The sequence below is a fragment of the Streptomyces venezuelae genome (genome assembly GCF_008642275.1).
Classification (GTDB): domain Bacteria; phylum Actinomycetota; class Actinomycetes; order Streptomycetales; family Streptomycetaceae; genus Streptomyces; species Streptomyces venezuelae_E.
Window position 1 is genome coordinate 6,592,258 of sequence record NZ_CP029189.1, and the last position, 113,420, is coordinate 6,705,677.

The window sequence follows — 113,420 nt, forward strand, 5'->3', positions numbered from 1 at the left end:
GTGCGCGACCAGCTCGTCCAGATGGCTCAGGAGCTCGTCCGGCGGCAGGTCGAGGGTGGAGAAGTTGTACACGGCGGTACGCAGGCGACCCATCGTGGCGGCCGCGTGCAGACCGTGCCCGACGACGTCGCCGACCACCAGCGCCACCCGGGTGCCCGGCAGCGGGATGACGTCGAACCAGTCACCGCCCACCCCGGCCTGGGCCGACAGGTAGCGGTGCGCGACCTCGACCGCGGACTGCTCCGGCACACCCCGGGGCAGCAGGCTGCGCTGCAGGGTCACGGCCATGTCGTGCTCACGGGTGTAGCGGCGGGCGTTGTCGACGGACAGGGCGGCCCGGGCGGTCAGCTCTTCCACGAAGGACACGTCCTCGCCGTCGAACGGCGGGGAGTCCTGCGCCCGCCAGTAGCCCACCATGCCCAGCACCACACCGCGGGCCCGCAGGGGCACGACGATCAGGGAATGGATGCCGCGGTCCAGGATCTGCACGGCGTTGGCCTGGTGCTGGGCCCGCCAGCGCCGGCTGGCGCGCAGGTCCGCCTCCAGGACCGCGCCGCCGGCGGCCAGCCCCGCGGCCATGGGCCCCGTGGGCCCGAACCGGATCAGATCGCCGACGGGCGAGAGCGGGTGGTCGCCCTGGAGGCCGACCACGGCCGTCCGGCGCATCTCGGTGATCGTCTCGGGCGGCTCCTCGCCCCGCAGCACCGGGTCCAGCAGGTCGACCGTGACCACGTCGGCGAACCGCGGGACCGCCACCTCCGCCAGCTCCTGCGCGGTGCGCTCCACGTTCAGCGTCGTACCGACCTGCACCCCCGCGTCGTACAGCAGCTTCAGCCGCTCGCGCGCCACCTCGGCCCGGCCGGCGAGCGCCCGCAGCTCGGTGGTGTCGCGCAGCGTCACGACGGTCCCCGCCTTCCCGTAGGGGGCCGTGGGCCGGATGTTCACCGCCAGCAACCGGTCGGCTGCCATGTGCAGCTCGTCGGTCGCCGAACGGCCCGATGCGATCGGACCGGCGATCGCCTCCTCCAGCCCCAGGTCCGTGACGGGGCGCCCTTCCGCGTCCGCCGGCAGGTCCAGCAGCCGCCGCGCCTCGTCGTTGGCCAGCAGCAGCCGTCCGCCGCCACCGATGATCAGTACGCCCTCCCGTACGGCGTGCAGCACCGCGTCGTGGTGCTCGTACATGCTGGTCATCTCGGCCGGACCCAGCCCGTGGGTCCGGCGCAGCAGCCGACGGCTCACCAGAGCCGTCCCGCCCGCGGACAGGGCGAGCACGCCGGCCGCGGTACCGAGGACGACCGGCAGCTGCCCGTTCACCATGGTCTGCACGTTCTGGACCGTGACCGGGGAGGAGACGACGGCCACGACCTTGCCGTCGTCGTCCTTGACGGGGACCACCGACACCACCGACTGCCCCAGGGACCCGTCGAACGTCTCGGTGAAGGACCTGCCGGCCGCCGCGTCGGAGAAGGGGCCGACGACGCGCTTGCCGATCTGCTTCGGGTCGCTGTGGGCGAGGGTGACCCCGTCGAGCGAGTACACGTTGATGCCGTCCACCCCGGCGATCTTCGCGGCCGCCTGCGCGCTCGGCTGGAGCACCTCACTGGGGTGCGGGCTGTGCACGGCGGCGACGATCCCCGGAGACTCCGCGAAGGTGCCGGCGGCGGCGAGGGTACGGTGCCGGGCGTCCAGCATGGCGGAACTCCGGGCCTGCACCACGAGCGCCACGACCGCGGCGGCGACGAGGAGGACCACGACGGCCAGCTGGAGGAGGAACACCTCGCCGGCCACGCTGCGCGCGCTCAGGAGGGAAGAAAGACGCTGTGGCCGCGGCACCCGTCCCTGGGCGGGTGGGGCGTGATCCCGGCGCTCTCGGCGGTGCGCTGAGCGAGTAGGCCGAGGGCGAGCGGAGGAACTCATGGCCGGACCGAGCAGCCGGTGCCGGAGTCCTCCCGGATTTTGCTCATAGTCCATCTTCCAACCTCTGCGGCCCGTCGGCAGCGGGGCGGGGAGCTCCCTCCGCGCGGCCCGAGTCCTCCCGGCCCGTCCCGTCGCGCCGAAACCCGCCGGCGACGCACGCAGGGTAACCGGCCGCGCGCGGAACGCCGCTCACCCGATGACACGCTCAGTGACCGAAGTCGTCGGGAACCACTCGATCGGTGTCCGGAGCAATGGGAGGATCATCGTCCGGTCAGAGCACTAGCCTGCTGGCCAACCGATCGACAGGAGGCGCCGCCCATGTCCGGTGTCCACGGCGTACACCCGGAGATCCTCGACTTCTACGACCGGTCGGACGAGGCCGGCCGGTTGCACACCACGGCCACCGGAATCCTCGAACTCGAACGCACCCGGGAGCTGTTGCGCCGGCATCTGCCACCCGCCCCGGCCCGCGTCCTCGACGTCGGGGGCGGCACCGGCTCCCATGCCCGCTGGCTCAGCGAGGACGGCCACACCGTGCACCTGGTCGACCCGGTCCCCAGACACGTCGCCCAGGCCGCCGAGATCCCCGGTGTCACCGCCGAACTCGGCGACGCCCGCGCCCTGGCCGAAGCCGACGACTCCTTCGACGCCGTCCTGCTGCTGGGCCCGCTGTACCACCTGCACGAGCGGGCCGACCGGCTCACCGCCCTGGCCGAAGCCCGCCGCGTCGTCCGGCCCGGTGGCCTGATCGCGGCCGCGGCCGTCAGCCGGTACAGCCCCCTGCTCGACTACGCCGCCACGGTCCGGGACGGCGTCCGCCCCACCCCGGGGCACGGACAGCACTCCGGCGAACGCGGCTTCGCCCACGCCCACTTCCAGACCTCGGCCGAACTGCGCGGGGAACTCGTCGCGAGCGGCCTCCCCGAGCCCACCGTCTACGGGATCGAGGGACCGGGCTGGGTGGCGGTCAAAGCGATCACCAAGTACGCGGGCATCGACCTCATCGGCAGCTCCCTGTACGAGGCGGCCCTCGCCGCCGCCCGGCTCGCCGAGCCGCACCCGGCCCTGACCGACGCGTCGGCGCACATGCTCGCCGTCACTCACGATCGACCCGCCGCGGAGAGCCGCCAGGAGGGTCCCGGTCAGCGCGTCCGAAGTCCCGGCAGCAGCCCTTCCGCCGTCGTCCGCGCGGGGAGCAGCCGGGGGTCCTCCGGGTCGGCGTGAGGGCCGAGGATCTTCGCGGCGACGAACAGCGTCATCAGCCGGCCGTCCCGGCTCTCCAGATCGTCGCGCCGCTCCCGGCGGACACGGTCGGCCAGAGCCGGGACGGCGAGCGAGGCTCCCCACAGGTTCGCCGCGTCCAGCCCGCGGGGAGCCATGCCCCAGTCCTCCCAGTCGAACAGGCAGAACCCCGGCGCCGTCACGTTCGCCCAGTTGAGATCCGCATGGGCCGGACGCCAGTCGTCCACCGCCGTGTCGACACCGGGGAAGACCCGGTGCACCGTTCCCGTGACGAGGTCCTGCGTGAGGGTCTCCGTGTCCGGGGTGGCGATCCGGCTCGTGTGCTGCCCGGCCAGGGCGTCCAACGAGGCATTGAGCGAGACCCACCACTCCTCGGACACGTGCGGGTCCCGTGCCGCCACGGCCCCGCCCACCGGCCGGCCCGGCAGCAGTTCCGTCTCGTCCGCACGCCACGTCACCGGCTCCGCCGCGTCCCGCCACGCGACACCCGCGAGCCAGGCCGGTTTGGCGATCCCGCGCAGGGCCTCGGCGGACGCGGTGCCGTCGCCACCGTGGACCCCGATGCGGTCGAGTCCGCGCCGCTCGATCCGTACCCACGTACCGCGGTCCGTGCGCGCCCCCACGGACCGGCGCTTGCGCACCACCGTCCCGGGATCCAGACGTACCCCCAACGACCGCTCCACGCGGGCCAGTACGGCTTCCACGGGCTCTTCGCGCAGATCCACCGAGCGCAGCGTCATACGCCCGAACGTACCAAGTACCGGCCGCCGCGCGCCCACGACGACAGCCGTCCCGGGCCACCGAAATCCGGAGGCGCCGACCGGCCCCGGCCCAGTACGCTCCTGCGCCCACCCGCTGCAGAACGGAGCCGCACCCGTGATGCTCACCAGCGCCCGCCTGACCCTCCGCGCCCCGGAAGCCGGGGACGTCGACTGGATCACGGCCGAGCTCCAGGACGTGGAGATCCAGCGCAACACCACCGTACCCAGCCCCTACGGACGCCCCGACGCCGAGCGGTTCGTGGCCGCCGCGCGCGACCACGACGAGCCCACCACGTTCGTCATCACCACGACCGCCACCGGTCGACGTGCCGGAATGATCAGCCTCCACCGGCACCCCAAGCACGCACCGTCGATCGGCTACTGGATCGGCAGGTCCGGCCGGGGACAAGGCGTCGCGACCGAAGCGGTCGTCCGGATCTGCCGCTGGGGTTTCGAAGACCTCGGCCTGCCGGTCATCACCTGGATGGCCCGCGTCGGAAACGAGGCCTCCCGCGCCGTCGCCCTCAAGGCCGGGTTCCGGATGGAGGGCACCCTCCGCCTGCGCATCACCTCGCAGGGGCGCCTGCGCGACTGCTGGGCCGGATCCCTGCTCCCCGGAGAACTGCTCCCGTGAACACCACCGGATCGGCCCGGAGCCACGCCTACCACTACGCCGACGTCCATCTCCCGCTCCGCCAGGGCGACGAGACCCTCACCGTCAGGGCCGCCCGCCCGCCCGTCGGGGGGCCGCCTCCCGAGGGGCCGCGGCGCCGGTCGGTCACGAGCCCTCCACGGCCGCGGCGGCGGATGTACCCAGCTCGACGGGAGCCGGGAGGCGGACGTCACGCCCCGGCCAGCGGAGAACCAGGCGGCAGAGCCGCTTGTCCAGGACGTCACCGGGAGGCAGCAGGTGATCGGGGGTGCCGGCCGGGTGGACCGTCAGGACCGGGTCGGCGCCGTCGCGCACGTCCCGGTCCCAGGCCCGGACGGTGTCGGCAAGCCGTTCCGCGAGCCGCGGTCCCTGATCACCGAAGGCGTGCGTAACCCACTCCCACTCCTGCTCGGCCGGGCTGTCCCCGTGCCGGGTCTGCACATGGACGAGGTAGGCCAGCGAAGCGTCCCCGAGGATCGCCGGCGCGTCGCCGCCCTTCGCGATCCGGGTGACGCCGGTGCCCTTCTCCACGTGCGCGGTCAGCCGGCAGAAGCCGGGCAGCGTCGTGGCCGCGTACAGCTGGAGGGTGCCGAAGTAGCAGCCGTGGCCCATCGTCACCCCGGTCGCGACCTCGTGGCGCGGCCCGCGCAGCGCCTCCTCCAGCCCCGCCACGGACAGGGAACCCCCGTCCTCGAACCGGACCCGCAGCTCACCGCCGAGCAGGTCGACGGACGGGGCGGTCCGGGCATGTTCGCCCTGGGCCGGCACGAACCCGCAGTGCGTGAACTTCCGCGCGTGCAGCACGTCGCCACGCCGCTGGAAGGCGACGGCCCGGGTGTACCCGTGGATCGCGAGCGGCAGGACCAGGTAACCGCCCTCGGCGAGCTGCTCCCGCCACGCCGGGGCGATGTCCCAGACGTTGTAGGTGATCACGCTCCCGTCGAAGCCGCCCCTGGGCACGAGCGGCGCCGGGGCGCCGAGGGCCGCGTCCGCCCGGAAGGCGGTCACCCGGCCGCTGCCGGCCTCCGCCGTCAGTCTGCGGGTGCGGCGTACGACGTACGGGTCGATGTCACCGGTGACCACCCGGCCGCCCGGGCCGACGACGTGCGCGATCAGCTCGGCGTTGTACCCGCCGGACCCCGCCTCGTACACGAGCGCGCCCGGCCGCAGCCGCAGGCTTTCGATCATGTCGGCCTGGAGCCAGGCCGCTGACACCGAGCTGGTCGCGCGGCCGCTCCCGTCGCGGCGGGTGACGACGGCCAGGCCGTCCTCGTAGGCGGTCTTCAGGTTCACCTCCGGTGCGTACCGGTGGCGGGGCACCGTGCGCAGGGCCTCCCGGACCGGCTCGGAGGGTGCCCAGCCGCCCGCGATGACGGCATCGGCCATCTGCCGGCGCAGCCGGGTCGCCTCGGCGGGCTCGCCGGGTACCGGCGGCCGGTCCACGGCCAGGGGGTAGGCGTGGACCGGCGGCAGGCCGGGGACGACCCCGGGCCACATGGCGTCCAGGGCCTGCGCCGCCGGGGTGAACACGGAGCCGATGCAGGCCAGGGCGTGCAGATCGTGGAACTCCCACCGCTCGAAGAGGTCCGGCTCGCGGTTGCTCAGGGTGCCGGACCAGGCGGTGACCCGGACCACCGCCGTGAGCCGGGGCACGCCGTGGCTGTCGTCGACGAGCATGGTCACCACGTGCGCATCGCCGGGCGCGGCGGTCAGACCGGTCTCCTCCGCCAGCTCCCGCACGGCCGCGGCGGCGAAGTCCTCGGAGCCGGAGGTCTTCCCGCCGGGCAGCTCCCACATGCCCCGGGCGGACCGGCCCAGCAGGACCCGCCCGGCGGGGTCGGTCACGACGGCCAGGGCTCCGGTCAGGGCATGGCCGGTCGGCGGGCGCTTCTCGACCGCCGTGGTGTCGGCGTGGCGGGGGCCGCGCAGGACCAGGACGGCGAGCCCGTCCGCGTCCAGCCTCCCGGTCTGCTCCCAGCCCGCTCCGGCAAGCCGGATCTCGTCCTCGTCGAGAGCGATCCCGCGCTGGCGCTCCGGGGTGTCCTGCGCGGTCGGTGTGACGATCACGACGGCGCCGCCGGGCCGCAGCAGCTCGCCGAGTGCGTGCAGGACGCGGCTGCGGTCGCGCAGGAACGGGTACACCAGGCGCAGGGTGATCAGGTCGTACCTCCCGCCGCCCAGTACGGCTGGGTCGTCGCGCTCGATGTCCAGCCGCAGCCAGCGCACGCCCCGGGTGTCCGGGTGCTCCCGGCGGGCGCGGTCGATCGCGCTCCCGGCGAAGTCGCCGGCGTCCACCTCGTACCCGAGCGACGCGAGGTGGACGGCCAGTTCGCCGGTGCCGCACCCCACGTCCAGCGCCCGCCCGCCGCCGTCCGGCACGGGGAGGTGCTCCGCGAGCAGTGTCCGCTCGATTTCGCTCAGGGGCCGGAAGCCCTTGCCCTCGGCGTAGTGCCGCTGCCACTCCTCGCGGACGACGTATCCCACGGTGCTGCTCCTCGGCCGGTCTGGTTCGGTGGATGACGAGGTGTTCACGGGCGGCCCGCCCGGCGGAGGCGGAGCAGGGTGCGCACCCCGCGTTCGGTGACCTCCGGGTCGTCGTGCGTCGTGCCGTACGCGATGCCCGACAGCGCGTCGAAGGCGCTCTCGCAGTCCAGGCGGAGTTCCTCGTCGGGGGTGAGCCCCCTGCCGTACCCGTCGAGGAAGGCGGTGCGCAGGTCGGGCCGCCCGTCCCAGGTGTGGCTCAGGCGCACCATGTCGCGGGTGGCGGTGGCGTACTCCGAGCGCTCGAAGTCGAACAGCCGGAGCTCGCCGTCCCCGGTGAGGAGGACGTTGCGGTACTGGAGGTCCCCGTGCGTGGGTACGAGGAGGGGCGACGGCAGGTCCCCGTACGTGCGGGCCAGGGCGAGGACCAGGCCCTCGTCCCCGTCGGCCAGGTACGGTCGGGCCGCCTCCAGGTGGCGTTCCACCTTGCCCGCGGCCGGGGAAGGGACGCCGGGCTGCTCCGGGGCGCTCCGGTGCAGGGCGGCGGCGAGGCGCCCGAGACCGTGCTGGACGCGTGCCTCGGACGCGGGGTCGAGGACCATCCCGTGCAGCGCGCGCCCCTCCAGCGCGGTGACGACGACTGCCTGCGCCATCGTCCCGGCCGCCACCAGACGGGGTGCGTGCGCGCCGAGCGCGGGCACCCACGTCCGGTACGCGGCCACCTCGCGGTGGTGGAACCTCGCACCCCGGTGCCGCTTGAGGTACCAGGTGCCGCCGCCGGTGCCGGTCAGGCGCCACACCCGGCTGCCGGTGCGGGCCCAGGACACGTCGGCCACCCGCGCGAGCGGTCCGACTGCGTGTTCGGCGAACAGCCGCAACTGCCGGGGCAGTTCGTCGCCCCCACCGGGTGGGCCGGTGAGGAGACGGGTCCGGTCGGGGCCGTCCGGCACGTACGCGACGGTGTCCTGTGGCTGCTGGAAGTGGACGGCTGCGGGCCGTTCGGCGCGGTACGCGTCCAGCCCGGCCCGGCAGTAGGCCACCATCGGCGCCGGAAGGGCATCCAGCGGGTACCAGTCCATGCCGTCACAGCGGTCGGGTTCCATGATCCGGGGCTGCCCCGACCACCTGCGTACCTCGAAGAACACACCGAGGCGGCTACGGGAGCCCGTGGGCGGGTGGTGGTGCACGGTGACGGCCGCGGTCACGTCCTCCGTCGCGATGACGACGCCGGTCTCCTCGTAGGCCTCGCGGATCACCGCCTCCACCATGTTCTCGCCCGGGTCGAGATGACCGGAGGGAAGGTGCCACATGCCCGTCGCGTAGACCGGTCCCGCGCGCCGGGACAGCAGCACCTGCGGGCCGCCCCCGCCGTCGCGGCGCAGGACGAGGTGGACGTCGACCGGCACCGTGTGCCGGGTCCCGCCGCTCACTGCGCGGCCTCTGGCCGGCGTGCGAGCAGGACGGTGAACACGCCTTCCTCACGCAGGACTTCGTCCCGGGCCCGCCGTTCGAGAAGCACCCGGGCCTGCTCCTCGAAGCGGGCGTGGTCCGCGAAGAGTCCGGGCCGGGCGAAGCTGGTGGACCGCAGGTACCCCAGCACCTCGCCGACCGTCCAGGCACGTACGAAGGGGAAGCGGTGCTCGGTGATCTCGCTGAAAGCGGAATCGGCCAGGTCGTCCTCGTAGCGGCGGGCGGGTTCACGGTAGGTGCCCGTGCTGCCGGCCCGCCGGTCTGTTCCGAGGTGCGACTGGATCAGGCCCTTGAGTGCGGCGGTCCAGGCGGCCTCGTGGGTCCACAGGCTGCCGTCGCCCATGATCGCGACCGGCGCGGCGGGCGCGGCCACCCGGTCGGCCAGGGCGAGCACGGCCGGGCGGTCCATCCAGTGGAACGCCCGGCAGCAGGTGACCAGATCGGCCCGGTACCCCGCGAGCGAGGGCGTGAACTCCTCGACGGGGACGGCGTGCACGGTGGCCGTGCGCGTGCCGAGGCGCGGGCCGAGCTCGTCGAGCGCGGTGCGGAGCATCTGCTCGTCCCGGTCGACGAGGTCGATGCGGGCCGCGGGAGGCAAAGTGGGGAGCATGGCGAGGGCGACCTGGCCGGTGCCGGCGCCGAGGTCCAGCAGCCGGGGCTCACCGGCCCCGGCCAGTTCCGACGCCAGGAGCCGGACCACGTCGTCGGGCAGTCCGGGCCGGTAGCGGGCGTAGTGATGGTGCACCGAGTCGAACAGGGTCACGTCTCTCCGATCGTCTGCGCCGGCTCGCCGGGGGCCGGGCCGGGGCTGGTGGCGGGTGTCAAGGACCTGGGGCGGGGCAGGCAGGGCACGGCGGTCTCCCGAAGGCCCTGGTCGACGGGCATCAGGCCGGGCGGGTCCCGGCGGGGCGGTCACGACCAGCCGAGTTCGGTGTAGGGACGGCCGGCCCGGATGCCCTCGATCGCGGCCCGCGTGTACGGGACGATCGGGTCGGGAAGGGCGTCCGCGGGCCACCAGCCCCAGGAGACGCACCGGTCCGGCTCCCGCACCTCCGGTGTCCCCGTCCACCGCCGGGCACGGAAGACGAACCCGATCCGGGGCGTCGCGCCGGGCTCGTCCACCGTGTGCACCACGTGCACCAGCTCGACGTCCTGCGGATCGATGAGCAGCCCGGCTTCCTCCATCGCCTCCCTGACCAGGCAGGCGATCGCGGACTCCTGCTCGCAGTGCCCGGCGAGGAAATGATGGGTGGAGCCCGCGTACGCGGAGTCGGCGTGCCGCAGGCCGAGCAGCACTTGCCCGTCGCGCTCCAGGTACAGGTGCACACCGACGATGTGGGGAACGCCGGAGCCGCCGGCCCCGGACCCGGCCGGCCCGGGCGCGCGGGGCCGGTCGACCGCGGCCCGGTCGCGGGACGCGTACTCGGCGTGCCCGCGCACCCGTTCCAGGGTGGCGGGGCTCAGCCGCAGCCGGGGCATGGCGTCGGGGTGGAACCAGCCGAGCACCACGCCTTCGGCGAGGCGAAGGCCGGCGGGGTCCCCGTCCCACCGCGCCGTGAAGATCTGGACCGGTACGCTCAGACCGTCGGCGCCGGTGAGGAGCTCGACGGTTAAGGGCTCCAGGGCGGCCGGCTCGAACCCGGCCTTCTCCCGGAGCTCCCGGCGGAGGGCGTCTTCCTGCGAGGTGTCGCCCGGTTCGCGGCCACCGCCGAACAGGGACCACGCTCCCCCTTCCCGGATGCCGGGCAGGGCATCGCTCCGGTGGAGCAGATAGCGGCCGTGGCCGTCGTGGATCAACGCCGAGGCGTTCACCGGTTCGATCCGGCCGTCGAGCGCGGAGGCGCACAGCTTGGTCCGCAGGGTCGGGGACCCGACCTCGTCGAAGGCGAGCCACTCGGCGGCCGAAACCTCCTCGGCCTGCACCGTGATCTCCGCGTCGTCGTGGACGAGCGTGAGGACGAACCGGAAGTCGTAGTGCTGGTGGGCGCCTTCGCCCTTGGACGGGTTGGCGTCGATGTCGTGGACGTCGATGTCGAAGGGCTGCGCTCCGTACCCGGCGGTGGCGCACAGGGCCCCGGGCGGGATGCCGGCCTCCTCGTGGACCTCGCGCAGTGCCGCTTCCAGCAGGGTCCGGTCGCCCGCCTCGACGTGCCCGCCCGGTGCCAGCAGCTTGCCGGTGGCGTTGTGACGGACGTGCAGGACGCGGCGCCGGCGGTCCACGACCACGGCGCTGCAGGTCACGTGGCCGGGCAGGGTGGCACGGCTCGTGGGATCACCGCAGTCGTCCAGCGCCCTCAACAGGGGTGCCAGAAGCGGTGCTTCGGCCGGATGGCGGTCCAGGTAGGCGGCGACGAGAGCGTGGATGTGCGAGCGGGTGGGCGACAAGACGGGCCTCACTGTCAGGGGATGCGGAAGACGACGGGACGCTGACGGTGGAACGAGCCGCGGCAGGAACGGCACCCCCCAGGACGACGTGCGGTGGGCACGGCCACCGCGCGGTGGCGGTGGACCACGGCCGAGGTACCGGTCGTCGCCCTCATGCGAGGTCCTCGGCGGACAGCGAGTCATGGCCCCCGGCGGGCTGCGCCGGGATCGCGGCATCGAAGGCCGCTGCCTGGACCTGGTAGGCGCCGCGGAAGTCCCCCGTGCCGGTCGCCGGGTTCATCAGCTCCTCGAAGGTGCCCGACTCCGCGACCCGGCCGTCCTTGAGCACATGGATGAGGTCGGCGTGACGCACGGAGTGCAGGCGGTGGGTGATCAGCACGATCGTCCGGCCGGTGTCGGCGGCCAGGGCCCGGATCTGGTCGAAGACCCGCTGCTCCGCGACCGCGTCGAGGGCGCTGGTGGGCTCGTCGACGATCAGGATCTCGGCCTGCCGGTACGCGGCCCGGGCGATCCCGATGCGCTGCCACTGGCCGCCGGAGATCTGGTGACCGCCGCGGTAGCCGCGTGCCAGGAGGGTGCCGAGCCCGCGCGGCAGGTCCGCGAGGACCCGGTCGGCTCCGGAGAATGCGGAAGCCGCCTCGACGGCGTCGTCGTCGATGCTCCGACCCGGCTGGCCGATGCCGACGTTCACCCGGTAGGTGAACGGCCAGTGGTAGAAGTCCTGCGACATCAGCGCCACCCTGGCGAAGACCTGATCGCGGTCTGCGGTGCCCGCGTCGACGTCGTCCCACCAGATCGTCCCGCCGCCCTCGTCGGGCAGGTACAGGCCGGACAGCAGCTTGACCAGCGTGGACTTCCCGGAGCCGTTCTCACCCACCAGCGCGATGATCTTGCCTGTCGGGAAGGCCAGGCTGACCTCGTGCAGGGTCGGCTCCGGTGAAGTACCGCTGCTGCCGGGGTAGGTGAAGGTGACCTTCTCGAACCGGATCTCCCGCAGCCGCTCGGGCAGCGGCCGCCCGCCGGTCGGGATGGCCCGCGCTTGCGCCTCCCGGCACAGCCGCTCGAAGTCGGCGACGAACAGGCTCTCCTGGTACAGCTCGGTGATCTGCAGCACGAGCGTGTCCAGACTGGCGGCGCCGCTGCGGATGGCGAGGACGGCCGTGCCCGCCACCGCGAGATCCATGGCACCGCCCCACAGCAGCAGTCCCAGCGCGCCGTAGGTGAGCAGGGTGGCGATGCCGCTCGCGCCGTCAGCGGCGAGACCGATGCGCGCGGCCCGGCGGGCCAGCCGGGTCTGCTCGCGTTCGCTGGTCTCGGCCATGGTCCGGAAGTGGCCCAGCAGGAACGGGCCGACGCGGTGGATGCGGACCTCCGCCGCCGCCTCCTTCTGGGTCAGCAGCTGACCGAGCAGGTGCCCGGCCCGCGCGTGCTGGACGAAGGCGTGGAAGGAGACGTACTTCTGACGGGAGATCATCAGCGAACTCCACGCGCTCGGCAGGGTCATCAGCACGAGCAACGGCAGCAGCAGCGGGTGCAGGACGGTCAGCACGCCGGCGGCGGCGATCAGGGACACGCCCGCGTTCAGGGTGTTGGTGCAGTAGCGGATCATGCGCCGGGCGGAGTCGGCACCGTACCGGGCCGCGTCCAGGAGCCGGTGGAACTCGTCGTCCTCGATCGCCGAGAGCTCCGTCCGGTGCACCAGGCCCAGGTACTGCTCGGTGGCCACCCGTTGCACCTTCGGCTCCAGGGCGCCGGTGGCCGCCGTCGACGCCGAGCGCAGCAGCGACCCGACGAACGCGGTGACGGCCACGAGCACGAGGGACGGCACCGCCCGGGTGAGGCGCTCGTTGGTGCTGCCGTCGGCGAGGACGTGGCCGAGCACGCTGTTGACGGCGACCAGGCCGACCGCCTGGACGATGCCGCGACCGGCCTCGGAGGCCAGGACCACGCGCAGGGCCCGGGCATCGGCCAGGTTCGCGAGCCGCACTCCGGTCCCCACCAGACGCGGCAGCTGACGGGCCATGGTCCAGAGCCCGAGCTTCAGCCAGGCGCCCTCGTGCTGGTCCCAGCCGATGTCGTAGGCGAGCTCGCCGCCGAAGAGGAGCCGCTCGGACTCCGACACCCCCGCGGTGCCGGATCCGGCCGTCGGGTCCTGGCTCACGCGGCCCTCCTGGTATCCGGGCGTGAGTCGCGGCCACGGGAGGCAGGGACGTCAACACGGTGCCCGCACGCGGGTCGGGGACACGCGACGCACTCGGGGTGTTCGATTGCGGCGAGGGTGCCGAGTTGGTTCTGCAGGGGATTCACGGGTCCTCCGGATGGGCGCACGGCTGGTACTGGTGCTCTAAGAACGGCTCCCGATCGGGCGAGTCACGGTCGGATCGGGGGCGAAATGGTGAACGAATGTTCTGGTCGGTCTGGACGGGCTTGGCGCGCTTGTCGTGCCGGCGTTGAAACTCGCTCGAACAGGGTCCTGTCACCCGCACGGGGGATTGCGGACTCCGGCCCGAGTGCGAGGGCGGTGTCCGCATCCGCCGACTACGGCCCACCGCCGGTCCGACCGGAGGCCCGTCCCCTACGGCGAGCCGCCGGGTACGCTGACAGGGCCGTGACAGCCGGGGCCCGTTCCGGAGCGGTGACCGGCCCGGCCCGGTCGTCGCAGGGGAGGATTGCGTGCACGACCCGATCACGCTGGAGGCCGTGGCCCATGTCGTCGGCGGCCACCAGGAGCCGGCGGACGACTACCAGGGCGGAGTCGAATCGATCATCCGACTGCGCCCGGAGCTCCCCCTGGACACCTTGCAGGGCCTCGACTCGTTCTCCCACCTGATCGTCACCTGGCACTTCCACCTCGGCTCCGACGCCGACCTCCACCTCGGAGCCCGCAGCCCGAGGAACAACCCGGACTGGGAGCCCACCGGCACCTTCGTGCACCGCAATCACAGGCGCCCCAACCGCATGGCGACGTCGTTTCCCCGGCTGCTCAAAGTCGACGGAAGAGACCTGCACGTCACCGATCTCGACGCCGTGAACGGAACCCCGGTCTACGACATCGGGCCGTACTTCGAGCAGATGGCACCCCGTGGTCCCGTCACCGCCCCGGCCTGGCCCGCGGAGATGCTGGAGCACTACTGGGACCCCGCTGCCGAGCGGCCCGCGTAGGAGCCCCTCCAGGGCGGCGGGCACGCGCGCGTCGACCTGATGCCGACGCGCGCGTCGCCCTGATGCGTACCCCTGGTGCCGGAGTCCGTCAGGCAACGGGCCGCATGGCTCGGGCCTGGTCCCGGAAGTCCTCTGTGATCGGCCTGCCGGGGAACCGCCTCCGCAGGTCGAGGTCGAGCTGGTGCGCGCGGTCGAGGACGGCGTCGACCACCCTGACACCGAGCAGGGCTGCCCGGCCGGCGCGGACGGCCTCGTCCGGATCGCCCAGAGCGGCATGGGCCAGCGCGAGATCAAGTCCGGTGACGGCCAGACGCGTGGGGGCGGCGGCGGGCGCCACCATCGACCGGTACTGGCCGATCGCGGCTGTCGCCGCGTCGTGAGCCTTCTGGGGCCTCCCCAGCCAGAGGAAGGACGAGGCGTTGAACGAGTCGATTCCCACACGGTCGAACCCGAAGAGCCCACTCCGGCACTGGGGAAGTGCCGGACGGTGTGCGTCGGTGCGCCGAGCCGCCTCCTGGTAGCCGTCCTCGTCACCCAGACGCGCGTGGGCCCGGGCCAGCTGGGCCGTCAGCCGGTAGGCGGCGTGACTCCCGCGGGGGGCCACGGCCAGCCCGCGGGTCGCGGCGGCGAGCGCGTCCAACGGACGGCCGTCATAGAGGGTGTCGGTCGCGAGGACGTCTTCCGCCCATGCCGTCACTTCGGGTGCGTCGGACTGGTGCCCGTGGGTGCGCGCGTCGGCGGCGAACGCCGCCACAGCCTCGTGATCACCCGTGTCGTGCGCGATCCAGGCGAGGACGACGGACAGCATCCCGGCGTGGCGCGCGATCTCGCGGCCCTCGCGCAGGGTGTGACGCCGGTGGTGCAGCAGGGTGTGGGCCGTCTGCCGGTGCCTCATGGCCGAATCCCACAGACTGCCGGGAGGGCGGTTGGGGTAGGCGGCGGTGAGTTCGTGGACGGCCAGATCGAGTTCGGCGACATCGGAGGGCGCCAGTTCCGAAGAGGTGGCGTGTCGCGCGAAGGCACGGGCGACATCCACGGCGCCGAGACCGGCCGACGGGGGCAGGGTGCGCGGCAGCCCCAGATCGGCTGGTTCGACGATGCATCCACGGAGCCTGGCGACCGTCTGGGCCAGGAACTCCGGGAGGGGTTGCCGCGGTACCTGCCCGTCGTTGATCCAGTGGCCGATTCGCGTGCGGTCCGGCCGGAGGTCGGGACGACCGTTCGCCTTGGCGGTGATCCACAGTTCGCGGGCGAACTCCGCATAGCTGAGGCCGGTTTGCCGGACCCACCACCACAATTTCTCGTTTCGGCGCTCCGCCGACGTCCCGGAACTCACAGGGTCCACGCCTCTCGGGCGACGGAGCGTTCCGTCTGTACGGCACCCGTCGCGGGCGGCAGCCCGCCCCGGTGGCCCGGGCCGGTGTCCGGCCGCGTAGGCGGTTCCGTCTGAGCGGTCATGTCGTGGTCCTCTCCGAGGGGCGGGCGGTGTTCCGGAACGGCTTCGAGGACGGCACCCGCCCCGCACCCACCGTGCTGCGTGCGCCGGGCGGCACCGGTGGACGGCGTGGCCCACCGGCCCCGCAGGTGTGGTGACCGCCTCGGCGCCCACGCCCGCTGCAGCGGCGCCGAGGCGGTGGCTTCTGTGAAGACGGAGAAGCACCGGACCCGAAGTCTGGCGCCCGCGGCGTGACGTGACGAGTGCCCCGGCCATGTCGTGTCGGGTCGTGTTCGGACACGGTTGTGCCATGTCGGGCGAGAGCTGGAAAGCATCCCAAAGCAGCTGTCGGGAAGCCGAGTTGCTGTTCTAGCGTGATGCCGTCCGGCAGGCGTCGGGCCGGCCGGGAAAGGTGATCGGGAATGGAAGAATCCGAGCGGACGCTGTTCCAGCGGCTGATCGTCGAACGCGACTGGCAGGACTACGACCGGTTCCTGCCCCGCTTCGAGCAGGCGGCGAGAGACCTCGCCACTCTGGAGGGGCCGCCCAACCTGGCCACGGTCACCATCGAGAAGCGCCAGTTCCTGCGGTGGGCCCACAACGACGTGCGGACCCTGCCCCGCCGCGAGGCGCGGCGCGTCCTGGCCCACCTCTTCCGGCCCTTCACGGTGGAGACGCTGTTCGCCCCGGCCGGAGCGGGCCAGGACGCCCCCGCCGCCCTTCGTGCTGCACAATGCGGTACGGAACACCCTGCCGCGATGGAGGACGCAGTGACGGCCGCAGCCGAGGAATCCGCCGGTTTCGCGGCCCGCGTCGAGGCCAGCAATGTCGGACCGCACACCATGGAACAGCTGGAGGCCGACCTCCGGCGCATCGTCACCACCTACCCCAACCGGCCGGTCGGCCCCTTGTTCGAAGAGGTACGGGCGCTGCGCGACCGGGTCTTCGAGAAGCTGGAGGGCCGCCAGACGCCCAGCCAGACCCGTGACCTGTACATGGCTGCGGGGGTCTTCTGCGGCGTCCTGGCCAACGCCAGTTTCGACCTCGGCCGGTACTCGGCCGCGGAGACCCAGGCCCGCACCGCCCACATGTGCGGCGAACTCGCCGGTCACAACGGCCTGCGCGTCTGGGTCCGCGGCCTGCAGGCCCTGATCGCCTACTGGGACGGCCGTCCCGGCGACGCGGTCCGCCTCGCGGACTCCGGCCGGGGGCTGGTACCGGAGGAAGGGACGGCCCATGTCCGTCTCGCGAGCATCAGGGCCCGCGCGCTCGGCCAGCTCCACCAGCCCGCCGCGGCCCTGGCCGCTCTGCTGGAGGCCGACGCGATGCGCGAGCGGCTCGGCGGGGCGGACGACCTCCCCGGCGGCATGATGGCCTTCCCCCGGGAGAAGCAGCTCTTCTACGCCAGCAGCACCCACTTGTGGCTCGGAGGCAACGAGCACCTCAGCGACGCCGAAGCCGCCGCCGACGAGGCCGTCGCCCTGTTCGAGAGCGCACCTCCCGAACAGCGCCGCCTCGGCGAGATGTCGCTCGCCCGCCTCGACCTCTCCCTGGCCCGCCTCGGCCGCGGAGACGTGGAGGGGGCCGCCCACCAGGTGCACGAGGTCCTGCAAGTCCACGCCCGGCGTGGCACGGAGAGCGTCCGCAAGCGCCTGGGCCACCTCCAGCGCTCGCTCAGCGCGCACCCGGCGGCCACGAGCCCCACCGCCATCGGCCTGCGCGAGGCACTCGCCGACCACCATCAGCACGACCCCCTCTCCCTGCCGCCCGGAGGAACCCGTTGACGACCCTGACGTTGCTGCACCCCGGAGCGATGGGCGCCCCGCTCGCCTCCTGGGCCGTCGCCAACGGCCATCAGGTCCTGTGGGTGGCCGACGGCCGGGGCCCCACGACCCGCGAGCGCGCCGACCGGGCCGGCCTCTGCGCCCGGCCCGGCCTCGCGGACGCGTTGCGTGCCAGCGACATCGTCCTGTCCGTCTGCCCGCCGCACGCCGCCGAAGACGTGGCCCGCTCCGTGGCCGAGCTCGGCTACGGCGGCCTCTACGTGGAGGCCAACGCCATCAGCCCCGCACGCCTGGACGCCATCAGGTCCCTCCTCGGCCCGAACCCGGTCCTGGACGGCGCGATCATCGGCCCGCCGCCCGTCGACGGCAAGGAGGCCCGGCTCTACCTGTCCGGCCCCGAAGAACACCAGCTGCTCGTGCGGGGGGTCTTCGAGGGCACCGGGGTGAAGGTCCGCGACGCGGGCCCCCGGCCCGGATCCGCCTCGGCCCTGAAGATGGCGTTCGGCGGCTACCAGAAGGCAGCCCGCACCCTGGCTGCCGTCGCCCACGCGCTGGCGGACGACCACGGCGTCGGCGACCTGCTCGCGGACGAGGCCCGTACGATGCCCGGAGCCATCCTCGCCGACCGCGCGTACATCCCCAGTGTGGCCGCCAGGGCCTGGCGCTGGGCCCCGGAAATGCGCGAGGTCGCCGAAACCCTGCAGGCGGCCGACCTGCCGCCGCAGCTCGCCCGGGCCGCGGCCGAGGTCATGGGGCGCTGGGACGGGGACAAGGACAGGGGCGACCTCACGCCGCGCGAGGCACTCGACCACCTCCACGGCACCTCCACCCACGGGCGGTAGCGGCAGCGGGTGGGCGACGACAGGGGCCGGGACCAGCTCGCAACTAGCCCTGTATGACGACTGGTTGAGGCACCAGGGTGATCCGAAAACATCGGGCGTGCACACTCCGGGAGTGATATCACCGAGGTGATCTCGCTTATCCGCCTGCTCTTTCGTGCCGGGAGCGGTCCCGGCTTGGAGGCAACACGTGGTCCAGCACGCGCCGCGGCACTGCGATCAGTGCGGCTGCCGGCTCAGCCAGTACAACCCGGACGGACTCTGCGCGGCCTGCACCCGCGCCCGGGTTCCCGAACTCCCCCCACCACTGGTCGTGCCGGACCGGGTCTGGCAGGACGCCGACGTCCGACAGGCCTTCGCGGCCTTGGACTTCGGCGAGGCCAGCCGTCTGATCAGGCAACGAGGCGCACTGCGCCAGGAGGACGTGGCCGAACTCACCGGACTGAGCCAGGGGTTCTTGTCCATGCTGGAGTCGGGCAGTCGTCGCCTCACCAACATCGACAAGATCATCGAGTTCGTCGCAGGCCTCGGCGCTCCCACCGAGCTCGTGCGGCTCCCGCTTCCCCGGTCGTCCGGGGCGGCTCCGCCACCGCACGCGGAGCAGGCGACAGGCGATCTCGACCCGACCCTGCCGTGGACCGCCGCCCGTATGGTGGCGGCACTGGACCACGCGGTGGGAGGCAACGTGATAGACCGCCGGAAGTTCGTCACGGTGACGGGGATCGCCCTCACCGCCTACGTCCACCACTGGGGCACGGCCGAAGCCGAGCCCCTCCGGCGGGCCGCCGACGGCAGCAGGCTCTCGGCGGACCTGCTGGACAGTCTGCAGGCGACCACCGACCGGCTGCGCATCATGGACGCCGGCGCCGGCAGCGGCACACTGGGCGAACTGGGCGACGCACACCTGGAACTGCTGAGGCGTCTCCTGCGGAAGGCGTCGTACACGGAGGACATCGGCCGGCGCCTGGCCGGCATCGTCGCCGACACCGCCACCCAGACCGGCTGGTTCGCCTTCGACTCCGGACGGCACGACCACGCCCAGCACTACCTGCTCGCGGCGCTGCGAGCCGCCAAGGTCTCCGGCGACGACCGCCTCGGCGCCGGCGCCCTCTCGTACCTCGCCGTCCACGGCTACTCCACCGGCCGGCCGCGTACGGCGGTCACCGCGGCGCGGGCCGCCCGAGAGAAGATCAAGACCCTCGGCACACCTGCCCTCGAAGCCATGCTGCTGACCAGGCAGGCACGGGGCCACGCCAAGCTGGGCGAACGGCAGGCAGCCCTCACCGCGCTCGGCGAGGCCGCCGAACTCTGTGCCCGCGGACGTTCCGCAGCGGATCCCCACTGGCTCTACTGGATCAACGAAGGCGAGATCCACGGGCAGGCCGGCAGCGCCCATCTCGACCTGGGCGATCCGCCCGCGGCCGTCGCCGGCTTCACCGCGGCACGCAAGGCACTGAACCCGGCGGACCAGCGCACCAACGCCCTGTTCCTCTCACGTGCTGCGTCCGCGTTCCTCAGGCAGGGCGAACTGGAGGCGGGGTGCTCTGCGGCGCACCAGGCGCTCGACCTCGCCGTAGGGCTCCAGTCGGCCCGGCTCAACGAGCACATCGACGCGATGGTGGGCGAGCTCGCCCCGTTCGGCCGGGACCCGTACGCTCGGGACCTGACCGACCGCGCCGCCCTCGTGACCCGGACCCGGAGCCGCACGTGACCCAGACCCGGCAGACCCTCGTCCTGTGGGACATCGACCGCACACTCCTGTACGTCGGTGACGTCGACCGGCAGGTCTACCGGGAGACGTTCGCCGAGGTCGTCGGCCGCCCCGCGGAGCACCTCCCGGCCCGCGGCACCGGCGTCACGATGCCGCTGGCGATCCGGTCGCTCCTCGTCGACAACGGTGTGCCGGAGGCGGACGTCGCCGAGCTGCAGCGGCGGATGGTGGAACTCCTGCCCGCACGCCTCGCGGCACACGGTCAGGATCTGCGGGAGCGGGGGGTCCTCCTGCCCGGTGCCGCCGCCGCCCTGCGCGCCGTGCACGAGCATCCCGGTCTCGTCCCGACCGCCGTGACCGGAAACCTCAAGGCGAGCGCGCTGCTGAAGCTCGCCGCCTTCGGCCTGGACGGCATGCTGGACCCGGAGATCGGCGGATTCGCCTCCGACGACCACCACCGGCCGGCGCTCGTCGCCCTCGCGCAGAAGCGGGCCGGGGCGAAGCACGGCACGACGTTCAACCGCGCGAACACCGTCGTCATCGGTGACTCTCTGGAGGACGTCCGTACCGGTCGTGAGGGCGGCGCGGCGGTCATCGGTGTGGCGTCGGGGAAGACGACGGCCACCGAGCTGAGCGACTCCGGTGCCGACCTCGTGCTCGACTCGCTTGAGGACGTCGCACGGGTGCTGAGGGGCATCTGCGAGCTCACGGGCACAGGTACGAGCGTGCGTACGGGTACGGGCACCGGCCGACGACCGTAGTCGGCCGCGGTCCAGGGGGGAGTGTCGGGGCGCCGGGCGAGGTGGTGGCCCGACCGTCCGCGGACCTACTGCGGCGATCCGCGGCGGGACGCCGGTCGGTCGGCGAAGCCGACGGGCCCACGGGACGCGTCGAGCACGCCGTACTGCCAGCCCAGCGTGATCAGATGGGGATCGTTGGAAGCCGTCCACCGCTTCCGGAGGCCACGCAGTCTCTTGCCCACGACATCCGTCGAGTAGTGGCAGAGGCGGCCCGTCTCCGCCAGCCCGGCGCCCAGGGCCAGACCCCAGAGGATCGTCCGCTCGACCTCGTCCGCCGTCGGCGCCGGTGCGATGGGGTCGGGACGGGGCAGCTGCCCCGTCGCGTAGCAGACGTGGATGAGTGCGGTGCGGGAGGACACGCAGGCCCTGGTGTTGCTGTCGGACATCTGGACGTCCACGGTGGCCTTGGAAAGCCCCAGGTCGGCCGCGACCTGGACGCTGGACATGCCGAGGGCCACCTTCGCGGCGATGCGGAGCTGAGCGGGGGTGAGCAGGGGGGTGACGGTGCTGGGGCGTGCGGCCATGGTTCAGGTCCTCTCATGGGGCGAGCAGCGGACATGGATGCGGAACTGCGCGTTCGGCTCTGCGGGGCCGCTCCGGCCACCCCGGGCGTGCGGCTGCGCGGCCGCCTTCGTACGCGCCGTGGCGTCTCATGCGCCCGGGGGAGCCGGGCCGGTGCTCAGGACGCGCGGATCCGGGCGTCGAGCACGGAGGCGCCGGCCAGGATGTCCCGTGCGTTCCGATGGGTGATCACCTTGGTCTCGTTCCTCTCCGGTTTCCCCGTGCGGCTCTGCGCACGTACGGCTGACCCGCTGGTGCAGAGCCCGTATCGGAGGTCGGTGCCGACAGGAGTCGGCCGTGTCCGCAACAGAGTTGGGCACCGCGGGGAACTCGTGCACATCGCCGTGGTGATATCACCCGTGGGATGGAGAAGCCGGACGCGCGGCCTGGCCCGCCGGGGTGGCCCGGGGGACGCTGCCCCGGGCCCGGGCCCGGGGCCGGACGCCGCGAGGCGGTGGGGGAACGCGCCGGCCGTCCCGGCGCTCGCGGACCGGCTCCACCGGGAGGGGCGGGCGGACGTGGCGAGCCGGGACGGCAGGACGTACGAGGCTACGGGAGGGCGATCACCAGCCCCGCCTCGATCAGGGAACGGCACCGCTCGACCGAGGCCTGCCGCTCCCCGGACCGTGCGGCCGCCTCGGCGAGCCCGACCGGGAACGACATGTGCACGGCGGCGAGGAGACCCACCGTGCCCGGGTCCGCGGCGAAGACACCGCCGGCAGCGGCGAACGCGACCCGGCCGTCCGGGGTGGTGCCGAGCAGTTCGATTCCTCCGGGTATCCGTGTGCGCAGGTGCGTCCCGTCGGTCGGCTGCACCGGATCCGCCGCGAGCGGGAGCCGTGACCGCAGCAGCCGGCGGTAGGTCCCCTCGTTCGGCGGGAACTCGGCCACCCCGAGATGGGCCGGTACCTGGTTCCGGGAGATCCAGTTGTGGTGCCGCAGGAGTGCGATGGAGAGGAGCCCGCTGTCATCGCCGAGCGGGACCGCCTGGTGGGGATGTCCCTCGGGGAAGAGCAGGCAGTCCCCGGGCTTCAGCACCTCGTCGAGGACGATCCGGGAGGCAGGTCCGCCCTCCGGGGTGTCCCAGCTCCCCAGCTGGAAACGCTTGCTGCCCCAGAGCATCAGGGCGATGACGTCCTGGCGGTCGGAGTGCCATCCGGTGACGCTGGTCGTGCCGGCGGAGATGAAGAGCTTGGTGAACACGTCGGCCCCGGACACGGCGACGACGTCGTCCATCAGTGCTGCCAGGGCCCCGTACCAGCGGTCGAACTGCCGGACTCCGAGAGTGACTCCCGACTCCAGCGCCCGCCTGACGCGGTGGATGTCCATCTGGAAGGTGTCGGAGTCCGGTTCCAGCTGGTTGCCGAAGTGCTCGCCGGGCAGCTTCCCGTCGGCGTCACGGAGCTCCATGTCCGCGTTGGCTCCCGTACCGGGTCCGGCGATCAGCCGTGGCTCCGCCGTGAGCCAGCGCTCGAACTCGGCGCGGCCGGGCAGCAGACCGGTTCCGGCGTTCCTTCCGAGGGCCGGGGCTTCGCAGGGCTGACCGAGGCCCGACACCACGGTGTCCCCCAGGACGAGGCCGAGGCGCTCGGCGGCTCGCTCGACGGCAGTGCCGTCGGCCGCGTCGACGAGGGACACGAGGCCGTCGGGAACGGCGCCCGCGCGGATGGCCAGTCGGTCGACTTCGTCCAGTCGATGCACGGAGTGAGGCGTCACGGTCATCGCTCCAAGGTCTTGAGCAGGGGGGAGAGGTGGGAGTCGAGGTCGGCGACGAGGCCGGGCCACGGGGAGACGCGCAGCCGGTGCACGGGGACTCGGGAGGCCAGCTCATGGCTGCTGCGGTGCAGGTCCGCCGGGCCGGCGCCGCCGTCACGGAGATGTTCCACCAGCCACGACATCGCCTCCCCCTCGTCGCGGGCCGTCTCGACGGCGGTCTCGACGGCGGCCGGAGCGCCCGGCTCCCGCTCCGGTTCCGCTTCCGGTTCCGGTTCCGGTTCCGGGCGGAGGATCACGACGGCGGCGGGCAGGCAGGCGCCGAGGTACGTCCGCGCCTCCCTCGGCAGCGGTACGGAGCTTCGCCGCCCGCCGGTCCGTACCGCGACCGGGAGCGGGACGCCGAAGACCGCGCCGGTCAGGGAGTCCAGCAGTACGACCTCGTCGGTGGCGACGGCGGCGAGCCCGGCGTCGCGGGCCCAGAGTGCCGCCGTCGTCTTGCCGGCCTTCTGGTGGCCGCAGACGAGGACGGCCCGGCCGGGGGCCGGTACGAGCAGCGCGGCGTGCAGGGCCACGAACCGCCCGCGGTACGGGGGAGTGGCGAGCGGTGGCAGCGCGGGCAGGTGGCCCGTCAGCGCGTGCCACCGGGGATCACCGGGCATGCGGTAGCGGACGCCGGGCCGTTCGCCGGAGAACGACCGGTGCAGCAGGTCGGCCCGGGCGTCACGGTCGAGCCGCACGAGGACGTCGGCGGTCCGCCGCCGGACGGGTACCGCCGCCGCGAGACCGGTCCGCAGCCATCGCTGCACGGCAGCGTCGGCCGTGTGGTAGCGCACCGTACCTCCCGCGAGAACCAGGTCGACGAACGGCATGGCCTCCCCGTCGCCGCTCCGGTCCGGTCCGGAGACCGCGTCCAGGGCCTCGTGCAGCGGCAGCGGCCAGAATTCGTCCTCCCGCCACAGCCGCGTCCCCAGGGCGGCGCCGACCCGGTAGGCCGTGCTCGTCGTGTTCTCCACGACGTCCCATGTCCCGTCGGACCGTTCGCGGACGGCCCAACCGGAGGACTCAGCATCCACGTGCGTCACCCCCGTGTGCTCCGCCTGCGGGACCGGCCGTCCGGGCGCTGCCCACACCCACGAGGTAGGCCCCGTCGTGGGCGGTCCCGAGCCCGGTCAGCGGCTCCAGGAGGTGCTCCACCAGAGCCGGGCTCTGGAAGACCCCGCACGACGGATCCGCAGCCAGGCCGAGGGCGATGCGCTGAGCGTCCCGCCCGCACTGGACGAGCGCGCTCTGCCAGGACACGCCGCCGGGTTCCGTGGCGCGGGGGATCAGCCAGGCGACCGCCGATATGCCCGCGGTCCACGGCTGTCCGATGGCCGCGCGCTGGATCTCGCCGGGCGTGGGCGCCGGGCCCACCCGTGCCCAGCCGCCGTCGGTGCGCCGGTACGTTCCGGTCTCCAGCTCGTGGCCGGAGTGCAGCAGGCTGAGCCGGACTTCGCTCCGCACGGTCGCGAGCATCCGGAGCAGGGCGTCCAGGCTCTCCCTGCCGAGCGGCCGTTCGGAGAAGGCGCGGTGGGTGCGGCGCGAGGCGAGGGCGGCGGGCAGCCGCGACCAGGGCACCGGCGGTGCCGGTGCGGCCGAGGTCGTCGCCCGGTGCTTCACCGTCCGGGCCTCGGCCACTGCCTCGGCGTGCACCAGGAGGGAGGGGAACCAGCCGGACTCGATCCACGGCCGTGACCGCGCCCAGAGTCCCATGGCCTCGTCGGCGGGGAGCAGGGCCCGGGCCGAGACCAGCTCCTCGACCGCTGCCGGGGACGCGCCGCTGTGCTCGCGGATCTCGGCCGGCCGGGAGGGGCGGTCACCGCGCGTACTGGGATTGGCGTAGGCGAGGGCGGTGACGGCCTCGGGCGTCAGCCTGGCCAGGCCCCGTCGTTCGGAGTGGACCTGGGCGTAGAGGCCGTCGGCGCGGGGGACGAGGGACAGGAGGGGATTGGTCCGGTACTCGGTGTCCGGGACCGTCGGCCCGCTCCCGGGCTCCGGCGGGAACTCCCCCTCCACGAGGTCCGGTTGCGCAGTGGCGAGGAGCATCCCGAGAACCGGATCCGGCCCCGTGAAGGACGGCATCGAGAGCCAGGCGGTGGACCAGCCGGTGGCGTGCACGGCCAGGTCGAGCGTTTCCAGGACGTGACCGGCGTCGATGAGGACGGGCCGGAAGGCCCGCACGTCCCGGTAGCGCCACATGGCGCGCTCGACGTGGCTGGAGACGACGAACGCCACGCCGGTGGGCGGGAGGGAAGCCGTCACCGGGAATCCGGCCTCCGCGCGGATCAGCGTGTGGCGGTCGCCGTCGTACCACCACGATCCCCGTAACCGGTCCGGCCACCCGGCGCCGATGACCACGCCGAGATCCGTGGGGTGCCGGGCACCGCCGGAAGGGCTGGTCTTGAGGACGATGGGGCCGTGCCGCCCCTGTCGCCGGCCGGTGATGCGGCCGGCCGCGGCCAGCCACGAGGCCAGGAGGCCGACGTCGGGAACGGTACGGGGGCCGGAGGGCAGCGGTGCATCGGGCAGTTCGGTGACCGGGCCGGGGCGCGGGGTCGTGACGGGTGGCGGCGCGCCGTTCGCCGCGTAGCCGTCCATGAGTGCCCGGTCCGCCTCGTGGCTCGTTTCGACGCTGTAGTCCAGGAAGGGGTAGTCGAGGTTCAGGCGGCGGTAGTGGGCGAGGAAGTCCGGTGGCTCCGGGCTCTCCCAGGCATCCGAGATGCCGAGGGCCTTCGCGGCCGCGGTGAACTCCTCGCTCGCCTCGCGCTCCTCGCCGCGGGCGATCCAGGACAGCAGCGCGCACTCCCGGTCCTTGCCGGAAAGGACGTACGCCTTGCGGGTCGCGGCGTCGACGGAGACCCATCGAGCGTCGGCCTGTATCTGGGGAGCCATGGTCCGTGCGGGAAATATGCGAACCCTGTCCATCTGGTGAGAGTCCTCCTGAGTGCCGGATGGGGAACGCGGCGGGCCCGCGGCAGCCGCGCTGCCGCGGGCCCCGGAACCTCAGGAGCTGTTCTGGACGAGGGCGCGGCGGAACAGGGGAACCGCGGAGTAGATGCCGGCGCTCGCGTCGGGCATGGAGAACCACACGGCGTCCGCCGGCGGCCGGGTGTCGGCCGCGAAGCGCTCCAGGGCGGAGCGGGTCAGCAGCCACCGGCGGTCGCCGTCGGGGTCGGAGATCAGGATGGAGGGGTCGGCCGAGCCGGTGCCCGCGACGACGGGGACCTGCTCGCACAGGGTCTTCGAGGGGAGGACGAACACGACGTCGGCACCTTCGCCGAGCCGGGCCGGATCGACCGTGAACTCGCCCAGGAGTTCAGGGTCGAGCAGGTAGGTGGCGTCCTTTCCGGGGTCTTGCACCGCGATCTTCACAGGCACCTTCCACAGGTCGGCCGCGGGGTCTGGTGGATCCAGCACCGCCGCGGGGTGGTTGCGTGATGTGTCGGCAGTGGACCGGAGCTTCGGTTGCACGGCACACATGGGCCATCGATCCGGATGCGCTCCGTCCAACCGGTCGCAGTGCACACGTGTGGTGACTCACCGTCACAGGGTCGAGACTCTAGTACGGACGTCCGCACCTTGTGCAGTGCATTGGGCGCCCTTATCCGGCATGGCCGGAATCCTTCCGGGCGGGGTCGCGGTGAACGGCCCGGCTCCGGGGGCCCGTACACGCAGAACGGCGTTGCCGACCCCCTGTGGAGGTCGGCAACGCCGTTCTGCTGTTTCCGTGCGAACTACATGACGATCTCGTAGGCGAGAAGCTCACTTTCGGCCACTTCGAGATCCATCTCGCCGATGTTTCCGGCCGACTGCACGTCTCCGCTCACCTGGCGAAGACCGGCCAGCAGCGGAGCGGGACCACGCGCCGAGAGCCTGCCCACCTCGGCCCTCATGGAGACCTGAGCGGCGCTCTTGGCCTTCCGGATGGCGGTGATGGCCTCGGCGGCGATGTCCAGAAGCTGGGGGTCCCCCTTCAGGAACTGCTCCCGGAGATCCGTCCCGCTGGGCCACTGGGCCTGGTGCACGGAGCCCTCCTGCCACCAGCTCCACGCCTCTTCGGTCGCGAACGGCACGAACGGCGCGAGGAGCCGCAGCAGGGTCGACAGTGCCGTCGACAGCGCCGCCTGCGCGGACGCGGCGGCCTCCTCGCCCCCACCTCCGTAGGCGCGGCTCTTCACCAGCTCCACGTAGTCGTCGCAGAACGCCCAGAAGCACCGCTCGATCGTTTCGAGGGCGCGGGCGTAGTCGTACGCCTCCAGCTGGGCCGTCGCCTCGTCCACGACGTCGGCGAGCCGTGCGAGCAGGGCCTGGTCCAGCGGATTGGTCACCGCGGCACGCCGTTCGCCCACCCCGAGGCCGAGCACGAACTTCGACACGTTGAGGATCTTGATGGCCAGCCGCCGGCCGATCTTCATCTGGCCGATCTCGAAGGCGGTGTCCGTTCCCGGCCGCGCCGACACGGCCCAGTACCGCACCGCGTCCGACCCGTGCTGGTCCAGAAGGTCCAGCGGGGTGACGACGTTGCCCTTCGACTTGGACATCTTCTTGCGGTCGGGGTCGAGGATCCAGCCGCTGATCGCGGCATGCGCCCAGGGGAGCGCGTCGTGCTCCAGCTCGGCCCGGGCGACGGTGGAGAACAGCCAGGTGCGGATGATCTCGTGGGCCTGCGGGCGCAGGTCCATCGGGAAGACGCGGCGGAAGAGGTCGTCGTCGTGACCCCAGCCGCCCGCGATCTGCGGCGTCAGCGAGGACGTCGCCCAGGTGTCCATCACGTCCGGGTCACCGGAGAAGCCGCCCGGCACGTCCCGCTGGTCCGCGGTGAACCCGGGCGGGGTGTCACTGCTGGGGTCCACGGGCAGCGCGTCCTGCGACGGCACGATCAGCTCGTCGGTCGGGTTGCCGTCGGCGTCCAGCTGGTACCACACCGGAACGGGCACGCCGAAGTAGCGCTGCCGGCTGATCAGCCAGTCCCCGGCGAGTCCCTCCACCCAGGACTGGTACCGGTTGCGCATGTGCTCGGGGTGCCAGTTCAGCTCCTGGCCGCGCTCCAGCAGCTTTTGCCGGAGTTCTGCGTCACGTCCGCCGTTGCGCAGGTACCACTGGCGGCTGGTGACGATCTCGAGCGGCTTGTCGCCCTTCTCGTAGAACTTGACCATGTGGTTGAAGGGCCGCGGCTCGCCGACGAGGCTGCCGTCCGCGCGGAGCAGCTCCACCAGGCGTTCACGGGCCGTGTGCGGGGTCGCCCCGGCGAGCCGGTCGTACGCGGCCCGCGCCGCGTCGGACTCCAGCGCGGCCGGTGCCTCGCGCACGAAGCGGCCGTCCCGCCCGATCACCGAACGGGTGGGGAGGTCCAGCTCGCGCCACCACACCACGTCGGTGGTGTCGCCGAAGGTGCAGATCATCGCTGCGCCCGTGCCCTTTTCGGGGTCGGCCAGCCGGTGGGCCAGCACGGGCACCTCGACACCGAAGACCGGAGTCCGCACCGTGGTGCCGAACAGCTTCCGGTAGCGCTCGTCGTCCGGATGCGCCACGACGGCCACACAGGCGGGCAGCAGCTCGGGGCGCGTCGTGGCGATCTCCAGTGCCGGCCCCTCCTCCGCCCTGAACAGCAGGTGGTGGTAGGCGCTGGGGCGCTCGCGGTCCTCCAGCTCGGCCTGGGCGACCGCGGTCTGGAACGTCACGTCCCACAGCGTCGGGGCCTCGGCCTGGTACGCCTCGCCGCGGGCGAGGTTGGCGAGGAAGGCGCGCTGGGAGATGGCCCGCGCCCGGCTGTCGATGGTCTGGTAGGTGTGGTTCCAGTCGACGGACAGCCCCAGCCGGCGCCACAGGCTCTCGAAGACCTTCTCGTCCTCCACCGTGAGCCGTTCGCACAGCTCGATGAAGTTGCGACGGGACACCGGGATCTGCTGCTTGCCCGGAGACGCGGGCGGAGCGAAGTCCGGTTCGTAGGGCAGCGAGGGGTCGCACCGGACGCCGAAGTAGTTCTGCACGCGACGCTCGGTCGGCAGGCCGTTGTCGTCCCAGCCCATCGGGTAGAAGACGGCCTTGCCGCGCATGCGGTGGAAGCGGGCGAGAGCGTCCGTCTGGGTGTACGAGAACACGTGTCCGACGTGGAGCGAGCCGCTCACCGTGGGCGGGGGCGTGTCGATCGAGTACACCCGCTCCCGTGGTGCGGTGCGGTCGAATACGTATACGCCCTGCTCGTCCCAGGTCGGAGCCCATTTGGCCTCAAGGCCGTCGAGTGTGGGCTTGTCGGGTACGCCCTGGCGAGGAGATGCGGTCGTCATGACGGTAGATGGTATCGGGCCGAGTGGTGTGGTAATTCACTTGCCGAACAGCCGAGTTCAGGCCATATATGACTATCGGACGAGAGCGGTACGCGAATACGCCGTCAGGCCGATGAGACCTCAGGCCCATCAGGCCCATCAGGCCTTCAGGCCGCCGGTCCGGTGTCGTCGTCAGTGGCCAGGCCGAACAGTTGCAGGCAGGGGAGCAGCCCGATGATCTCGGTGTCCTTGGCGAGAGCCGGCCGCCACATATCTCGGGGTAGCCGAAGCCGCTGCATGATCACGACTTCCCCGCGCACCACCCTCCGCTCGATTCCGTCGGGGACGTATCCGAGCTTGCGGGACACGGCCAGGGAAGGCGCGTTGTCGGCGAACGCGCCCGTCGTCGCCTCCTCGGCGCCGAGCCCGGTAAAGGCCAGATGGAGCACGGCAGCCCGCATTTCCGTCCCTATGCCCTGGCTCTGGTGCGACAGCCCGAGCCACGACGCCGTGTTCACCTCTCGTGCCGGCGTGAAGCGCCGGGCCGCCATGGCCTGGATGCCCACGGGCCGGCCGCCGAGGAAGACGGCCAGATTGAGGGACCAGTCGTCCGGCCTCCAGTTTCCGAGCCTCAGCCAGTGGTGCTGGACCACCGAACGGGCGCGCTCGGTCCCGGGCAGGTCGGTCCAGCCACTGCTGAACGGCATCTGGGAGGGGTCGTGAACGCCGTCGCGTGCGAGATCGGCCAGTGCTGCCAGCTCGTCCGATCGAGGCAGGCGCAGCTCCAGGCGGGGCGTCGTCAGCCGCAGACCGAGCAGTGGCCAGTAGTCGATCAGCACGATCCAGTCTGACCACAGGCGCTTGCGAGGGGCCACTCCGCTTAGACCCAACGGGCGGAGCCCGCGTCGTCGGCCGGTCTCCTCGACCGGATCTCCGGGATGATCGAGACACGCCAATCGAACAGACGGCAAAGGAGCAAGGATGCAGCTACGTGATGTCCGGTTCGGTGATGTGGACGCCTATGTTCGTATGCGGTGCGACCCGGCCATGATGGCCGATCTCGGTGGGCCGCTTCCTCGCGAAGGAATGGAGGAGAAGGTCCGTCGCGATGTGCGGAACGCGGAATCCGGCACTCAGTGGATCAAGATGATCGTTCTCGACGAGATGGCTCCCGGAGAAACGGCGGGAACCGTCACCCTTTGGTCCCACGCGGAGGACGGCGAGCAGATTTCCGAGATCGGCTGGATGGTCCTGCCGGAGTTCCAGGGACGTGGAGTGGGGAAGCAGGCCGTCCGCGCACTGGTGGAGCTCGCCCGGGACGACGGCCGATGGGGGCTGGTCCATGCGTTCCCGGCGACAGCGAACGCCCCCTCGAACGGGATATGCCGCTCACTGGGATTCCGGTTCCTCGAAGAACGGGACGTGGCCTTCGCCGACCGCGTCCTGCGGACCAGCCACTGGGTCATTGACCCGCGTTCAGTACGGGTCTGACGGCTCACACGGCACCGGGCGGCATCCACGAAGCGCCGGTGCCGGCCGTCACCGTGACGTCAGCCGGTTCGCGCAGTCCCTGCCGCGTGCCACGCCTCGGCGAGGGCCCGCACGGTGGGCAGACGGTCGGCCGGCTCCACTGCGGTCGCCTCCGCGATGACGGCCAACTGGGCCGGGGTTCCGCGCCACTGCGTCTCCTGGTCGCCGGCGTCGAGCAGGATGCGCAGCGCCCGGCCGAGGTTGAAGACGGTGGTGCGGATGTCGATGAGGGAGCCGCGTACGAACTCCTCGGGAGCCATGTAGCGGCTGGAACCGGGGAGCCGGTCGGCTTCCAGCGTGAACGGTCCGGGGCGGTACTCGTCCAGGTCGCACAGGACCATGCGGTGCCGGTCGAAGTCGTACAGCATGCATCCGTCGTACAGGTCGACGGCCACGTATCCGGCATCCTCGACAGCCAGATGGGCGCTGACGATCGCATCGAGGGCGGCGATCACGTGCACCAGCGGCTGGGCCCGGAACCTCGCCATGGGGCTGCCGGGAGCGCTCCGTCCGCCGTGCCGTGACCGGGTCGGATGGTAGAGGACCTCACCGTCCGTCCACGGGTGGACGAGCACAGGGCTGACGGCCGTGGTGAAGGAATGCGTCAGGGGCACGATCGCCGCATGCGCGACGGCCCGGTGGACGGACATCGCCCGGTGCAGCGACGCGACGCCTTGGGGCGTCGATGCGGTCTTCACGAACCAGCGCTGCCCCGACGCCGTCAGCAGCCCGTACGAGACGCAGCCGGAGTCCTGGTCGTCGAACCGCCGGAACACGGTGCCCAACCGGTCCAGCAGGGGCTCTAGCTCGGGGGTGTGCGTCACGTCCTGGAACGGGTGCGTCGTCATCACCGCAATGGTGTCACCCCGCGCGCCGACGGGCGGCGCAGGAGGCGCCCGCCGCCTTCGCCGAAGTCGCCCTTGAGTCTCTCGACGAGGCCTGCGGGGACGCGTTGCGGTGGGCCGCGGTGGAGACCGGGACCGTCGGGGGCATGTGGAGTCCACGGCCTTGCTGCGGCGGCGGCGCCCTCCCGGACCCGCGCGCAGGGTGCCTCGCACGCTGGGCGCCCGGGACCGTGCAGCAGCCCGGGTGGCCCAGTCCGAGGTGCGCCGCCTGCCGAGCATGAGGATGCTGGCTGAGACCGGAGCGGGCCGGCCGTCACCGGCGCAGAGGGCTTGAACGTCCGCGTCAGCCGCGGCAAGCCGCCCGGGGCGGCGGAGGCCGACGTGACCAGCCGGTTCCCGGCGTACGGCCCCAACAGGTCGGGCCGAGGAGGAATTGTGGCAGCTCTGACTCGGATCCCGTTGGACGGCGGAGGCTACGTTCTGATCGAGGCTCCGGACGGGCCGGACGGGCCGGACGGGCCGGTCAAGGCCGGACGCGTCCGCGACGCGGTCCGTGAGCTGCCGGGAACCCTGCAAGAGGCACTGGAGCCGGTCACCGGGGCCGCGCGTGCCACGCTCGAACAGTTGCGCAAAGTCAGGTCGGACGAGATCACGGTGGAGTTCGGAGTCGACCTCGCGGTCGAAGCCGGGGCCGTGATCACCAAGACCGGCGCCCACTGCCACCTGAAGGTGACCGTCAAGTGGAAGCGCAACGGCCTCGACCAACCGCATGGCGATGAGATGACGGGCTGATCCAATGGACGGTAACGAGACGTCGAGCCTGCCCCAGGCGGTGGCTCGAATAGTCGGGCCGAACGGGGAGGTCGCGGGCGCTGGATTCCTAGTGGCCGAGGAAGTGGTGGTCACCTGCGCCCATGTCGTACGCGGGGCCGGATCCGGACCCGGAGGGAGTGTCCGGCTGGCTTTCCCCCACGCGACCGGCGCGCCCCGGATCGAGGGACGGGTACTGAACGGCCCGTGGCGGGACCCTGAGGCAGAAGACGTGGCGCTGGTCCGTCTGAGCAGTACCCCGGCGGGGGTGACGCCTCTGCCGCTCGGCTCCGCATCGGGCTGTCGCGGGCATCAGGTACGTTCGTTCGGGTTCCCCGCCCAGGCCCCGCCTGACGGCCACTTCGGCTTCGGTGTCGCCGGCGATCTGCTGCCGGCCACCGGGAGCAGGAGCGCACACCTGCAGCTGACTGCCGCCAACGACCTCGGCACCGGATTCAGCGGTGGACCGGTCCTCGACGAGGTGACGGGACTGGTCATCGGCATGCTGACCGAGATCACTGCTCCCGACAAGCACGAACGGGGACAGGGGATCGCCTACGTCACACCCACTGAGGTGCTGCGGGAGATCTGGCCGGGACTGGTCGAACAGGACGTGTGCCCCTACCGAGGGCTGGAGACCTTCACTGCGGAGCACGCCCGATGGTTCCAGGGCCGCAGCGACGCCGTGGAGCAGGTGCTCGCGAACCTCGCCCGCCAGAAGCGGCTGACCCTGCTCCTGGGCCCCTCAGGATCAGGCAAGTCCTCCCTGATCCAGGCCGGTGTCCTGCACGCGCTGGCCGACGGTGCGCTGCCGGACAGCGACCGGTGGCTGACCGTCCTCGTACGGCCCAGGCAGGACCTGACGGCCGCACTGGAGCGCGCCGGTCTGGCCGGGCCCGCGACAGGCGGGATCCCCGCAGCCGTCACCCGTAAACTCGCGGACCAGCCCGGACATCGGCGCGTCCTGCTGGTCATCGACCAGTTCGAGGAGCTCTTCACCCAGTCCGACAGGAACCTGGCCGTCGCGGACGAGATCACCGCCGCAGTCACCTCGGACGCCGAGCTCAACGTGGTCCTGATCATGCGGGACGACTTCTACCCGCGGCTCGCCGCCCTGGCCCCGCGGTTGCTGGCGGCAGCCATGCCAGGACTCCTCAACGTGCCCGGCACCCTGAGCCGTCAGGACCTGCACGACATCATCACTCTGCCCGCCCGGGACGTGGGTCTCCACTTCCAGGTCGGTCTTCCGGAGCAGATCATCTCCGACGTCCTGGCCGCCACCCCTGACGGAGTCGCCGCCCGCCAGGCCCCTGTCACCGTGCTGCCGCTCCTGGAGCTGACACTCAGCCAGCTGTGGCAAAGGCGCCACGACGGACACCTCACCCACCAGGCCTACCGGCGGATCGGAGGGGTCACCGGAAGCCTGACCACCTGGTGCGACACCGCGCTCAAGCAGCTGCCGGCCGACCAACGCCCCACTGCCCAGCGCATCCTGACCTCCCTCGTACGCCCCGCGGACCCCAGCCACGGCACACCCGCCACCCGTGCGCAGATCTCCCTCGACGAACTACGCGAACTGGCGGGCGGCCCCGACGACGCTCCGCACGGCGATGATTCCGTTGGCGCGGTCATGGCTGCGCTCACCCGCCACCGGATCATCACGACCCAGACGCTCCGTGACCCCGCACACCCCGATGCCGCTCCCGGACTGCCGGTCGCCGAACTGATCCACGATGCTCTGATCCGCGACTGGGACACGCTGCGCGACTGGGTGAACCAGGACCGTCGATTCCAGATCTGGCTCGACCGCATCCGCCCACGCGCCACTCACTGGGCGGCAGAGGACGACCCAGGCGACCTCCTGGGGGGAGCGGCGCTCGCCGAAGCCCTCGACTTTTCACAGCAACGCCGCCTGCCGAGCGACATCGCAGCCTTCATCACCACCAGCAGGCAACGCCAGCAAGCCGTCGCCAGGCGCAGCAAACGCCTCAACACCGTCCTGGCGACACTGCTCGCCCTCGCGCTCGTCGCCGCAGGGGTCGCCGTCGTACTGGGGAGGAGAGCAGCCACGGAACGCCAAGCAGCCGTTTCTGCCCTGTCCCAGAAGATCGCCACGCAGTCCAGGACATCCTCAGGCGCAAACCCCGACCTCGCCTCACTGCTGGCTGTCCAGGCGTACCGCACCAGCCCCAATCCTGAATCCCTTGAAAGCCTGCAAACAGCCGCAGCCCGCCCACTGCGGCGGCGCTTGCCCGGCCACACCGATCCAGTGCTCTCCGTGGCCTTCCGCCCCGACGGGCGGACCCTCGCCACCGCCGGCCGCGACAACACCGTGCGCCTGTGGGACGTTGCCACGGGCAAGAGCACCAGAACCCTGACCGGGCACGCATACGAGGTGACCTCGGTGGCATTCAGCCCCGACGGGCACACCCTCGCCACCAGCAGCAACGACGACACCGTGCGCCTGTGGGACGTTGACAGGGGCGAGACCACCAGAACTCTGCAGCATGACGACCCGGTGTACGGGGTGGCGTTCAGCCCCGACGGGCGGACCCTCGCCACTGGCAGCGCCGAGGGCATCGTGCGGCTGTGGGACGTCGCCGCAGGCAAGGCCAGAATCCTCCGGAGCGGGCGTGACAACCTGGTGCTTTCGGTGGCGTTCAGTCCCCAGGGGGACGTTCTCGCCACCGGCAACCTCGACAAGACGGTGCAGCTGTGGGATGTGGTTTCCGGCACGCCGCGAACCACTCTGACCGACCACAAGGATGCGGTGCTTTCGGTAGCGTTCAGCCGGGACGGACGCACCCTCGCCACCGGCAGCCGCGACAGGACCGTGCGGCTGTGGGACACGGACGCCAAAAAAATCCGCACTGTCCTGTCCGGGCATTCTGACGTCGTGAATGCGGTCGCGTTCAGCCGCGACGGACGCACTCTCGCCAGCGGTGGCGACGACGACACGGTGCGGTTGTGGGACGTGGCCAGCGGCCTGACCCGTACCACCCTGACGGAACACACCGACGACGTTCGTGCGGTGGCATTCAGCCCCGACGGGAACAGCCTGGCCACCGGTAGCTTCGACAACGTCGCACGATTGTGGGACGTTGCTTTCGGCGCCACTCGCACACGCCTGACCGGGCATCCCGAGGAGGTGCTTTCGGTTGCTTTCAGTCCCGACGGGCGCACCCTCGCCACCGGCAGCCGCGACAGCATCGTGCGGCTGTGGGACGTCGCCGCCACCGAAACGGCCCGCACCGAAAAGGCCCGCACCGAACTGGCCGGCGACGATCAGGTGTTCTCCGTGGCGTTCAGCCCCGACGGACGCACGCTCGCCACCACGGGTGGCGCCGACCATGCGGTGCAGATGTGGGATGTGGATGCCGAAAACGTGCGCACCGCCCTGACCGAACACACCGGCACCATCTGGTCGTTGGCCTTCAGTTCCGATGGGAACACCCTCGCCACCAGCAGTTCCGACAACACCGTGCTGCTGTGGGACGTGGATGCCGGAAAGCCTCGTACCGAGCTGTTCAGAGTCGACAGTGCACTGCTGCAGTCGGTCGCGTTCAGCCCCGACGGTCGCACCCTCGCCACGATAGGCGATGACTGGGGGGTCGTGCTGCTGTGGGACGTGGTCAAAGGCAAGGTCCGCACTACGTTGTCCGGGCCTACCGTCCCAGTGAATTCGGTTGCTTTCAGTCCCGATGGGCGCACCCTCGCCACCGGCGGCGACGACAACACCGTTCGCCTGTGGGACGTGGAGAGGGGCGCCACGCGCGCCACACTGTCCGGGCATACCGCCCCAGTGAACTCGGTCGCGTTCAGTCCCGATGGACACACCCTCGCCACGGGCAGCGACGACAACACCGTGCGACTGTGGGGTGTGGCCACTGGTCAGTTCCGTACCGCCTTGATCGGACACACCGGCAAGGTGAACTCGGTGGTGTTCAGCCCCGACGGCCGTTCTCTCGCCACGGGCAGCCTCGACAAGACCGTGCGACTGTGGAATGTCGCTCTCCCCAGTCCTGACGCGGCGATCCAGAGAATCTGCGGTGCCGTCAACCGCGATTTCACCCCGCAAGAACGAACGACGTACCTGCCAGGGCAGGCCGTCGCCCCGGTGTGCCCAGCACGCTGACGCGGCGACGAGGGGCCGACATCATGGTGCACTGCACTGCACCGCTGGCCTGCGGACACGTCGAAGAGGTCGTAGCGCCAACCCTCGACTGGAAACCCGATGACGGTCCGCGCTTGGCCGAGGCCGCAAGGGTGAAACAGATGATCGAGGAATTCGAGCAGGCCTGGGCCTCAGACCAGATGCTCCAACCCGAAGCCGAACGTGAACGCACCCGCCGGATGCTGGCGGCAGGCTGGCCGCGTCCGAGGCCGGAACGGTCTTGCCATACCTGTCCCCACGCTCGCGCGATTGTCGCGTATCAGCGCGTGGGCTGGCTCATTCCACGCAAAGAGGCGCCGAAGTCCGAGGACCCGCCGCCGGCTCGCGCTGTCTTGGAGCGCCGACTTCGCCAGGCCGAGGCCGAGGCGGAACGGCTGCGAGCGCAGCTGGCCCGGCACGAGGAGCGACGGGACGCCTGACAGACGAGCCCCGGGACCTGCCGGCACCTGGGCCCAGGCAGCTCAGCGTGACGCCACCCTCCACGACCTCACGACTCGATCGGGCACGTCCTACTCCCAGCCCCATGAGCATTCTGGGGGCCAACTTCGAGACGGGTTGGCCCCCCAGAGGTGTTGTGCGTCGCCAGGTACCTTCAGCGGTTCAACGCCGAGTCGAGGTGTTCCTGCACCGGCTCGAACAGGCCGTATGGGACATACCGCGGGATCTCTGCATGGGCGACCCACGCCAGCTCGGCGAGCTCGTCGGTGTCCGCCACGTGCGCGTCACCGCCGACCGCCTCGCAGGCGGTGTACGACATCAGCCGGCCGGTGGCCGGGTGGATCCGTTCGCCGAGCAGTTTCACCGCCTTCACGGCAAGCCCCGTCTCCTCCCGGGTCTCCCGTACGGCGGCGTCCTCGCGGGCTTCGTTGGGCTCGATCTCCCCGGCCGGGAACTGCCAGGAGAGCTGGCCCTCGCTGACCCGCCGCCGGACCATCAGCACGCGGCCTTCGTGCACCACGATGGCCGCGGCGATGCCCGGTCGCTCTTCAGCGCTTTGCTGCGTCACGTCTACTCCTCCAGGAGGCCAGGATGGGCCGGAAGATCGTATCGGCGCCCAGCGCGCCAGTCAGTGGAAGAGCGGGATGCAGTCAGGTGGCCCGGCTATTCCGACAGGCACCACGCTCGCGCAACCCTGCCAGTCGGCCGCCTCTATGACCTCCTCGTGGGCGTCGTAGCGGTGGCCGTTGAGGGAGATCCGGTGGACGCCGTTCGGGCGGTAGCCGAACTTTCGGGACACCGCCCGGGAGGCGGCGTTGTCGGCGAAGGCGGTGGAGGTGACGCGGGCGGCGCCGAGGCCGTCGAATGCGAGGGCCAGGGCTGCGGCGCGCATCTGGGTGCCGTAGCCCTGGCCCTGGAAGCGGCGGCCGAGCCAGAAGCCGGTCCGGGCCTCGCCGGTGGTGGCGAAGTCGCGGGCGGAGAGGTTCTGCTGGCCGATGACCTGGCCGTCGTGGAAGACGGCCAGGAGCAGACGCCAGTTCTCGCCGGTCCAGTCGCCTCGCGCCCACCAGTGGTTCTGTACGACGCTCCTGGCCCGCTCGGCCGGCGGGGCGGAGGCCCAGGGCTGCGGGAAATACACAGCGCCGTCGGGGACGACCCCGTCGGCGGCCACCTGGGCGAGCGCATCGAGATCGTCGTCCGAAGGGAGTCGCAGGACGAGGTCGGCAGTGGTGAGCTGGAGGGCGGTGAGGGGCCAGTGGCGCATGCGTGGGCTCCGAGGGGTCAGGGCCCGTCGAGTCCGAAGACGGTGCCGAACGGGTCGATGAGCTGGCAGATGCGACGGCCGGGCTCCACGTCGAGGGGGCCGCGGTGGTGGGTGCAGCCAGCTTCCAGGAGGCGCTTGCGTTCGGTGTCGAGGTCCTCGACGGACCAGTACGGGACGGTGCTCCGCCCGTGGGCGTTCGCTTTGGGGGATGCCTGGTGGAAGCCGAACTCGACTCCGTCGAGGTCGAGCCAGGCGTATACGGCGGTGCCGTTGATGTCGAGCTTGACCTCGGCTTCGAAGATCTCGCCCCACCAGCGGGCGGCGGCTTCGGGGTCGTCGACGAAGACCATGACGGAGCGGATACCGCGCACTTGGGATGCTCCTTGTATCGGGAAGTGGCACGGTACCGCTGGGGTGGTCACTCGTGGGAGCCGTGCAGGGAACGGAGGCCGGTGGCAGCGGCGAACGCCGCCAGGGCGCGTATGAGGTCGCGATCGTTCCACTGGGTGCCGAGTTCCCGTGCGTGGTGCAGGTAGGCGTGGCGTACCCAGCGCGGGGACGGGTGCCCTTGCTGGTCAGCCATGTGGGCGAGGGTGATGAGGTCGGGCAGGCCGATGATGTCCGGGCGGAGGGTTCATGCGTCGATGAGGGCGAGGTGCCCGTCGCAACGCCGTCCCCACCGCGGACGGCTTCTCCGCCCGCTGAGCATGGCTGGCGCCATACGCCTCGGAGCAGGCTCTGATCGTTGTGACAGCCAGCGCCCGCCTGGCCCGGCAGGCGCTTGTGTCCGGGACGCAGAGGGGGCGACGACCTGCCTTGCGATGACCGGTTTCTTGATCGCGGTGGGTAGGTTCAAGGTGCCCCCGGGGGGAGGCTGGTCGTGCTGAGTCCTCCCAAGACGAGTGACGTGCCGTCAGGTAGGTCAGCATCTGGCCAGCATCAGTCCCCCCGCGTTCCGGAGAGGCTGGCCGACGTGAAGCCCGGTCCGGCAGCGTCACGACGGCTTGGTGTACGCGGAAGTGCAGGCCAGGAGCCTTTTCGTCCGAGACGATGGATTTTCCTTTTGATCTCCGATCCGACGCCCGCCGGTGTAGAGTGCAGGACGCCCTTGACCTGCAAAAAGCTGGCAGGGAGCCGTCTTCTAGGAGCTCAAATTGCTTCGCACCATGTTCAAGTCCTACATCTGACATCTGGACGTTTTCGCAGGTCATCGGCGTGGCGGTGGGGCTCTGGTCAGCAATCGGTCAGCATCAGCCTCTTGGGTTGTTCGTGGAGGCGCACCAGCTGGCGGTCGTGCATGCTGCTGACACAGGCGGCTTGTCGGTGCGCCATGACGGCCTTTGCCACGTGGAGCCCGACGTCCTTGAGGCCGCAGCCCGGCCCTGTCCGCCAGGCACACGGGTGAAGTCATCCACTGGATGGCGAGGGTGTGGAGCAAGGCGGTGGCAACCTCCTCTCCTTCGTTCAGGGGAAGGGAGCTCTATTTCCGCAGCAGTCCGACCTCAAGATTCCCAGCGTCGACAGCAGTGTTTCGCTAGGCGAGAGGACTCGACCGACCGACCCTGTCGTCTGGCTGCTTCGGTATTCCACCAGCAGTGGGCGTCGGGCGAGCGCAGCTCGGAAACCATACGCGGGCCCAGGTGCCGAGTATTTCCCAAGCTTGTAGCGTGGGTTAGATTTTCGTCATCCGGTTCCATGGCAAAGCCCCAGGTCACAGGCCTGGGGCCTTTTGTTGTCCAGAACTTTCCGGGTTCTCATGCCATGCGCGTGCCACAAGTTCCCTCGCGGGAAGTCAGGTTGAGCCTCGGGCGCTACTTGATGTCGAGTGGCTGCCGTCAGTCGCCCTTCCTGGTGAGGCCGACGGGCGGGCTGGTGCGTCATCCGTGTGCCTCGCTTCGCGGTCTACGTGATGCAGGCCGTCGCGGTGCGTGCCAGCGTGATCGGAGAGCGATCCGTACCCCACGCATCGAGAGGAGTCGCCGTCATGGACGGTAGGCAGGACAAGCGTCAGGAGCCGGGCAAGGGGCGGGAGGCGCAGGAGCACCGTCGCCCCGGAGACCCCGCGCAGCCCCAGCCCGGCCGGTCGTCCCGCGAGAAGGGCGAGAAGGGACACAAGCACGGTCAGAAGGAGACCTCGCGCCGCCGCGAGGACGATCTTCTGCGCGAAGAGGACCTGCACGACGAGGGGCTCTGATCGGCGCACCACTCGGCCACTGAGGACTCGGGGTCAGCCCGCCGCCTCGGCGCCGCCGCCCTCAGGTTCGGGTGTGGTGGCGATGAGGATTTGAGTGGCCTGCGTGATGTTGTCGGCGCGGACGGCGCGGGCCATCGCCTCATGGGCGGCGTCGGCGGTGGTGTCCGGGGGGACCACCAGCAGGGCGAAGTGGTCGTTGTGGCCGCGAGTGACGAGGACGGTGTCGTCGCCGACGGGGTCGGCGTCGAGGTGCACGACCTGGCCGTCGATGACCAGACGGGTCGGGATGTCCCGCCAGGCAGAGGTGTCCAGGCCAACCCGTGTGATGGGTCCGAGGTGCGCGGTCAGTGCCGTGATCAGTGCGGGCAGCTCGATCGTGACGTCCCTGGAGCGCGGCCACCAGGCGCCGTCCAGGAGCCCTTGGCGGGACTGTGTGGTCTCCAGCCGCAGCAGGGCGGCGCCCGGCTTGACCGCTTGGTGGATCGCGTCCGGGAGGAGCTTCAAAGGGGCGGGCTTGTCGGATTCGGCCATGGTGATTCCGCCTGTCTCGCGGTGCGACGGCACCCCGTTCGACGGCCGGCAGTGGCGTCGAAAAGGCTGTTGAGCCGGGGACGTCTCCGTCGTTTCACGGTACTCCGGCCACCCTCGCGGTGCGGTGAGGACAACCGACCGCGCTGCTCTCGCCGCCCGCGCCGGAAAATACCTGGTCAGAAGCGGCTTTCTGGATCGCGAACCGGAGTACGGTGAAGAGACCGGGAGTATTTCGCACACCCGCTCCCACGCGGACGTCGTTTCCGGCGATCACTGCACCGGGCCGTTCACGAACGGCCCGGGGACGGGTCCGCGACATGACCACGACCCTCGACCCCGCTGCGCAGTCGGCTGTTGTCCTGCGCCCGGCCCGCCTGTCCCTTACGCCGAAGACCGCTCTGGCAGGCCGGCTGGACGGCGCCTGGTGGCCCCGCTCACGTGACCTCGAAGCCGAGCTCCCCGCTCTCGCCGCCGCTCTGGACGAGACCTGGGGGCGCATCACGCGCGTCAGCGTGAACCCCAGCCGCTGGCCGGTCGTCCCGCGCACGGTTGCCGTGGCCGGGCACCTGTTGCACGTGGGCTGGTTCACCGAACAGGCCCCCGACAAGCTGATCCTGCTCTCCTACACCGTCGGCCGCTGGGACCTCCTGGTGATCCCGCCCGAGACGGAGCCCGCGGCCGCGGCCCGACTGATGGCCGCCGCCGCGATCCCGGGCAGCGTCCTGGCCGCAGACGTCCTGATGGCCAACGAGACCGTCATCGGGCGCGGCATCCGCGACGCCCTCCGCCGGGAGGCCACCTGGGAGGGCGAGGGCGGGGCCTGCATGTCCCCCTTCGGGGAGCCGATGGGACGAACCGCCCTGCCGCTGTCCGGAATCGGGTGGAGGTGAGCTCCGTGGAGACCGTCGTCCTCATCGCGGTGATCATCCTCGTGATCGGCATCGGAATGCGCTGGATCCACCTGCTGAACGCCCAGCACGATGCGCGGATCGAGGCCTACCGCTTCAGTGACCCCCTGCCGAGGCCTCCCGGCCTGCCGGACGACGCCGGTCGTCGAGCCCACCACACGGGTGCCGACCGGTGAGGAACCGACCTTCCTCCGACCGGGGGCAGCGGGCGGGGCGCCCCGGCGCCCCGCATCCGCCGGCCTCCTCACCCACTCAGAAAGGGAACACGCCTACGTGAAGTACATCGAGACCCAGACACTGCCCTCGCTCGGGCACGCCGAGGTCCGGATCATCGCGCACACGCCCGAAGCCGCCCGAGCGGTCGCGGAGGCGCTCCGCCGCTGTTTCGCAGGCGCGGAAGAGCGCAGCTACCCCGCCCTCGACGGCAACACCCGCCTCCACCTCACCGTGGACACGGCGACACCCGCGGGCCTCGACCGCTCCCGGCCTGCCGCCATCAGGCCCTCCGCCGGCACCGGCGCACACTCCGACGAGATCTGAGAAGCCCCGACCAGCACCGGAGCCCATCCCACCCCACACACAAAGGACGCGGTCATGGCCACACTGCGCGAACGCAAGACCTACCGCGACCAGGTGCTCCGGGTCCTGTACGAAGCCGTCGAGGGCAACCGCCTTCTCGGCATCACCGGAGCACAGCTGCGGCGCGACCTCCACGTACCGGAACCGGACCTGGCCGCCGCCTGCACCTACCTGGCGGGCGAAGGCCTGATCACCGTCGACTGGGAACCCGGCAACACCCCGGCGATGGTCACCCTCACCCACGAGGGAATCCGGCACATGGAGGCCGAGGAGGAAGGGACGGCGGGCTCGTCCTGATCCGAGAGACAGGCCCCAACACAGGTCCTATATACGGGCGAACTTCTCGGTCTGTTGGGCGAACTCCTGGGCCATGGCCGCGCTGACCGTGGGCCTGGTTTCGCCGATCGTGCGCAGGTAGTCCTCGGTGGTGGGGCGGGCTCGGGTCCCGGTGTCGAAGGTGTGCTCGAACTGGACCTGTGAGACGGTGCGCGCCACATGGGCGATGTCGGCGGGGGTGAACCCCTCGCTGGCGTCCGCCAGCGCCGCGCTGTCGGCCTCCGCGCCCGCCCGGGCCAGGTAGCTCTCCCACAGCGCAGTCCTCGCGCGCTGGTCCGGGGGGCCGATCGGCAGGACGTAGTCGAAACGGCCGTGCCGTAGGAACGCGGAGTCGAGGATGGTCACGTCGTTCGTGGCGCAGACGAGCAGCCTTCCGTCCTGGCCCCGGAACCGGACGATCGCCTTGAGCAGCTCGTTGACGACGCCGACCGCGGTCGCGTCCGCACCGCTCCGGGTTCCGGCGATCTCCTCGACCTCGTCGATGAAGACCAGGACGTGGTCGAGCCGGGCGATCTCGTCGAAGCGCCGGTACAGCCCGCTCGCCAGCCCGTACTCGGCGGCCAGCCGGGCGGGGAACAGTTCGAGGAACGGCCATTGCAGGCGGCTGGCGATGGCGTGCGCGAACGTGCTCTTCCCCGTCCCGGGCGGACCGAACAGCATCACCGCCCGTGGCAGCTCCACGCCGTGCTGGGCGGCCATTTCGGGATGGGCCAGTGGCAGGACCAGGCGCCGCTCGATGAGCTCCTTCTCCTTTTGCATGCCGGCGACCTTCTGCCACAGATTCCCGGGCGGCAGTTCCGCTCCCAGCGACGCGAGCATGCTGACCGCCTGAGGGGTCACTCGCCCACGCTTCTCGAAGAAGACCAGGCCCGGACGGGCGTCGAAGCCGCAGTTGTGCAGGGCGGTGGCGCCGGTCTCGCCGTCGGGCAGGACGGCGTGCACGGTTCGGACGCCACCGGCGAACAGCCGGTGCTCCAGGGCCGTGATCAGGTCGCTGCCCAGGCCCTGGTGCCGCCAGGCGGGCGCCATGCTGATGCGCAGGATCCACGCCCGCTCACCCTCCACCCTGCTCACCGCGGCGCCGACCACCACGTCGTCCGCGGTGGCCACCACCGCCGGGTGGAGGGCTTGGAGGGCTGCCACGGCGTCCGAGAGCGGAAAGAGCGGCGGCTCTTCGGCCGTGCCGCTCTCGGCGTCGACTCGGAGCACCGACTCGAGATCGTCCTGGGCGTAGTCTCTGACACGCCAACCCGTCATGATCAGCTCCGCGTGTTCGGCCGTACTCCCATCATCAGCCGATGTGCGCGGGACGCGCCCATCGGCCGCCGGCGGCACTGGACGGCACAGCGGCACCTCACGGGGGCAGAGCCCCGCCGCGGCTGCCGTCCTCCGCTCCGTGAGGGAGCCCCAGGTCAGCGGCGGGGTGGTTTGTCGCCAGGCGGCTCCCTTCTCACCACCGACGGCCGGAAATACCTGGTTGCGATTGGTCAGGTTCCGCCGCCGCGCGACGGGACCTGGCCGCGCCGGCCCTGCGTGAACCGGCCCGCCGGGGAATCCGGGTCGTCGGGGCCGCCGGGCACGGAAGCCGTGTGGCGTGCCCGGTCGCCGGGGAGCATCCTGGAAGCCACGCCGCCCGTGCAGCCCGGACGCCGGCCCGCCGCCCGGTTGGAGGCAACAGGATGACCGTCGGAGGCCGCGCGGACCCGGATCGCTCGGAGAGCTTCGGGGAGGAACTGCTCGGGCTGCTCCTGGACGGGGCGCACGAGCTGCCACCCCATCTGGTCGGCCCGCTCGTCGCCGAGACGGTGGCCCGGATGGGGGGCCGCGGAACGCAGATCCTGCTCCAGGACTACGGACAGCAACAGCTGGTCCCCCTGCCCGCCGGCGGCGTGGCCGCCGGTGACCCGCAGCCCATCGACGGGTCCGAAGCCGGCCGGTGCTTCCTGGAGTCACGCCCCGTCGAAGTCCTGACGCCCGATGGCATACGGGTCCACCTGCCCCTGCTGGACGGCGGCGACCAGGTGGGGGTCCTCGCGGTCACCCTGGACGTGGTCGACGACGACACCCGCCGCCTCCTGCGCAGGATCGCGGGCCTGGTTGCCGACCTGCTGCAGACCAAGAACGGTTACACGGACCTCTTCTTCCGGACCCGCCGCAGAGAACCGATGAGCGTGGCCGCGGAGATCCAGTGGTCCCTGCTGCCCCCGCTGTCGATGGTGATGCCGCACGTCGCGGTCGCCGGGGTCCTGGAGCCCGCCTACGCCGTGGCGGGAGACAGCTTCGACTACGCCCTGAACGGCGACGTCCTGCACCTCGCCATGGTCGACGCCATGGGGCACGGCCTGGACGCGGCCACGATGGCCACGGTGGCCATCGGCGCGTACCGGCACGCCCGCCGCATCAGCATCGAACTGTCGGAGATCTACCTCTTCATGGACCGGGCGGTCGCGGAGCAGTTCGACCCGGACCACTTCGTGACCGCCCAGATGATGCGGCTGGACACGGACACGGGGCGCCTCCAGTGGGTCAACGCGGGGCATCCCGCGCCCATGCTGATCCGCGCGCACCGAGTCGTACGCCGTTTGGACAGCCCCACGACCCTTCCCGTCGGCTTCGGAGGGGCTCAGCCACAGGTCAGCGAGGTGGCGCTGGAGCCCGGCGACCGCGTCCTCTGCTTCACCGACGGCCTGATCGAAGAACATAAAAGCGGGCAGGAGCAGTTCGGCGAAGAGCAGCTGATCGACTGGGTGAACCAACTGGAGCAGGCCGACCACGGGATCCGCACGGTGGCACGGGACCTGTCTCACACGCTCAAGCGGGCACGCGGCGAAGTCACCTCGGACGACGCCACCCTCGTCCTGGTCGAGTGGCGCGGATAACGGAGCGCGTGGGCACTTCGCCCCACAGGCGTCGCCGTCCAAGCCGACCTCGAAACCTCCCGTCCGACCCCGCCGCGGAGTAAGCTGGGATTACCGGGAGTAACTCGTGCACCCGCGCCCACGCGGACGTCGTTTCCGGCGATCAAGACATTGCGCCGCCCGGCAGGGCGGTCCGGGAACGAGTCCGCGATCATGACCAATACCGCTTCCCTGTTCTCCGCACGTTTGGCCCTGACACCGAAGACCGCCCTCGCCGGCCTGTTGGACGGCGCGTGGTGGCCCAGGTCCCGCGATCTCGCAGCTGAGCTTCCGTCGCTGGTCGAGGCGCTGGAGGGCCGCTTCGGACGCATCACACGCGTCGCGGTGAATCCCACCTGCTGGCCCGTCGTCCCGCACAAGGTTTTCGTCGCGGGGCACATCGTGCACGTGGGCTGGTTCACGGAACAGGATTCCGACAAGATGATCCTGCTCTCCTACGCCGTCGGCCGCTGCGACCTGCTGGTGATCCCGCCCGAGACCGAGCCGACCGCAGCAGACCGGCTCATGACCGCCGCCGCCCTCCCCGGCAACGTCCGGGCCGTCGGCACCCTGATGACCGACGAAGCCGCGAACGGCCTCCGCATCCGAAACGCGCGAAGAGGCGAGGGTGCCCGGGAGACCGATGGCGGAACCCCCGCGACGCCGCATCGGCACCCCGTCGTCGGAGCACGGATGATCCCGCTGCCGTGGAACATGCGGAGGTGACCGCGCAGACTGTGCACCCTTCCGGCACGGGCCACGCGGTCTTGCGCGAAGTTCCGTCGCCGGGACCTACGTCGGCCGAGTCCTGGACCACCGCGGCCCGAGCCTGGTCGTGACGGCAGGCTCCGTCCTCGGTTCCCTGAGCCTGCTGGTCATCGCAGGGGCCCCCGACCTGGCCGCCTTCTTCGCCGGATGGCTGCTGGCCGGTGCGGCGATGGCGGCCATCTTCTACCAGCCCGACTTCGCCGCCCCCACTCGCTGGTGGGCCCCGACCACGTCCGCGCGCTCACGATCGTCACCCTCGCCGGCGGCCTCGCCTCCACGGTCTTCGCACCCCTGACCGCGATCCTCGCCGACCACATGTCCTGGCGCGCCACCTACGTGGTCCTCGCCGGGATCCTCGCGGTGCTGACCGTCCCGGCTCACGCCCTCGCCCTCAAAGCCCCTTGGCCACCCGCTCCGCCGAGCCCGCCGCGCGTCACCGGCGGGCACGAGCAGGCCGTGCGCAGCAGGGCGTTCTGGATGCTGGCCGTCACCTTCACCCGTGTCACTGCCCGCACCGTCACTCTGACCGTCCTCGGCGCCCTTACCACCGCGGCTCTTGCGACTGCGGCAGGCCCCTACGCCCTACTCGTCGCGGTCTCCGTCCTCGCCGGGGTGGTCCGAGGGAACCTCACCCTCCTGCAGGCCACCGCAGTCACCGACCGCTGGGGCACGACCCACTACGGCAGACTCTCCGGCCTCCTCGGAGCACCCGCCCACGCTGCAGCCGCCCTTGCCCCCTTCGCGGGGCCCTCCTGGCCGGCCCCCTCGGCGGCTACCCCGCACTGCTCACCCTGCTTGCCGCGCTGGCGGTCACCGCTGCCGTCACGGCCCTCGGAGCCGGCACGCACCACCCCGAGGGCGAGGTGACAATCTGCGCCGGCAAGAGCTGAGATCGGCACCCGGGGACACCGCAGGCGGGTGCCCCCGACACGGGGGACTCCTTGTCCGCGGCGGACAGCGAAGGGCAACGGCCCATGCCGCACTACACCTTGAGCCAGGCCGTGCGCCTGCTGGGTGTCTATCCCTCGAGCCGCTGTTATGGGCAGTTCAGGCCATCCCGCTCACCTGGAGTCGTCGAGCTGCCACGATGGCGGTCATGACGATCCCTCCGCTGGATGCGGCGCCGGGCCGGGACGACCTGCTTCGTGCGGGGACGGGTCCTGTGCAGCAGAGTTTCCTGGAGCTTGTCCGGACCACGCGTGAGTACGTGGGTTACAGCCCGGAACTGGTCTCGGGTCTGTTGCAGACTCCGGAGTACGCGGCTGCCGTGCTGCGCCTCGTCGTGGACTTCTACGGGATTCCCGACGACATCGAGGCAGGGGTGGCTGCCCGTACGGCTCGTGCCCAGTACATCGGCCAGCACGGTCGGTCCTTCCACATCCTGCTGGGTGAGCAGGCGTTGTACACCGAATTCGGGGGCCGGAAGTGATGCGAGGCCAACTTCATCGATTGCTGGAGGCGACGGACCTGCGGGGCATGTCCCTGGGGATCATCCCGGCCCGCGCTCGCCTCCTGGTCCACCCGGGAGGCGGCTTCTCGATCTTCGACGACAGCAGGGTCGAAGTCGAGGGATACCGCGGAGCTGAAACGATCACGAATCAGGACCGGATTGCCCTGCTCCGCAAGGCGTTCGGGCTCCTCCAACCCTCCGCTGTATACGGACAGGCTTCCCGAGACCTGATCGCGTCCGCACTGGCGGCGACCTGATGGGTCGCCGACGTTACGCGGAAGGTGATGCTGACTGCCGACATCAGGAGCAGCGTCGCGAAGCTGTCGTCTGCGACCGGGCGTGAGTCAGTGGCCCCGGTCGGCGTTGACCGGAGATCTGGTCCGTGACTGGTCCGGGAGAGAGGGCCGCTCCGGTGTCTGATGTGTCGTCAGCTAAGTCAGCATCTGGTCAGCATCGGTCCTTGAGCATTCCGGAGCGGCTGTCCGATTCGACCCCTGTCCGGCGGTGCCACAACAGCCTGGTTCGCCCGGAAATGCAGGCCAGGAGCCTTCTCGTCCGAGACGATCGATGTTCCTTTTAAACTTCGATCGGACGCGTGCCGGTGTAGAGTGAAGACCGCCCTTGACCTGCAGAAAGCTGGCAGGGAGCCGTCTTCTAGGAGCTCAAATTGCTGCGCACCATGATCAAGTCCAAGATCCACCGGGCCACCGTCACCCAGGCCGACCTGCACTACGTCGGATCCGTGACCGTCGACGCCGATCTGCTGGACGCGGCCGATCTGCTGCCCGGGGAACTTGTCCACATCGTGGACATCACCAACGGGGCCCGGCTCGAGACCTACGTCATCGAGGGCGAGCGCGGATCCGGGGTCATCGGGATCAACGGCGCCGCCGCGCACCTGGTGCACCCCGGGGACCTGGTCATCCTCATCAGCTACGCGCAGGTCGAGGACGCCGAGGCCCGGGTGCTGAAGCCGCGCATCGTGCACGTCGACGCCGACAACCGGATCGTGGAGCTGGGTGCGGACGCCTCCGCACCCGTACCGGGTACGGACCAGCGTCGCAGCCCGCACGCCGTGGCCGTCTGAGGGGAGTCGGGGACCATGCCGATCGAGTACCAGGACGACCGTGAGGCCGGACGGCTGCTCGCCGTCGAGGACGGGGCGGTGGTCGGCCACATCGCGTACTTCGTGCTCGACGCCGAGCCCCATGCCCTGGTCGCGGTGCACACCATCGTCGATCCGGGGCATGAGGGCCGCGGTATCGCGGGCGGGCTGGTGAGGACCTTCTACGGGATCGCCGCCGCCCAGGGGGTGCCCGTGGTGCCGCTCTGCCCGTACGCGGCGAGCTGGGCCGCCAAACATCCCGACGAGGCGCCCGAGCCGGCCTCCGAGGTCGTACTGGCGGCCAAGGCGCAGCTCGCCGCGGCCCCCGACCTCTGGTGACCGATCTGCTCCTGCTGCACACCTCGCCCGTGCACGTCCCGGTCTTCGACGCCCTGCGCGACCGGAACCACCCGGGGGCCGTGCTGCGGCACCTGGTGGTCCCGGAGCTGCTGGACCGGGCCCGTGCGGAAGGGCCGGAGTCGGTGGCTCCGGCCCTTCGGGGGCTGCTCCTGGCGGAAGCGGGGCCGCCCGTGCTGGTCACCTGCTCGACCATCGGGGCGACCGCGGAGTCGCTGGCTCCGGAGCTCGGTGTTCCGGTGCTGCGGGTGGACCGGCCGATGGCGGCCGCCGCGGTACGGACGGGGGCGCGGATCGCCGTACTGGCCGCCCTGGAGTCCACCCTCGCCCCGACCGGGGAGCTGCTGGCCGAGGAGGCGGGCGAGCGGCCCGTGTCCGTCGTCCCGCACCTGGTCGCCGGGGCCTGGGACCTCTTCGAGGCCGGGGACACCGCCGGCTACCTCGCCCGCGTCGCCGCGGTCGCCGACTCCATCGCCGGCGCGGACGCCGCGGACGTCGTCGTGCTGGCCCAGGCCTCCATGGCCGGGGCCGCGGGGCTGGTCACGGGCCCGGTTGTGGTGCTGTCCAGCCCGGCTCCGGGCCTCGCCGCGAGCCTGGCGATGCGTCCGGCCCCGTAGGGCGGATCCCTCCGGTCGGGCGGCCCCCCCCCGCGAGCCCGGCCCGGCCCACGAGGGACCCCCAGGGCAGGCGTACCCGGCGCAATCGCGGGAAGGTGGGCCGTATGGTGCGAAAGCAAGAGGCAGAAGAGACGCAGCCGCCCGTCCCGGGGCCCGACCCCGACCCGGGCCCCAGCCCGTTCCCCGACCCCGAGCCCATGCCGCGGCCCGTACCGCCCGTACCCGGCCCGGTGCCCGAGCCGGACCCGATCCCGCCGCCCCCGGGGCCCGCGCCGATCCCGCAGCCCGGGCCCCTCAGCTGACCGTGCGGGGGGCTACGGGCGGACCTACGAGCGGACCTCGGTGCGGTCGCCGCTCCAGAGGGTGTGGAACGAGCCCTCGCGGTCGGTCCGCCGGTAGGTGTGCGCCCCGAAGAAGTCCCGCTGCCCCTGCGTGAGGGCCGCGGGCAGCCGCTCCGCGCGCAGCGCGTCGTAGTAGGCCAGTGAGGCCGCGAAGGCGGGAACCGGGATGCCCTGGCGCACCGCCGCCACCAGGACGGACCGCCAGCCGTCCTGCGCCGCCGCGATCTCCTCGGCGAAGTGCGCGTCCGCCAGCAGGCTCGGCAGCTCCGGCCGTGCGTCGTACGCAGCCCGGATCCGGTCCAGGAACGCAGCCCGGATGATGCAGCCGCCGCGCCACAGCGAGGCCACGGCGCCCAGGTCCACGTTCCAGCTGTACTCCTCGCTGCCGGCCCGGATCTGGTGGAAGCCCTGGGTGTACGAGACGATCTTCGACGCGTACAGCGCCTGCTCCACCTCGGCGGCGAAGGCCTCCGCCGCCTCCGGCGCGAGCGCCGCGGCCGTCGGGCCCGCGAGCCCGCGCGCGGCCGCCCGCAGGTCCGCGTGGCCGGAGACCGCGCGGGCGAAGACCGCCTCGGCGATGCCCGACACCGGCACCCCGAGGTCGAGGGCGATCTGCACGGTCCAGCGGCCGGTCCCCTTCTGCTCGGCGGCGTCGGCCACGACGTCGACGTACGGGCACCCGGTCGCGGCGTCGGTGTGCGCGAGCACCTCGGCCGTGATCTCGATCAGGTACGAGTCCAGGCGCCCCCGGTTCCACGCCCGGAAGGTCTCCGCGATCTTCGCGGGGGAGTAGCCGGCGACCTCGCGCAGCAGGTGGTACGCCTCGGCGATGAGCTGCATGTCGGCGTACTCGATGCCGTTGTGCACCATCTTGACGAAGTGTCCGGCACCGTCGGGCCCCACGTGCGAGGTGCACGGCGTCCCGTCGGCGGCCTTCGCGGAGATCTTCTCCAGCAGCGGTCCGAGGGAGGCGTACGACTGCGTCGAGCCGCCCGGCATGATGCTCGGGCCCAGCAGCGCACCCTCCTCGCCGCCGGAGATGCCCACGCCCACGAAGTGCAGTCCCTGCTCCCGCAGTTCCCGCTCGCGGCGCCGGGTGTCCTCGAAATGCGCGTTGCCGCCGTCGATGATGACGTCGCCCTCCTCCAGGAGAGGCGCGAACTCGCGGATCACGGCATCGGTCGGCTCCCCGGCCTTCACCATGATCACGATGCGCCGGGGGCGCTCCAGCGCGTCGACGAACTCCTTGGCCGACCCGGCCGCCACGAAGGCGCCCTCGTGCCCGAACTCCTCGACCAGTGCCGTGGTCTTGGCGGCGGTGCGGTTGTGCACGGCCACGGTGAATCCGTTGCGGGCGAAGTTGCGGGCGAGGTTGCTGCCCATGACAGCGAGTCCGGTGACGCCGATCTGGGCTGTGCTGGTGCTCATCGGTGCGCTCCTGCTTGCTTCGGTGTGCCTTCGGTGGGCGGGGAGCTCCGAAACTACCCCGCCCCGCGCCCCAGTGGATCTTTTACTCATCGAGATACAGTCAAGTTCCCTTGGCATGCGCCCCGTTGCGCCTCTTGTCACGCTGTGATCGCGCCGTTAGGTTGTGCGGTTCCTGATGTCTTCGATGGGGGCTCCCATGGGTGTACGGGGCCGGCACCGCCGGTATCAGCCGAGCAGCATCAACCGGGCCTCCCTGGCCGTCACCGCCGGCGGTGCCGGGATCGCGCTCCCGCTCATCGGGGCCGGAGTCGCCCACGCGGCTTCCGTGGACACCTGGAACAAGGTCGCCTCCTGCGAGTCGACGAACAACTGGCGCGTCAACACCGGCAACGGCTACTACGGCGGCCTCCAGTTCAGCCAGAGCACCTGGCGCGCCTTCGGCGGCACCGCCTACGCGCCGCGCGCCGACCTGGCCACCAAGGACCAGCAGATAGCGGTCGCGGAGAAGGTGCTGAAGGGGCAGGGGCCCGGCGCCTGGCCCCACTGCGGCAAGCAGGCCGGACTCTCGCGCAGTGGCCCCGCGCCCGCCGTCACCCCGCAGACCCAGGGACGGTCCCCGGCGGCCCCCGTGGTGCCCGTGGCGCGGACGGCCCCGGAGCAGGGTGGCGGACCGGTCCCGACGGGAACCTCCGTCCTGCCGAACCCGTACGTCGTCGCGCCCGGCGACTCGCTCTCCGCCATCGCCACCGACCAGCACGTCGAGGGCGGCTGGCAGGCGCTGTACGAGACGAACCGGACCACCATCGGCGGCAACCCGAACCTGATCTTCCCGGGCCAGCGGCTCACCCTGCGGGTCACCACGGCGCCGGCCCTGCCGCCACCGCCCCGGCAGGACCCCGAGAAGCCGCCGCGGACCGCCGACCCGGTGACCCCCGTGGAGCCGGCCGCCGAGAAGCCGGCCGAAAAGCCCGCCGAGAAGCCCGCCGAGAAGCCCGCGCCCCCCAAGCCGGTGGAGAAGCCCGCGCAGAAGCCGGCCGAAAAGCCCGCGCCGGAGCCCGCCTCAGCGCAGCAGAAGCCGGCTGCGGGCGGATTCTCCGCCCCCGTCGACGCGGCCCTCGGCACCGCGTACCGCGTCTCGGGATCCTCCTGGTCCAGCGGCTACCACACGGGCGTCGACTTCCCGGTGGCGACCGGCACCACCGTCAAGTCGGTGGGACCCGGTGAGGTCGTCTCCGCCGGCTGGGCCGGGGCCTACGGCTACCAGGTCGTCATCCGGCACACCGACGGCCGGTACTCCCAGTACGCCCACCTCTCCGCCCTCGGCGTCAAGGCCGGTCAGCAGGTCTCCGGAGGCCAGCGCATCGGCCGCTCCGGCTCGACCGGCAACACCACCGGCCCGCACCTGCACTTCGAGATGCGCACGGGACCGGGCTACGGCTCCGACATCGACCCGCTCAAGTACCTCCGCGGCCACGGGGTCCGCATCTGACCCGCGCACGTGCGAGGGCACGACGGTGAGCAGGATCAGGCCGGCCGCCGCGAGCGCGGCGCTGGCCACCGCCGCCGTCGCGCCCGCGGCCCCGTACCGGAAACCCTCGCCGAAGAGCGTGATGCCGACCGTCGCCGCCACCACCGGGTTGACCACCGTCACCGTGGCCAGCGGTGCGGTCAGTCCGGCACCCCGGTAGGCCGCCTGCGACAGCAGCAGCCCGACGGCCGCCAGCACCGCGATCGCGGCGAGGCCGGGCCACAGTCCGGGCAGCGCGTCCGGCCCGAAGTCCTCGGCCACCGACTTGGTGAACACCGATGCCATGCCGAAGGCCGTACCGGCGGCCGCGGCCAGCAGCACACTGTGCAGCACCGCCCGGTGCATCCGGTGCGCGGCCAGGAACAGCGCCAGCACCAGCGCCCCGGTCACGACCAGCAGCACCCGCCCCTCGTCCTGCGCCAGCGACTGCTCCGCCCGTCCCTCCCCGCCGGTCAGCGCGAGCAGCCCGGCCAGGCCGGCCGTGGCCAGCACCGCCCCCCGCCAGGCGGCCGCGCCGGCCCGCCGCCGTACGAGGACGGCGGCCATCGGCAGCGCGAAGACGATGGTCAGCGCGCCCAGCGGCTGGACCAGGCTCAGCGGCCCGTACGCGAGGGCCACCACGTGCAGCAGCGCACCGAGGCCGTTCAGCCCGACCGCCACCCACCAGACACCGCGGCGCAACGGGGCGTACCGGCGCTCCGGCGTGGTTGCCGCGACCCGTTCCTGGACGATCGCGCCGCCCGCGTACGCCACAGCGGACACGAGGCAGAGCAGGACCGACAGCGCCAGTGCACTCATAAGCTCCACAATGCCCCACCCACCTGCCCTATTCCTCCGTCCACAGGCGGTGATCAGTCATACTCCCGACGTAGTACGGGAGTACGCAGCGTGGCCCCTCCGGCAGCGGAAAGCGACCCCGGCAATCCCCCCGGCAATCCCCCCGGCCGTCCCCCGGCGCCACCGGTACCGCCGCGCATCGTGACGCCCCGCTCGCGGTGGGTGAGAGCGACGGAAGCGGGTTTGGCTCCGGGCGTGTGCGATCCGTACAGTTGCCCTTTTGAGGATTCCGCAGCAGGCGGATGCGGACGAGTGATCAAGGAACGGCAGCGGCCATGACGGTGACCGAAGACAGCCAGGACCACGGGCACGCCTACGGGCCCGGCATCGACCCCGACCGGCTGGCCCTCTGCCTCAGCGTGCTCGACGAGCTGGACAAGCTCGACGTCGACCACCCCGACGCGATCACCGTACGCCGTGCCACCGCGGGTCTCTACCGGACGGTCAAGCAGCGCCGCCGCCAGGAGCGCCGCGCCGCCAAGACCGCCAACGACAAGGCCGTCACCGAGGCCACCGCCACCGGCTCCGCCGAGCGCATCGACGACGAGACCGAGGGCATCCTGCCCTCCTCGGTCACGGAGGCCGGCCGGATCGCCGGCATACTCCAGCGCCCGCGCTCCTGCTACGTCTGCAAGACGCGGTACGTCGAGGTCGACTACTTCTACCACCAGCTCTGCCCGGCGTGCGCCGTGGAGAACCGGACCCGCCGCGAGGCCCGCGCCGACCTGACCGGCAAGCGCGCGCTGCTCACGGGCGGCCGCGCCAAGATCGGCATGTACATCGCGCTGCGGCTGCTGCGGGACGGCGCCCACACCACGATCACCACGCGCTTCCCCAAGGACGCCATCCGCCGCTTCAAGGCGATGGAGGACTCCGCGGACTGGATGCACCGCCTGGAGGTCGTCGGCATCGACCTGCGCGACCCGGCCCAGTCCGTCGCCCTCGCCGACCAGGTGTCCGCGGCCGGCCCGCTCGACATCCTGATCAACAACGCGACGCAGACCGTACGCCGCCTGCCCACCGCCTACGCGGCGCTGGTCGAGGGGGAGTCCGCCCCGCTGCCCGCCGGCGAGCTCCCCGCCCACCACGTCATCGGCGCCTTCAACTCCGGCGCGGTCGACGGACTGGCGGCGCTGCCCGTCGGCGTGAGCGGACTGGAGGCGCAGAAGGTCGCCGACCTCGCGCTGGTCGCGGGCAACGCCAGCCTGGAACGGCACCTCGCCGGCACGGCCATCGACGCGGGCGGCCTGCTGCCCGACGTCGTCGAGAGCAACACCTGGGTGCAGACCATCGACCAGATCTCCCCGGTGGAGCTGCTCGAAACCCAGCTCTGCAACTACACGTCGCCGTTCATCCTGATCAGCGCGCTGCGGCCGGCCATGGCCGAGGCGGCCCGCAAGGCCGCCAACGGGCGGGCGTACGTCGTCAACGTCTCGGCGATGGAGGGCGTCTTCAGCCGCGGCTACAAGGGCGCGGGGCACCCGAACACCAATGCCGCCAAGGCCGCGATGAACATGGTGACGCGGACCAGCGGCCAGGAGATGTTCCAGACCGACCGCATCCTGATGACCTCGGTCGACACCGGCTGGATCACCGACGAGCGCCCCCACTTCGACAAGCTGCGCCTGGCCGAGGAGGGCTTCCACGCCCCGCTCGACCTGGTCGACGGCGCGGCCCGGGTCTACGACCCGATCGTGCGCGGCGAGGCCGGCGAGGACCTGTTCGGCGTCTTCCTCAAGGACTACGCCCCGGCGAACTGGTAACCCCGGAGCCTCCTCCCCGCCCTACCGGGCCCCGCTCGACCCCCTCGACCCCCTCGGCGCACCGAGGGGGTCGAGGGCGTTCCCGGGGGGCCCGGCCCGCCAGGTCCCGGCCGCGACCAGCTCCAGCAGCGGCTGCCAGTCCTCCAGCACGCCCGCGTCCAGGTCGGCCGCGGCGGCGGAGTCCCGGGCCTGGCACAGGCTGGCCGCCGCCTCGGCGTCGCCCCCGTCGTGGTGTCCGGCGGCCGCGCCGACGGGGTGGTGCGGCGACTGCAGCCGTACCAGCCGGGCCACGCGCTCGCCCAGGAGCAGGCGGACCGACTCTGCGGCAACGCCCACGGTAACCACCCCGTCACTCAGACGGAGCAAAGGTCCGAGCCGGTGCACCAAGCCTGCGATCTGCAGTTCCTTGTCGAAGGGGTGCGAGCGGCGGAGCAGCGCCGCGGTCCGCAGACCCCGGTCGTCGGGGTCGGCGCGCAACACCTCCATCAGCTCCAGCACGCTTGTGATGTAAGGGACTTGAGCCTCGGGCACTTCGGACCTCGCCACCGCCGACCCCCTCCGTCACACCCCGCGCGTCCGGGATCGAGCACACCATCCGCCGCGTACCCGCAGAGCCACGACTTGCTGAACTAGGAGCGAAAGTAAGAGGGCGCAGCGGATTTTGCCTTCCTATCGAGCGGAGGTCCGCTCATATGTGTACTCTGGGGCATCAAGACGGCCCCCATCCGGGCCGCGCTCCACTAAGGCGCCACCGCGTCCGGAAACCCTTTCACCCCTTGCCCGGTGCGCGGTCCGCTTGCCGGGTTACGCGACACGAAGGAGTGCGCGGTGACTGAAAAGACCAAGCCCGAACCGACGGTGATGGAGCGGACGGGAACACGGGCGAAGCCCCGGACCGACGAACTCGGAAGCCTGGAGGTCTGGGCCCGATCCGCCCCGATCCGACTGGCCGGCTACGAGGACGACCTGGCGGAAGCGCACATCCTGCCCGGGATCGACTAGTCCGCGAAGCGGTGTCAAGCGCCCCCTCGTGCCCACGCGCACCGGGGGCGCTGTCGTGCCCGCGGCCCTGCCCGACGCCGTGCCCGCAGCCCTGACCGACGCGGCCCCCGCCTCCGGCCCGCCCGCCTCCGGTCGTTCCCCGCCCGGCGGCGGCCCGGTCCCGATGCGGTTCCCCTTCCGGCTACGCCGTGAGCGTCTTCGCCGACGGCGATCACCGCTTCCGCGGCCCGGCCCGGCCCCGGCAGGCTGGCGGGCATGAAACTACTGATGCTGGGTGGTACCGAATTCGTCGGACGCGCGATCACCGAGGACGCCCTGACCCGGGGCTGGGAGGTGACCGTCTTCCACCGCGGACACCACACACCCCCGCCGGGCGTGAAGGTGCTGCAAGGGGACCGGACCGCGCCCGGCGGGCCGGCCGCCCTCGGCGCCGGGGAGTGGGACCTGGTCGTCGACACGTGGGGCGGCGCCCCCACGGCAGTACGCGACAGCGCCCGCCTGCTGCGCGACCGGGCCGGGCGGTACGCGTACATCTCCAGCCGCTCGGTGTACGCCTACCCCGCGCCCGCGGGCCTCGACGAGCACGGCCTCCTGGTCGGGGGCTCACCGGACGCCGGGCCCACCGCCTACGCCGAGGACAAGCGGGGCGGCGAACTCGCCGCCCTGGACGCCTTCGCGGACCGCGCCCTGCTCGCGCGCGCCGGCCTGATCCTCGGCCCGTACGAGAACGTCGGCCGGCTCCCGTGGTGGCTGAACCGCACCGCCCGCGGCGGCCCGGTGCTCGCTCCCGGACCGCGCCGACTCCCGATCCAGTACATCGACGTGCGCGACCTCGCCCGGTGGACGCTGGACGCCGCCGAGGCAGGGCGTTCGGGCGCCTACAACCTGGTCGCCCCGTCCGGACACGCCACGATGGGAACGTTCCTCGAAGCCTGCGCCGCCACCACCGGAGGCCGCGCCGAACTGCGCTGGACCGACCCGGACCGGATCCTGGCGGCGGGCGTGGAGCCCTGGTCCGAGCTCCCCGTCTGGGTCCCCGAGGGCGAGGCCCACGACCACATACACCGCGGGGACGTCTCCAAGGCGCTGGCCGCCGGCCTGACGTGCCGGCCGGTCGAGGAGACCGTGGCCGACACCTGGGCCTGGCTGCGCACGCTCGGCGGGGCCGCCCCGCAGCGCCCCGACGTACCGGCCAAGGGCATCTCCGCGGAGCGGGAGGCCGCGCTACTCGGACTCTGAGCGGTGCGCGTCGGCGAGACGGGTCGGCGGGAGGTACTCGCGCACGAGCGTGCGGTGCCACCAGGCCCCCGTCTCGCGCCGCTCCCGCCAGGTGGTGAACCGGTAGCGGTACAGCAGGGCGCGGACATGGACGGGCGGGGCGTCCGGGAACGGATTGTCGCGCAGCAGTCGCAGCGTGTCCCGGTCGCCCGCCAGCAGCCGCTCCACGAACGGCCCGAACCAGTCCCGGGCGTAGTCGGGGGAGATCGCGGCGAACCACATCAGCCAGTCCAGCCGCAGGTGGTACGGGGCGAACTGGCGCGGAATCCGGCCCGGTTCACCCGGCTTGCCCTTGAAGCCGTACTCGCGCCAGTCCCCGTCCGCGCGCGGCACCCGGTCCGCGGTGCCCTCCACCGCCACCTCCATCCGGACCCGGCCGACCGAGCCGAAGGCCCCGTAGGTGTTGACCAGGTGCAGCGCGTCGAAGGAGCGGTTCATCACCTGGCGGCGCGAGACCATGTTGAGCACCGGGTGCCGGCTGAGGAACAGCACGAGCACGGTCACCGCGCACACCACGGCCACGAACCACACGGGACCCGTGCGCGAGGCGGCCGCGGGCGGGGCGCCGGCGAGTCCGGTGAAGTCCACGGCCGAGACGGCCAGCGTGATCGTCAGCCAGTTCAGCCAGGCGAAGTTGCCCGACAGCACCAGCCACAGCTGCGTCGCGATGACGATCCCGGCGGCGTACGAGGCCACCGGCTGCGGGGTGAACAGCAACACCGGGACGATCAGTTGGGTCACGTGGTTGGCCGCGCACTCCACCCGGTGCAGCGGCTTCGGCAGACGGTGGAAGAACCAGCTCAGCGGCCCGGCCATCGGCTGCGTCTCGTGGTGGAAGTAGAGGCAGGTCAGCTTGCGCCAGCAGGGGTCGCCGCGCATCTTGATCAGCCCGGCCCCGAATTCCACGCGGAAGAGCACCCAGCGCAGCAGCCACAGCACCAGGAGGGGCGGCCCGGCCCGCGCGTTGCCGAGGAACACGGCGAGGAAGCCCACCTCCAGCAGCAGTGACTCCCAGCCGAAGGAGTACCAGGTCTGCCCCACGTTCACGATCGAGAGGTAGAGCGCCCACAGCACGGCCCACATCGCCATGGCGGCGGCCAGCGGCACCTCGTCCCCCGCCCCGGCGGCCAGCGCCGCGGCCAGTGCCGCACCGCCCCAGGCGCAGCCCGCGAAGAGCCGGTCGGAGTAGCGCAGTTGGAAGAGGCTCGGGGCGCGCCGGAAGGGCACGTACCGTATGTAGCGCGGTACGGGCGTCATGCCGTGCGCCCCGATCAGGGCCCGGAACTGCAGGGCGGCCCCGAGGAAGGCGACGAGGTAGACCCCGGCGAGGGCCCGCTGGAAGACCAGCCGGGCGAGCCAGTATCCGGGCGCCGTGAACCAGTCCATCGCCTCCAGTATCGGACCGGTCAGCCGGTGGCGGCCAGCTTGCGCAGGTGGTGGCCGAGGAGGCGGGCGTACTGGTGCTGGAGGACGGGGACCACCGGACCGGCGAGCCGGGTGTACCAGGCGTTCGGGCGGCTGAAGGCGGTGACCGTGAACCACACCGTGCCGTCGGGGTCCATGTCCACGACGAAGGACTCCTCGCCGCATTCGGGGTGTCCGGCCAGGGTGCCGTAGGCGAAACCGATGCGGGCGGGCTCGTACGCGGTCCAGATCACCTGGCACGGGGCGTCGATCCGCAGCGGCCCGAGGCCGATCCCGACGACCACCCGGCTGCCCGGCCGGACCGCGCCGACATCGGCTTGTACGCGCATGCCGGAGGTCCGGTGGGCGTGGAAGGTGGTGACCGCGGTGCCGGCGGCCTCGAAGACGGCCCGGCCGCGTCCGAGACGGGTGCGGTGGTGCAGGTGGTTGTATCCGGCGGGCAGCGGCCGGTGGGCCGTCGCACCCCGGTCGGGGTAGTTGACGGTGTCCCGGCCGGCGCTGATGAGGCGGGTCATGGCGAGGTCTCCACTCGGTCGCTGGTGTTGCTGTCGCTGTCGGTGTCGGTGTCGGTGTCGGTGTCGGTGTCGGTGGTGGGGCGGTCGGCGCCCAGCCGGCGCCAGGCGAGCACGGAGCACAGGGCGAATCCGAGGGCGTTGCCGAGGCCGTGGGTGGCGGCCATCCAGGTCAGGGTGGGGTGGGTGATCCCGGTGGCCTCGCCGGCCGCCCACCACAGGGCGAGCAGCATGGTGGCCACGAGCACCGCCGCCGAGGTGGCGAGCAGGGTCCGCGTGGCCCGGTCGGCGCCGGCCGGCCGGATCTCCCGCCAGGTGAGCAGGGCCACGGCCCACATCCCGCAGGTCAGGACCACCGCGCCCAGCAGCTCGGCCCAGTCGTCGACGAAGTAGCCCAGGAGTACGAGCAGGGTGCCCGCCGGGACGCTGTACGCCGCCCAGCGCGCGAGCCCACCGGTTTCGGCGCGGTCGCCCACGGCCCGGCACACCAGCCCGGCGACCAGGGCGGCGGCGAACCCGGCGAAGTGGAAGTGGGGCACGGTCAGCGCCAGGATGTCGAGGTCGAACCCGAAGAGCCGGTATGCGGCGCGCTCGGCGACCAGGGCGGTGGCGGCGATCGACGGTGAGACCAGTGCGGTCGCGACGGCGATCGCGGGCGGGTTCAGGGAGCGGGCGCGCAGCAGCAGGACCGGGGCCCGGGCGGCGAGTGCCAGGCAGGCCGCCGCGTACAGTGCGGCGAGCACGGCGGCCGGAGTTCCGCGGGGCAGCCACAGGCAGACTGCGCCGGGTGCGGCCGCGAGCGGCCACAGGCGGGCCGCGCGCAGAAGCCGGTCCGGGTCGATCAGCCGCAGGCCGGCCGGGACGACGTAGAGCATGCCCAGGGTGACGATCACGTTCACCAGTACCTTCACCCTGGACTCCCCCCAATGCCGCGGCCCAACGCCTTGAACGCGTTCAACTCACAGGGGTGAGCCTACGACGTTCCTTGAACATGTTCAAGAAGCGCTCCGGTTGCGTCTCCTGCGCGGATGCGGCAGACAAGAGGGAGCAACCGGGGCAAAAGGGAGATTCAAGTGAACGGATCGTCACTTCCGACACCGCGTCAGACGTCACGTCGTCATGCACCCGCCGGCACCGCCCTCTTCGCCCTCCTCGGCCTCCTCGCCGCGGCGTGCGGCGGCAGTCCGGAGCAGCCGGCCGGCGCCCCGGGAGCCGAGAGCCAGGAGGTCTACCTGCAGCCCGTGGCCTCCGCCGGCCCCGACCCCTTCACCGCCTCCTCGGCCACGGCGGAGTCCGCCCCGGTGCAGCCCCCGCTGCCCAACCCGACCGGCCAGGGCATCCGCACCGTCAACGCGGCCACCCCCGGCCTGTACGGAGGCACCCAGCGGCTCGGCAGCTGCGACGTGGAACAGCAGGTCCGCTTCCTGACCGACGACGAGGCCAAGGCCCAGGCGTTCGCCGAGGCGTCGAACATCGAAGTGGCGAAGATCCCCGACTTCCTGCGCGGCCTGACCCCCGTCGTCCTGCGCGCCGACACCCGGGTCACCAACCACGCCTTCCGCGACGGCTCCGCCGACGGCTTCCAGTCCGTCCTCCAGGCCGGCACCGCCGTCCTCGTGGACGAGCACGGGATGCCCCGCGTCCGCTGCGGCTGCGGAAACCCGCTGGCCTCTCCGCGCACCGCCAAGGGATCCCCGGTGCACAAGGGCGACCCGTGGAGCGGCTACCAGGCCAACCAGGTCGTCGTCATCGAGCCCACCACCCATGTGATCAACAGCCTGGTGATCGTCAACATCGCCGACAACACCTGGATCGAACGCAAGCGCGGCGACGACGGCGCGCAGGACCGGCCCCCGAAGGCGCTGCCCCCCTTCGACCCGTCCGCCGGAATCCCGGACGGCCCCGTCACCGCGCCGGGGTCCGCGTCCGGCGGGCCCTGCCCCCCGGACCAGGCCGCCCCGGGCTCGCCGAACGCCCCGGCCGCCCCGGCTCCGGGGGCGACGGACTGCCCGCAGACCTCGCAGAGCTCACCCGGCGGGAGCCCGCCGCGGAGCCCCGGCAAGCCGTCGAACCCGTCCACCCGGCCGCAGGAACCGGAGCAGCCGCAGCAGCGGCCGCCGTCCGGCAACTCCTCGGACCCGCTGACCGACCTGCCGCTGGACCCCGGTGAGCAGGCGTTCCCCATGGACCCGGACGGCTCGGGGGCGCTGCCCGGCGACTCGGTGAACCCCTTCGGCCCGGACATCCCGTCCGACCCCTACACCCCTTACGATCCCAACGCCCCCCTCACCGTCCCGGACCAGGACCTGCAGCCGCAGCCGTCGGACGGGGGCCATGCGCTGGAGAGCGCCTGACCGGCCCGTGTGTCATGGTGGATCGGTGCCGACCACCGTATCGCTGCCGGACGACTGGCCCGCACACCCGGACCGGTCGCTCTCGCTGAACCGCATGGGCAGTTTCGACTGGGACCTGATCACCGGTCTCATGCACATGGACGAAGCCGCCCTCGACGTCTTCGACACGACTCCCGACGAGTACGACGGCCGGCCGGAGTCGCTCGACCCGCGCGTCCCCGCCGCCGAGGGCGCCCGGCTCGACGCCCTCGTCTCCTCCGCCCTCAAGAGCGGCGAGGACAGCTACGGCGCCTACTTCCGCATCCGCTGCCACGACGGACGGCTGCGCTGGACGCACACCCAGGGCCGCGTCATGCGCGGCCAGGACGGCCGCCCGTACCGGATCATCGGCATCGTCCGGGACGCCACCGACGAGCTCAGCCACTCGGCGGAGCGGCTCGGCCTGGACGAGGAGCGGCGCCGCCAGACGTCGGTGGTCGAGTCCACCACCGCCGCCCTCGCGCACGCCCGCACCGTGCAGGACGTCATCGACGTCATCGGTGACGCCCACGGGCTGGAACGGCTCGGCTCGATGGGCATGGTGATGGGCCTCGTCGAAGCCGGCCGGATCCACCTGGTCGCCGAGGGGCCGGAGGACAGCTTCGTCCCCGGCACCCGCTACACCCGGATCGACGAGCAGTACCCGATGAGCGAGGTCGTCCGCTCGCTGGAGCCGCGCTTCCTCGACTCGGCGCAGGAATTCGCCCGGGACTACCCCGGGCTCTGGGCCAGGATCTCGTACATGCGGATCTCGGCGGCCGCCTACCTGCCGCTCATCGCCCAGGCCCGCCCCATCGGCGCGATCGGCTTGCTCTACCAGGACAAGGACGGCTTCACCCAGGAGGAGCGGAACCTGCTCGTCGCCCTGGGCAGCAGCATCGCGCAGAGCCTCCAGCGGGCCATGCTGCTGGAGCAGGAGCACGACCTGGCCGAGGGCCTCCAGCAGGCCATGCTGCCGCGCCGGATCCCGTCGGTGGCCGGCGGCGAGATCGCCGTACGGTACCGGTCCGCCCGGATGGGGCAGGACATCGGCGGCGACTGGTACGACGTCATCCCGCTGCCCGGCGGCCGGGTCGGCGCCGTCATCGGCGACGTCCAGGGCCACGACACGCATGCGGCGGCCGTCATGGGCCAGCTCCGGATCGTGCTGCGCGCGTACGCCGCCGAGGGGCACTCGCCCGGCACGGTCATGGCCAGGGCCTCCGTCTTCCTCCACGAGCTGGACACCGACCGGTTCGCGACCTGCACGTACGTGGAGGCCGACCTCTCGACGGGCGTCCTCCAGGTGGTCCGGGCGGGCCACATCGACCCGCTGCTGCGCACCCGCGACGGGGACTGCCACCGGCTCCCGGTGGCGGGCGGGATGCCGCTCGGTCTCTCGGCGGAGTTCGGCCGCCTGGAGTACCCGGTGACCACCGTGGAGCTGGACCCCGGGGAAACGGTCCTGCTGTGCACCGACGGCCTGGTGGAACAGCCCGGCGCCGACCTCGACGACGGGATCCAGCTGCTGACCTCCCACATCCGCCGAGGCCCTGCGGACCTGCAGCTCCTCGCGGACCTGCTGTGCGAGATCGTCGACGAACGGGGCGGGGACGACGACATGGCACTGCTCCTGCTGCGCCGCCACGTGGTGCCCGCCCAGGAGGGCGGCGGCCGGCTCCAGCAGCACGTGGCACCGGGCGACCCGGAGGCCCTGGTGGCGGCCCGGCACATGATCGGGGCGGCGGTACGGTCGTGGGGCGCGCGGGAACGCGCCGACGAGATCGAACTGGTCGCGGACGAGCTGATCGTGAACGCCCTGATGCACACGGACGGCCCGGCGATCGTGACCCTGCGGGTCCTCGCAGGTCCCCAGCGCCGGCTCCGGGTGGAGGTGGAGGACCGCTCCAGCGCACTGCCGCGCCGCCGCGAGGCGGGGGAGTCGGGAGTCTCCGGACGGGGCCTGATGCTGGTGGACCGGCTGGCGGACGTCTGGGGTGTGGAGCCGCGCGGCGGCGGCAAATGCGTGTGGTGCGAGTTCGTGATGGGCTGACCCCCGCCCCGGCCCGACCCGACGCGCCCCGCTCCCCGCCCTGGCCGGCACGGCACCTCGTCGTCGCCGGTTGTCGGTGCCGTTGTCGGTGCCGTCCGGCAGGATCACCGTCATGCCCGGACCCACCCGCGCCATCACCGAGTACTGGAACGCCGCCGCGGCCGCGTTCGACGACGAGCCGGATCACGGCCTGCGGCAGGAGCCCACCCGCGCCGCGTGGGCCCGGCTGCTGAGGTCCTGGCTGCCCGCCGGGCCGGCCGACGTCCTCGACGCCGGCTGCGGCACCGGTTCGCTGTCCCTGCTGCTGGCCGAGGCCGGACACCGGGTGACCGGCGTGGACCTCGCGCCCCGGATGGTCGAGCGGGCCGAGGCCAAGCTCGCGCAGGCGGGCCTGCCGGGGCGCTTCCTCGTCGGCGACGCCGCGGATCCCCCGACCGGGCAGGAACGGTACGACGCGCTGCTCTGCCGCCACCTGCTGTGGACCCTGCCCGATCCCGGGGCCGCGCTCCGCGCGTGGGTCGCGCGGCTCCGCCCGGGAGGGCGACTCGTACTGGTCGAGGGACGGTGGCGGCAAGCCGGTGACAGCGGCGTGCCCTATGTCGCCGGAGCCGAGGCGCTCCCCTGGTCCGGCGGGGTCACCGCCGTGGATCTGGCCGCCACGCTCCGGCCCCTGGTGTCCGGCCTGCGTATCGAACCACTCGATGAAGACGCCGAGTTGTGGGGCGGACCCGTGGCCGACGAGCGGTACGCGCTGATCGCCCGGATCTGACCGGCGCGGTGCACGGGGCGGCCCCGCCGACTCCGCTCAGCGCTGTGAACGGGGGAAACCAGGAGATCACGATCCACTTCTACCGCATCTGCGCGACGGGATGAGGCCGGTGCCCGGCTCGCGCTTCGCCCGGGGCGGCGGCAGGCTGGGAGCATGCCGGAGCTGCCCGAGGTCGAGGCCCTGCGGGAGTACCTCGACGAGCACCTCACCGGGCGGGTGGTCGAGCGCGTCCTCCCGCTCGCCGTGAGCGTGCTCAAGACCTACGACCCGCCACTGACCGCCCTGGAAGGACAGCAGGCCGGCACCACCGCCCGGTACGGCAAGTTCCTGGCCCTGCCGGTCGGTGAGGTCCACCTCGTGACGCACCTGGCCCGGGCCGGCTGGCTGCGCTGGCAGGACAGCCTGCCCGGGCAGCCGCCGCGCCCCGGCAAGGGACCGCTCGCGCTGCGCGTCTCCCTCGTCGGCGGGGGCGGCTTCGACCTCACCGAGGCCGGTACGCAAAAGCGCCTCGCCGTGTACGTGGTCCACGACCCGCAGGAGGTGCCCGGCATCGCCCGCCTCGGCCCCGATCCACTCGCCGAGGACTTCGACCGGGACGCCTTCGCCGCGCTGCTCGCGGGGGAGCGGCGCCAGATCAAGGGCGTGCTGCGGGACCAGAGCGTGATCGCGGGAATCGGCAACGCCTACAGCGACGAGATCCTGCACGCCGCCAGGGTCTCGCCGTTCAAGCTCGCCGCCTCCTTCACCGAGGAGCAGCTCACCGAGCTCTACGAGGCCGTGCGGAGCACCCTGGGCGAGGCCGTCGGACGGGCCCACGGGGTGGCCGCGGGAAAACTCAAGGCCGAGAAGAAGAGCGGCCTGCGGGTGCACGGCCGGGCCGGGGAGCCGTGCCCGGTCTGCGGGGACACCGTACGCTCGGTGTCCTTCGCCGACTCGTCCCTGGAGTACTGCCCCACCTGCCAGACGGGTGGGAAGCCGCTCGCGGACCGGCGGCTGTCCCGCCTCCTCAAATAGGCCGCCGCTGCGTAGACTCCGGCACCATGGCCGAGGAGCAGCAGCCACCACCGCCCCGGCGCGAGACCGTCACCGGGGTTCCCCGGGGTGCCCGGCGCCGGCCGCCCGCGCACACCCCCGCCCGCTCGGAGATCTCCGAGCAGACCACCCTGGGCGCCACCTACGTCCGGGCTCTGATGCGCAGTCAGTTCCGTGCGGCCCTGGGCGCGTTGGCGGCGCTCGTGGCCCTGATCGGGACCCTGCCCCTGGTGTTCGCGGTGTCGCGCGACGGGACGGGGCCGCTCGTCTGGGTGGCGCTGGGCCTGCTGGTGTATCCGGTGATGTGGCTCATCGCCCGGTGGTACGTCACCCGGGCGGAGCGCAACGAGGCCGATTTCACCGGCCTGGTGATGGATCCGGCCGACCGCGGTTAGGTCGTCTCCTGCGGATGCCGCCGGCCGGGCCCGCGGCGCCCGGTGCCGTGCCGGGCAGGGCGTCGGGGCGTCCTACGTCGGCTCGTACGGTTCCACCGGGAGCGGGCCGAGCGGTTCCCGCGCGTGTCCCTCGGGCGAGCAGGCGGCGAACGGGCCCTGCCGGGGGTCCATCAGGACCTTGAGGTGTGGATCCGCGTGATGGATCCACCACGTCGTCATGCCGAGGGCCGGATCGTGCCGCAGGTGCTCCCAGGCCAGCCAGAGCGCGGACAGCCGGGCCCCCGCCTCGGGGTGCTCCCACCAGTGCGGACACCAGGTCGCTGAGGTCCCGTCCAGGGGGCGGCGGATCATGACCGCCAGGTAGTCGGTGACGAAGGCGAAGACGTCGGCGAAGTAGAACTCGGCGGCCTCGCCGCCCGCTTCCGGCGTCTGCGTCTGCGCCGGCGTGCCGGACACCGGAAGCGGCTCCGGATCCGGCCGGGGGAGGGGGTACAGCGCCAGCAGCGAGCCGAGGGCGCCGTCGCCGCGCCCAAGCTCCGCCAGAAGCCAGCTGAGGAGCAGGTCCTGCGACTCGGCGACCTCGGCGTAGGCGTCGGCGGCCAGGGACGCGACGATCCGCTCCCTCCATTCGTTCAGCCGCCTTCTCCAGCGCTCCTCCTCGACGGCCGTCCGGGACCCGGACAGGAAGCGCGCCACCGCCCACTGGTGTTCCTGCCAGGCATCGCCGTCGGCGTCGGCCGTCACCCGCGCCGCCACCCGTTGCGCGTGCTCGCTCGCTTTGCTGTCCATGGAACCGATGAGCGCCTTTCAAGCCAGTGAAGGAGTGTGCTGATCATATGAGTTCAGCGTCCTGTGGCCGTGCCTGCGCCCGCGGCATTGTCAGAACAGGTGCATCGCCAGATGTCCCAGCGGCAGTCCCAGTTGCCAGGCCGGGGTCCACACCCGTGCGTTCTCGTCCAGTTCCTGCGGTGGGTCGTCGTGGTCGGGCCGCCCGGGGTCGAGGTTGGTGGCGAACAGTTCGGTGCCGTCCAGCCAGCGCCACGCCGCCCTGGCCAGTTCCAGGTCGGGGTCCCCGCCGTCGCCGCGTTCCCGGGCCTCCTCGCCGAGCGCCAGGAACCGGGTGTGCACCCAGTCGCGCCAGGGGTGTCCGTACGCCGTGAGCGACAGCCACTCGTCGAGCTGCGAGACCACGCGGATGCCGGAGAGCTCGCCCGCGGCGTCCGAGAGGTAGATCGTCAGGGCGAGCGTGTCCCGTCCGGCCCGGAACTCCAGGGTGCTGACCGGGATGAGCCGGCCCGTGCGCAACAGTTCGTCCGCGATGTACTCGGCGTACAGCCAGGCCATGGGCACCGCGAGCCCGCCGTCACTGGTGCCGTTACTACCCTCGGGCTGCACCGTTCCACCTTCTCCCGCGTTTCGAGCGTCCCGTCTTCAGCCCTGAGCCTTCACCGAGCGACTCGCGGAGCGGGGGATGTTTACTCAACTTGCACGCTCTGATGCCGAAAACGACGCGTTTTATGTCCGGTCCGCATCTATTCACGGCGTTAACCGATCTTTCGCCGTGTCGCGGCCCCGGCAGCGTCCGGAAGCGGCGGCCTACGCGCCGAGGTCGTACCCGTACCCCTGCAGGCCCTTCTTCAGGGCGCGAAGGGCGTAGTGCGTGCGGGACTTGACGGTACCGGCCGGGATGCCGAGTTCGGCGGCGGCCTCGGCCACCGAGCGGTCGCGGAAGTAGACCTGCATCAGCACCTCGCGGTGTTCCGGTCCCAGCGACCCCACGGCCCGCCGCACGTCGATCGCCGTGACCGAGCCGGCCACCGCGTCCTGGGGCTCGGGTGCGTGTTCCAGCACCTCGGGATCCACCTCGAGCGGCCGTGACAGCCGGGCCCGCCGGGCGTCGATCGCGAGGCGCCGGGCCACCGTGAACAGCCAGGGCCGCATGGAGTCGTGCCCGCTGGACAGCGCCTCCGGGTGCTGCCAGACCCGTACGAGGGTCTCCTGTACGAGGTCCTCCGCGCGCTGGGCGTCCCCGGCCGTGAGGCCGACCAGGAATCCGAACAGGGCCCGACCGTGGTCGCGCTGGAGTTCGGCGAGTGCCTCGGGGGCCGTACGCGGGAGGGTGGGGGAGAGCGGCACGAGGGGCTCCTTCCGGGGTGCGTGGGGGCCGTGGAGGTGGCGACACGTCCACCCTGACCTGCACGGAGCCCACCCGGAACCGTCCGGCCCCGGCGTTGCGCCCAACCACCCGGGTCGTCCGCCGGGCGGCCGTGCGGGTCGGTGAACGGTCGAACGGCGCGGCGAACGGCAGGCGCGGAGGTCGCCGGTGCCGCCGGTGCCGCCCGGGTCCGGGGGTGGCCGCCCGGGTCCGGGGGTGGCCGCCCGGGTCCGCGGGTGTCCGCCTGGGTCCGCGGGTGTCCGCCTGGGTCCGCGGGTGTCCGCCGGGTTCCGCCGCCGTCCGTGTCCGCCGTTCGGGTGGGCGTGTGTCCGCGAGACGGATCCGTTCCTTGACTTACGGCGGGTAGTTATATGGATTGCATGTGATCACATGTCAGATAATCGTATTAATGAAGGCAGGGCACATGACCACGCGAATCCGGCCGCAGGTGCTCGCCCTCCTGTCGGCCGTCCTGCTGTCCGCCGCCGCCGGATGCTCGGCCACCGGGAGCTCCGCACCGGCCCGCCTCGGGGACTCCGGCGGACCGGCGGCCCCCACCACCGCCGCCGGACCGCCCGCCGCCCGGGGATTCACCCTGGTCGCGAGCGGCGACGTACTGCCGCACACCTCCGTCATCCAGCGCGCGGCGGACGACGCGGGCGGCGACGGCTACGACTTCAGGCCGATGTTCTCGGGGGTCAAGCCCCTGGTCTCCGCAGCCGACCTCGCCCTCTGCCACATGGAGACCATCTACGGGGAGGAGGGCGGGCCCTTCTCCGGCTACCCGGCCTTCACCTCTCCGCCAAAGGTCGCCGACGGGCTGAAGGACGCCGGGTACGACGGCTGCTCCACCGCCTCGAACCACACCCTCGACGACGGGAGCGCGGGCCTGCGCCGCACGCTGGACCGCTTCGACAAGGTCGGCCTGGGGCACGCCGGCTCCGCCCGCACGGCCGCCGAGGCGGCCAAGGTGACCACGTACACGGCGGGCTCCGCCAAGGTGGCGCACCTCGCCTACACCTACGACACCAACGGCTACCCGCTGCCCGACGGCCAGCCGTGGGCGGTCAACCTGATGAAGCAGGACAAGATCATCGCGGATGCGCGGGCGGCCCGGAAGGCGGGCGCGGACGTGGTGCTGGTGAGCGTGCACTGGGGTACGGAATGGGAGACCGAGCCGGACGACACCCAGCTCTCGCTCGGCAAGGCGCTCACCGCCTCGCAGACCGGCGGCCGCCCCGACATCGACATGATCCTCGGCACGCACGCGCACATCCCGCAGCCCTACGAGAAGGTCAACGGGACCTGGATCGTCTACGGCATGGGCGACCAGGTTGCAGGCGAGATGTTCAACCACACCGGTGCCCGGGACATGCGGGGCAACTACGGCTCGATCGGCCGGTTCACCTTCGCCCCGCCGGCCGCGGCCGGACAGCGCTGGCAGGTGACCAAGGCCGAGTTCGTACCGCAGATGATGGACCTCTCGGCGGGCCGCGTCGTCCACCTGCCCGACGCCCTCGCCGAGGACCCCGGGCGCGAGGACTACGAGAACGCCCGCGACGCCATCGGCGAGGCCGTCCTCAGCCGCGGCGCCGCCAAGGACGGCCTGACCATGGGCAGGTAGGACGCGGGGCGGGGCCCGGAGAACCTACGGACCACGGTGACGGGCCAGCGGCCCGCCTTCACCAGGCGGATCGCCACCGACCCCACGATCCGGTGGCCCGCCTGTTCGGAAGCGCCGACCACCACCGCGTCCGCCATCAGCTCGTCCGCCGCGCTCGCCAGGCCGGCGTACGGGTCGCCGCGGAAGGTGTGGAACTGCCAGCGCACCTCGTAGATGCCCTTGAGGCGCTCCGCCGACGCGCGGATCTCGGCCACCAGGCCCTCCGCGATCTCCCCGGTGGTGTCCGCCACCGGCGCGCCCAGCGCGGCGCCGGCCGCGATCACCGGCTGGACGTACACGAGGGCCAGCAGGGCGTTCTGCCGCCGGGCCAGGCCCGCCGCGTAGGCCGCGGCCCGCAGCGAGGACTCCGATCCGTCCACCCCGGCCAGGATCACCTTCGGGCCGTCGGTACCGCGTTCGAATTCCGTGTTCACGTGCTCCGTCACCCTGCCGAGGATAGGCCGTGCCCCCGGACGCCCGGAGCACGGCCCGGGGATCACCCCTCCCGCTCGGCGCGCGCACGGGCGCCGCCCTCCCTACAGTGCGAACCATGAGTGCCACCAGCACAGCCGTGGAGGAGAAGCACGGAACCCGGAACCGCTTCCTGAACCGGGTGCCCGACGGGTTCGGCGCGTTCTTCGGAACGCTCGGCCTGCTCTGCGCCCTGCTCGCGCTCTCGCCCACGCTGCGGCGGCTCCTGCGGCACATCGTGCGGTTCCTCGACCTGATCGTCGTACCGGTCAGCGCGAACCTCGCCTACGCCGTCTTCCTCTTCCTCCTCGCGGCCGCCCTCGGCACCCGCAAGAAGGTCGCCTGGTGGATCGTCATCACCTATTTGGCCCTGCTCATCGTCGACGACGTGCTGGAGATGGCCGTCGGCGAGTACTGGATCGGCGTCCCGTCCATGGTCATCGCGGTCGCGGCGATGGCCGTGCTGATCGCCGCCCGCGACGAGTTCTACGCAGCCTCCCGCCCCGGGGCCCTGTGGCACGCCCTGTTCGTCCTCGGGGTCGGCCTGCTCGCCGCCGTACTCGCGGGCTGGGCGCTCGTCGCCCTCTTCCCCGGCACCCTGCCCAAGGGGCAGTGGCTCGACTGGGCCGCCAAGGAGGTCTTCGGCGGTCTCTTCTCGGCCAGGGAGTTCGACGGCCACCCACCCCGGCCGCTCTCCTTCCTGCTCGGCCTCTTCGGCGCCGCCGCCCTGCTGAACGCAGCCATGACCCTCTTCCGCTCCCAGCGTCTGACCGCCGCCCTGCACGGCGACGAGGAGCCCCGCATCCGCGCCCTCCTCGGCGCCTACGGACGCAACGACTCCCTCGGCTACTTCGCCACCCGGCGCGACAAGGCCGTCGTCTTCGCCCCCAACGGCAAGGCCGGCGTGACCTACCGCGTCGAGGCGGGTGTCTGCCTCGCCAGCGGGGACCCGGTCGGCGACCCCGCCTCCTGGACCGCCGCCATCGACGCCTGGCTGGCCGTGGCCCGGCGCTACGGCTGGCAGCCCGCCGTCATGGGTGCCTCCGAGGAGGGCGCCACCGCCTACGGCCGTTCCGGTCTCGGCGCACTGCAGCTCGGCGACGAGGCCATCCTGCACGTGGCCCACTTCGACCTCGACGGCCGCGACATGCGCGTCACCCGGCAGGCCGTCAACCGGGTCCGGCGCACCGGGGCCACCACCGTCATCCGCCGCCACTCCGCCCTCTCCGAGGACGAGATGCAGAGGATCGTCGAAAGCGCCGACAAATGGCGCGACACCGAGACCGAGCGCGGCTTCTCCATGGCCCTGGACCGGCTCGGCGACCGCGCCGACGGGGACTGCCTGCTGGTCGAGGCCTTCGACGACCGGGGCGAGCTGATCGCCCTGCTCTCCTTCGTCCCCTGGGGCAACGACGGCATCTCCCTCGACCTGATGCGCCGCGACCGCACCGCCCCCAACGGGGTCATGGAGTTCATGGTCGCGCAGCTCTGCGCCGCCGCCCCCGGCCTCGGCGTACGCCGGATCTCCCTCAACTTCGCCGTCTTCCGCTCCGCCTTCGAGGAGGGCGGCCGGATCGGCGCCGGCCCCGTCCTCAAACTGTGGCGCAAGCTCCTTCTCTTCTTCTCCCGCTGGTGGCAGCTGGAGGCGCTCTACCGCTCGAACGTCAAGTACGGCCCCGAGTGGTACCCGCGCTTCCTCTGCTACCAGGACGCCGGCTCGCTCGCCCGGGTCAGCCTCGCCTCCGGCATCGCGGAAGGCTTCGTCTCCGTACCCAGCCTGCGCACCCTGTGGGGCAACGGCCACCCCAAGGGCCTCACCGCCCCGGTCACCACCGAGGGGCTGCCCTCCATCGAGTCCCTCGGCCTGGACGCGGCCGGGCAGGAGGCCCCGGGAGTCCCGGCCGAGCGGCTGCCCGAACAGGTCCGCGTCCGCCACGCGAAGCTGGACCGCATCCGCGCGGCCGGCACCGACCCGTATCCGGTGGGGATCCCCGCGCGCACCCACACCGTCGCGGAACTGAAGGCCACCCACCGGGGTCAGCCCGGCCGCCCCCCCCCTCCCGCCGGGTGCCCGGACCGGAGAACAGGCCACCCTCGCCGGGCGCGTGATGCTCGTACGCGACCTCGGCGGCGTGGTCTTCGCCGTCCTGCGCGACTGGTCCGGGGACATGCAGCTGATGCTCACCCGCGACGAGAGCGGGGCCGAGGTGCTGGACTCCTTCACCTCCCAGGTCGACTTCGGCGACCACGTCCTCGTCAGCGGCGAGACCGGCGCCAGCAAGGCCGGCGAACCGTCCCTCGTGGTCCGGTCCTGGCAGCTCACCGGCAAGTGCCTGCGCCCCCTCCCCGACAAGCGCAAGGGGCTCGCCGACCCCGAGGCCCGCGTCCGGCGCCGCTACCTCGACCTCGTCGCGAGCCCGGAGGCCCGGGACGTCGTACGGGCGCGCTCCAGCGCGGTCCAGGCCCTGCGCCAGGGACTGCTCGACCGCGGCTACCTGGAGGTCGAGACGCCGATGCTGCAGCAGATCCACGGCGGCGCCAACGCCCGGCCCTTCCGCACCCACATCAACGCCTACGACCTCGACCTCTACCTGCGCATCGCGCCCGAGCTCTACCTCAAGCGGCTCTGTGTCGGCGGCATGGAGAAGGTCTTCGAGATGGGCCGCACCTTCCGCAACGAGGGCGTCTCCTACAAGCACAACCCCGAGTTCACGATGCTGGAGGCCTACCAGGCCTTCGCCGACTACGACGTGATGCTCGACCTCACCCGCGAACTGATCCAGGGCGCCGCCACCGCCGCCTTCGGCTCGCCCGTCGCCCACAAGGCCGGACCGGACGGGAAGCTCGTCGTCCACGACATCTCAGGGACCTGGCCGGTCAAGACCATGTACGGGGCCATCAGCGAGGCCCTCGGCGAAGCGGTCGACGCCGACACCGACGAGCAGGTGCTGCGCCGGCTGTGCGACCGGGCGTCGGTCCCGCACGCCCCCGAGGACACCCGCGGCGACGTGGTGCTGGAGATGTACGAGCGCCTCGTGGAGGAGCGCACCAAGCTGCCCACCTTCTACAAGGACTTCCCCACCGACGTCTCCCCGCTCACCCGCCAGCACCGCCGGGACCCCCGGCTCGCCGAACGCTGGGACCTGGTCGCCTTCGGCACCGAACTGGGCACCGCCTACTCGGAGCTGACCGACCCGGTGGAACAGCGCCGCCGCCTCACCGCCCAGTCCCTGCTCGCGGCGGGCGGCGACCCGGAGGCGATGGAACTCGACAACGACTTCCTGGACGCCCTGGAGTACGCGATGCCGCCCACGGGCGGCCTCGGCATCGGCGTGGACCGCCTCGTCATGTTCCTCACGGGCCTGACGATCCGCGAGACCCTCCCCTTCCCACTGGTCCGCCGCGGCTGACCGGGCCGGGGGCCGTCGGCATGGGCCGACCGGGTGAGGCGTAGAGGGTGCGTCCGCGCCTCTCGACAACTTCGGCGATGTCGTTGATACGTAGTAATAATGAAAAATGACGAGCCGACAGTAGGGCGGCGCGCGGTCCTGCGTACCGCCGTCTTCCTCGGGGTCGCCGCGGCCTCCGGCCTGCTCAGCGTGCGTGGTGAGAGCGGTACCGGCGCGCCGGGGGAGGGTCCGGGCGGGTCCGGAGCACCAAGCGGGCCGGGGGCGCGGCCCGCCGCCGGTGCGCCGGGGCTGAAGGCGCGGGCGCTGCCCGAGAAGTCGTACCGGCTGCAGCCGATGACCGCCGACGCGCCGGTGCGCGCGGCGGCCGTCAAGCCGGCCGTGAGAACCCGGCCCATCCTGGAACTGCCCGCCGCGGAAGCCGCGTCGGCCCACATGGTGCTCACCTTCGACGACGGCCCGGACCCCCGCTACACCCCCGCCATCCTCGACACCCTCGCCCGGTACGGCGTCCGCGCCATGTTCTTCGTCTGCGGGGAGATGGCCACCGAGAACCGGAACCTGTTGCGCCGGATGGTTGACGAGGGACACGTCATCGGCAACCACACCTGGACCCACCCGCTCATCCCCCAGCTCAGCCGTCCCGCCCTCGCCTCCGAGATCGGCCGCACGAGCGAGGTCGTACAGCAGACGGTCGGCGAGGCGCCGCTGTGGTTCCGGGCCCCCTACGGAGCCTGGAACCGGGCCGCCTTCGAGATCGGGTCCGAGCTCGGTATGGAACCGCTCGCCTGGACCGTGGACACCCTGGACTGGAAGGAACCGGGGACCCCGACGATCATCTCCAGGGTCCTGGAAGGCGCGGCCCCCGGCGTGATCGTCCTCTCGCACGACGCCGGCGGCAACCGGTCGCAGAGCGTCCAGGCGATCTCCTCGTACCTTCCCCAACTCCTCGCGCGCGGCTACCGGATGACCCTCCCGGTGCTGCCGCCGCGCTGAGCCGGGGCCGGTCGCGGCGGATACCTGACACCTCCGGCCTCAGCGGGCCTCCACCATGCGGGCGAAGACGACCACGTTGCCGTCGTAGCCGCGGGCCTTCGAATATCCGCCGCCGCAGGTGATCACCCGGAGTTCCGCGTGCCCGGTGTCCCCGTACACCCGGGCTCCGGGGAAGGCCTCCTTGGAGAACACCTCCACCCCGTAGACCTCGAACACCGCCGTGCGGCCGTCGTAGCGCTCCACCTCGATGTGGTTGCCCGGCTTGAGCGAGCCGAGGCCGTAGAAGACGGCGGGGCCCTGCGCGTTGTCCACGTGCCCGACGATCACCGCGGAGCCCCGCTGGCCCGGCGAGATGCCGTTGAGGTACCAGCCGGCGAGATTGCGGTCCTGCGGGGGAGGCGCGTCGATCCAGCCCTCCGCGTCCAGCCCGACCGTCATCACCGGCGCGTCCACGTTGATCGTGGGAATCCGGATGCGCTGGACCGACGAGTGCTCCAGCACCTCCATGTCCGCGGGGGGTGTGGGCGGATTCGCCGGCAGCTGGTCGGAGGTCACCGCGACGGCCGAGGCCGCGGTGGGCTGCGGAGGCCCGTCGCCGACGTCCACACCGTTGCGCACCATGGCGAGCCCGGTGAGCATGACCAGGGCGAGTACGCCCCACGGCGAGTATCTGCGTTTCTGCCCGGTCTCGTCCTCGCCCATGGTTCTCCCTTCCCGACGCGGGGGTCCCGACCCGCGTTCCTGTCCCGCCCCTGTACGCCCTGCTCCACGCACGCTAAGGCCGAGCCGGAGGGACGGCGAGGGGGGAAGGGCGAACGGGTGGCCGCCACCCGGAGGGAGCCGGAAGGGATGCGCCCATCCAGGTAATCGTCACATAAATGCCTGACGGGTCGTGACCTGCGGATCCGTCAGCTGCATTTCCCGCCCTTCGGCGTGTCGCTCAACCGGGCGGCCCAAAGCCGGAAATGCGGAGGTTGCGGGACGACCCGAGGGTTCGACGTGGGAGGCGTTCTCGTCGATCATCCGGGGCCGACGCTCCGGGGCGCTTTCCGCTGGAGGTTCCACCATGCGTGTTGTGCGCGCTCTTACCGTGGCGGCGGCAGCCTGCGCCGTGATCGGCCTCAGTGCCCCGTTCGCCTCCGCGAACCAGGATCCCGGGGGCCGGGGTGGGAACGGGGGTGGGAACGGCCCCAGCAACATCTCCGTCAACCCGTACTCCGTGCACCAGGGATCCACGATGCAGGTGAGCGCGGCGGGCTGCGGACACGGCGGTACCGTCGCCTCGCCCGGCAACTTTCCACCGGCCAACCTGTCCGCGGGCTCGATCGGCTTCGCGACCGTCCGGATCTTCAACCACGCCTCGCCGGGCCACCACACGCTGTCGGTCAAGTGCAACGACAGCAACCTCATCGCCACCCACCGCTTCACGATCCTTGAGGGCAACCCCTCGCAGGGCGGCATCGGCGGGTCCTTCGGCCCGTCCACCGCCGAGACCGCCATCGGTGCGGGCCTCGTCGGCGCCGCGGCCCTGGGCGCGGGCGCCCACGTGGTACGCCGTCGCCGCCCGCTCCGCAGCCGGGCCTGACCGGTATCCCCGGATCCGGATCCCCCGCTACCGCCGATCGCCCCGAGTCCTCGTCAGGACTCGGGGCGATCGGCGGTAGCGGGGGATGGCCGGCGGCGTCAGTGGCTACGGTCGGACCCCCTGCGGCGCAGGGCGAACACGGTGCCGCCCGCGGCGGCGAGGAACAGGCCCGCGCCGGCGCCGAGCTCCACGGGATCCATGCCGGCCACACTGCCGCCCAGGCCGCCGCGGACACCGAGTGCGGAGGACGGGGTCGGGAGGAGGGCCGTGCCCGTGCCGGTGCCGGTCCGGGTGGAGCTCGTGGTGGGGCCGGTGACGCCGCCGGCGATCGTCAGGTCGGCCGAACCGGTCTCCCCGTTGCAGGTGAAGGAGACGGAGTAGACGGCTCCGCGCCGGGCGTCCCGGTCCACGGTCACCCGTACGGTCTGGCCACGCGAGATGCTCACGGTGTCGAAGACCCCGGAGGAGGCAGTGGCGTAGGCGGCGTTGCAGCGGCTGACCGCGAGGACCGTCTGCCCCCCGGGGGCGACGGTCGAAGGCGTGAGGGTGAAGCCGAACGAGGTGATGGGCTGGGCCTCGGCAGCGGTCGCGGCGGGCGCGCCGAGGAGGCCGAGCGTGAGTACGGCGCCAGTGGCACCGGCGCTCAGCAGGGCGGTGGCGGAGGTACGTATCGCACCCATGGTTCATTCTCCGGATCCCCGAGGAGCATCCGCGGAACGGTTTTCCGCACGTGGGGGGTCGTGCGCCTCGATGTCCGACACGCTAGGTCGGGGTGCGGTGACCCGCGATCAGGAACGGGCGAATGGGGCATGCCCGTGGGCCGAACCGGGGACGGGCGACCCGTTCCCGGTTTGCGGACGGCGTGATCCGGAGGAGAAGGGCTAGCCGCCGAGGTCCAGGTGGGGGAACTGGGTGGAGAACGGCTCGGCGGTGGCGGAGATGCCCCGCCCGAACGGTGCGTCGAAGTCCCAGATCAGGAACAGCAGGAACGCGATGAGGGCACTGAACAGACCCGCCAGCAGCATCTCGCGGAACGACCGCCTGATCTGCAGGGTGAAGATCAGGCCCACGGTCACCAGGGCGCCGACGATCAGTCCGAACCACACCACTCCCGGCATGGTGGCCCCGGCGCTCGAACCGCGTGCGCTGCGGGCGTCGTCGACGACCGCGACCTGGTCGACCAGCGGCTGGTAGGCCTGCCCCTCGTGGTCGGTCTGCGGCTCGTAGTCGGTGACGTCCCGGCGGATACGTTCCAGCAGCTCGCCGCCGTGCTCGCTGAGCTCGCCGTGGTCGGCCATCCGCTTCCACTCCGTGTCCACGACGTAGGTCACGTACGCGTCGACATCGGACCGGATCCTCTTGCGCACCTCGGCCGGGTAGACCTCGGAGCGGACACTGATCTCGTGCAGCGCCTGGGCCTCCTGGCGCACGTACTCCTGGGCGGCCCCGCGGCCCTCCCATACGCCGGCGATCGCCAGACCCAGCACGATCGCGTAGATCACCCCGATCATCATCGTCATGTACTCGATGACGTCCGGGGTCTCGTTCGGATCGTCGTCGTCGCCGATCCTCCTGTGGTTCAAGAAGGCGATGGACAGCACCACGGCACAGGCCGCGGCCATCGCGAGGGACAGGACGAGCCATTCCGACAAGATGACTCCCAATCGGTTACTGGTGGGACGGAAGAAGTGCTAGCGCGGGCGCAGCGCGACGATCGCGAGCACCGCGGGTGCCGCGGTCATCAAGGTGAAAGTCACCGGCGAGATGTGGTGCTCGGCGGGTTTGCGGGCGGCCGCGTGATACGCGGGTCGGGCCACCGGTTTCCGCGGCACGGGTTTCACCTCTGGGGCGGGTGGTGGCAGTGGGGCAGGTGGTGGCGGTGCGGGCGCCCTGACCACGCGCGGCGCCGGGGGCGTCGGCTTCGGCGGGGGAGGCGGGGGCAGGACCGGCTTCGGTACGGGCTTCGGCGCCGGCGCGGGCGGCGGCGGTGGTTTCGGCGGCGCGGGCTTCGGGGGCGGCGGGGGCTCGGGCGGGGGCGGCGGGGGAGTCGGCTCGGGGGGCGGCGTGGGCTTCGGCGGCTTCGGTGGCTTCGGTGGCGGCTTCGGCGGGCAGGGCGGAGGGGGCGGCGGCGGTGGGCAGTGGGGATGGCCGTGACGGCCTCCGCCCTGCCCGCCTCCACGGCGTTTCCCGTGGTCGGAGCCCTGGTCGTCACCGTGATGTCCGCCACGCGGTCCGCGTTCGCGGTCGTTGCCGCCGGCCGCCGCGGCCACCACGGTGGCGGCGGGGCCGTCGCCGGAGTCGGTCGTCGCGTAGGCGCGGCTATCAGCCACGGCCGGCGTGACGGACAAGGCCGCCCACAGCAGGACCGGGACTGCCAGCAAGCGCCTGGCACAGGCTCTGTTCACCCCGGGAGCATGGGCCCGCGCGCGCCCGGGCACGCGAGGCTCGGCCCCTGGTTCGCCTGAACGGGTGGACTGCCGACCAGAGAGGTTTGAGCCACCCGTGGGTCGGTAGTGTGGTGACTCCGATCGCTCCTCAGCCAATTCCCATAAGGGACTTGTCGGTATCGGTCATTCCCTCGTCCGGCGTGGCGGTGCCTTTGGTGTGTGACGAAGAACGGATCGCCAATTTCCGCTTTTGCTCGCCCTGTTGGGAAATGATCAGTACATTCGGCTCGGACAGGAGTCCGACCTCACACGGACGACCGCAGGACCAACGCTTGGAGACCCCGATGGAGCGCCCCGCCTGGGCCCCGCCAGGCATCGACATATCGGTGCCGAGCGTGTCCCGCATCTATGATTACTACCTGGGCGGGTCCCACAATTTCGAGGTCGACCGCCAGACGGCTCGCCGGGCCATGGAATTCATGCCGGGACTGCCCAAGATCATGCAGGCCAACCGGGCATTCATGCGCCGTGCCGTCCGGCACGCCGTCGCCGAGGGCGTCACGCAGTTCCTCGACATCGGCTCCGGCATCCCCACCTTCGGCAACGTCCACGAGATCGCCCAGGCCGCCAGCCCGCAGGCGCGCGTCGTCTACGTCGACCACGACCCGGTGGCCGTCGCGCACAGCCGGGCCGTCCTCACGGGAGACGACCAGAGCGACATCGTCGCCGCCGACCTGCGCAAGCCCAAGGAGATCCTGGACGCCCCCGAGGTCGGCAGGCTGCTCGACCTCGGCCGCCCGGTCGCGCTCCTGCTCGTCGCCGTCCTGCACTTCCTGGAGGACACGGACGCCCCGTACGCCGCCGTCGCCGAACTGCGCGACGCGCTGGCCCCCGGCAGCATGCTGATTCTCACGCACGCCTCGTACGAGGGGATTCCGCTCACCCAGGAAACCGCCGCCGGCACCGTGGGCGTCTACCGCGACATGCGCAATCCTCTCGTCATGCGTACCCGGGAACAGATCAGCGGCTTCTTCGACGGGTTCGAGATGCTGGAGCCGGGCCTCGTGTCCATGCCCGACTGGAGGCCGGACCGGCCGGACGAGGGCGAGGACGGCGAGACACCGGAAGACCCCTACGCCTTCTCGGGCTTCGGCGGCGTGGGACGCAAGGCGTGAGACTTCCGGCACAGACGGCGGGCGCGCCGAAGTTCGCTGCGGCACCGGCCGTGGCCGCGGCGCCGGCCAGCGGGTCCGCCGCGGCCCCGCACGGCGGCATCGAGGACCGGATCGCCCGCTTCGCCACGATCTGGGGCCGGGCGATCTTCCCGGTCACGGCGACCTCGCTGACCCGCCCCGAGTTCGAACGGCACCTCGTCCCCCTCACCCGGACGCTCACCGAGGCCCTGCACGCCCGGCCCTTCGACGCCTCGGTCGCCCAGCAGGTGGGGGCGGAACTCGTCGCCGTGCACTGCACCGACCCCGAGGCCCTGGCGGGCACCCTCGGCGTGATCGAGTCGTACCTGGTGCTCTACTGCGGCCCGGACGGACCCGAGGGCTCCGGCGTGGAGGGCACCGAGGAGTACCGCTCCCGCTGCGCCCGGCTGCAGCACGCGATCGCGGCGGGATATGCCCGCGCACTGCGCGAGCGCACCCTCAGGGAGCAGGAGGCCATCGCGCGCTCCGCGCTGACCGCGCGCAGCGACGCGCAGCAGGCCCTGCACGCGAGCGAGGAGCGCTTCCGGGCGGTCTTCGAGGGCGCGGCCGTGGGGATCGGCATCGCCGACCTCGACGGGAACGTCCTGGAGGTCAACGACACCCTGCTGCAGATGTTCGGCGGCCTGGAGGGACACGTCCGCAGCCGCAACGTCAGCGAGTGGGGGCACCCCGACGACACCCCGCACGTCTGGCGGATGTACGGCGAGCTGGTGCGCGGCGAGCGCGAGAGCTACCGCGTGGAGAAGCCGTACTACCGGCACGACGGCACCGTGCTCTGGACCAATCTGACGGTGTCGCTGCTGCGCGACGCCGACGGGAAGCCGCAGTACCAGCTGGCGCTGATGGAGGACACCACCGAACGCCGGCTGCTGAACCTGCGCCTGCGCTACGAGGCCACCCACGACGCCCTGACCGGTCTGCCCAACCGGACGCTGTTCTTCGAACGGCTGGAGAAGGCCCTGGGCGGGGCCGGAGGCGACCACTACGGCCTGTGCTATCTCGACCTCGACGGCTTCAAGGCGGTCAACGACAGCCTCGGGCACTCGGCGGGCGACCGGCTGCTGGTGGAGGTCGCCGACCGGCTGCAGAGCTGTGCGACCGGCCCCGGCGAGGTGGTGGCCCGGCTGGGCGGCGACGAGTTCGTCGCCCTGACCACCGGCTCCGACACCGAGCAGAAGGTGACCGAGCTGGCGGTCCGCATACTGACCGCCCTGTCCACCCCGATCCGGCTGGAGGGCCGGGAACTGACGGTCCGGGGCAGCATCGGCATCGTCGAGGGCCGGGCCAAGGAACGCACCCCGGCGGAGGTGCTGCGCAGCGCCGACATCACGATGTACCGGGCCAAGGCGGCCGGCGGCAACCGCTTCGAATTCGCCGACGCCGAGGCGGACGCCCGCGCGATCACCCGCCACGGCCTGACCAACGCCCTGCCCGCGGCGCTGGAACGCGGCGAGTTCTTCATCGAGTACCAGCCGCTCGTCCACATGCGTGACGGCAGCGTGCACGGGGCCGAGGCGCTGGTGCGCTGGTCGCACCCGCAGTACGGGGTCCTCGGCCCGGACCGTTTCATCCCGCTCGCCGAGCGGACCGGGCTGATCGTGCCGCTCGGGCGCTGGGTGCTGGAGGAAGCCGTCCGCCAGGCCCGTATCTGGCAGCGCCAGCACGGAGGCGCGGCCCTGCGGATCAACGTCAACCTCTCGCCGACCCAGCTGCACCACCCGGGCCTGGTCGCCGACACGGTGGCGGTGCTGGAGAAGTCCGGCCTGGCTCCCGGTGCGCTGTGCCTGGAGGTCACCGAATCGGCCCTGATAGGGGCCGACGACGAACTCCTGGAACCGCTGCGCCGGCTCGCCGCCCTCGGTGTGGACATCGCCCTCGACGACTTCGGTACCGGCTACTCGAACCTGGCCAACCTGCGACGGCTGCCGGTCAGCGTTCTGAAGCTCGACCGCTCCTTCACCCAGGGGATGCAGCAGCAGCCCGCCAACCCGGTCGACGTCAAGATCGTGGAGGGGATCGTCGCCCTGGCGCACAGCCTCGAACTCGCCGTCACCGTCGAGGGAGTGGAGACCGGAGCCCAGGCCGCCCAGCTGCGGGCCCTCGGCTGTGACACCGCACAGGGCTGGTACTACGCCCGGCCCGGGGCCCCGGACCGCATCCACACCCTCTCCCTCTCGGACGCGGTGCCCACGCCCTCCTGACGTCCCCCGTCGGGCGGGCGGTGCCGGCCCCCCGGCCCGAGGGGGCCCGGGCCGCCTCGGCTTCAGGCGTGCGGTGCCCCTCATTCCAGGCCGACCTCCGTCCCACGGCCGGGGGTCCGGACCGCTTCCACGACCCGCTCGTACCGCTCGGCCGTGTCGGCCAGGACCCCCGCGGCCACCGGCAGCCGCTCCGCCTCGTATGCGTCGAGCGCCGCGTCCGCGTCCGCGTCCGGCCCGGAGAGGGCGGCGGCCAAGGCGCGGCCGAGCGCCGCCGCGTCCTCGATCCCGGTGTTCATGCCCAGCCCGCCGGCTATGGGGTGCACGTGCGCGGCATCCCCGGCGAGCAGGACCCGGCCCTCCCGCATCCGCGTGGCCATGCGGACGTTGACGCGCCAGGAGGAGAGCCAGGTGGGGTCCTCCAGCCGGACGCCCGGCACCCCGGCGCACCGGTCGAAGATCCGCTGGAAGCTCTCCAGGGAGGGCGGCAGGGGCTCGCCGTGCTCGTCCTGCTCGGGTGAGGCCTGCAGCTGGAAGGAGTCCGTCCCCGGCATCGGGCACAGGAGCATCCCCCCACCCTCCGAGGTGAACCACTGGTGCCAGACGTCCCGGCCGAGCCCCGGCGCCCTGACGTCGCCGATGACCATCGCGGGCTCCTTCTCCCCGTTCCCCTCGAAGGGGATGCCGAGCAGCTTGCGGGTGGTGCTGCGCCCGCCGTCGCACCCGGCGAGATAGCGGGCCGTGATCACGCCTCCGTCCGCCAGCTCGACCCGCACCCCCTCCTCGTCCTGGGTGATGCCGGCGAGCTCCGCCCCGTACTCGACGTGCACGCCCAGTGCGGCCAGCCGGTCGCGCAGCGCCTCCTCGGTCTGCCACTGGCCGATCAGCAGGCCGGCGTCCTCCGGGGTGGGGGTGTCGTTGATGTGCTCGCCGTCGAAGTACTTGCGCAGGACCACTCCCGCGGTGCCGGCGGCGATCAGGGGTTCGGCCATGCCGAGTTCCTCGAAGATCGCGAGACTGCCGGCCCGCAGTCCCTTGCCCCGGGACTCCCGGTGCGGTTCGGTGCGGCGCTCGATGACGCGGACGGCGAATCCGCGCTGGGCGAGACCGCAGGCGAGCGTCAGCCCGGTGGGGCCGGATCCGGCGATCAGTACATCGGTGTGGTTCATGGGAGGTCCTCTCCTCGTCGATGTCCCAAGGAAAGCGGCTCCCGCCAGAAAAAGCAACCCGGTAACAAAAATAACCCGGTCTCTGATTCGTGCTACGCTGTGCGCATGGAGAACACGACGGGTCTGCGCGAGAGCAAGAAGCTCCGTACGCGCCGGCAGCTGGCGGACACGGCGCTGGAGCTGTTCCTGGAGCGGGGTTTCGACGCCGTGTCGGTGGCGGATGTCGCTGCTGCGGCCGAGGTGTCCAAACCGACCCTCTTCCGGTACTTCCCGACCAAGGAGGACCTGCTCCTCGACCGGTTCGCCGACCATCAGGACGAGGTGGCGCGCATCGTCCGCGAGAGGCCCGCGGGCCGGACGCCGGTGGCGGCCGTGCACGCGCACTTCCTGACGGCCCTCGCCGAGCGGGACCCGATCACGGGGCTCTGTGACCATCCGGAGGTCCTCTCCTTCCAGCGGCTGCTCTACACCACCGCCAGCCTGGAGTCCCGCCTGTCCCACTACAGCGACCGCGAGGTCGAGCTGCTCGCCGCCGCGCTGGAGGCGGAGTCGGTGCTGCCGTTCGCCGCCCGGCTGGCGGCCATCCACCTGGTGGCGGCCCGTCACGAGCTGGGGCGGGAGAACTGGCGGCGGCTCGACGCCGGGCAGAGCGCCGACGAGGCCCATCCGGCCGCCGTGGCCGATGCCGACCAGGCCTTCGGCATGCTCGCCGACGGCCTCGACCGCACCCTTCCCACAGCCCCGCCCACACCCGCCTGAGGCCCCGCCCGCCCCGCCCAAGCTCACCTGAGGCCCCGCCCGCACCCGCCTGAGGCCCCCGGGCCGAAGGCCCGGCGGCGTCACGCCATCAGCATCCGCCGCAGCTCGCGCGCCGCGCGCGGCGGAGCCACGTCCGTGCGGTGGGCCAGGGCGATCGTCCGGCGCAGCGGGGAGCCGGCCAGCAGGGTCACCCGCAGCCCCGGACCGGCACGGTCCACCACCATCGCCGGAACCACCGCGACACCGAGCCCCGCCCGGACGAAGCCCAGGACCGCGTCCATCTCGCCGCCCTCCACGGTGAAGACCGGCTCGAAGCCCTCCGCCCGGCAGGCCGCCACCGTGAGCTCCCGCAGGTCGTAGCCGTGCCGGAACATCACCATCGGCTCGTCCCGCAGCCCTGCGATGGTCAGTTCGCCGCCTCCGCCGGGCGCCGGCCGTTCCGCCGAGGAGACCACCACGAGGTCTTCCGTCAGCAGCTCCACCGTGGTCAGGGCCGGCGCCGAAGGAGGGAGCGGCAAGGCGATCAGGGCCAGGTCCAGGGCTCCGCGCGCGAGTTCCCGTACGAGGTCCAGCGAGCCGCTCTCCTCGATCAGCAGCTCGATCCCGGGATGCGCGTCATGGAAGGCCCGCAGCACGTCCGGGAGCAGGCCCGTGCAGATGCTGGGCGTGGCACCGAGCCGGACGCGGCCGCGCCGGAGCTGCGCGAGTTCCTGGACCTCCAGCCGCGCCGTGTCCGCGTCCGCCAGGATCCGCCGGGCCAGCGGCAGCAGCGCCTCACCCGCGTCGGTGAGCGCGATGTTGCCCCGGGCCCGGCTGAACAGCTCGGCCCCGAGTTCCCGTTCGAGCGCCTTGATCTGCTGCGAGAGCGAGGGCTGCGCCACGTGCACGCGCTCCGCGGCCCGGGTGAAGTGCAGGGTCTCGGCGACGGCCACGAAATACAGGAGCTGCTGGAACTGCATCAGCCCAGGCTACCGCCATCGATAGACACTCTCTATCGATATCAGCTCCATCATGTCTTGGACCTTTCAGGGTCCTCGTCCGTACCGTCGAGGACATGGCTCTGGCAACGCGGACGGATCGACGGCCGTCCATCACACGCACGATCTGGGACTCCTCCGTCGGCAAGAAGTCCGTGATGGCCGTCTCCGGTCTGATCATGCTCGGCTACCTCGTCGTGCACATGCTCGGAAACCTCAAGATCTTCTTCGGGGCGGACGAGTTCAACGGCTACGCCCACTGGCTGCGCACCCTCGGCTCGCCCTTCCTCCACCACGAGTGGGCCCTGTGGCTGGTCCGCGTGGGACTCCTCGCCGCCGTCGTCGCCCACGCCGTGTCCGCGTACCAGCTCAGCCGCCGCGACATCAAGGCCCGCCCGGTGAAGTACGCCCACAAGCGCCGCCGCGCGAGCTACGCCACCCGCACCATGCGCTGGGGCGGCGTCATCCTCGGCCTGTTCATCGTCTGGCACCTGCTCGACCTCACCACGCTCACCGTCAACGAGCGCGCCTGGTCCGGCCACCCGTACGAGAACGTCCTGTCGACGTTCTCCACCTGGTACGGGAACACCATCTACATCGTGGCCATGGCCGCCCTCGGACTGCATGTCCGCCACGGCTTCTGGAGCGCCGCACAGACCCTCGGCGCGGGCCGCGCCCGGCGCGAGCGGACGCTGAAGTTCCTGGCGGACGGCCTGGCCCTCGTCCTCTTCGCGGGATTCGTCTCCGTCCCCGTCGCCGTCATGACCGGAGTGGTGAGCTGACATGAGCAACGCCTACGCCCGTTTCACCACCGGCGAGCCCCTCGCCGACACCAAGGCCCCCGAGGGCCCCATCGCCGAACGCTGGGACCGCCGCCGCTTCGAGGCGAAGCTGGTCAACCCGGCCAACCGGCGCAAGCACACAGTGATCGTCGTCGGCACCGGCCTGGCGGGCGGTGCCGCCGGCGCGACTCTCGCCGAGCAGGGCTACCACGTGGTCCAGTTCTGCTTCAGCGATTCGCCGCGCCGCGCCCATTCCATCGCCGCCCAGGGCGGCATCAACGCCGCCAAGAACTACCGCAACGACGGCGACTCGGTGCACCGCCTCTTCTACGACACCGTCAAGGGCGGCGACTTCCGCGCCCGCGAGTCCAACGTCCACCGCCTCGCGCAGATCTCCGTGGAGATCATCGACCAGTGCGTGGCCCAGGGCGTTCCCTTCGCCCGCGAGTACGGCGGCCTCCTCGACACCCGCTCCTTCGGCGGCGTCCAGGTCTCCCGCACCTTCTACGCCCGGGGCCAGACCGGCCAGCAGCTCCTGCTCGGCGCCTACCAGGCGCTCTCCCGGCAGATCGCCGCCGGCAACGTCGAGATGCACGCCCGTACCGAGATGCTCGACCTGATCGTCGTCGAGGGCGTGGCCCGCGGCATCGTCGCCCGCGACCTGATCACCGGCGAGATCTCCACCCACTACGCCGACGCGGTGGTCCTCGCCAGCGGCGGCTACGGCAACGTCTTCTACCTCTCCACCAACGCCATGAACTCCAACGCGACCGCCGTCTGGCGGGCGCACCGGCGCGGCGCGTACTTCGCCAACCCCTGCTTCACCCAGATCCACCCCACCTGCATCCCGCGCACCGGCGACCACCAGTCCAAGCTCACCCTCATGAGCGAGTCCCTGCGCAACGACGGACGCATCTGGGTCCCCAAGGCCAAGGGCGACACCCGCGCCGCGGCCGACATCCCCGAGTCCGAGCGGGACTACTACCTGGAGCGGATCTACCCCTCCTTCGGCAACCTCGTGCCCCGCGACATCGCCTCCCGCGCCGCGAAGAACGTCTGCGACGAGGGCCGCGGCGTGGGCCCCGGCGGCCAGGGCGTCTACCTCGACTTCGCCGACGCCATCCGCCGCATGGGCCGCGACCAGGTCGCCGAGAAGTACGGCAACCTCTTCGACATGTACGAGCGGATCACCGCGGAGAACCCGTACGAGGTCCCCATGCGGATCTACCCCGCCGTCCACTACACGATGGGCGGCCTGTGGGTCGACTACGACCTCCAGACCACCGTCCCCGGCCTGTTCGCCATCGGCGAGGCCAACTTCTCCGACCACGGAGCCAACCGCCTCGGCGCCTCCGCGCTGATGCAGGGCCTCGCCGACGGCTACTTCGTCCTCCCCTCCACCATCAACGACTACCTCGCCCGCCACCCCCACCGGAGCACCGTCGACGACACCCACCCCGAGTCCGTGGCCGTCGTACGCGAGACCCGCGAGCGGCTCGCGAAGCTGCTCGCCGCCGACGGGGACCGCACCCCCGACTCCTTCCACCGCGAGATCGGCGAACTCATGTGGGAGTACTGCGGGATGGCCCGCAACGAGGAAGGGCTGCGCAAGGCGCTCGACCGGATCCCCGAGATCCGCGAGGAGTTCTGGCGCCGGATCAAGGTCCCGGGCAGCGGCGAGGAGTTCAACCAGTCGCTGGAGAAGGCCAACCGCATCGTCGACTACCTCGAACTCGCCGAGCTGATGTGCCTCGACGCCCTCGCCCGCGCCGAATCCTGCGGCGGCCACTTCCGCGAGGAGTCCCAGACCCCCGACGGCGAGGCGGCCCGCCAGGACGAGGCCTTCTCCTACGCCGCCGCCTGGGAGTTCACGGACACCGGAACCGCTCCCGTCCTGCACAAGGAAGACCTCGTCTTCGAGTACGTCCACCCCACCCAGCGGAGCTACGCATGAAGCTCACCCTGCGCGTCTGGCGCCAGCGCGGCGCCGACGCCCCCGGCCACATGGTCTCCTACGAGGTCGACGGCATCTCGAAGGACATGTCCTTCCTGGAGATGCTCGACACCCTCAACGAGGACCTCATCCTGCGCGGCGAGGACCCGGTCGCCTTCGACCACGACTGCCGCGAGGGCATCTGCGGCGCCTGCAGCCTCGTCATCAACGGCGACGCCCACGGCCCGGAACGCACCACCACCTGCCAGCTCCACATGCGCTCCTTCGCCGACGGCGACACCATCGACGTCGAGCCGTGGCGGGCCGCCGCCTTCCCGGTGGTCAAGGACCTCGTCGTCGACCGCGGCGCCTTCGACCGGATCATCCAGGCCGGCGGCTACATCACCGCCCCCACCGGCGCCGCCCCCGAGGCGCACGCCACCGCCGTACCCAAGGCCGACGCCGACTTCGCCTTCGAGCACGCCGAGTGCATCGGATGCGGCGCCTGCGTGGCGGCCTGCCCCAACGGCTCCGCGATGCTCTTCACCTCGGCCAAGGTCAACCACCTCAACGTCCTCCCGCAGGGCTCGCCGGAACGCGAGACCCGGGTACTGGACATGGTGGCCCGGATGGACGAGGAGGGCTTCGGCGGCTGCACCCTGACCGGCGAATGCGCCACGGCCTGCCCGAAGGGCATCCCGCTGCCGTCGATCGCCGCGATGAACAAGGAGTGGCTGCGGGCGGTGCGCAAGGGTCCCCGCTGAGCCCGGGCTCCCAGGAGCCCGTCCCCGGCCCTGCGCCGATCGGCTGACCGGCGGACGCCCGCACCGCGCCGCGCCCCGGCGCCGCCGGGGCCATGGTGGACAGTGGCGCCATGCCAGAAGCCCCCGCCGGGTCCGGCCCCCGTCGCCGAGCCGTACTGGCCGCTGCCCTCGCCCCGCTGGCCGGGGCCGGTTGCTCGGGCGGGGAAACCCCGCACCCCCCGGCGCCCGGTGCCCCCGCGCCCGCCGGACCCCAGGACGCCCTGGTCATGGTGATCCGGCACGCGGAGCAGCCGTACGCCGGCGGCCTCGGCAGGGACGCGGAGGGCGAGGACGACCCCGGTTCGCTGGCCGGCCGCGGCTGGCGCCGGGCCGAGCGGCTCCCGCGGCTGTTCCCGCCGGCCCCCGGCTCCTCGCTGCCCCGCCCCGCGGCCGTCTTCGCGGCAGGCGGCGAGGCGGCCACCGCCCCCGCCCGGTCCCGGCAGACGGTGGCGGCGCTGGCCACCGCCCTGCGCACCCCCGTACGCGCCGAGTTCGCCGTGGGAGCCGAAGCCGCCCTCGCGCAGGCCGCGCTGGCCGGGCCCATGCCCGTACTCGTCTGCTGGGAGCACAGCGGGATCCCGCGCCTGATCCGGGCCCTCGGCGCCCATCAGGTCCCCGGCACCCCGGCCACCTGGCCGGACCGGCACGACCTCGTCTGGATCCTCACCCGCCGCCAGGGGCGGTGGAGTTTCCGCGAGCTTCCGCAGCACCTGCTGCCCGGCGACGTCTGAGCCCCACCAGCGGAGCGGTTCGCTGCCCTCCGCGTCCTCCAGGACCATCACGTCCCCCCCCGTTGGGCCCGGCAGCCTATGCCCGACCCGCTTCCCCGCCGCGGCCGGTCCCCAGGGCCCGCGCCAGGTACGGAGCCGTGCGGCTGCCCGCCGCGGAGGCCACCTGCGACGGCGTACCCGCCGCGACCACCCGGCCGCCCGCCGTGCCGCCACCCGGGCCCAGGTCGATGACCCAGTCCGCGCCCGCGACCACCGCCATGTCGTGCTCCACGACCACCACCGAATGCCCGGCGTCCACCAGCCCGTGCAACTGCCGCAGCAGCACCCGCACATCGGCCGGATGCAGCCCGGTCGTCGGCTCGTCCAGCAGGTACAAGGTGTGGTCCCGGCGCAGCCGCTGCAGCTCAGTCGCCAGCTTGATCCGCTGCGCCTCACCGCCCGACAGCTCCGTGGCCGGCTGCCCCAGCCGCAGGTAGCCCAGCCCGATCTCCTCCAGCGCCCGCAGGCTGCGCGCCGCCGCCGGGACCTCCGCGAAGAAGCCGGCCGCCGACTCCACCGTCAGGCCCAGCACCTCCGCGATGTTCAGCCCCTCGTACCGGACCTCCAGGGTCTCGGCGTTGTACCGGGCTCCCGCGCACTCGGGGCACGGGGCGTACGTGCTCGGCAGGAACAGGAGCTCCACCGAGACGAAACCCTCACCCTGGCAGGTCTCGCAGCGGCCCCCCGGCACGTTGAAGGAGAACCGGCCCGCCTTCCAGCCGCGCGACCTCGCCTGCGGGGCCGCCGTGAAGAGCTTGCGCACCACGTCGAACAGCCCGGTGTACGTGGCCAGGTTGGACCGGGGCGTCCGGCCGATCGGCTTCTGGTCCACCTCCACCAGCCGCCGTACCGGAAAGTCCGCTTGTGTGAGCCGTTCACCGACCTCCCGGGCCAGCACCTGCCCCACCAGCGTGGACTTGCCCGACCCCGACACCCCGGTCACGGCCGTGAACACCCCGAGCGGGAACTCCGCCTCCAGCTGACGCAGGTTGTGCCGGTCCACCCCGCTCAGCCGCACCGCCCCGGTCGCCGCGCGCACCGGCCCGGGCGCACCGGCCGGCTCCTGCGCCCCGAACAGGTGCCGGGCCGTCGCCGACCCCGCCACCCCGGCCAGCTCCTGCGGCGGCCCGCTGTGGAGCACCTGCCCGCCGTGCTCCCCGGCCAGCGGACCCACGTCCACCAGCCAGTCCGCGTGCCGCACGACGTCGAGATCGTGTTCCACGACGAAGACCGTGTTCCCGGCCTCCTTCAGCCGGTCGAGTACCCCGAGCAGCGCCTCGGTGTCGGCCGGGTGCAGCCCCGCCGACGGCTCGTCCAGTACGTACACGACGCCGAACAGCCCCGACCGCAGCTGCGTCGCCAGCCGCAGCCGCTGCAGCTCGCCCGCGGACAGGCTCGGCGCGGTCCGGTCCAGGCTCAGATAGCCCAGCCCCAGCTCCACGACGGGTCCGATCCGGGAGCGGAGGTCCTCGGCGAGCACCCGCGCCGCCTCCCCGTCCAGGGGCGCGGAGGCCAGGACACCGTCCAGGTCGGTCAGCGCGAGCGCCGCCAGCTCCGCGATGGTCCGCCCGGCGAAGGTCACGGCGAGGGCCTCGGGCCGCAACCGCCGCCCTTCGCACACCGGACACGGCGAGTCGGCGAGGAACTTCTCGGCGCGGGCCCGCAGCGTGGCGCTCTTGCTGTCGGCGAAGGTCCGCATGACGTAGCGGTGGGCGCTCATGTACGTTCCCTGGTAGGGCCGTTGGATCCGCTCGGCCTCTCGTACCGGGTGCACGGTCACCACCGGCTGCTCCTCGGTGAACAGGATCCACTCGCGGTCCTTCGCCGGAAGTTCCCGCCAGGGCCGGTCCACGTCGTGGCCGAGCGTCTCCAGGATGTCCCGCAGGTTCTTGCCCTGCCACGCGCCCGGCCAGGCGGCGATGGCGCCCTGGCGGATCGACAGTTCCCGGTCGGGGACGAGGAGTTCCTCGCTGGTGCGGTGGATCCGGCCGAGCCCGTGGCAGGACGGACAGGCCCCGGTGGCGGTGTTGGGGGAGAAGGCGTCGGAGTCGAGCCGCTGCGCACCCGGCGGATAGGTGCCGGCCCTGGAGTACAGCATCCGCAGGGAGTTGGACAGCAGGGTCACCGTGCCGACCGAGGAGCGGGAGCCGGGGGAGGAGCGTCGCTGCTCCAGCGAGACGGCCGGCGGCAGCCCGGTGACGGAGTCCACCGCGGGCGCGCCGATCTGGTGGATCAGGCGGCGGGCGTACGGCGCGACCGACTCGAAGTACCGGCGCTGGGCCTCGGCGTAGAGCGTTCCGAACGCGAGCGAGCTCTTGCCGGACCCGGAGACTCCGGTGAACACGGTCAGCGCGTCGCGCGGGATGTCCACGTCGACGCCGCGCAGGTTGTGCTCCCGGGCGCCCCGGACCCGTACGTAGGGGTCGAGGGCGGCGGGGGGAGGGGCGGGGGTACCGGCGGCCTGGTGCATTCGTCCCATTTTAGAGGTGTGCCTTCCAAGGGCCGCCTCCAGGGGCCCGCCCCTTGGCGGCCCGCCTTCAGAGGCCCGCGATCCCGGCCAGTCGCGCGTAGGAGTCCAGCAGCGCCGTCCGGTCGTACGTAGAGGTGGTGACCAGCAGTTCGTCCGCGCCGGTCTCCTCCGCGACCTCGGACAGCTCCGCCGCCACCCGGTCCTCCGTGCCGTGGATGTGGCCGGAGAGGGCGCCCTCGTAGAGCTCGCGCTCCTTCGGGGTCATCGGCAGCGCCTCGATCTCCTCCGCCGGGCGCAGCGGCGGGAAGCTGCCGCGGGTGCGGGAGTGCGCGAGGGCCCAGGCTTCCGGGACGAGCATGCGGCGGGCCTCCTCCGCGGTGGCGGCGACCGCCACGGTGCCCGAGACCACGACGTACGGCTCCGCGCCGTGGGCGGAGGGCCGGAACTCCTTGCGGTACGCCTCGACGATCCCGCTCACCCGGTCGCGGGCCCGCAGGTCGCCCACCACCAGCGGCAGCCCGGCCCGGGCGGCGATCCCGGCGCCTTCACCGGTGGCCAGGACGTAGGCCGGGATCCGCAGTCCTTCGGCGGGGTGGGCGTGCACCTGGGGGTGGGCCCGCTGGGTTCCGTCGAGCCAGCCCAGCAGCTCGGCCAGCTGCTCCTCGAAGCGGTCGGCGTCGCCGGTGTCACGGCCCAGGGCCCGCCGGATGCCGCCCGTGAAGCCGACCGAACGCCCGAGGCCCATGTCGATCCGGCCGGGGAACAGCGACTCCAGGACCCCGAACTGTTCCGCCACCACCAGCGGCTGGTGGTTGGGCAGCATGACCCCGCCCGTGCCGACCCGGATCCGGTGCGTGGCTCCGGCGACGGCGGCGGCCAGGACCGTCGGCGCCGAGCCGGCCACCCCGGGCACGCTGTGGTGCTCCGAGACCCAGAAGCGGTGGTAGCCGAGCTCCTCGGCCGTCCGGGCCAGCTCCACGGTGTCGCGCAGGGCCTGCGGGGCCGGGTGGCCCTCGCGGGTGCGCGACCGGTCGAGTATCGAGAGTGTGCGGATCACACAGGACTCAACGCCCACCGGCCGTGAGGATTCCCGGTACGGCTCTCCTACGCTGGCGGCATGAGTGAGCACGCGACCCGGCCGCTGGCCGTTTTCGACCTCGACAACACCCTGGCGGACACCGGACACCGCCAGCACTTCCTGGAGCGCCGGCCCCGGGACTGGAGCGGTTTTTTCGCCGCCGCCCCGGCCGATCCGCCGCTCGCGCGCGGAGTGGCGCTGGCGGTGGAGAGCGCGGCCGACTGCGAGGTGGTGTACCTGACCGGGCGGCCCGAACGCTGCCGTGCGGCCACGCTCGACTGGCTCGCCCGGCACGGTCTGCCCGAGGGGCGGCTGTTCATGCGCGGCAACCAGGACCGGCGGCCGGCCCGCACCACCAAGGTGGAGGTGCTGCGGCGGGTCTCCCGTGGCCGGGAGGTGCGGATGCTCGTCGACGACGACGAGCTCGTCTGCCAGGCCGCGCGCGCCGCCGGGTTCCGGGTGGTGCTCGCCGACTGGGCGGCGGACGCGCCGGAGCTGGAATCCGCCCAGGAGGTCGACGGCAGGACCTGACCGGGGAAGCCGGTTCCGGGATCGGGGCCCTGCCGGCGGCACGTCCACGGGCGGCCGCGCTGCCGGGCCGGTGCCGGAACCGCCGTCCACGGCGTCCGCAGCGGGTGCCGCGGACGCCGTGCGCGCTGCGGCGCCGCCGCGAACGGCCCGCCGGCCCGTACGGCGCACTCCCGGGGCGTCAGCCCAGCGTGAACCAGGCCGCCCGGGCCTTCTTCCACTCCGCGTGCGTCAGGTCCTTGGCCTCGGTGCCGTCCCCGTACAGGTCCGCGGACCCGCTGTCCGTGATCAGCTGCACCCGGGCGCCCGGAACCGTCAGGTCCGGCACCTCCACGATGGCCTCCCAGCCACCGGGGTCGGTGGTCGGCAGGTCCGCCCGCTTGACCGGCGCGTGGCCGGGGACGCCGTCCCACTGGTAGAGCGCGTACGGGTCCGAGTTGTCGTCCGCGGCCCAGGAGCCGGCCAGGATCAGGTACTGCCCGGCGGCGTTCTTGCGGATGTCCCGGACGGAGAGGCCGCCGAGGTCCAGCTCGACACCCGCGCCGAAGGTGGCCTTGGCCCCGCTCGCCAGGACCTGGTCGAAGTTGGTGACCGGCACGATCAGGGCCTTGCCGCCCGGCACCACCGGCGCCAGCGGGGCCCGGAAGCCCAGGTAGGCGGTGCTGGTCGAGCCCGGGGCGAACTCCAGGCCCTCGACGTTGAACCCGTCGATCTGCTTGGGGGCCTCCCCCTCCGCCGTACCCGCCGCGAAGCCGTACCTGTTCCCGTTGGCCTTGTCCCAGGCCACCAGGTCGTCGCGGAGCTTCTTGTACGAGCGCCCGTAGGCCAGCTGCGTTCCGGCGCCGGAGCCGCTCACCGTCGTGGTGAAGACCGTGTTGCGGGGCGCCTTGTACTCGCCGTCCTTGTTGTTGCCGAGCGAGCCGGTCCAGTAGATGGTGTTCCCGACGCGGGTCGCGCCCTCGATGTCCACCTCCTTGCTGACTCCGAGCTGCGAGCTGAAGTCCCAGGTCCTCACCGGCGCGCCCGAGCGGGAGCGGTCGTACAGGCGCAGCACGTTGGACTCGTCGTCGGCCACCACCGCGTACCCGCCGCCCACGTCCACGGCGGCCGAGGCGTCCGCGGACCCGGTGAGGTACCGCGCGTCGGCCGGGTTCTGCACGGCCGCGGAGGCCGCGTAGGACAGGGTCTTGGTGGCGGTCTTGCCGCCCAGCCCGGTGACCTTGACGGTGAGGTTGGTGTAGCCACGGCCGCGCGCGGCGACGGCCAGCTGACGCACCGCCCCGGAGCCGGTGAAGGTCACGTCCCCGGTCCCGGCGACCGAGGCCTTGCTCGACGCGGACACGCTGACGGTGAGCGCTGACGCGTCCGCCCCGCTCTGGCCGACGGTGACGTTCACGACCGGGTCACCGGTCGCGCCGACGGCCCCGGACAGGTAGGAGGCGGACAGGGCGATCGTCGGCGTCCCGTACGTCACGGCCTGCGCGGGCACGGTCAGCGCGGCGACCAGCAGGGCGGCGGCGCCGGCGGTACCGGCGGCGAAGCGAACGGTCACGGAAGGTCCTCTCGTCTACGGCGCCACGTCGTGACGGCCGTCGAGAAGATTCGGCCACGGTGGACAACTCCCGGTGCACAGCACCCGTCCACTCGGAGAACAGCGTTCCGGAACGGGCGTTGTCGGTGGCGGAGGTTAGGATCCGCTGTTTGTTCGAACGAGGGAAAGCTGTGGGGGCGTAGGGGATGAGCGGGCAACTGAGGGACGTCGCGTCGGAGTTGGCGGGCCTCCTGTGGCGGGAGCACACCGTCTACCGGGATCGCGCGGGCGGTGTCGTGATCCGCGGGGAGCACGTCCAGCGCTGGATCAGCCTCGCCTCCGGCGGCGGACGGGACGAGGTGCTCGTGCGGGCCGGCCGGATCCTGGAGGGCGGTACGACGGCCCCCGCCCGCACGGAGGCGGTCGTACACCTGTCCGCCGGGACCGGCGCACTGGCGACGGTCTGCCGCCGCCTGCTGTCCGAGACCGCTGCCACCCCGACGGCCCCGCCGCGCGGAGGAGGCAGGGGCGGCGGCGGGCGGCGCACGCCGCGCGGGCGGGCCGTCTCCCGGGGCAGGCACACCAGCCCGGCGTCCTGGGTGGTCGTCGCCGCGGTCGTCGCTGTCGTCGGCCTCTACGTCGCGACCGTGGCCGGGTGGATCTGAATCCGCCGTCCGCCCCGGCAGAGTCCGCCTTCCCGTCCGACCGACCGTCCGACCGACCGACCGTCCGTCCGTCCGTCCGTCTGACCGTCCGTCTGACCGGCGATCAGCTGCCGGCACCACGGGCGAGGACCGGTAGCGGGGAGCGCCGGCCGCCTGCACCGGGCCCGGCGGATGGCTGCGCCCGGTTGGAGTCCGGGCAGCCCGCCGGGTGCACGGGGCGGGCTGCCCGTGGGCGCGTCCGTCGAGCGCCACGCCTGCCGGGCGGCACGTCATGCGCGTCGACGTGTCCGCAGGGGGCATGACAGGTCCTGCGCGGGCACCGTGTTCCACCGGCGGGACGCCGGGGAACGCGAAGGCCCCGCCCGGGGGTCAGTCCTCGCCGTCGAGGCGGAAGCCGACCTTGAGTCCCACCTGGTAGTGGGCGATCTCCCCGTTCTCGATGTGGCCGCGTACCTGAACCACCTCGAACCAATCCAGATTCCGCACGGTCTGGCCCGCCCGGGCGATCCCGTTGCGGATGGCCTGATCGATGCCCTCGTGGGAGGTGCCGACGATCTCGGTCACCCGGTACGTGTGATTGGACATGGAGGTCTCCCGACGGTGGGTGGCTTTTGCCTGGTTCTAAGGTGCCCCAGTAAGTCCGGGTCCGCGAACTTTGGGCGAACAGTTCCGGGTGAAAGACCCTTGACCGGCCTATTGGTCTATGCCAATTTCGAGCCATCTGAGACCGAGCCCAGAAGGTGACCCTCTTGAAGATGCGCTTCCTCGCCGTGTGCACCGCCCTCGCGGCCGCTGCCGCCCTCACGGGCTGCAGCGGGTCGGCCGACCCGGCCGGAGGGTCACAGAAGGTCACGCTCTGGCTGATGAAGGGCAGTGCCTCGGAGGACTTCATCGGCAAGTTCACCGCGGAGTTCGAGCGGGAGCACCCCGGCGTCGACCTGGACGTCAGGATCCAGGAGTGGACGGGCATCGGCGACAAGGTCAACGCCGTCCTCGACGGCACGAGCAGCGAGCGCGCCGACGTCATCGAGGTCGGCAACACCCAGGTCGCCAAGTACATCGAGACCGGCGGCCTCGAAGAGCTCACCCTCGAAGGCCTGCGCGAATGGGGCAGCAAGGACTGGCTCAAGGGCCTCGCCGACCCGGGAACCATCAACGGGGCCCAGTACGGGGTCCCCTGGTACGCCGCCAACCGGGTGGTGATCTACCACAAGGACCTCTTCGCGAGCGCCGGAATCAAGACCCCGCCCAAGAACCGCCAGGAGTGGATCCAGGCGACCCAGAAGCTCGACAAGGGCGACCAGCAGGGCATCTACCTCCCCGGCCAGAACTGGTACGTCCTCGCCGGCTTCATCTGGGACGAGGGCGGCGAACTCGCCGTCGAGACCAGCGGCAAGTGGGTCGGCACGCTCGACGACGACAGGGCCCTGGCCGGCATGGACTTCTACAAGCAGCTCCAGGCCCTCGGCGACGGCCCCAAGGGCGCGGACGAGGAGACGCCCCCGCAGTCGCAGGTCTTCGCCCGCGGCCAGGTCGCCCAGATCATCGCCCCGCCCGGCCAGGCAGCCGAGATCGAGGCGGCCAACCCCGCCCTGAAGGGCAAGCTGGGCTTCTTCCCGATCCCCGGCAAGACCTCCGACAAGGCGGGGGCCGTCTTCACCGGCGGCTCCGACCTGATCATCCCGGCGCGGACCGGACAGCGGAAGGGTGCCGTGGACGTGATCACGGCGCTCGTCAGCGAGAAGTGGCAGACGGAACTCGCCCGCACGATGAGCTACGTACCCAACAAGACCACCCTCGCGCACGTCGTCGAGGGCAACGAGGGCGCGGCCAACATGGCCCCCGGCGCCGCCCAGGGCCGCGCCACCCCCACCTCCGCCCGCTGGGCCGAGGTCGAGGCGAAGAACCCGATCAAGCCCTTCATGACGGCCGTGCTCAGCGGCCGGGACCCCAAGCAGGCCGCCCGGGCCGCCTCGGAGGAGATCGGCAAGGTCCTCAGCTCCGACCGATGAGCCGCTGCCGAGCCGCTGCCGGGTCATCGCGGGGCGCCGCCGGGTCACTGCGGGCCACCGCCGGGTCGCCGTTCGGCCGGTCGCGGGCCGGTCCAGGGCCACCGCCGGGGCAGGGGCAGCGCCGAGTCCAGCGTTCAGCGTCCGCACATCCAAGGGCCGCTGAGCGGTCATGTCGAATCCAGCCGGTCACGGAACAAGTAAAGGAGCCAGGCCACACACCTGCGGGCCTGGCCCTCCGTGCCCGGATCAGGAGCCGCCATGACGATCGCACCCCTGTCCCCGTCCCCCCTCCCCGCCCCGGCGCCGTCCCTCTCACCGGCACCGGCACCGGCACCGGCACCCGCGCCCGCGCCCGCCATCCGCCCCGCCCCCGTCAGGACCCGGCCCGCGGCGCCCGCCACGCCGGCCGAAGGGCCGCGCTACGCGGTCCGCCTCGCCCGGGACGAGGACGAGGTGCGCGCCGCCCAGCGGCTGCGCCACCAGGTCTTCGCCGGCGAGCTCGGCGCCCGCCTGGACGGGCCCGAGCCCGGCCTCGACTCCGACGCCTTCGACGCGTACTGCGACCACCTCCTCGTGATCGACGAGGAGACCGAGCAGGTCGTCGGCACCTACCGGCTGCTGCCCCCGGAACGCGCCGCCGTCGCCGGCCGGCTCTACTCCGAGGGGGAGTTCGACCTCTCGGCCCTCGCCCCCATCCGCCCCGACCTCGTCGAGGTCGGCCGCTCCTGCGTCCACCCCGACCACCGCAACGGCGCCGTCATCGCCCTCATCTGGGCCGGCCTCGCCCACTACATGGACCGCACCGGACACAACTGGCTCGCCGGCTGCTGCTCGATCCCGCTCGCCGACGGCGGGGTACTGGCCGCCGCCACCCGCGAGACCGCCCTGGCCCGCAACCTCGCCCCTCAGGAGTACCGGGTCACCCCCCACGTCCCGTGGAGCCCCGAGGGCATCACCTTCCCCGACCGCATGGAACTGCCCCCGCTGCTGCGCGGCTACCTCCGCCTCGGCGCCTGGGTGTGCGGCGAGCCCGCCCTCGACGCCGGGTTCGGCTGCGCCGACCTGTACGTCCTGCTCTCGCTGCGCCGGACCAACCCCCGCTACCTCAAGCACTTCCGCTCGCTCGTCCCGGGCGCATGAGCGTCTGGCTGCCCACCTCGCCCTGCACCCCCCAGGCCTGCGCCGGGCACGAAGGGGACACCGCGAGCGTGCCCCGGGCGGTGCTCAGACTCGCCGCCGCCGTCGCCCTGATCCTGCTGGGGATCCTGGGCGCCCCGCCGGTCCGGCTGCTGCCGGCCGGCCCCCGGCACACGGTGGTACGGGCCTGGTCGGCCGCGCTCGTACGGGCCTTCGGGATACGGATCACCGTGCACGGCAGCCCGGGGCCGGGCGGCGGGCGGCTCCTGGTCGCCAACCACATCTCCTGGCTGGACATCCCGCTGGTGGCCGCCGCCCTGCCCTGCCGGATGCTGGCCAAGAGCGACATCCGGGCCTGGCCCGTCCTCGGGCGCCTGGCCGGACAGGCCGGCACCCTGTTCATCGAGCGCGACCGGATCCGGGCCCTGCCCGCCACCGTCGGGACCATCACCGGCGCACTGCTGGCCGGGGACCGGGTGACCGTCTTCCCCGAGGGCTCCACGTGGTGCGGCCGGGCCCAGGGCACCTTCCGCCGCGCCGCGTTCCAGGCCGCCCTGGACGCGCGGGTCCCCGTACAGCCCCTGCGGCTCGGCTACCTGCGGTGCGACGGGAGTCCGGCCGGGGCGCCCGCCTTCGTCGGGGACGACCCGCTGACCGCCTCGCTGTGGCGGATCGCCCGGGCCCGCGGGGTGCGGGCCGAGATCACGCTGCTGCCGCGGATCCCGCCGGGCCGGTACGCGCACCGGCGGGACCTCGCAGCCGCGGCTCAGCGGGCGGTCGCGGGGATCCCCGCGACGACCCCGACCCCGCTACCGGGCACGCCCGCTCAGCCGGCCACGCCTCCGGCGACCGACAGGGACAGCGCGAACCGGCCCGCCGCGTCCGTCCACCACTGGGTCAGTTCCAGCCCGGCCGCCGCCAGCTCCTTGCGCACGCCCTCCTGACGGAACTTCGCGGAGACCTCGGTCAGGATCTCCTCCCCCTCCTCGAACGGCACCACCAGGTCCAGCGCCCGGATCTTCACCACCAGTTCCGACCGGGCCCGCAGCCGCATCTCGATCCACTCCTGCTCCTTGTTCCACACGGCCACATGCGCGAAGTCGGCCGTGTGGAAGTCCGCCCCCAGCTCCCGGTTGACGACCGCCAGCACGTTCTTGTTGAACTCGGCGGTCACCCCCCGCGCGTCGTCGTACGCCGCCACGAGCACGGCCTCGTCCTTCACCAGGTCCGTCCCCATCAGCAGCGCGTCCCCGGGCGACAGCATCGCCCGTACGGACGCCAGGAACTCCGCCCGCTCCGGCGGCAGCAGATTCCCGATCGTGCCGCCCAGGAACACCACCAGCCGGGGCCCGGGGGATTCCGGCAGCTGCAGCGCACGCGTGAAGTCGGCCAGCAGGGCGTGCACCCGCAGCCCCGGGTGCTCCGCCAGCAGCGTCTCGGCCGCCCCGCGCAGTGCGCTCTCGCTCACGTCCACCGGCACGTACGTGTCCAGTGCGGGCATCGCCTCGATGAGGTGCCGGGTCTTCTCCGAGGACCCGGAACCCAGCTCCACCAGGGTGCGGGCGCCGCTCTCGCTGGCGATCTCCCGTGCCCGTTCCAGCAGGATCTCCCGTTCCGCACGCGTCGGGTAGTACTCCGACAACCGGGTGATCTCCTCGAAGAGCTCACTGCCCCGCGCGTCGTAGAACCACTTGGGCGGCAGCGCCTTCGGTGTGCGGGTCAGCCCGTGCAGCACGTCCGTGCGCAGTGCCGTCTCGGCGGCGTGCTCGTCGAGTGTCCGGGTCAACTGAAAGTCGTTCACAGGGAGTTCTCCTTGAGCGGGGTCAGCTCGACCCTCGTGCGGGTGGCGGTCAGCAGGGTCCGGTCGGGCACTTCGCGCCACCGGGTGTCGTCGTCGTACGGCTCGGAGGCCACCACGGTGCGCCGCCGCTCCTCGTCGGCCAGGTACCAGAGCGAATCGCCCCAGGCCGTCGCGGCGATCGTGGCTCCGTCCGTGAGCAGCAGGTTCAGCCGGGAACCGGGAGCCGCCGAGGCCAGGTCCCGGACCGGCTCGGCGAGCGCCGTGCCGAGGTCGTCCCCGGCCCGCAGCCGGTGCAGCACCAGGGCCCAGACCAGGGCCGAGTCCGTGCGGGCGGCGAGCCGGAGCAGTTCTGCGGGCGGCAGCCCGGCGGCGAGCGGGGCGGCGGACGCGGGCCAGTTCCGCACCGCGCCGTTGTGGCTGAACAGCCATGGCCCGTCCGCGAAGGGCGCGGCCGCCGCCTCCCCGTCGGCGCCGGGGTCCGTGGCGTCCCGTACGGCGGCCAGCACGGCCCCGCTGCGGACCACGCGGGCGAGATCGGTGAGGGTCAGGTCGCCCCAGATCGGCCCGGCCCGCCGGTAGCGGGCGGGCACCGGGTCCCCGTCCGCGTACCAGCCGACGCCGAAGCCGTCGGCGTTGACGGTCCCGGACCGCTGGCGGCGCGGCTCCCAGGACTGGCGGACCAGCGAGTGCTCCGGTTCGCTCAGTACCTCTCCGAGGGCCACCACCGGCCCCAGGTAGGCCAGATGGCGGCACATCAGACGTCCCTCGCGGTCCGGAAGCCGGAGAAGATCTGCCGCCGCACCGGAAGGTCCCAGTTGCGGAAGGTGCCCCGGCAGGCCACCGGGTCCACGGCGAAGGAGCCGCCGCGCAGCACCTTGTGCTCCGGGCCGAAGAACACCTCCGAGTACTCCCGGTACGGGAAGGCGCGGAAGCCCGGGTACGGCAGGAAATCGGAGGCGGTCCACTCCCACACGTCACCGATCAGCTGGCGCACCCCGAGCGGGGAGGCCCCGGCCGGGTAGCTGCCCACTCGCGCCGGGCGCAGGTGCCGCTGTCCGAGGTTGGCGTGCGCGGGGGTCGGGTCGGCGTCGCCCCACGGGTAGCGGGTGGAGCGGCCGGTCGCAGGGTCGTGCCGGGCGGCCTTCTCCCATTCCGTCTCGGTGGGCAGCCGCCGCCCCGCCCATCGGGCGTAGGCGTCCGCCTCGTACCAGCTGACGTGCAGAACCGGTTCTTCGTCGGGCACCGGCTCGACCACCCCGAAGCGGCGGCGCAGCCACTGGCCGGCCTCCCGGTGCCAGAACAGCGGGGCCTCGATGGAGTGCTCGCGGATCTGCTCCCAGCCCGGCGGCGCCCACCAGCGCGGATCGCGGTAGCCGCCGTCGGCGATGAACGCCAGATACGCGGCATTGGTCACCGGAACCGTGTCGATCCAGAAGGGCGCGGTGTCCCTGACGTGCGCGGGCCGTTCGTTGTCCAGCGACCAGGGCTCGGCGGAGGTGCCCATCGTGAACGGGCCTCCGGGGACGAGGACTTCGGCGGCCGGCGGTGGATCGTACGGGCCGTCCGGTTCCGGGGCGGTCAGAACCGGCGCGCCCCGCCGCAGCTGATGGGTGATCAGCATGGTCTCGTCGTGCTGCTGTTCGTGCTGGGCGATCATCCCGAAGGCGAAACCGTCGTCGAGGAGCGTGCTGCCTTCCAGCGGCGTCCTTTCCAGCAGGTCGAAGACCCGGCCGCGCACCTCGGCCGCGTACCGGCGGGCTTCCGCGGGCCCGAGCAGCGGCAGTTTGGGCCGCTCCGCGCGGGGGTGCTGGAAGGCGTCGTAGAGGGGCTCGATCTCGGGGCGCATCGACTCGCGTCCGGCGACCCGCTGGAGCAGCCAGAGCTCCTCCTGGTTCCCGATGTGCGCGAGGTCCCAGACCAGCGGCGACATGAGCGGGGAATGCTGGGCGGTGAGGTCCTCGTCCGTCACGGCGTCGGTGAGGCCGGCCGTGCGTATGCGTGCCGCCGTCAGGGCGTCGGCCGCCCGCTCCCGCAGGCGGGAGCCGGACTCGGAGGGGGTCTCGGAAGGGGTCTCGGAGGTGGAGGAAGATCCGGTGGTCATCGGCGGACCTCTTTTCCGGTGAGCACCTGGGGGGACGCGTCGTCGGCCGGACATCGGCCACGCAGTACGTAGCGCTCGGTGAAGGCGCCGACCGTGTCCCGGACGTGCGAGCTCGCCCCGAGCCGCGGCAGGGCCTCGGCGGCGGCCCGGAAACAGGCCTTCGCGGACGCCCGCAGCTCGGGATCGGCCAGACCGTGCCGGGCGGCCGACCGCCAGAGCGGATTGCGGGGCGCGGGATGCGTCCCGTAGGAGTCGGCGAGCCCCTTGGCCACGCGGTACGCGGTCTCGGCGGCCTCCGGATCGTCGAACAGCGCGTGCACGACGGCCACCGGGACCAGCCAGCCGTCGTCGCCGGGCTGCGCGTCGATCATCCGCAGTTCCAGGTGGCCGCGCGGCCGGACCGGCGGGAAGAGCGTGGTCAGGTGGTAGTCCAGGTCCTCGGCGGTGGGCGGCCGCAGCGCCGGGTGTCCGTCCGTACGCAGCCAGTCGCGGAAGGTCGTACCGGGCGGGGTCTCCCACGGCCCGTCGTCCCCGTACGACCGGACGCACATCACCTCGGTGTCCAGGGCCTGCCGGGTCCAGGCGGTTCGGGGATCCCCGTCCAGCGGCGGGGCGAGCGAGCGCCGGGAGTCCAGGTCGCTCCAGATCCCCTGCCGCGCACAGCGCCAGCCGGCGTACGGGCCCTCGTGCGCGGGGGAGTTGGCGAAGGCCGCCACCAGGACCGCACCCAGCAGGTGCGCCAGCCGCCAGCGCCGGCCGTGGCCGAGCACACCCGGCTCCTCGTACCCGGCGTCCACGCAGACCTGCACGGAGGCGGAGGCGCACATCATGGCGCGCCCGGCCGGGCCGGTGCGGTCGAAGTAGGCCTCCATGGCGTCGTAGCGCGGGCTGTTCAGCAGCCGACGGTACGGGCGCCGGGGGTCACGGCCGACGCCGCGCAGGGCCAGGCCCTGGGCCAGCAGGGCGGCGCGTACGGCGGTGAGGTCGGCCTGCAGGTCGTCCACGCAGCCGCTGAGGGAGGTGGCGGGCGCCGAGCTCAGCTCCAGCTGGCCGCCCGGTTCCACGGTCACCCCGGAGTGCAGGGGCAGTGCGCGGGCCGCGGCGTGGGCGGCCCGCAGCCGCTCGGGGGGCAGGGGCTGGTCCGGCCGCTCGGCGTCCATGACCAGCCATTCGAGCTCGGCGCCGAGGAGACGCGGCGGGCCCGTCTTGAAACAGATGCCGTGGATCAGGTCCTCGGCCTGCGTCTCGCTGAGCGAGGGCACGGGAATCGGGCCGGGTGCGGGTGGGGAAGCGGATGAGCCCTGGGACATGACCGGTCCTCGTCTCCTGTCGTCGGTCGTGACATCACCCGTGCCTACCCCTCCTCGGGGCACAAAACCCTTTGCCGCCGGGAATGGCCGGACAGAGGATGGCGGCGTGAGCAGCAGATTGCGCGAGATCGCGCGGGAGAACGCGGAGATCCTGGCGGCCGGGGGGTACCGGACGCGGTCGGGACGGCAGGTTCCGCTGGCCGCCGCCCTGGCGGAAGCCAAGGCCGGAACCAGGATATATGGGCCAAACCAGATCATTCCAGACGGAGAGATCGCGTCCGGCGGTGCTGTGACCGTCGTCGAGGTCACCGCAGAGAGCAGCACGGTCGCCGCCCGAAGGCTCGCGACGGCCACCCCGGCCCACCCGGAACCCTCCCCCGTCGCCGTCCTGAACTTCGCCTCGGCCCGTAACCCCGGGGGTGGTTACGTGCGCGGGGCCAAAGCCCAGGAGGAGGCGCTGTGCCGTGCCTCCGCCCTGTACGAGACCCTGCTCGAAGCCCCGGAGTACTACGAGGTCCACCGCGCGGAGCGGAGCACCTTCTACACCGACCGGGTGATTCACTCGCCCGGGGTCCCGGTGTTCCGTGACGACCGGGGCCTGCTGCTGGACACCCCCTTCCGGGTCGGCTTCCTCACCTCCCCGGCGCCCAACGCGGGCACGATCCGCCGGCAGGAGCCGGAGCGGACCGCCGAGATCCCGGCGGCACTGCTGCGGCGCGCCGGGCTCGTACTGGAGGTGGCGACGCTCCACGGATACCGGCAGCTGGTGCTCGGCGCGTGGGGCTGCGGGGTGTTCCGGAACGACCCGGCCCAGGTGGCGGAGGCCTTCCGGGGGCTGCTCGCCGACCGGTTCGCCGGAGTCTTCGAACGGGTCGTGTTCGCCGTCCTCGACCGCGACCCCACCACCCGCGAGGCCTTCGAGCGGGCTTTCCCGGCCTGAGGTACGGGGCGGCGGGGTCCGCGGCGGTCAGAACGGCTGCGCCGCGTCCAGCAGGAGCGCCGGCAGATAGGGCGACGAGACCCGGACCCGCCAGCCCCGGCGGCGGGCATGGCAGACCAGGGCCAGGATGTCGAAGTCGACCGCGGCGTCCGCCCCGGCGCCGACGAGCCGGTCGCCCACCGAGTAGTAGTCGCGATGGGCCTCCAGCGCGTCCGCCAGGGCCAGGTTGAAGCTCTCCTCGTCACCCTCCACCAGCTGGGAGAAGAGCACCGCCGGGGACGGGGTGAACCCCCACTCCAGGATCCGCTCCACGTCGGATACCGCCCGGTCCGTGGCGGGCTCCGGGTCCTCCCCCCGCAGGTAGTCGTGCAGGGCCTGCCGGTACGAGGCGAAGGCGGAACGGTCCGCCTCCCGTGCGGTGGGGCCGCTGAGGACCAGCGGGGCGAGATCCGCACGGCTGCCGGTGATCAGGGCGCGCTGCACGGCCACGTGCCAGTTTCCGGGCCCGAGCGTGCGGTCCGACCGGGCGGCGGCCGCGGACCCGCCGCCCGCGCGTACGGCCTCGTACAGCTCGCGTACCAGGTACTCGGCGTGCCCGGCGGCCTCCGGCATCTCGGGGCGCTCGACCACCAGCGGGCCCGCTGCCAGTGCGGCGACGGCGTCCGCACGCCGCTCGCGCCCGTACGGCCCCACGCGCGGTGCCGGCTTCTCGAACCCGGTGACCAGCGCCCGCGGCAGGTAGCCGGACTCGACCGGAGGCGGCCAGCCCTCGCGGCGGTGGCCGAGCGCGGCCAGCGCCAGCGGCACCAGGGGCAGCAGGGTGCGCGGCTCGGCCCGCGGGTCCTCCAGACGCGAGTAGGGGAGCAGCAGTGCGGTCAGCTCGGCGCCGAAGGCCTCGCGGTCCCGGGCGGCCAGTGCGCGCAGGGCGCGCAGCGCACCGGTGGCGGGGTCGGCCGCGCCGGCCGTCCGGGCGTCCTCGGGCTCGTCGGCCGCGGCCCGTGCTCCGGCCCGGCGGTCGGCGACCCGGGCGAGTGCGGCATCCAGTGCGGCGAGCTTCTCCTGCGCGGAGGGCGGGAAGTTCTGGCCCTGGACGCCGAGGTCCCCGTTCACGTACGCGAGCAGACCGTTGATCAGTTCCACGGAGGGGAGCCCGGGCCCGCCGGCCCGCTGCGGGGTCGCGCGGGCGAAGGAGAAGGCCTCGCCGTGCCGTTCGGCCTTGCCGGCGAGAACCGCCACGCAGAACGCGTCGATCCAGCGGGCCGCGGTGACCGCCTGGGGGTTCCCGTCGGCACCGCAGTCGTAGTCGCGGCCGAAGTTCACGTAGTTCAGGAAGATGTGGAAGGGAGCGGTCGGGTAGGCGGCGAACGACACGACGCCGGCCGCCGTTTCGGCCGCGTCGTCCAGGATCGCCTTCGCTTCCGGGGTGTCGAGGTCAGGGGTGACCGCCGAGAGCGCGCCGAGACCGTCGAGGAAGGCCAGCGTGACGTCCCACCAGTCGTAGGCGTCGATCCTGCCGCCCCGGGACCTGGAATACACGTCCGAGATCATCCGGTTCGTGAAGTCCTCGCGCACCGCCGCCAGGGCGGCCTCGCTCACCCTGTGTCGTTCTATTCGCATGCCCGCTACTCCCTGTGTCCGCCTACGGGCCCCACCCTAGGAGATCACCAGGACGGTCCCGGCCAGGGACACGGCGGGTCAGGGCCCGGACGGCGGCCGCGAACGCGTCACCGTCCGGGGCCGCGTGCTACTGCCAGCCGTAGCGCTCGCGCAGCCGGTCCACGACCCGGTCGAAGCGGCCGCGGTCGAGCGCGCAGGCCTCGCGGCGCATCCCCGACTCGTGGACCCGCAGCACCCGGTCCACGTCCACCCAGGACTCGCGCCCGGCACGGTCCCAGGGGCCCGTCCCGATCGGCACCCACTCCCGGTCGTGGTCGTGCCGCTTGCTCGACAGCTGCACGGCGAGCAGGGTCCGTCCGCCCGCCTCCCGGGCGACGACCAGCACGGGACGGTCCTTGCCGCGCCCGTCGTTCTCCTCGAAGGGGACCCAGGTCCACACGATCTCGCCGGGATCGGGATCGCCGTCGGGGTCCGGGGCGTACTCGGTCCGCACGCGGCCGATGGCATGCGGATCGGCCTCCACGGTCGCGGTGTCGCCGCCCTGCCCGGGCTGCTCGATGTGGCCGTTGCTGTGGTGGGAAAGTGCTGTCATCCGGGTGAGGCTACTGGCTGCCGAGGCCCGGGCGGAGGAGGCGGGCACACTCGCCCGCGCCGCTGTTCAGTCGGTGACCAGGGCCATGATGAGCCCGTCGTAGCCCTTGCTGCCGACGGTCTGCAGGGCGGTCGCGGTCAACCGCGGGTGCTCGGCGATGAGTTCGGTGAACCGGCGCACGCCTTGGACGCGCGGGTCGGAGCTGTCCTCGTCCACGACGGCGCCGTCGCGGACGACGTTGTCCCCGATGATGACGCTGCCGGGCCGGGTCAGTTCGAGGGCCCACTTCAGGTACTCGGGGTTGGAGGGCTTGTCGGCGTCGATGAAGACGAGGTCGAACGGATCCTCACCGGTGAGGTCCGGCAGCAGGTCCACGGCGCGCCCGCGCCGGATCTCGACGACGTGGTCCAGTCCCGCCCGGGCGATGTTGGCGGCCGCGACCCCGGCGCACCGCTCGTCGACCTCCAGCGTGACCAGCCGGCCCCCGGCCGGGAGCGCGCGGGCCAGCCAGATGGTGCTGTAGCCGCCGAGGGTGCCGATCTCCAGGATGCGGCGGGCGCCACGGACGCGGGCGAGGAGGTTCAGCAGCTTGCCCTGGTTGGGGGCCACCTGGTGGGCGGGCAGGCCGGCGGTCTCGGTGGCGGCGGCCGCGGAGAGCAGGGCCTCGTCCTCCTCGACCAGCAGGCCGTCGAAGTAGTCGTCAACGGCCGTCCACGTCTGCTGAACCATGGGCGCGTCGCCCCTTCCGATGATGTGGCACTGGATAGTTCCTTATGGGAACTTACAGGAAGGGGAGGGCGGGCCGCTCCGGATCCCCCGGCCGCACCGCCGTCCAGCCCTCCGCCGCCTCCACCTGTGCGGCCAGGCCCAGCAGCAGCGGCTCCGAGTCGGCCGGGCCCAGCAGCTGGGCTCCCATCGGCAGTCCGCCGGCCGTCAGGCCCGCCGGAATGTTCACCCCCGGCCAGCCCAGCACGTTCCACGTCCATGCGTACGGGCAGGCGGCTATCATCGCCCGGTCCGTGGCCATGGCTCCCAGCCCGGCCAGGGCGCCGATCCGCAGCGCAGGAGTGGCCGTCGTCGGGGTCAGCACCACGTCGAAGCGGTCGAAGACCTCGCCGACCCGCCGCCGCAGGGCCGTCTCCGCCCGGCGGGAGGCGCGCAGGGCGAGCCCGCCCAGGACCCGGCCCGTCCGCACCGCCTCGTGCGTGCGCGGGTCCAGCAGCGCGGGATCGGGCACCCGCGCCACCCAGTCCCGTACGCCGCTGGTCGCGCGGGGTACGAAGGTCAGGCCGATCGGGCCGTAGCGCGGGTCCTCCGGGATCACCTCGTGGCCCAGTGACTCCAGCCGGCCGGCCAGCCGTTCCACGGCGGAACGGATCTCCGGGTCCAGGGACTTGGGCGTCGCCGTGAAGGCCATCGCGAAGGAGAGGGCGATCCGCAGCCGGCGGGGCGTGCGGCGGGCCGCTTCGACGGCGGAGATCCGTGCCGGGCGGTGCAGGTCCTCGGGGTGCGGGCCGCTCGCGGCGTCCAGCAGGAGCGCCGCGTCGGCGACGCTGCGGGCCAGCACGCCGTTGACGGTGAGCCCGTGGAAGGACTCCGGCTCCGGCCAGGTGGAGATGCGCCCGCGCTGCGGTTTCACACCCACCAGATGGGTCCAAGCCGCGGGGATCCGGACCGAGCCGGCCCCGTCCGAGCCCAGGGCGGCCGGGACCAGGCCCGCCGCCACGGCGGCCGCCGAGCCGCCGGAGGAACCGCCGGGCGTGTAGGCCGGGTTCCACGGGTTGCGGGTCTGCCCGAAGGCCTCTCCCTCGGTGAAGGGCCACTGCCCCAGCTCCGGCGTCTGGGTCTTGCCGACGATCACGGCACCGGCCGCGCGCAGCCTTCGTACCGCCTCGCTGTCGGCGGTCTTCGGGGCGAAGGCCCCCGCGCAGCCGAAGGCCGTCGGCTCGCCGGTCACGTCCATGTCGTCCTTGACCGCCAGCGGTACGCCCAGCAGCGGCAGCCGCTCGCCCGCGGCCAGCCGCCGGTCCGCCGCCTCCGCCTCCGCGAGCGCGGCCTCGGCGCGTACGGTCCGGAAGGCGTTGAGCTCCGGCTGGGCGGCGGCGATCTTGCGCAGCGCGTCCTCGGTCAACCGCCTCGCGGACACGGTCCCTTCGGCGAGGGCGCCGGCCATGTCGACCAGGCCTGACACCGTCGGAACGGCTGTATCGGACATCGCGTACCACTCCCCATTACCGGTCGGTAGGAAGACCGTAACGGGGAGTGGGCGGGCAGTTCTAGAGCCAGCCCTCCAGGGAGGCCATGAACCCGTCGAAGTCGTCCCGGTGGATGGTGTGTCCGGCTCCGGCGACCGAACGCACCTCGAATCCACGGCTCTTGAGCAGCAGGCTCCGCTCGTCGTCGATCAGGACGCTCGGATCGGCGAGCTGGACGAGGGACGGAACCACCGCTGCGGAGGGCATCAGGTCGGTGCCGGCCAGCGGCGCGAGGCCCAGCGCGGTCCGCTCGTCCCAGAGGGCCAGGGTCTCCAGCTCGATGTCGACGTCCACCTCCTCCCAGCGCGGGTTCATCGCCCGGACCCGCTCCTTGGTCGCCGTCTTGAACTGGGCGAGCAGCTCGGGGCCGAAGCCGTCGGCCGGGGCGGCCAGATGGAACGCGGGGTCGGAGAACACCGCCCGGGCGGGCCGCAGCCGGTCCACCGCGAGCGACAGGGTCAGGCCGCCGAGGGAGTGGCCGATGGCGAGTTCGGCGCCGGCCGGGAGCGTCTCGACGACGTCGTCCGCGAAGAGCTCGGGGCTGTACTCGCCGCGGCCGCTGGCGCCGTGGCCGCGCAGGTCCACGGCGATGACCCGGTAGCCGTGGTCGGCGAGTGCGGGGCCGACCCGGCGCCAGGTCCGGTGGTCGGCCATCATGCCGTGGATCAGGAGGGCGACACGGTCGCCCTCGCCCCAGGTCTGGGTGTGCAGGTGCACGGTGTGTGCCTTTCTCGGGGGTGGATCTCGGTCGAGGTGTGGACGGTGTGGAGGCGGCGAGGGTGCGGAGGGCGCGGGCCGGCGGTGTGGGGAGCCGGTCGGGGCATCGGCCGCCGGCCGGTCAGCGCACGCTGCGGATGGGCTTCACCGCCAGGGCCCCCGCCACGGCCAGCGCGGCGGCGACGACGAACAGCGCGGTGTACCCGCCGCTGAGCGAGACGACCACCGAGGCGACGAACGGCGCGATGATCTGCGGACCGGCGTTGGCGATGTTGAGTACGCCCATGTCGCGTGCGGCGTCCTCGGCCCTGGGCAGCACCATCGTCACCAGGGCGGTGTCCACCGCCATGTAGCACCCGAACGCCAGCCCGTTGACCACGGCGAAGGACAGCATCGCGGTCCAGCTGGCCGACACCGCCGGGATGGCGAGGGCGACGGCCGACAGCAGCGCCGAGGCGCCGACGAGAAGCTTGCGGCGGTCGAACCGGTCCGACAGGTATCCGCCGACGACCGTGGAGACCACCATCGCCACGCTGGTCAGGGGCATCAGCACCGCCACCGCGGCCTCCGGCTTCATGTCACCGGGCAGCACGGTGTGGTCCTGCAGGATGTAGAGCTGGTAGCCGCTCACGGCGAAGTAGCCGAGGACCAGCAGCGCCCGCCCGATGAAGGCCCACCGGAAGTCGTGGTCGCGCAGCGCGCTCGTGAAGGCGGCGAGCTGGTCCTTGACGGGCATCGGGGCGCGGGCCGGGAGTCGCTGCTCGCGGCCGCAGGCGGTGAAGAGCACCGCCGCGCCCGCGACGAGTGCGCCGAAGACGAGGTATCCGGTGCGGTAGTCGTCGGAGAAGGCCGCCCCGATGAGGGCGCCGAGGGTGGAGCCGAAGGGCAGGCCGAGGCCGACGGCCGCGGAGGCCCTGCCGCGGGCGTCCACGGGTACCCGGTCGGGGACCACGGAGGTGATGGCCGCCTGGTAGACGTTCATGACGGCCTGCCCGAGGCACCAGGCGATCGTGATCAGCAGGATCGTGTCGGCGAGCCCCAGCAGGAACATCGCGGGTACGGCCGCGAGTCCGCCGCCGAGGATCCAGGAGTTGCGCCGTCCGCTGCGGTCGGACAGGGCGCCGGCGACGGGGTTGAAGACCGTGGCGAAGATCGCTGAGACCCCCGCGATCAGGCCGAAGTTCGCAACTTTGTTCGCCGGGTCGACGTCCTCGACCTGCAGGGCGAGCAGGACGCCGGCCACCCCGATGTACAGGGCGTACATGGCGCTGTTGCCGACGAGCAGCAGGGGCAGCAGACCGCGCCGTGCGGGAGCGGGTCCGGGTCCGGGTCCGGGGCCGGTGAATGACCCCGGGGACGCGTCGGGGGTGGCGGCGGAGCCGGTGCCGGGGGAGGAAAGGGCCACGGTGCCCTCCTGGGCGGGTGCGAGCGGATGAGGGGAGAGGCAGGTGCGGCGGGGTGAGGGGTGCGCGCCGCCCTGTCGCGACGGCGGGGGTGCGACGGAGCGCGACAGGACGGCGGCACGACGGGGCACGGCGTCGACATCGGAGGTTGTGGGATGTGACGCCGTGGTTACACGTGTCAATGACTCGTGTAACCACTGTGTAGCATCCGTTTCCGGCCATCCGCTAGCCCTCGGACGCAATCGGTCTGGAAAGATGCCACGGCAATGTCTCAGTCATCGAAAACGCCGAAGCCTGCCGCCCCGGCCACGGGATCGGCCGCTCCGTCGCCGCCCCCCGTTCCGACGAGCGCCGACGTGGCCCGCCTCGCCGGCGTCTCGCGCGCGACGGTCTCGTACGTGCTGAACAACGCGGAGGCCGTACGCATCAGCGAGCCGACGCGCCGCAGGGTCCGCGAGGCCGCCGAGGAACTCGGGTACGTCCCGCACGCCGCCGCCCGCAGCCTGCGCGCCGGACACACGCGGATCGTGCTGCTGCCCACCTCCCACGTGCCGGTCGGACCGCTCTACAGCACCTTCCTGAACGAACTCCAGTGGGCGCTGCGCCGCCTCGACTACACGGTGGTGCAGTACGGCAGCCTCGGACTCAGCGGGGACGAGGCCGTGCGGGCCTGGGCGGAACTGCGTCCGGTGGCCGTGATCTCCCTCGGCGAGATCACCCTCTCCGCACGCAACGTCGAGACCCTCAAGCGGGCCGGAGCGCGGGCGGTGATCACGATGGGGCCCGTCGGCGTGCCCGGGGCGCACGCGCTCGTGATGGACCAGCAGGAGGTGGGGCTCCGGGCCGCCGCCCATCTCGTGGAGCGCGGACGCGGGCGGATCGGTGTGGTCGTTCCCGAGGAGGAGGGCCTGGAGCTGTTCTCCGCACCCCGGCTCGCCGGCGCCCGGTCGGTGGCGGGTGCCGAGGTCACGGCCCTGCCCATGGCCTACTCCGAGGAATCGGCCGCGGCCCTCGCGGCCCGCTGGCGCGGGCTCGGACTGGACGCGGCGTTCGCGTACAACGACGAGTACGCGATGCTGCTGATGCGCGCCCTCCAGGACGAGGGGCTCCGCGTTCCCGAGGACGTCGCCGTCATCGGCGCCGACGACCTGCTGATCGGGCGGCTGCTGCGGCCGCGGCTGAGCACCGTGCGACTGGAGATGCCGACCGGCGCCCATCTGGCCTCGCTGGTGGAC

Annotated in this window: 99 protein-coding genes and 5 pseudogenes (2 of these 104 only partly in view); 50 read left to right on the forward strand and 54 right to left on the reverse strand. The window is 72.4% G+C overall.

The genetic code is table 11. The features are described 5' to 3' along the window. A protein-coding gene (locus DEJ51_RS29150) for a SpoIIE family protein phosphatase (RefSeq protein ID WP_150262227.1) crosses the window boundary here: on the reverse strand, window positions 1-1,917 show its 5' portion. 870 nt of this gene lie to the left of the window's left edge; 1,917 of the gene's 2,787 nt are visible here — the first part of the coding sequence; it begins with the start codon at window positions 1,915-1,917; the stop codon falls past the left edge of the window. 318 nt (window positions 1,918-2,235) lie between these two features. Between DEJ51_RS29150 and DEJ51_RS29155 the strand changes: the two genes are divergently transcribed. Continuing rightward, window positions 2,236-3,141: a class I SAM-dependent methyltransferase gene (locus tag DEJ51_RS29155; RefSeq protein ID WP_150260537.1), complete on the forward strand. Its 906-nt coding sequence runs from the start codon at window positions 2,236-2,238 to the stop codon at window positions 3,139-3,141. Here DEJ51_RS29155 and DEJ51_RS29160 read toward each other — a convergent pair. Next, the gene (locus DEJ51_RS29160; protein ID WP_190620721.1) at window positions 3,060-3,899 is read right to left on the reverse strand and encodes a hypothetical protein; all 840 of its coding nucleotides are present in this window, start codon (window positions 3,897-3,899) and stop codon (window positions 3,060-3,062) included. The genes DEJ51_RS29155 and DEJ51_RS29160 overlap by 82 nt on opposite strands. A gap of 139 nt (window positions 3,900-4,038) precedes the next feature. Between DEJ51_RS29160 and DEJ51_RS29165 the strand changes: the two genes are divergently transcribed. After that, window positions 4,039-4,554, forward strand: a complete 516-nt coding sequence (locus DEJ51_RS29165) for a GNAT family N-acetyltransferase (protein ID WP_150262229.1) — start codon at window positions 4,039-4,041, stop codon at window positions 4,552-4,554. Between the two features lie 144 nt (window positions 4,555-4,698). Here the strand turns inward: DEJ51_RS29165 and fxlM are convergent, their stop codons facing one another. The 5 genes from fxlM to DEJ51_RS29190 form a co-directional block, all read right to left on the reverse strand. After that, window positions 4,699-7,056: a methyltransferase, FxLD system gene (fxlM, locus tag DEJ51_RS29170; RefSeq protein WP_150260538.1), complete on the reverse strand. Its 2,358-nt coding sequence runs from the start codon at window positions 7,054-7,056 to the stop codon at window positions 4,699-4,701. 44 nt (window positions 7,057-7,100) lie between these two features. Further along, window positions 7,101-8,483, reverse strand: coding sequence for an NUDIX domain-containing protein (locus tag DEJ51_RS29175; RefSeq protein ID WP_150260539.1), 1,383 nt, complete (start codon window positions 8,481-8,483; stop codon window positions 7,101-7,103). Beyond that, complete coding sequence (locus DEJ51_RS29180; protein ID WP_223836018.1) at window positions 8,480-9,286, reverse strand: class I SAM-dependent methyltransferase; 807 nt, start codon at window positions 9,284-9,286, stop codon at window positions 8,480-8,482. Before DEJ51_RS29180 ends, DEJ51_RS29175 begins: the two co-directional genes overlap by 4 nt. 149 nt (window positions 9,287-9,435) lie before the next feature. Beyond that, the gene (locus DEJ51_RS29185) at window positions 9,436-10,908 is read right to left on the reverse strand and encodes an NUDIX domain-containing protein (RefSeq protein ID WP_223836019.1); all 1,473 of its coding nucleotides are present in this window, start codon (window positions 10,906-10,908) and stop codon (window positions 9,436-9,438) included. 151 nt (window positions 10,909-11,059) lie between these two features. After that, on the reverse strand, window positions 11,060-13,069 hold the full coding sequence (locus DEJ51_RS29190) for an ATP-binding cassette domain-containing protein (protein WP_411757362.1): 2,010 nt from the start codon (window positions 13,067-13,069) through the stop codon (window positions 11,060-11,062). 512 nt (window positions 13,070-13,581) lie between these two features. Here DEJ51_RS29190 and DEJ51_RS29195 point away from each other — a divergent pair. Beyond that, complete coding sequence (locus tag DEJ51_RS29195; RefSeq protein ID WP_223836020.1) at window positions 13,582-14,070, forward strand: SAM-dependent methyltransferase; 489 nt, start codon at window positions 13,582-13,584, stop codon at window positions 14,068-14,070. An 88-nt stretch (window positions 14,071-14,158) separates the two neighbouring features. On the opposite strand, the gene DEJ51_RS29200 is transcribed toward DEJ51_RS29195, so the two are convergent. Both DEJ51_RS29200 and DEJ51_RS35640 read right to left on the reverse strand, forming a co-directional pair. Further along, window positions 14,159-15,406, reverse strand: coding sequence for an XRE family transcriptional regulator (locus DEJ51_RS29200; protein ID WP_150260541.1), 1,248 nt, complete (start codon window positions 15,404-15,406; stop codon window positions 14,159-14,161). Then, window positions 15,403-15,528 (reverse strand): hypothetical protein, encoded by a 126-nt coding sequence (locus DEJ51_RS35640; protein ID WP_263411721.1) that lies wholly within the window; start codon window positions 15,526-15,528, stop codon window positions 15,403-15,405. The genes DEJ51_RS29200 and DEJ51_RS35640 overlap by 4 nt, the downstream gene beginning before the upstream one ends. A 399-nt stretch (window positions 15,529-15,927) precedes the next feature. On the opposite strand from DEJ51_RS35640, the gene DEJ51_RS29205 reads away from it, so the two are divergent. The 4 genes from DEJ51_RS29205 to DEJ51_RS29220 all read left to right on the forward strand — a co-directional run bounded on the left by DEJ51_RS29205 (window position 15,928) and on the right by DEJ51_RS29220 (window position 20,600). Next, window positions 15,928-17,289: a hypothetical protein gene (locus tag DEJ51_RS29205; protein ID WP_150260542.1), complete on the forward strand. Its 1,362-nt coding sequence runs from the start codon at window positions 15,928-15,930 to the stop codon at window positions 17,287-17,289. Then, window positions 17,286-18,131 (forward strand): NAD(P)-dependent oxidoreductase, encoded by an 846-nt coding sequence (locus DEJ51_RS29210; protein ID WP_150260543.1) that lies wholly within the window; start codon window positions 17,286-17,288, stop codon window positions 18,129-18,131. The genes DEJ51_RS29205 and DEJ51_RS29210 overlap by 4 nt, the downstream gene beginning before the upstream one ends. A gap of 187 nt (window positions 18,132-18,318) precedes the next feature. Next, a complete protein-coding gene (locus tag DEJ51_RS29215) occupies window positions 18,319-19,839 on the forward strand; it encodes a helix-turn-helix domain-containing protein (RefSeq protein ID WP_223836021.1) in 1,521 nt (506 codons plus the stop codon). Further along, window positions 19,836-20,600, forward strand: coding sequence for an HAD family hydrolase (locus DEJ51_RS29220; RefSeq protein WP_150260545.1), 765 nt, complete (start codon window positions 19,836-19,838; stop codon window positions 20,598-20,600). The genes DEJ51_RS29215 and DEJ51_RS29220 overlap by 4 nt, the downstream gene beginning before the upstream one ends. A 65-nt stretch (window positions 20,601-20,665) precedes the next feature. Here the strand turns inward: DEJ51_RS29220 and DEJ51_RS29225 are convergent, their stop codons facing one another. The 7 genes from DEJ51_RS29225 to DEJ51_RS29255 all read right to left on the reverse strand — a co-directional run bounded on the left by DEJ51_RS29225 (window position 20,666) and on the right by DEJ51_RS29255 (window position 30,060). Further along, on the reverse strand, window positions 20,666-21,163 hold the full coding sequence (locus DEJ51_RS29225) for a LuxR C-terminal-related transcriptional regulator (protein ID WP_150260546.1): 498 nt from the start codon (window positions 21,161-21,163) through the stop codon (window positions 20,666-20,668). Between the two features lie 586 nt (window positions 21,164-21,749). After that, window positions 21,750-22,922, reverse strand: a complete 1,173-nt coding sequence (locus tag DEJ51_RS29230) for a JmjC domain-containing protein (protein ID WP_150260547.1) — start codon at window positions 22,920-22,922, stop codon at window positions 21,750-21,752. Beyond that, window positions 22,919-23,989 (reverse strand): hypothetical protein, encoded by a 1,071-nt coding sequence (locus tag DEJ51_RS29235; RefSeq protein ID WP_150260548.1) that lies wholly within the window; start codon window positions 23,987-23,989, stop codon window positions 22,919-22,921. Before DEJ51_RS29235 ends, DEJ51_RS29230 begins: the two co-directional genes overlap by 4 nt. Beyond that, entirely contained in the window at window positions 23,979-25,847 is a 1,869-nt protein-coding gene (locus DEJ51_RS29240) for a hypothetical protein (protein ID WP_150260549.1), read from the reverse strand. Before DEJ51_RS29240 ends, DEJ51_RS29235 begins: the two co-directional genes overlap by 11 nt. 111 nt (window positions 25,848-25,958) lie before the next feature. Continuing rightward, on the reverse strand, window positions 25,959-26,315 hold the full coding sequence (locus DEJ51_RS29245) for a hypothetical protein (protein ID WP_150260550.1): 357 nt from the start codon (window positions 26,313-26,315) through the stop codon (window positions 25,959-25,961). Between the two features lie 374 nt (window positions 26,316-26,689). Continuing rightward, the gene (gene valS, locus DEJ51_RS29250; protein ID WP_150260551.1) at window positions 26,690-29,242 is read right to left on the reverse strand and encodes a valine--tRNA ligase; all 2,553 of its coding nucleotides are present in this window, start codon (window positions 29,240-29,242) and stop codon (window positions 26,690-26,692) included. Window positions 29,243-29,388: 146 nt separating this feature from the next. Continuing rightward, window positions 29,389-30,060 carry a GNAT family N-acetyltransferase gene (locus tag DEJ51_RS29255; protein WP_150260552.1) on the reverse strand — a complete coding sequence of 224 codons (672 nt, stop codon included), beginning with the start codon at window positions 30,058-30,060 and terminating at the stop codon, window positions 29,389-29,391. 142 nt (window positions 30,061-30,202) lie between these two features. On the opposite strand from DEJ51_RS29255, the gene DEJ51_RS29260 reads away from it, so the two are divergent. Then, window positions 30,203-30,712, forward strand: coding sequence for a GNAT family N-acetyltransferase (locus tag DEJ51_RS29260; protein ID WP_150260553.1), 510 nt, complete (start codon window positions 30,203-30,205; stop codon window positions 30,710-30,712). A 59-nt stretch (window positions 30,713-30,771) separates the two neighbouring features. On the opposite strand, the gene DEJ51_RS29265 is transcribed toward DEJ51_RS29260, so the two are convergent. Continuing rightward, complete coding sequence (locus DEJ51_RS29265; protein ID WP_150260554.1) at window positions 30,772-31,599, reverse strand: serine/threonine-protein kinase; 828 nt, start codon at window positions 31,597-31,599, stop codon at window positions 30,772-30,774. A 432-nt stretch (window positions 31,600-32,031) separates the two neighbouring features. Here DEJ51_RS29265 and DEJ51_RS29270 point away from each other — a divergent pair, with 432 nt between their 5' ends. The 3 genes from DEJ51_RS29270 to DEJ51_RS29280 are packed head-to-tail and all read left to right on the forward strand — an operon-like array spanning window position 32,032 to window position 36,999. Beyond that, on the forward strand, window positions 32,032-32,388 hold the full coding sequence (locus DEJ51_RS29270; RefSeq protein ID WP_150260555.1) for a CU044_2847 family protein: 357 nt from the start codon (window positions 32,032-32,034) through the stop codon (window positions 32,386-32,388). Between the two features lie 4 nt (window positions 32,389-32,392). Beyond that, the gene (locus tag DEJ51_RS29275; RefSeq protein ID WP_150260556.1) at window positions 32,393-36,541 is read left to right on the forward strand and encodes a trypsin-like peptidase domain-containing protein; all 4,149 of its coding nucleotides are present in this window, start codon (window positions 32,393-32,395) and stop codon (window positions 36,539-36,541) included. A gap of 23 nt (window positions 36,542-36,564) precedes the next feature. Further along, a complete protein-coding gene (locus DEJ51_RS29280; protein WP_150260557.1) occupies window positions 36,565-36,999 on the forward strand; it encodes a hypothetical protein in 435 nt (144 codons plus the stop codon). 173 nt (window positions 37,000-37,172) lie between these two features. Here DEJ51_RS29280 and DEJ51_RS29285 read toward each other — a convergent pair whose 3' ends face one another. The 4 genes from DEJ51_RS29285 to DEJ51_RS34695 are packed head-to-tail and all read right to left on the reverse strand — an operon-like array spanning window position 37,173 to window position 38,865. Continuing rightward, window positions 37,173-37,586, reverse strand: coding sequence for an NUDIX hydrolase (locus DEJ51_RS29285; protein ID WP_150260558.1), 414 nt, complete (start codon window positions 37,584-37,586; stop codon window positions 37,173-37,175). 60 nt (window positions 37,587-37,646) lie between these two features. Next, entirely contained in the window at window positions 37,647-38,282 is a 636-nt protein-coding gene (locus DEJ51_RS29290) for a GNAT family N-acetyltransferase (protein ID WP_150260559.1), read from the reverse strand. Between the two features lie 17 nt (window positions 38,283-38,299). After that, the gene (locus DEJ51_RS29295) at window positions 38,300-38,653 is read right to left on the reverse strand and encodes a VOC family protein (protein ID WP_223836022.1); all 354 of its coding nucleotides are present in this window, start codon (window positions 38,651-38,653) and stop codon (window positions 38,300-38,302) included. Between the two features lie 47 nt (window positions 38,654-38,700). Then, entirely contained in the window at window positions 38,701-38,865 is a 165-nt protein-coding gene (locus tag DEJ51_RS34695; RefSeq protein WP_190620723.1) for a hypothetical protein, read from the reverse strand. A 1,401-nt stretch (window positions 38,866-40,266) separates the two neighbouring features. On the opposite strand from DEJ51_RS34695, the gene DEJ51_RS29300 reads away from it, so the two are divergent. Next, window positions 40,267-40,476 (forward strand): hypothetical protein, encoded by a 210-nt coding sequence (locus tag DEJ51_RS29300; RefSeq protein WP_150260560.1) that lies wholly within the window; start codon window positions 40,267-40,269, stop codon window positions 40,474-40,476. A 33-nt stretch (window positions 40,477-40,509) separates the two neighbouring features. Here DEJ51_RS29300 and DEJ51_RS29305 read toward each other — a convergent pair whose 3' ends face one another. Further along, a complete protein-coding gene (locus tag DEJ51_RS29305; RefSeq protein ID WP_150260561.1) occupies window positions 40,510-41,007 on the reverse strand; it encodes a DUF5994 family protein in 498 nt (165 codons plus the stop codon). A gap of 317 nt (window positions 41,008-41,324) precedes the next feature. On the opposite strand from DEJ51_RS29305, the gene DEJ51_RS29310 reads away from it, so the two are divergent. The 4 genes from DEJ51_RS29310 (at window position 41,325) to DEJ51_RS29325 (ending at window position 42,791) form a co-directional block, all read left to right on the forward strand. Next, complete coding sequence (locus DEJ51_RS29310) at window positions 41,325-41,897, forward strand: DUF5994 family protein (protein ID WP_150260562.1); 573 nt, start codon at window positions 41,325-41,327, stop codon at window positions 41,895-41,897. A 5-nt stretch (window positions 41,898-41,902) separates the two neighbouring features. After that, window positions 41,903-42,091 (forward strand): hypothetical protein, encoded by a 189-nt coding sequence (locus DEJ51_RS29315; RefSeq protein WP_150260563.1) that lies wholly within the window; start codon window positions 41,903-41,905, stop codon window positions 42,089-42,091. Between the two features lie 97 nt (window positions 42,092-42,188). Further along, on the forward strand, window positions 42,189-42,455 hold the full coding sequence (locus DEJ51_RS29320; protein WP_190620725.1) for a hypothetical protein: 267 nt from the start codon (window positions 42,189-42,191) through the stop codon (window positions 42,453-42,455). Between the two features lie 54 nt (window positions 42,456-42,509). Beyond that, a complete protein-coding gene (locus tag DEJ51_RS29325; protein ID WP_150260564.1) occupies window positions 42,510-42,791 on the forward strand; it encodes a hypothetical protein in 282 nt (93 codons plus the stop codon). Window positions 42,792-42,818: 27 nt separating this feature from the next. On the opposite strand, the gene DEJ51_RS29330 is transcribed toward DEJ51_RS29325, so the two are convergent. Next, complete coding sequence (locus DEJ51_RS29330) at window positions 42,819-44,087, reverse strand: ATP-binding protein (protein ID WP_150260566.1); 1,269 nt, start codon at window positions 44,085-44,087, stop codon at window positions 42,819-42,821. A gap of 422 nt (window positions 44,088-44,509) precedes the next feature. On the opposite strand from DEJ51_RS29330, the gene DEJ51_RS29335 reads away from it, so the two are divergent. The 7 genes and pseudogenes from DEJ51_RS29335 to DEJ51_RS29370 all read left to right on the forward strand — a co-directional run bounded on the left by DEJ51_RS29335 (window position 44,510) and on the right by DEJ51_RS29370 (window position 50,024). Beyond that, window positions 44,510-45,709, forward strand: coding sequence for a PP2C family protein-serine/threonine phosphatase (locus DEJ51_RS29335; RefSeq protein ID WP_150260568.1), 1,200 nt, complete (start codon window positions 44,510-44,512; stop codon window positions 45,707-45,709). Between the two features lie 192 nt (window positions 45,710-45,901). Next, complete coding sequence (locus tag DEJ51_RS29340; RefSeq protein WP_190620727.1) at window positions 45,902-46,453, forward strand: DUF5994 family protein; 552 nt, start codon at window positions 45,902-45,904, stop codon at window positions 46,451-46,453. A 40-nt stretch (window positions 46,454-46,493) separates the two neighbouring features. Beyond that, window positions 46,494-47,385 (forward strand): annotated as a pseudogene (locus tag DEJ51_RS29345) (MFS transporter); the annotation flags it as partial. Window positions 47,386-47,591: 206 nt separating this feature from the next. After that, a pseudogene (locus DEJ51_RS35290) lies at window positions 47,592-48,202 on the forward strand (DUF5753 domain-containing protein). A gap of 410 nt (window positions 48,203-48,612) precedes the next feature. Continuing rightward, the gene (gene panD, locus DEJ51_RS29360) at window positions 48,613-49,032 is read left to right on the forward strand and encodes an aspartate 1-decarboxylase (protein ID WP_150260576.1); all 420 of its coding nucleotides are present in this window, start codon (window positions 48,613-48,615) and stop codon (window positions 49,030-49,032) included. Between the two features lie 15 nt (window positions 49,033-49,047). Next, window positions 49,048-49,389, forward strand: a complete 342-nt coding sequence (locus DEJ51_RS29365) for a GNAT family N-acetyltransferase (RefSeq protein WP_150260578.1) — start codon at window positions 49,048-49,050, stop codon at window positions 49,387-49,389. Continuing rightward, window positions 49,383-50,024: an aspartate/glutamate racemase family protein gene (locus DEJ51_RS29370; RefSeq protein WP_150260580.1), complete on the forward strand. Its 642-nt coding sequence runs from the start codon at window positions 49,383-49,385 to the stop codon at window positions 50,022-50,024. Before DEJ51_RS29365 ends, DEJ51_RS29370 begins: the two co-directional genes overlap by 7 nt. Before the next feature lie 326 nt (window positions 50,025-50,350). Here DEJ51_RS29370 and gndA read toward each other — a convergent pair whose 3' ends face one another. Beyond that, the gene (gene gndA / locus DEJ51_RS29380) at window positions 50,351-51,793 is read right to left on the reverse strand and encodes an NADP-dependent phosphogluconate dehydrogenase (RefSeq protein WP_150260584.1); all 1,443 of its coding nucleotides are present in this window, start codon (window positions 51,791-51,793) and stop codon (window positions 50,351-50,353) included. Window positions 51,794-51,989: 196 nt separating this feature from the next. Between gndA and DEJ51_RS29385 the strand changes: the two genes are divergently transcribed. After that, window positions 51,990-53,282 carry a transglycosylase family protein gene (locus DEJ51_RS29385; RefSeq protein ID WP_150260586.1) on the forward strand — a complete coding sequence of 431 codons (1,293 nt, stop codon included), beginning with the start codon at window positions 51,990-51,992 and terminating at the stop codon, window positions 53,280-53,282. Window positions 53,283-53,306: 24 nt separating this feature from the next. Here DEJ51_RS29385 and DEJ51_RS29390 read toward each other — a convergent pair. Beyond that, window positions 53,307-54,119, reverse strand: a pseudogene (locus DEJ51_RS29390) (DMT family transporter); the annotation flags it as partial. Between the two features lie 314 nt (window positions 54,120-54,433). On the opposite strand from DEJ51_RS29390, the gene DEJ51_RS29395 reads away from it, so the two are divergent. Continuing rightward, window positions 54,434-55,921: an SDR family NAD(P)-dependent oxidoreductase gene (locus DEJ51_RS29395; protein ID WP_150260588.1), complete on the forward strand. Its 1,488-nt coding sequence runs from the start codon at window positions 54,434-54,436 to the stop codon at window positions 55,919-55,921. 21 nt (window positions 55,922-55,942) lie between these two features. Here DEJ51_RS29395 and DEJ51_RS29400 read toward each other — a convergent pair whose 3' ends face one another. Then, window positions 55,943-56,419 (reverse strand): hypothetical protein, encoded by a 477-nt coding sequence (locus DEJ51_RS29400; RefSeq protein ID WP_190620729.1) that lies wholly within the window; start codon window positions 56,417-56,419, stop codon window positions 55,943-55,945. A gap of 330 nt (window positions 56,420-56,749) precedes the next feature. Here DEJ51_RS29400 and DEJ51_RS29405 point away from each other — a divergent pair, with 330 nt between their 5' ends. Continuing rightward, window positions 56,750-56,923, forward strand: a complete 174-nt coding sequence (locus DEJ51_RS29405) for a hypothetical protein (protein ID WP_162500713.1) — start codon at window positions 56,750-56,752, stop codon at window positions 56,921-56,923. A 255-nt stretch (window positions 56,924-57,178) separates the two neighbouring features. Next, complete coding sequence (locus tag DEJ51_RS29410; protein ID WP_150260590.1) at window positions 57,179-58,162, forward strand: NAD-dependent epimerase/dehydratase family protein; 984 nt, start codon at window positions 57,179-57,181, stop codon at window positions 58,160-58,162. Here DEJ51_RS29410 and DEJ51_RS29415 read toward each other — a convergent pair. Genes DEJ51_RS29415 through DEJ51_RS29425 form a run of 3 tightly spaced genes read right to left on the reverse strand, consistent with a single transcriptional unit; the run spans window position 58,148 to window position 61,049 of the window. Next, window positions 58,148-59,587, reverse strand: a complete 1,440-nt coding sequence (locus DEJ51_RS29415; RefSeq protein WP_150260592.1) for a lipase maturation factor family protein — start codon at window positions 59,585-59,587, stop codon at window positions 58,148-58,150. The two genes, DEJ51_RS29410 and DEJ51_RS29415, sit on opposite strands and share 15 nt — an antisense overlap. A gap of 20 nt (window positions 59,588-59,607) precedes the next feature. Beyond that, a complete protein-coding gene (locus DEJ51_RS29420; RefSeq protein WP_150260594.1) occupies window positions 59,608-60,141 on the reverse strand; it encodes a DUF1990 family protein in 534 nt (177 codons plus the stop codon). Beyond that, the gene (locus tag DEJ51_RS29425; protein WP_150260596.1) at window positions 60,138-61,049 is read right to left on the reverse strand and encodes a YndJ family protein; all 912 of its coding nucleotides are present in this window, start codon (window positions 61,047-61,049) and stop codon (window positions 60,138-60,140) included. Before DEJ51_RS29425 ends, DEJ51_RS29420 begins: the two co-directional genes overlap by 4 nt. A 162-nt stretch (window positions 61,050-61,211) precedes the next feature. On the opposite strand from DEJ51_RS29425, the gene DEJ51_RS29430 reads away from it, so the two are divergent. The 5 genes from DEJ51_RS29430 to DEJ51_RS29450 all read left to right on the forward strand — a co-directional run bounded on the left by DEJ51_RS29430 (window position 61,212) and on the right by DEJ51_RS29450 (window position 66,759). Continuing rightward, a complete protein-coding gene (locus tag DEJ51_RS29430) occupies window positions 61,212-62,492 on the forward strand; it encodes a DUF6777 domain-containing protein (protein ID WP_190620732.1) in 1,281 nt (426 codons plus the stop codon). After that, window positions 62,473-64,563, forward strand: a complete 2,091-nt coding sequence (locus tag DEJ51_RS29435; RefSeq protein ID WP_150260598.1) for a SpoIIE family protein phosphatase — start codon at window positions 62,473-62,475, stop codon at window positions 64,561-64,563. Before DEJ51_RS29430 ends, DEJ51_RS29435 begins: the two co-directional genes overlap by 20 nt. A gap of 112 nt (window positions 64,564-64,675) precedes the next feature. Next, on the forward strand, window positions 64,676-65,332 hold the full coding sequence (locus tag DEJ51_RS29440; protein WP_150260600.1) for a class I SAM-dependent methyltransferase: 657 nt from the start codon (window positions 64,676-64,678) through the stop codon (window positions 65,330-65,332). Window positions 65,333-65,485: 153 nt separating this feature from the next. After that, the gene (locus DEJ51_RS29445; protein WP_150260602.1) at window positions 65,486-66,346 is read left to right on the forward strand and encodes an Fpg/Nei family DNA glycosylase; all 861 of its coding nucleotides are present in this window, start codon (window positions 65,486-65,488) and stop codon (window positions 66,344-66,346) included. Between the two features lie 26 nt (window positions 66,347-66,372). After that, a complete protein-coding gene (locus tag DEJ51_RS29450; protein WP_150260604.1) occupies window positions 66,373-66,759 on the forward strand; it encodes a hypothetical protein in 387 nt (128 codons plus the stop codon). 72 nt (window positions 66,760-66,831) lie between these two features. Here the strand turns inward: DEJ51_RS29450 and DEJ51_RS35295 are convergent, their stop codons facing one another. From DEJ51_RS35295 to DEJ51_RS29465, 3 genes are all read right to left on the reverse strand, one after another. After that, window positions 66,832-67,548, reverse strand: a complete 717-nt coding sequence (locus DEJ51_RS35295) for a DUF4913 domain-containing protein (RefSeq protein WP_223836023.1) — start codon at window positions 67,546-67,548, stop codon at window positions 66,832-66,834. Between the two features lie 90 nt (window positions 67,549-67,638). Continuing rightward, the gene (locus DEJ51_RS29460; RefSeq protein ID WP_190621023.1) at window positions 67,639-68,103 is read right to left on the reverse strand and encodes a hypothetical protein; all 465 of its coding nucleotides are present in this window, start codon (window positions 68,101-68,103) and stop codon (window positions 67,639-67,641) included. Window positions 68,104-68,355: 252 nt separating this feature from the next. After that, complete coding sequence (locus tag DEJ51_RS29465; RefSeq protein ID WP_150260608.1) at window positions 68,356-68,895, reverse strand: sigma-70 family RNA polymerase sigma factor; 540 nt, start codon at window positions 68,893-68,895, stop codon at window positions 68,356-68,358. A gap of 443 nt (window positions 68,896-69,338) precedes the next feature. Between DEJ51_RS29465 and DEJ51_RS29470 the strand changes: the two genes are divergently transcribed. Continuing rightward, window positions 69,339-70,538 carry a CapA family protein gene (locus tag DEJ51_RS29470; protein WP_150260609.1) on the forward strand — a complete coding sequence of 400 codons (1,200 nt, stop codon included), beginning with the start codon at window positions 69,339-69,341 and terminating at the stop codon, window positions 70,536-70,538. Between the two features lie 29 nt (window positions 70,539-70,567). Here the strand turns inward: DEJ51_RS29470 and DEJ51_RS29475 are convergent. Next, window positions 70,568-71,023 (reverse strand): annotated as a pseudogene (locus DEJ51_RS29475) (universal stress protein); the annotation flags it as partial. Between the two features lie 104 nt (window positions 71,024-71,127). On the opposite strand from DEJ51_RS29475, the pseudogene lysX reads away from it, so the two are divergent. Together lysX and DEJ51_RS29485 are read left to right on the forward strand one after the other, a co-directional pair. Beyond that, window positions 71,128-74,458 (forward strand): annotated as a pseudogene (gene lysX / locus DEJ51_RS29480) (bifunctional lysylphosphatidylglycerol synthetase/lysine--tRNA ligase LysX). Window positions 74,459-74,557: 99 nt separating this feature from the next. Continuing rightward, window positions 74,558-75,451: a polysaccharide deacetylase family protein gene (locus DEJ51_RS29485; protein WP_150260612.1), complete on the forward strand. Its 894-nt coding sequence runs from the start codon at window positions 74,558-74,560 to the stop codon at window positions 75,449-75,451. A 39-nt stretch (window positions 75,452-75,490) separates the two neighbouring features. Here the strand turns inward: DEJ51_RS29485 and DEJ51_RS29490 are convergent, their stop codons facing one another. Then, window positions 75,491-76,153: a class F sortase gene (locus DEJ51_RS29490; protein ID WP_150260614.1), complete on the reverse strand. Its 663-nt coding sequence runs from the start codon at window positions 76,151-76,153 to the stop codon at window positions 75,491-75,493. A gap of 364 nt (window positions 76,154-76,517) precedes the next feature. On the opposite strand from DEJ51_RS29490, the gene DEJ51_RS29495 reads away from it, so the two are divergent. Further along, a complete protein-coding gene (locus DEJ51_RS29495) occupies window positions 76,518-77,036 on the forward strand; it encodes a hypothetical protein (RefSeq protein ID WP_150260616.1) in 519 nt (172 codons plus the stop codon). Window positions 77,037-77,134: 98 nt separating this feature from the next. On the opposite strand, the gene DEJ51_RS29500 is transcribed toward DEJ51_RS29495, so the two are convergent. From DEJ51_RS29500 to DEJ51_RS34705, 4 genes are all read right to left on the reverse strand, one after another. After that, window positions 77,135-77,716, reverse strand: a complete 582-nt coding sequence (locus tag DEJ51_RS29500; RefSeq protein ID WP_150260618.1) for a hypothetical protein — start codon at window positions 77,714-77,716, stop codon at window positions 77,135-77,137. A 201-nt stretch (window positions 77,717-77,917) separates the two neighbouring features. Then, window positions 77,918-78,688 carry a DUF4239 domain-containing protein gene (locus DEJ51_RS29505; RefSeq protein WP_150260621.1) on the reverse strand — a complete coding sequence of 257 codons (771 nt, stop codon included), beginning with the start codon at window positions 78,686-78,688 and terminating at the stop codon, window positions 77,918-77,920. A 39-nt stretch (window positions 78,689-78,727) separates the two neighbouring features. Beyond that, on the reverse strand, window positions 78,728-78,868 hold the full coding sequence (locus tag DEJ51_RS34700; RefSeq protein WP_190620733.1) for a hypothetical protein: 141 nt from the start codon (window positions 78,866-78,868) through the stop codon (window positions 78,728-78,730). A gap of 703 nt (window positions 78,869-79,571) precedes the next feature. Further along, window positions 79,572-79,829 (reverse strand): hypothetical protein, encoded by a 258-nt coding sequence (locus tag DEJ51_RS34705; protein WP_190621038.1) that lies wholly within the window; start codon window positions 79,827-79,829, stop codon window positions 79,572-79,574. On the opposite strand from DEJ51_RS34705, the gene DEJ51_RS29515 reads away from it, so the two are divergent. Together DEJ51_RS29515 and DEJ51_RS29520 are read left to right on the forward strand one after the other, a co-directional pair. Next, a complete protein-coding gene (locus DEJ51_RS29515; protein WP_150262237.1) occupies window positions 79,768-80,598 on the forward strand; it encodes an SAM-dependent methyltransferase in 831 nt (276 codons plus the stop codon). The genes DEJ51_RS34705 and DEJ51_RS29515 overlap by 62 nt on opposite strands. Before the next feature lie 50 nt (window positions 80,599-80,648). After that, window positions 80,649-82,838: a putative bifunctional diguanylate cyclase/phosphodiesterase gene (locus tag DEJ51_RS29520; protein ID WP_150262236.1), complete on the forward strand. Its 2,190-nt coding sequence runs from the start codon at window positions 80,649-80,651 to the stop codon at window positions 82,836-82,838. An 80-nt stretch (window positions 82,839-82,918) separates the two neighbouring features. Here DEJ51_RS29520 and DEJ51_RS29525 read toward each other — a convergent pair whose 3' ends face one another. Further along, window positions 82,919-84,004 (reverse strand): FAD-dependent monooxygenase, encoded by a 1,086-nt coding sequence (locus tag DEJ51_RS29525; RefSeq protein WP_150260623.1) that lies wholly within the window; start codon window positions 84,002-84,004, stop codon window positions 82,919-82,921. A gap of 105 nt (window positions 84,005-84,109) precedes the next feature. On the opposite strand from DEJ51_RS29525, the gene DEJ51_RS29530 reads away from it, so the two are divergent. Beyond that, on the forward strand, window positions 84,110-84,763 hold the full coding sequence (locus DEJ51_RS29530; protein ID WP_150260625.1) for a TetR/AcrR family transcriptional regulator: 654 nt from the start codon (window positions 84,110-84,112) through the stop codon (window positions 84,761-84,763). A gap of 80 nt (window positions 84,764-84,843) precedes the next feature. On the opposite strand, the gene DEJ51_RS29535 is transcribed toward DEJ51_RS29530, so the two are convergent. Further along, entirely contained in the window at window positions 84,844-85,722 is an 879-nt protein-coding gene (locus tag DEJ51_RS29535; protein WP_150260627.1) for a LysR family transcriptional regulator, read from the reverse strand. Window positions 85,723-85,817: 95 nt separating this feature from the next. Here DEJ51_RS29535 and DEJ51_RS29540 point away from each other — a divergent pair, with 95 nt between their 5' ends. The 4 genes from DEJ51_RS29540 to DEJ51_RS29555 all read left to right on the forward strand — a co-directional run bounded on the left by DEJ51_RS29540 (window position 85,818) and on the right by DEJ51_RS29555 (window position 89,989). Next, window positions 85,818-86,522, forward strand: coding sequence for a succinate dehydrogenase (locus tag DEJ51_RS29540; RefSeq protein WP_150260629.1), 705 nt, complete (start codon window positions 85,818-85,820; stop codon window positions 86,520-86,522). A gap of 1 nt (window position 86,523) precedes the next feature. Further along, window positions 86,524-88,476, forward strand: coding sequence for a fumarate reductase/succinate dehydrogenase flavoprotein subunit (locus tag DEJ51_RS29545; RefSeq protein ID WP_150260631.1), 1,953 nt, complete (start codon window positions 86,524-86,526; stop codon window positions 88,474-88,476). After that, window positions 88,473-89,219 carry a succinate dehydrogenase/fumarate reductase iron-sulfur subunit gene (locus tag DEJ51_RS29550; protein ID WP_150260633.1) on the forward strand — a complete coding sequence of 249 codons (747 nt, stop codon included), beginning with the start codon at window positions 88,473-88,475 and terminating at the stop codon, window positions 89,217-89,219. Before DEJ51_RS29545 ends, DEJ51_RS29550 begins: the two co-directional genes overlap by 4 nt. 110 nt (window positions 89,220-89,329) lie before the next feature. Then, window positions 89,330-89,989 (forward strand): hypothetical protein, encoded by a 660-nt coding sequence (locus DEJ51_RS29555; protein WP_223836024.1) that lies wholly within the window; start codon window positions 89,330-89,332, stop codon window positions 89,987-89,989. A 76-nt stretch (window positions 89,990-90,065) separates the two neighbouring features. Here DEJ51_RS29555 and DEJ51_RS29560 read toward each other — a convergent pair whose 3' ends face one another. Together DEJ51_RS29560 and DEJ51_RS29565 are read right to left on the reverse strand one after the other, a co-directional pair. Beyond that, window positions 90,066-92,498, reverse strand: coding sequence for an excinuclease ABC subunit UvrA (locus DEJ51_RS29560; RefSeq protein WP_150260635.1), 2,433 nt, complete (start codon window positions 92,496-92,498; stop codon window positions 90,066-90,068). Window positions 92,499-92,565: 67 nt separating this feature from the next. Further along, entirely contained in the window at window positions 92,566-93,555 is a 990-nt protein-coding gene (locus DEJ51_RS29565) for an LLM class flavin-dependent oxidoreductase (RefSeq protein ID WP_150260637.1), read from the reverse strand. Window positions 93,556-93,615: 60 nt separating this feature from the next. On the opposite strand from DEJ51_RS29565, the gene DEJ51_RS29570 reads away from it, so the two are divergent. Then, window positions 93,616-94,107: a hypothetical protein gene (locus DEJ51_RS29570; protein WP_150260639.1), complete on the forward strand. Its 492-nt coding sequence runs from the start codon at window positions 93,616-93,618 to the stop codon at window positions 94,105-94,107. 178 nt (window positions 94,108-94,285) lie between these two features. On the opposite strand, the gene DEJ51_RS29575 is transcribed toward DEJ51_RS29570, so the two are convergent. Further along, the gene (locus tag DEJ51_RS29575) at window positions 94,286-95,656 is read right to left on the reverse strand and encodes a hypothetical protein (protein ID WP_411757363.1); all 1,371 of its coding nucleotides are present in this window, start codon (window positions 95,654-95,656) and stop codon (window positions 94,286-94,288) included. 185 nt (window positions 95,657-95,841) lie between these two features. On the opposite strand from DEJ51_RS29575, the gene DEJ51_RS29580 reads away from it, so the two are divergent. After that, complete coding sequence (locus DEJ51_RS29580; RefSeq protein WP_150260641.1) at window positions 95,842-96,300, forward strand: hypothetical protein; 459 nt, start codon at window positions 95,842-95,844, stop codon at window positions 96,298-96,300. Window positions 96,301-96,669: 369 nt separating this feature from the next. Here the strand turns inward: DEJ51_RS29580 and DEJ51_RS29585 are convergent, their stop codons facing one another. Then, window positions 96,670-96,885 carry a dodecin gene (locus DEJ51_RS29585; protein WP_030012846.1) on the reverse strand — a complete coding sequence of 72 codons (216 nt, stop codon included), beginning with the start codon at window positions 96,883-96,885 and terminating at the stop codon, window positions 96,670-96,672. Window positions 96,886-97,049: 164 nt separating this feature from the next. Here DEJ51_RS29585 and DEJ51_RS29590 point away from each other — a divergent pair, with 164 nt between their 5' ends. The 3 genes from DEJ51_RS29590 (at window position 97,050) to DEJ51_RS29605 (ending at window position 100,393) form a co-directional block, all read left to right on the forward strand. Continuing rightward, window positions 97,050-98,312 carry an extracellular solute-binding protein gene (locus DEJ51_RS29590; protein ID WP_411757364.1) on the forward strand — a complete coding sequence of 421 codons (1,263 nt, stop codon included), beginning with the start codon at window positions 97,050-97,052 and terminating at the stop codon, window positions 98,310-98,312. A gap of 258 nt (window positions 98,313-98,570) precedes the next feature. Then, window positions 98,571-99,452 carry a GNAT family N-acetyltransferase gene (locus tag DEJ51_RS29600; protein ID WP_190620735.1) on the forward strand — a complete coding sequence of 294 codons (882 nt, stop codon included), beginning with the start codon at window positions 98,571-98,573 and terminating at the stop codon, window positions 99,450-99,452. After that, a complete protein-coding gene (locus tag DEJ51_RS29605) occupies window positions 99,449-100,393 on the forward strand; it encodes a lysophospholipid acyltransferase family protein (protein ID WP_150260645.1) in 945 nt (314 codons plus the stop codon). Before DEJ51_RS29600 ends, DEJ51_RS29605 begins: the two co-directional genes overlap by 4 nt. Here DEJ51_RS29605 and egtD read toward each other — a convergent pair. From egtD to egtA, 4 genes are read right to left on the reverse strand one after another with little or no spacing between them, the layout of a single operon-like run. Continuing rightward, entirely contained in the window at window positions 100,276-101,250 is a 975-nt protein-coding gene (egtD, locus tag DEJ51_RS29610; protein WP_150260647.1) for an L-histidine N(alpha)-methyltransferase, read from the reverse strand. The two genes, DEJ51_RS29605 and egtD, sit on opposite strands and share 118 nt — an antisense overlap. Next, window positions 101,247-102,005: an ergothioneine biosynthesis protein EgtC gene (gene egtC / locus DEJ51_RS29615; RefSeq protein WP_150260649.1), complete on the reverse strand. Its 759-nt coding sequence runs from the start codon at window positions 102,003-102,005 to the stop codon at window positions 101,247-101,249. The genes egtD and egtC overlap by 4 nt, the downstream gene beginning before the upstream one ends. After that, window positions 102,005-103,351, reverse strand: a complete 1,347-nt coding sequence (gene egtB, locus DEJ51_RS29620) for an ergothioneine biosynthesis protein EgtB (protein ID WP_150260651.1) — start codon at window positions 103,349-103,351, stop codon at window positions 102,005-102,007. Before egtB ends, egtC begins: the two co-directional genes overlap by 1 nt. After that, on the reverse strand, window positions 103,348-104,661 hold the full coding sequence (gene egtA / locus DEJ51_RS29625) for an ergothioneine biosynthesis glutamate--cysteine ligase EgtA (RefSeq protein WP_150260653.1): 1,314 nt from the start codon (window positions 104,659-104,661) through the stop codon (window positions 103,348-103,350). Before egtA ends, egtB begins: the two co-directional genes overlap by 4 nt. 106 nt (window positions 104,662-104,767) lie before the next feature. On the opposite strand from egtA, the gene DEJ51_RS29630 reads away from it, so the two are divergent. After that, window positions 104,768-105,601, forward strand: a complete 834-nt coding sequence (locus DEJ51_RS29630) for a TIGR02452 family protein (protein ID WP_150260655.1) — start codon at window positions 104,768-104,770, stop codon at window positions 105,599-105,601. Between the two features lie 27 nt (window positions 105,602-105,628). On the opposite strand, the gene DEJ51_RS29635 is transcribed toward DEJ51_RS29630, so the two are convergent. From DEJ51_RS29635 to DEJ51_RS29660, 6 genes are all read right to left on the reverse strand, one after another. Further along, window positions 105,629-107,218, reverse strand: coding sequence for an immunity 49 family protein (locus DEJ51_RS29635; protein ID WP_190620737.1), 1,590 nt, complete (start codon window positions 107,216-107,218; stop codon window positions 105,629-105,631). Between the two features lie 127 nt (window positions 107,219-107,345). Next, a complete protein-coding gene (locus DEJ51_RS29640; RefSeq protein ID WP_150260657.1) occupies window positions 107,346-107,810 on the reverse strand; it encodes a type II toxin-antitoxin system PemK/MazF family toxin in 465 nt (154 codons plus the stop codon). Window positions 107,811-107,876: 66 nt separating this feature from the next. Beyond that, the gene (locus tag DEJ51_RS29645) at window positions 107,877-108,539 is read right to left on the reverse strand and encodes an O-methyltransferase (RefSeq protein ID WP_150260659.1); all 663 of its coding nucleotides are present in this window, start codon (window positions 108,537-108,539) and stop codon (window positions 107,877-107,879) included. A 52-nt stretch (window positions 108,540-108,591) separates the two neighbouring features. After that, the gene (locus DEJ51_RS29650) at window positions 108,592-110,025 is read right to left on the reverse strand and encodes an amidase (protein WP_150260661.1); all 1,434 of its coding nucleotides are present in this window, start codon (window positions 110,023-110,025) and stop codon (window positions 108,592-108,594) included. 61 nt (window positions 110,026-110,086) lie between these two features. Beyond that, entirely contained in the window at window positions 110,087-110,782 is a 696-nt protein-coding gene (locus DEJ51_RS29655; protein ID WP_150260663.1) for an alpha/beta fold hydrolase, read from the reverse strand. Between the two features lie 121 nt (window positions 110,783-110,903). Beyond that, window positions 110,904-112,187: an MFS transporter gene (locus DEJ51_RS29660; protein WP_150260665.1), complete on the reverse strand. Its 1,284-nt coding sequence runs from the start codon at window positions 112,185-112,187 to the stop codon at window positions 110,904-110,906. A gap of 264 nt (window positions 112,188-112,451) precedes the next feature. Between DEJ51_RS29660 and DEJ51_RS29665 the strand changes: the two genes are divergently transcribed. Beyond that, a protein-coding gene (locus DEJ51_RS29665) for a LacI family DNA-binding transcriptional regulator (RefSeq protein WP_150260666.1) crosses the window boundary here: on the forward strand, window positions 112,452-113,420 show its 5' portion. It continues 81 nt past the right edge of the window; the window shows 969 of its 1,050 coding nt (coding positions 1-969); its start codon is at window positions 112,452-112,454; its stop codon lies beyond the right edge, outside the window.

Excerpts from the sequence above, each read along its gene's own strand:
- DEJ51_RS29300 (WP_150260560.1), top strand. The coding sequence starts at position 40,267 with ATGGACGGTAGGCAGGACAAGCGTCAGGAGCCGGGCAAGGGGCGGGAG.
- DEJ51_RS29585 (WP_030012846.1), bottom strand. The coding sequence starts at position 96,885 with ATGTCCAATCACACGTACCGGGTGACCGAGATCGTCGGCACCTCCCAC.
- DEJ51_RS29560 (WP_150260635.1), bottom strand. The coding sequence starts at position 92,498 with ATGCACCAGGCCGCCGGTACCCCCGCCCCTCCCCCCGCCGCCCTCGAC.
- DEJ51_RS29545 (WP_150260631.1), top strand. The coding sequence starts at position 86,524 with ATGAGCAACGCCTACGCCCGTTTCACCACCGGCGAGCCCCTCGCCGAC.
- DEJ51_RS29550 (WP_150260633.1), top strand. The coding sequence starts at position 88,473 with ATGAAGCTCACCCTGCGCGTCTGGCGCCAGCGCGGCGCCGACGCCCCC.
- DEJ51_RS35640 (WP_263411721.1), bottom strand. The coding sequence starts at position 15,528 with ATGACCGCTCAGACGGAACCGCCTACGCGGCCGGACACCGGCCCGGGC.
- valS (WP_150260551.1), bottom strand. The coding sequence starts at position 29,242 with ATGACGACCGCATCTCCTCGCCAGGGCGTACCCGACAAGCCCACACTC.
- DEJ51_RS29165 (WP_150262229.1), top strand. The coding sequence starts at position 4,039 with ATGCTCACCAGCGCCCGCCTGACCCTCCGCGCCCCGGAAGCCGGGGAC.
- DEJ51_RS29410 (WP_150260590.1), top strand. The coding sequence starts at position 57,179 with ATGAAACTACTGATGCTGGGTGGTACCGAATTCGTCGGACGCGCGATC.
- DEJ51_RS29470 (WP_150260609.1), top strand. The coding sequence starts at position 69,339 with ATGACCACGCGAATCCGGCCGCAGGTGCTCGCCCTCCTGTCGGCCGTC.
- DEJ51_RS29540 (WP_150260629.1), top strand. The coding sequence starts at position 85,818 with ATGGCTCTGGCAACGCGGACGGATCGACGGCCGTCCATCACACGCACG.
- DEJ51_RS29445 (WP_150260602.1), top strand. The coding sequence starts at position 65,486 with ATGCCGGAGCTGCCCGAGGTCGAGGCCCTGCGGGAGTACCTCGACGAG.
- DEJ51_RS29395 (WP_150260588.1), top strand. The coding sequence starts at position 54,434 with ATGACGGTGACCGAAGACAGCCAGGACCACGGGCACGCCTACGGGCCC.
- DEJ51_RS29525 (WP_150260623.1), bottom strand. The coding sequence starts at position 84,004 with ATGAACCACACCGATGTACTGATCGCCGGATCCGGCCCCACCGGGCTG.
- DEJ51_RS29155 (WP_150260537.1), top strand. The coding sequence starts at position 2,236 with ATGTCCGGTGTCCACGGCGTACACCCGGAGATCCTCGACTTCTACGAC.
- DEJ51_RS29230 (WP_150260547.1), bottom strand. The coding sequence starts at position 22,922 with ATGACCGTGACGCCTCACTCCGTGCATCGACTGGACGAAGTCGACCGA.
- DEJ51_RS35295 (WP_223836023.1), bottom strand. The coding sequence starts at position 67,548 with ATGGACAGCAAAGCGAGCGAGCACGCGCAACGGGTGGCGGCGCGGGTG.
- DEJ51_RS29570 (WP_150260639.1), top strand. The coding sequence starts at position 93,616 with ATGAGTGAGCACGCGACCCGGCCGCTGGCCGTTTTCGACCTCGACAAC.
- DEJ51_RS29640 (WP_150260657.1), bottom strand. The coding sequence starts at position 107,810 with ATGACAGCACTTTCCCACCACAGCAACGGCCACATCGAGCAGCCCGGG.
- DEJ51_RS29325 (WP_150260564.1), top strand. The coding sequence starts at position 42,510 with ATGGCCACACTGCGCGAACGCAAGACCTACCGCGACCAGGTGCTCCGG.
- egtB (WP_150260651.1), bottom strand. The coding sequence starts at position 103,351 with ATGACCACCGGATCTTCCTCCACCTCCGAGACCCCTTCCGAGACCCCC.
- DEJ51_RS29580 (WP_150260641.1), top strand. The coding sequence starts at position 95,842 with ATGAGCGGGCAACTGAGGGACGTCGCGTCGGAGTTGGCGGGCCTCCTG.
- DEJ51_RS29645 (WP_150260659.1), bottom strand. The coding sequence starts at position 108,539 with ATGGTTCAGCAGACGTGGACGGCCGTTGACGACTACTTCGACGGCCTG.
- DEJ51_RS29265 (WP_150260554.1), bottom strand. The coding sequence starts at position 31,599 with ATGACGACGCACCCGTTCCAGGACGTGACGCACACCCCCGAGCTAGAG.
- DEJ51_RS29365 (WP_150260578.1), top strand. The coding sequence starts at position 49,048 with ATGCCGATCGAGTACCAGGACGACCGTGAGGCCGGACGGCTGCTCGCC.
- DEJ51_RS29310 (WP_150260562.1), top strand. The coding sequence starts at position 41,325 with ATGACCACGACCCTCGACCCCGCTGCGCAGTCGGCTGTTGTCCTGCGC.
- DEJ51_RS29500 (WP_150260618.1), bottom strand. The coding sequence starts at position 77,716 with ATGGGTGCGATACGTACCTCCGCCACCGCCCTGCTGAGCGCCGGTGCC.
- DEJ51_RS29305 (WP_150260561.1), bottom strand. The coding sequence starts at position 41,007 with ATGGCCGAATCCGACAAGCCCGCCCCTTTGAAGCTCCTCCCGGACGCG.
- DEJ51_RS29555 (WP_223836024.1), top strand. The coding sequence starts at position 89,330 with ATGCCAGAAGCCCCCGCCGGGTCCGGCCCCCGTCGCCGAGCCGTACTG.
- DEJ51_RS29600 (WP_190620735.1), top strand. The coding sequence starts at position 98,571 with ATGACGATCGCACCCCTGTCCCCGTCCCCCCTCCCCGCCCCGGCGCCG.
- DEJ51_RS29340 (WP_190620727.1), top strand. The coding sequence starts at position 45,902 with ATGACCAATACCGCTTCCCTGTTCTCCGCACGTTTGGCCCTGACACCG.
- DEJ51_RS29240 (WP_150260549.1), bottom strand. The coding sequence starts at position 25,847 with ATGGCTCCCCAGATACAGGCCGACGCTCGATGGGTCTCCGTCGACGCC.
- DEJ51_RS29415 (WP_150260592.1), bottom strand. The coding sequence starts at position 59,587 with ATGGACTGGTTCACGGCGCCCGGATACTGGCTCGCCCGGCTGGTCTTC.
- DEJ51_RS29650 (WP_150260661.1), bottom strand. The coding sequence starts at position 110,025 with ATGTCCGATACAGCCGTTCCGACGGTGTCAGGCCTGGTCGACATGGCC.
- egtC (WP_150260649.1), bottom strand. The coding sequence starts at position 102,005 with ATGTGCCGCCATCTGGCCTACCTGGGGCCGGTGGTGGCCCTCGGAGAG.
- DEJ51_RS29515 (WP_150262237.1), top strand. The coding sequence starts at position 79,768 with ATGGAGCGCCCCGCCTGGGCCCCGCCAGGCATCGACATATCGGTGCCG.
- DEJ51_RS34705 (WP_190621038.1), bottom strand. The coding sequence starts at position 79,829 with ATGCGGGACACGCTCGGCACCGATATGTCGATGCCTGGCGGGGCCCAG.
- DEJ51_RS29485 (WP_150260612.1), top strand. The coding sequence starts at position 74,558 with ATGAAAAATGACGAGCCGACAGTAGGGCGGCGCGCGGTCCTGCGTACC.
- DEJ51_RS29335 (WP_150260568.1), top strand. The coding sequence starts at position 44,510 with ATGACCGTCGGAGGCCGCGCGGACCCGGATCGCTCGGAGAGCTTCGGG.
- DEJ51_RS29495 (WP_150260616.1), top strand. The coding sequence starts at position 76,518 with ATGCGTGTTGTGCGCGCTCTTACCGTGGCGGCGGCAGCCTGCGCCGTG.
- DEJ51_RS29490 (WP_150260614.1), bottom strand. The coding sequence starts at position 76,153 with ATGGGCGAGGACGAGACCGGGCAGAAACGCAGATACTCGCCGTGGGGC.
- DEJ51_RS29460 (WP_190621023.1), bottom strand. The coding sequence starts at position 68,103 with ATGGCCTGGCTGTACGCCGAGTACATCGCGGACGAACTGTTGCGCACG.
- DEJ51_RS29440 (WP_150260600.1), top strand. The coding sequence starts at position 64,676 with ATGCCCGGACCCACCCGCGCCATCACCGAGTACTGGAACGCCGCCGCG.
- DEJ51_RS29290 (WP_150260559.1), bottom strand. The coding sequence starts at position 38,282 with ATGCGCCACTGGCCCCTCACCGCCCTCCAGCTCACCACTGCCGACCTC.
- DEJ51_RS29330 (WP_150260566.1), bottom strand. The coding sequence starts at position 44,087 with ATGACGGGTTGGCGTGTCAGAGACTACGCCCAGGACGATCTCGAGTCG.
- DEJ51_RS29530 (WP_150260625.1), top strand. The coding sequence starts at position 84,110 with ATGGAGAACACGACGGGTCTGCGCGAGAGCAAGAAGCTCCGTACGCGC.
- DEJ51_RS29420 (WP_150260594.1), bottom strand. The coding sequence starts at position 60,141 with ATGACCCGCCTCATCAGCGCCGGCCGGGACACCGTCAACTACCCCGAC.
- DEJ51_RS29260 (WP_150260553.1), top strand. The coding sequence starts at position 30,203 with ATGCAGCTACGTGATGTCCGGTTCGGTGATGTGGACGCCTATGTTCGT.
- DEJ51_RS29205 (WP_150260542.1), top strand. The coding sequence starts at position 15,928 with ATGGAAGAATCCGAGCGGACGCTGTTCCAGCGGCTGATCGTCGAACGC.
- DEJ51_RS29280 (WP_150260557.1), top strand. The coding sequence starts at position 36,565 with ATGGTGCACTGCACTGCACCGCTGGCCTGCGGACACGTCGAAGAGGTC.
- DEJ51_RS29450 (WP_150260604.1), top strand. The coding sequence starts at position 66,373 with ATGGCCGAGGAGCAGCAGCCACCACCGCCCCGGCGCGAGACCGTCACC.
- gndA (WP_150260584.1), bottom strand. The coding sequence starts at position 51,793 with ATGAGCACCAGCACAGCCCAGATCGGCGTCACCGGACTCGCTGTCATG.
- DEJ51_RS29535 (WP_150260627.1), bottom strand. The coding sequence starts at position 85,722 with ATGCAGTTCCAGCAGCTCCTGTATTTCGTGGCCGTCGCCGAGACCCTG.
- DEJ51_RS29635 (WP_190620737.1), bottom strand. The coding sequence starts at position 107,218 with ATGCGAATAGAACGACACAGGGTGAGCGAGGCCGCCCTGGCGGCGGTG.
- DEJ51_RS29385 (WP_150260586.1), top strand. The coding sequence starts at position 51,990 with ATGGGTGTACGGGGCCGGCACCGCCGGTATCAGCCGAGCAGCATCAAC.
- DEJ51_RS29605 (WP_150260645.1), top strand. The coding sequence starts at position 99,449 with ATGAGCGTCTGGCTGCCCACCTCGCCCTGCACCCCCCAGGCCTGCGCC.
- egtA (WP_150260653.1), bottom strand. The coding sequence starts at position 104,661 with ATGTCCCAGGGCTCATCCGCTTCCCCACCCGCACCCGGCCCGATTCCC.
- DEJ51_RS29435 (WP_150260598.1), top strand. The coding sequence starts at position 62,473 with ATGCGCTGGAGAGCGCCTGACCGGCCCGTGTGTCATGGTGGATCGGTG.
- DEJ51_RS29275 (WP_150260556.1), top strand. The coding sequence starts at position 32,393 with ATGGACGGTAACGAGACGTCGAGCCTGCCCCAGGCGGTGGCTCGAATA.
- DEJ51_RS29225 (WP_150260546.1), bottom strand. The coding sequence starts at position 21,163 with ATGGCCGCACGCCCCAGCACCGTCACCCCCCTGCTCACCCCCGCTCAG.
- DEJ51_RS34695 (WP_190620723.1), bottom strand. The coding sequence starts at position 38,865 with ATGGCTGACCAGCAAGGGCACCCGTCCCCGCGCTGGGTACGCCACGCC.
- DEJ51_RS29160 (WP_190620721.1), bottom strand. The coding sequence starts at position 3,899 with ATGACGCTGCGCTCGGTGGATCTGCGCGAAGAGCCCGTGGAAGCCGTA.